Below are 115343 nucleotides of genomic sequence, written 5' to 3' on the forward strand. Positions count from 1 at the left end.
TCAAGTCTGATTGTTCTTGCTTTGTCGGTAATCCTGTACTTGGTCCCCACGTTGCGTGTCAAAGATCACAAGGGGTTGCTCTGTCATTCCTGATAAACCAATGGCCTCTGCCATTAAAGATAAACCAGGACCTGCAGAAGCAGTAAATGCACGAACCCCAGCATAGTTTGCACCAATTGCCATTGTACAAGCAGCGATTTCATCCTCTGTTTGAATAACGGTGCCTCCAAATTCAGGAACTCTCTTAATCATATATTCCATAATTTCAGAAGCTGGCGTAATTGGGTAAGCCGCCATGAAACGGCTTCCTGCTGCAATAGCTCCCATTCCAATTGCATCATTTCCAATCATAAACATTCTTTTCTTACCATCTGCTGGTGCTAGTCTTAGCTCTGGTAGATCACCAGCTTCATTACGGAAATACTCTGCTCCAGCACGAATAGCTTCCATATTTTTCTCCACTACAGTGGCGCCTTTTTTCAAAAATAAGTCTTCAACAACATCTTGATAAGTTGATGGGTTAAGACCTAAAATGGCACTCGAAGCACCTACAGCAACCATGTTTTTCATAAGAGATGTACCAAGTTCTGTTGCAATTTCAGTAAATGGTACAACGAACAAACGAGCTTCATAACCTTCTGTAACAACAGGGTTAAATTTAGCATCAGCAATAATCACACCATCTTGACGAAGCTCATGAATATTTACATCAATTGTTTCTTGGTCAAATGCAACAAGTATATTTAAATCGTCTGATATCGAGTTTAACGGTTTCGTGCTAACTCGGATTTTATTATTCGTATGTCCACCCTTAATTCTAGATGAGAAATGACGATATCCGAATAGAAAATAACCTTGGCGATTTAATGCCGAAGCAAAAATCTCACCTGTGCTCTCAATTCCTTCCCCTTGCTGACCCCGACTTTCCATGATAATTGCTCTCTCACTCTCTTCACTCCTCATTTGTCTTTTAGACTATATAGCACGTAATTAAAATTATAGTTATTTTAGCACATTTCCGAGTAGACTACTAGAATTTATTTTAACTTTAATCTAATGTAGGAACTTAAACGTCATTATAATAGTCCCTCTCCTCTAAAAATGCAAGTTATTTTTCCTGTCGCTTCTTCTCTTCAGCCGACTTCTCTCGTTTTCTTAATTAATATTTCACCATTTTATACATTGAATATTTCTCCTTACATGTGACAAACTATCCAAAATAAAACCAGATTTATTTTCTCTCTTCGGCCTAACTATGACATTGACCTTTTAAAAAGAGATCTAGTCATTTGAACGGTCATAATGGTAATAAAACCTCTTTAATCAGACTCTTAAAAGATCAATATCATAGATAACGTTAAAAGGAGAGGTTAACGTGATGAAACATCGAAAGCCTCGGCTTATTAAAAAGAAGAAGACAAAACAAAACAACGAAGACCAATTTCAAACACCGACAGATCAAACAATCGCAAAATTTAAAAATCAAAAAGTAAACCCCGATATACAACAGTCTATTGAATTTCTGCAAAATTTACTCGGTGATAATGATGACATGGTTATGAGACGGTTTCATGTATTTGGCAAACATGACGCCGTTCTCTTTTACTTTGAATATTTCAATAATAAAGAAGATGTACAGGATATACTGAAATCGTTTATGTATCCACCATTGCATCTAGAAAAGGAGAAAGTTTCAAAAATTTACCTAAAAGAAGTATTGCTAAATGAAACTCTATTTCATGCAGATGCTAAGCTCATTGGTGATATATCGACATTGCTCCAAGCACTGATGGAAGGCAATTCAATTGTATTGATCGACGGTTTAAATGAAGCCTTTGTTATCGGTGCCCGTAATGTTGATAAACGCTCGGTAGACAATCCGGACACTGAAAGAGCGATTCGGGGGCCGCGTGAGGGATTTATTGAACCGATATCCTCTAATATTGCTTTACTACGTTATCGTTTGCAAACAACAGATTTCTGTATAAATACAATGAAGGTGGGACGCGTAACGAATACTAAGGTGGCTTTATGCTACGTTAAAGGAATTGCGGACCCCGGGCTTGTACAGGAAGTAAAAGACCGTGTTACTTCCATTGACATTGATACAATTCAAGACTCAGGTTACATTGAACAATTTATTGAAGACAGTCACCTGTCTCCATTTCCACAAATTCAAAATACAGAACGTCCTGACAAAGCAGTTTCGGCAATGCTAGAAGGGAAAGTTGTCCTCCTAGTCGACGGATCACCATTTGCACTCATTGCCCCTGCTGTTTTTGCCCAATTCTTTCAAACGATCGAGGATTATACCGAACGATTTATGATGGGTAGTCTACTGAGATTGCTCCGTGTATTAGCTCTTTCTTTTGCACTCTTTTTTCCATCTTTTTATGTGGCAATCATTGCTTTTAATCCGGAGCTTATACCAACAGATTTTGCGATCGCCGTCGCTAGTGGACGAGCCGGTGTTCCTTTTCCGACTGTGATAGAAGTTTTATTTATGGAAATTGCGATGGAAGTGCTTAGAGAAGCAACAGTACGTCTTCCACAGCAGGTTGGCGGTGCACTGTCGATTGTTGGTGTTTTAGTAATCGGGCAAGCTGCCGTTGAAGCTGGGTTTGTAAATCCAATTACAGTCGTTGTCATTGCTTTAACGACGATTGGTTCGTTTGCTACTCCAGCTTATAATGCCGCAATTGCATTGCGAATGCTACGCTTTCCACTCGTAATACTTTCTGGAATTTTTGGCTTAATTGGGTTAATGTTTGGCTTCATTTTGGTCATGAATCACATTCTTTCTTTAAAATCTTTTGGAGTTCCATATTTAACACCGATTGTTCCAGGAGATTTTCAAGGAATGAAAGATACCATTATTCGAATGCCACTTTGGAAAATGCCTAAACGTCCTGGACAGTTTCATCCGAAAAACCAAGATCGGTTAGGAAAAAATGAAGACATGGAATTCAATCAAGAGCAAAGTAACCCATTAGATTTACAAGCCGGTTATAAAAGGTGGGATAAGACAAATGGAGTATCCAAAAAAGATAACGGCCATTCAAACAGCGATTATCATCGCAAGTAGCATTACAGGTACTGGTTTAATGACCATTGCTAGAGAAGTGACTGAGGAAGTCGATACACTCGCTCCCCTTCTTACAAGCACTGGGATCCTAATTGCGTTTCTACCAATTTGGGTCCTCTCTCATCTAGGAAATAAATACAAAGGCAAAACACTTTTTCAATATAGTGAAGACATTATCGGCAAATGGCCGGCTCGTTTGATTAATACTTTGCTTATTGCTTTTTTTGCTGTAGCTGCAGGTTTTACTGCTCGGGAGTTTGGAGCTGTCGTTAGGACCTCTGTCTTACGGGAAACTCCATTAGAGATAATTGTTGTAGCCATTTTAGTTTTAGTTGCGATTTCTTGCCGCAATAACATTACGACATTTGCTTATATCCATCATTTTTATTTCCCAATTGTCTTTATGCCCGTTCTTATTATTACGATTGCTTCCTTGCAACACTCAAATGTGCTTTACCTTCAACCAGTACTCGGAAACAATCCAACCAACCATATTAAAGCAATATTATTGGTGACAGCGATGTTTCAATTTTCTTTTGTACTTACGGTCATCATGCCAGCAATGAGAGAATCTCGCCAAGCACTCAAGGCAGCTACATGGGGCCTTGCCCTCTCAGCTGGACTTTATCTTATCATTGTCATTGCCACTCTTTCTGTATTTGGATCAGAAGAAATAAAGAACCTTATTTGGCCGACATTGGAACTTACAAGAATAACGACTTTACCAGGAGAGATTCTACAGCGGTTGGACGCTGCTTATTTAGCTGTTTGGGTTACTGCCGTCTATACTTCTTTATTTTCTAGTTATTTCATTATTGTTTATGGTCTAAAGCAAGTTTGTCGTCTGAAAGACCATAAACTATTTTCTTTTTTTATCTTACCAATGGTCTTTTTAATATCTGCTATTCCGCGTAACGTAACAGAAGTGTATAGTTTTGCCGAGTATCTCGCGATCACTGGCCTTTTTTTTACCATTATCTATCCAAGTTTATTACTTGCTATTTTTTTGATAAAAAAAACAATAGGAAAGCAAGATCACGGAAGGAGTACAAGCTCTCATGGCTAAAGCATGTTTTAGTTTCTTACTTCTGCTACTGATCGTTTGCCTAAGTGGTTGCTGGGATTATTCTGATATAGAACGAAGGGCCAATGTGTTAGGTATTTCTTTTGATATAGCTTCAGTAGAGGAAGTAGAAAAAGAGAGTGAAATTACACATGAAAACAAGCAGGATATAACTTTTCCTCACGAAAGTGCTGTTCGTCTTACCGTACAAATCGCAAAACCCGGTAGCCTTCCTTTAGGTAGTGCTGGCGAAGGTGGGGTAACTGGCAAAGATACCGTAAAGGTTATTAAAGTAACAGGCCGAACGATCAGTGATGCTTGGGAAAACCTTGAACAACAAGTATCGCTTCCTCTTTTCATGGGTCATTTGCGTGTTTTAGTCGTAAGTGATGCTTTAGCCAAAGCTGGCTTAGAACGGTTTGGGGATTTTTGGAGACGAAATCCAGAAATAAGAAGGACCGCTTGGATGATTGTAGCAGAAGGAACAGCAGACAAGTATATGGAATTAGAACCCGAATTAGGAAGAATCCCAGCTCTTTATTTAGTTGCCGTTATTGATGAAGCAATTAAAATTGGGAAATTCCCTGAAGAATATATGGGGATTGCATGGACGAAATATGTTAGTTTAGGTCAAGAACCAATATTACCTTTTGTGACAATTAAAGAAAATGGCAATATAGAAATCTCAGGACTTGCTTATTTTAGAGATGGAAAACTTATTGGAACAACTAAAGCACTTGAAATCGGTCGTTATATGGCAATTATGGGAATCAATCCGGGTGGTTATTCTGTCTTACTTCCTTTCAAAGAAGAAGATGCAACAATTATGTTCAAATCGATCAAGCGAAAATCAAGGTTTCGAACGGAGATTGTCAATGGTAAACCAAAAATTCTGATTAATACTCATGTTGATGGAGAAATAGAGGAAGTATTAACAATGGATTTTACATTAACATCTGAATCTATACGTGAAATTGAAGATGCACTCAGCCAAAACGCAAAAGAAAGTTTTATGAATTTAATAGCACAGACACAAAAGAATCAATCAGATATTTTTGGTTTTGGTGAACACTTTCGAGCAAAACATCGGCAATACTGGAATCAACATGTGAAGACAAAAGAAAAATGGGGCGAGATCTATCAAGATTTAGGTGTTGAGTTAAAAGTGACCGCTAGCATTAAACGAATTGGAATGAAAAATAAGTAAAGGAGACTAAAGGAGATGCATCAAGATGGAGTCATTTATCTTTCAATTTTCTTGTTTATCTTTTCTGGTATATTTGCACTTTTTTTTGACAGTGGCATCTACAAACGCGATCAACTTAAAACAGAACAAAAGCTTGTTCGAGTCCTCGGTTGGATTCATATTGCCATCGGAGGAACGATTTTAGTAGGAAATTGGTGCTACAATGCATGGTTCTACTATTTTCTTATCTAACAAACCGCTAAAAGGAGGGATCATATAGATCCCCCTCTTTTAATGGTTCTTGTTGCATGAAACTGAACCTTGACCGTTATCTTGGTTCAACGATTATTTTCATCGCTGTTCGTTCTTCACCCTCAATTTGAATATCTGTAAAGGCTGGGATACAAACGAGGTCAATTCCACTTGGGGCGACAAACCCCTTGCAATCGCAATCGCTTTAATTGATTGATTAAGTGCTCCTGCTCCAATTGCTTGAATTTCTGCTGCTCCTCTTTCACGGATTACTCCGGCTAGTGCACCAGCAACAGAGTTGGGAGTAGACTTTGCTGAAACTTTTAAGACTTCCATTTCTTGTACCTCCTCTGTAAACAATAGTGGGCTGTCTATGATTACGATTGTTCTCATGCGTCAATATATAAGCAAGGAACTCACTAATCGTACAAGATGTTCATCTAATTCATCCTATTTCACAAAGTCTATCCTTATTCCTAAAAACAGAAATTTAATCTAATATTATGCATAAAAAGGATGATCTTCGTTAATTAGAATTCTTTTAATCGAAGTTGCTTGTCCTGTTTTAGGATTTAAATCAATTACAACAGCACTTAATTGCTCTCGCCCCTCAGCTACATTAAATCGGACAGGTAAACTTGTAAGAAAACGATGCAGGACCGCTTCCTTCTCCACTCCAAGAATCCCATCATAAGGTCCCGTCATTCCAACATCTGTTAAGTAAGCCGTACCTTGTGGAAGAATACGCTCATCAGCTGTTTGTACATGTGTATGAGTTCCTACAACAGCTGACACTCTTCCATCCAAATACCAGCCCATAGCTTGTTTTTCACTAGTAGCCTCAGCATGAAAGTCAACAAAAATAAACGGTGTCCGTCCATTCAATTCCTCTAATATCTCATCCACTTTTTGAAAGGGACAATCAATTGCTGGTAGAAAAGTTCTTCCCATTAAATTAATTACAGCTATTTCAATTTGATTATATTTGAATAATGTATAGCCTTTTCCTGGCACTCCGGCAGGATAATTAGCTGGTCGGATCAATGCCTTTGCTTGATCAATAAATTCAAAGATTTCTCTATTATCCCAGCTATGATTACCTAATGTGACAATTTGAGCACCTGCATCTAAAAACCCCTTATAAATCTTCTCAGTAATTCCTTTTCCCGATGCTGCATTCTCTCCATTAATGACTGTAATAGTCGGTTTATATTGCTGTTTAAGCTTCATTGTATATTCTTTCACCATTTTGCGTCCAGGAGATCCAACAACATCCCCAATAAATAAAATTCTCATATAAACTCCTTTACTCTCTAACATCTATATCCTAATATACTTTTTCAAAGTATCATTTGGCTACTAGAAAACGGCTCTACTTACTCCTTCTTAGGATGCCAAAATCCTTAAAAAAAATAAAGTGACGAATATCGCCACTTTATTTTGCATACTCAACTGCTCTTGTTTCTCGAATAACGGTAACACGAATGTGACCAGGATAATCGAGTTCTTCTTCAATTCGTTTCGTAATATCTCGAGCTAGCTTGTGAGCTAGTGCATCATCGACGACATCAGGTCGAACCATAATTCTCACTTCACGACCAGCTTGTATAGCATAAGTCTTTTCAACGCCATCGAAGGACTCTGAAATTTCTTCCAGTTTTTCTAAACGACGAATATATGTCTCAAGCGTTTCTCTTCTTGCTCCTGGTCTTGCTGCTGAAAGCGCATCGGCTGCAGCCACGAGCGTTGCTATTATAGAAGTTGACTCTGTATCACCGTGGTGAGAAGCAATTGCATTAATCACAACTGGATGTTCTTTATACTTCGTTGCTAACTCTACTCCGATCTCAACATGACTTCCTTCCACTTCGTGGTCAATGGCTTTACCAATATCATGAAGAAGTCCGGCTCTTTTAGCAAGCTTAACATCTTCTCCTAATTCAGAAGCCATTAGCCCAGCTAAGTGAGCAACTTCCATCGAATGCTTTAACACATTTTGACCATAACTTGTTCTAAATTTAAGACGACCAAGAATTTTAATTAAATCAGGATGCAATCCATGAATTCCCATTTCAAAAGTCGTTTGTTCGCCGTATTCTCTAATCGCTTCATCGACTTCTCGACGCGATTTATCAACCATTTCTTCAATACGAGCAGGATGTATTCTTCCATCTTGAACAAGTTTTTCTAATGCTGTACGAGCAATTTCACGACGAATTGGATCAAAGCCAGATAAAATAACTGCTTCAGGCGTATCGTCAATAATTAGATCAATCCCTGTTAATGTCTCTAAAGCACGAATGTTTCGACCTTCACGACCGATGATTCTACCTTTCATTTCATCATTAGGCAATGTAACAACCGACACGGTTGTTTCTGCAACATGATCGGCAGAACAACGTTGGATGGCAAGAGACAATACTTCTTTCGCCTTCTTATCAGCTTCTTCTTTCGCTTGTGCCATTCGTTCCTTGACGACAAGAGCCGTTTCATGAGCAAGCTCTTGTTCTACTTCACTTCGAATGGTTTCACGAGCTTCTTCGCGAGAAAATCCAGAAATTCGTTCAAGCTCAGCTTGCTGCTTGTTCAAGATTTCCTCCACTTTGCTATCCATCTCTTCAATTTGTCGTTGTTTTTTGGTGAGAGATTCCTCCCTTTTATCCAAAGATTCTTCTTTCTTATCTAAGGTTTCACTCTTCCGGTCAAGAATCTCTTCTTTTTGAACCAAACGATTCTCTTGTTTTTGAATCTCATTTCTACGTTCACGAACTTCACGCTCCGCTTCCGTACGAATCTTATGTGCTTCATCCTTCATTTCGAGGACAGCTTCCTTTTTACTCGCTTCCGCTTCACGCTTAGCATCATCCACAATTTGTTTTGCTGCATGTTCCGCACTAGAAATTTTCGCTTCTGCAATGGATCTTCTAACAAGATATCCAACAACTGCACCAATACCTGCAGAGACAACAAGCAAAATGGAGATGATTATAATATCCATACTCTTTCACCTCCCCTTGCTATCTAATTGTTGGTTTTCATTCTGTCATACTTCATCAGTTATAAAAAAACAAACGCATATTACATTTGATCGCGGAAAAAATAAATATGACATAAAACTTCACCGCATTCCACTTAATTTTAAAGCTCGTTTTTATGAATGTCAAGTGTTGTCAATTTTAGCAACTTCGCTTATCCCATCTCTTATCGAAACTTCATAAGCAAGGTCCCCTGATTGAGCTAAATGATAATTATGCGTAATCATAATAATTTGCCGGTTAAACATTGTGCTTAGAGATTTTAGAAATTCATATAAATATAGAACATAATCCCCAGAAACATGCTTCCCTGGCTCATCCAATAACAACGGACCTTCTCGTCTTGGCTGAACCGTTTCTATTAATGCAACGCGAAGAGCAAGCGTTACTATATCAACGACTCCGCCCCCTCTAGAATCTTGTGGTCTAGTTTTTATTTTTACCCCTTCATACTCTGATATTACATAAAATTCAGCCACAGCCTTATTCCCATGTTCCTCTAATTCGATTTGAAAAGCAAACAAAGGACCAAAGACATACTGCAGCGCATTTGTTACTAATGTTTCTATTTGTTGCTTAGCCTGTTCTCTAGCGTACTCTGCAGATTGTTGCAACAGCACTCTTGCTTTTTCATATGTATCTATCGTTTCAAAATATGAATCAAGCTCTTTCAGTTTCTCTGCAATCTGTTCTTCTAATAAAACTCTTTTTGCATCAAGTCTCATCCACTGATTTTGTGCTTTTTTATATCGTTTTTCAAGTTCCTTCAGTTGATTTGCAACATTAGTCATTGCTTATCAATTCCTTAGGAATCAACTCCCATGTTTCCTTCAAAGAACGTTCAATTTCAATTTCTAACTTTTGAATTTCTTGATTTAGATCTTCAGGTTTTACTCCAAGTTCTTCTAATTCAATTAGTAGACGTGCTTTTTGATTTTCTAATTCTTCTAATTTGGCTTCAGCCCGGTAACGCATATCTCGTGCTTTATCAATTGCTTTTTTTATTTGGGCTAATTGCTGTTCCACTGTCATTATGTTCACCTCTATTTTAGATTTTCGTGACGGCAAATGGATTGACCGCACGTTGGACACGTTCCTGCTTTTAACAACTGTTGTTGTAACTCTTGTTCTCTCCATTCCAATTCTTGTGCTTGTTGCGCCATATATCGGTTTCCTTCTTGAATTCTCTTTTGATAATCCCTAAAACTATTTTCAAGTTGCTTTATACGTTCCAGCCGCTCTGCTTGCTTAACGATCTTTTTATGTTTGCTCTCGAGCTGTTCTTCATTTGGTAGTTTATTAAAAATGTGATTAATTTGGTTATCTTGCTTCTCGATTTGTAAAAGCGAACGTTGAACATTCACTAATTGCTTCTGCCTTGATCGTTTCTCTGGTACTGCATGAAGCTGATCAAGATTAATAGATGTTAAAAAATCAGATTGCTTTAAATGTTTACTTTCTTGGTTCATCAAATTAGTCATTTGATTTAATTGCTTGTCAATGGCTTCCAATAGCTTTAATCGCTGTAGCGCTTCCCCTATTAAACGATATTTTGTATTTGCAGTGTCATTTTGCTCTGTTTTTGCTATCCACTTCTGGCAAACTTCACTATCCTTTTCGAGCTCATTTTTTCTAGTAAGCTTGTCCTTAAACGTAGTATAACGTTGAATCATTCTTTCAAGCTCATAAACTCGCTCCTGCCACAATGACATATTTTGTACAAGTTGTATTCGATCCATAGCCAACTCTTCTTCTTTTCTTACCTCTTGCCATTGTTGTTGTATTCGTTCAAGCCTCTCCTTTTTACTAATCACCGCTCCAAGCTTTTCAATGTTTTGTTCTGAAGTGACAAGACTGCTTTTTAATTGATCTAAATGTTCATATTCTTTTAGTTCTTCCTTTAACTTGTCGATGACAACTTGCTCTTGTTTCATTCTTAAATTGAGCTGTGAAAGGTCTTTCGTTGTATCACGAATGGCCATATCAAGGAAATGAGCTCCACTAATCCGCCCCAATGTCTTGGCTCTAATCGAACTCGTTTGCTCTAATAAAAAGGGACCGTCTAATTGTTGCGAGAGATGGATCATAATCTCATTATCCTGATCAATTTTTAAATGACCCATCCCATGAGCTTGCAACACTTCATCTGGAACATGGATCCCAAAGCCTTCAAGAACAAGCTCCTCTTGATCGGGTTTACGAATCGTATAACGATTTTTAGAACTCGTTCTTTCTCTTATAATGACGGTATCGTTCTCAAATAGAACCGTAACTCTTACAAAATCTCCGGAGACACGAATGAAATCCGTACCACGAGGCTGATTAAATAAGGCCCAGCGAATTCCTCGAAGAATTGCGGTTTTTCCACTATCAGACTGTCCTACAATCACGTTTAACCCTTGATTAAACTCAATATACGTATCAAGATGTGATTGGAAATTTTCTAATCTTACTGCTTTTATATTATGCATAATCCTCTTCTTTCCACACCTCCTCAATAACCGTCATTCTGCGAAGTGCCTCTTGCTTTACTTTCTCTTCAACATTTTTTAATGAGGCAATTTCTAATATAATATCACTCATATTAAGTGATTGAAATTTGGATGCCTCTTTTACTTGCTGAACAAAACTATGAAGTTTTTCTTCTTGATGTACAGCCTTTTCCAAAAATGTTCGGTCAAGAACTTCTTCACCAGTTCGTGCACTTTTGATCGTTACTTCCTTTAGAGAGATATTGCGATCCACAATTTCACCAATAATTACCTTAGGCATTCTACTGATCTCAGACCAGTGATTATTCACACGCGCTAGAGCACCTGGATTGCAAATGAATTTTCCATTTCGCTCCTTAATTCCAAAGCCACCATGGAAATGACCTGTAAATAAAATATCTGCCGGCGTGCCCCATATATGATCAATTATCGTATGAGGTACTCCTTCAGGCAATGCTTTCTCAACAAGCATACTATGAACCATATGTATCATAAAATCCGCTTCAGTTACATTTGCTGGGTAATAGTCTAATTTCGGATCTCGTTGGTCTAGATCGTAGTGATATGGTTGTCCAGATATTTGCACTTTAATGTTATCTTTCTCAAATAAGATCGGATTGTTTTGATCGATAACTTGCATAACCCCAAACGAATCCATTAACCCAAGCATCGTTCTAGAAATGGTGTCCGGATTATGTCCAAACGTGTCATGATTACCTGCTACAACATAAATTGGCATTTCAGCTTTCATAAATATTTTAGCAAATTGTCCTACTACGTTCGGTGATAAATCTGGTCGATCAAATACATCGCCACCATGAAGAATCATATCCACATTTTCATAATTAGCTAATGTAATTACTTCTTCCAACTTTTCCTTCAATGTATCTGTATAAACATCTAGGCGATTTTTCGGTGTCGTTCCGCGAATATGAGTATCCGTCACATATAAGAATTTCATCTCAACTCGCTCCTTTATTTATGTCATTTTCTTTTAAAACTTTAACCTTACTTCTACTATAAACTTTCCCACACCTTTAGAAAAGGAAATAAGCACCTCTAAAAAGGTGCTTATTCTATGCATGTATATTCTTAACCAAATACGTACTAGAGATTTATTTTAAATCGAAAGGAACTTCTTCAAATTCCTCATCAGTAGCTGCTGGCACTTCAATTTCACCATTAAGACCGTAATGATCACGAACTAATGTTTCAACCTCATTCAAAATTTCCGCATTTTCTCTCAAGAATTGTTTTGAATTTTCACGTCCTTGTCCTAGACGCTCTTCATTAAATGAGTACCAAGCACCACTCTTTTGCACGATATCAAGCTCAGAAGCTATATCTAATACGGAACCTTCACGTGAAATACCTTCTCCGTACATAATATCAACTTCCGCTACTTTAAATGGTGGAGCTACCTTATTTTTCACAACTTTAATTTTCGTTTTGTTACCAACCATATCGTTTCCTTGCTTTAATGTTTCAGCACGACGAACTTCAAGACGCACTGAAGAATAAAACTTTAGTGCACGTCCGCCTGGAGTTGTTTCAGGATTTCCAAACATAACTCCAACTTTTTCACGAATTTGGTTAATAAAGATTGCAATTGTTTTAGATTTGTTAATCGCACCAGATAATTTACGAAGTGCCTGAGACATTAAACGAGCTTGTAAGCCGACATGACTATCTCCCATGTCCCCTTCAATTTCCGCCTTTGGAACAAGTGCTGCAACACTATCAATAACTAGAATATCAATCGCACCACTTCTAACAAGAGCTTCAGCAATTTCTAATGCTTGTTCACCAGTGTCTGGTTGAGAAAGTAAAAGCTCATCAATATTTACACCTAACTTTTGTGCATAGACTGGATCAAGAGCATGTTCTGCATCAATAAATGCAGCTTGCCCTCCCTGGCGTTGAACTTCAGCAATTGCATGAAGAGTTACAGTTGTTTTACCTGAGGATTCCGGTCCATATACCTCAATAATTCTGCCTTTTGGATATCCGCCAACCCCAAGCGCGATATCTAATGCTAGAGCACCACTAGAAACTGTTGATACTCTTTGCTCCGCTTGTTCTCCAAGCTTCATAATCGATCCTTTACCAAATTGTTTTTCAATTTGACGCAAGGCCATATCAAGGGCCGCTTTACGATCACTCATTTAAATCTCTCCTCTATAATAAATAATATATATATAAAATTGGAAAAGCGAATCTATGTTTCGTTCTACTCTATCATACCTGTTTTCTTCGCTTTTGCCAATAGTTTTTACGAACATTTATTCGGTAAAATAGTTAGAGAATAGTTGGAAAAGAAGAATGAAAGTAAGGAGAGGATTTGTCTCAAAAGATCGTAATATCTTTTGAGACAACCTCGAGAGGAAAGAATCCAGGGGGTGGATCCTTGATACGCTAATTTTATTAGCTACGGCTTGGAGTTGTCCGGCGTTCGCGCATTGGTGGTCGCTCACGCTTCGGACGAGGTTTTGCAGGTTCTAAATTCACTCTAGCTCCGTTAATTCGAGAATAACGAAGTGCTTCATATACAAACGGCGCTGCTTCTTCTGGAACTTCGACAAAGGTAAAATTTTCAAAAATATCTATCTTGCCAATCGTCTTACCAGGAATGCCAACAAGTTCAGAGATCGATTCAATTAAGATTTTCGGTGTCATATTAACATTTCTTCCAACGTTTATAAAGAATCGAACCTTTCCTTTCGCAGCACCTGTGTCACCAAAATTATACCCAGATTCTTCAGTTGTAGTCGATGGTGAAAAGTTCATTTTCAAAAGGGCTGAAACGACAGCTCGAGCATCATATTCTTCTAATACTTCTTCGACAAGCGGGGCAAACAATTCTATTTCTTTTCCACCGCCCGTGATCGCATCTGAGATTAACTTTTTCCAGGAGCCTTGTTGCTTTACAACCACTTCTTCAATAGTAGGAACATCTTGTGATGGAATACTCATTTTAATTTCTTGTTCGATAGAACGCAAGTGTTTCATCTCACGTGGTGTCACTAAAGTTAAAGCCAAACCTTTTCTACCTGCTCGTCCCGTTCGACCAATTCGATGTACATAACTCTCAGGGTCTTGAGGGATATCGTAGTTTATCACATGTGTCACATTATCAACATCAATGCCTCGCGCTGCTACATCTGTAGCAATGAGAAATTCTATTGAAGAATCACGGAATTTCTTCATGACAGCATCTCGTTGTGATTGAGTTAAATCACCGTGCAAACCATCGGCGAGATATCCTCTTGCTTGAAGAGCTTCTGCAAGCTCAGCTACTCCTTTTTTCGTTCGACAGAACAAAATTCCAAGTTCAATGTCTTCACTATCGATGATACGGCATAATGACTCAATTTTATTCCGTTCTAGAACTTTATAATACATTTGATCGATTAATGGTGCTGTTACTTCACCTTTATTAATTGTTACTGTTTTAGGAGTCGACATATATTTATGCGACAGTTTCTTTATTGCAGGGGGCATTGTTGCTGAGAATAAAAGCGTTTGTCTCTCTGTATTCACTTGGCGAAGGATCGCTTCGATATCATCAACAAACCCCATATCAAGCATTTCATCAGCTTCATCTAGAACAATTGTATGCACACGATCTAACTTTAACGTTTGACGGCGTAAGTGATCAAGGATTCTTCCAGGTGTTCCAATTACAACTTGTACCCCTTGCTTTAAAGCACGAATTTGATGACTAATTGATTGTCCACCATATATAGGTAGTGTTCGAATTGGTTTATGAATAGATAATTTTTGTAATTCACCAGATACTTGAATAGCAAGTTCTCTCGTTGGCGTTAAAATGAGGGCTTGAACATAGCGATCAGAAGTAACTTTGTCAACAACGGGTATACCAAATGCCGCCGTTTTCCCTGTTCCTGTCTGTGCTTGGCCGATTACATCTCCCCCTTCCAAGATGACTGGAATTGCTTTTTCTTGAATGGGGGATGGTTCCTCAAAACCCATATCCTTAATTGCCTTCTTAATTGAATCTGAGATATTAAAATCATTAAAATACGTTGTCATTCTGCTTTATTCCACCTTTTCAATTCGTTCAATAAATAAAAACATCCATATTTAATGGCACGATCTCGAATAGCTTCTCGTCCACCAGCTAAATTTAATTCATAAGATAGCGGTTCTTTTGTTAATCCAGCAATTCCAATAAAGACAGTACCAGGTTCTTTTTCTTCTTGACGAGCCGGGCCCGCTACACCCGTGAAGCTAATGGCAATCTCTGCACGATATTGATCTTTCGCACAACGTGCCATCTCTTTAGCACACTGTGAACTAATAACTCCAAACTTGTTAATAATATCTCCTTGCACTCCCAATACTTTCTCTTTCACATCTGTTGCATAGGAGACAACTCCCCCTCTAAAGACAGAGGATGAACCTGCAAAAGAAGTCAACATTCCAGAAAATTTCCCGCCTGTTAAGCTCTCTGCAGAAGCAATCGTAACCTGTTTCTGTTGCAATTGGATAAAGAGCTGTTCTATTAATGATGTATCACCATATCCATATAGGTAATCTCCAACACGGTTTGTAATAAGTGCTTCAGTTTCATCCAACAGTCTTTGTTGCTCTTTTTCATCAGCATGTTTAACGGTTAGTCTTAAAGTAACCTCACCCTCACTAGCCAAAGGCGCGATTGTCGGGTTTGTTTGCCCCTCAATTATATCTAATAAATCCGTCTCAAGTTGCGATTCACCGATATCAAAGAAACGAAGTACTCTTGATGTAATCGATTCGCGACTACCTACTTGTGCAGTAATATAAGGAAGCAATTCATTGGTAAACATCGGCTTCATCTCTTTCGGTGGGCCCGGTAATAAAACAAATAGGACTCCTTCAAAAGTGACTACCATCCCCGGAGCCATCCCAAAATGGTTCATTAGTACATGGCTACCTTCTATTACGAGTGCTTGCTTTCGGTTATTATCAGACATCGGTCGATTACGCTTCTTAAAAAATTCTTCAATATTATGTAAAGATTGTTCATGATGTACTAAAGGTTTTCCTACGAAACGAGCTACCGACTCCTTTGTGAGATCATCTTTAGTTGGTCCTAAACCACCGGTTAAAATAATAAGGTCAGATCTTTTTTTCGCTTGTATTAATGCTTCTGTTAACCTTGTGTCATTATCTCCTACAGTAGTTTGATGAAAAACATTCACTCCTAAAATGGCTAATTCTTGTGAGAGGTATGCTGCATTCGTGTTGACAATTTGTCCTAGTAACAATTCAGAACCTACAGATATAATTTCAGCATTCATTGCATCTACCGCCTGTTATTTTGATTTAAGAAGAATATGTTGATTTTTTTGAAAGTAGTCAACTCCTGACACAATTGTTAAAAAGGTAGCAACCCAAATTGCAATCATGTCAAACGGTAATGAAATCGCTTGAAACGGCCAGTTATGTAACATCAATGCAGATATTGCCACGATTTGAGAAACCGTTTTGAGCTTCCCTAAATTACTTGCAGCAATTACGTCACCATCTGCCGCTGCAACTAATCGAATACCTGTAACAGCAAACTCTCGACTTATAATAATAATTGCTATCCATGCGGGAAGAAGTTGGAGCTCAACTAGTGCAATTAATGCAGCTGTAATCAATAGCTTATCAGCAAGCGGGTCTAAGAACTTACCTAAGTTTGTCACAAGCTGATATTTTCTCGCATAGTAGCCATCTAAAAAGTCTGTTACAGCAGCTATGATAAAGATAATAGCTCCAATCAGATGAGCAATTGGAATCATTGTCCCTATAAAGTTAACTTCACCAAAAGAAAATGGTACTAATAAAAAAATCATAAAAATTGGAATAAGAAAAATACGAGAGATCGTTATTTTATTCGGTAAATTCAACAAAATTCCCTTCCTTCATAAACAATGATTGCTTCAACTTTCATTGTATCATAATTAACACGATTGATAAATTCAACCATTTTTCTCTTTCATCAAAAAAAGACTCTACTCCTCACAAAAGATTGATTTCCTGCCCTATTGACGGCAAGTCATTTTTTCTTTTGCGAGGAAATTTGAGTCCTTATTCTGAATCTCCATCTAAAATTTCAATATCGATTTTTTGATGCGTTCGGTCTAACGGGAAGTCAACTTGCTCCCCATTTATATAAAAATCTACATTTTGTGACGCACCGAAGTTGAATAAAACTCGTTCCTCTGCCTCAAAGTCGAACGTTAATTCATCCCCTTTTGTTGGCGTGCCGCTATAAAAAGTTTTTCCAAGCTCATTTTTTATATCAACATAGGAACTTCCATTAAATTCAATTAAAACATCTGATAAGCGTCCATTTTCAAGGTCAAAGAATGATGTATTGCCTTCACTCTTTATGAAATTCAGAGTGAATTCAGGTTCTGGTTCTACCTCTTCTTCGATTTCTTCCTCTTCAACTGTTTCAACTTCTTCAACAGGTTCCGATTCTTCAGTTGCTCCTGATGCTTCTTCGTCATTACCAACATCATCTGAAAACTCAGCATCTAAATTTTCACTGTCGTCGGGTGCGATCGCATCACCTTCACTTGCCCCATTTCCTTGAGCAAAGATCCAAATGCCAACAACTAGAACCACAATAAAAGCAATGGCAGCAAGGGCTGGGAAAATCGACCCTTTCTTTGTTCGTTTTCTTGGACTAACTGATTTGGAACGTTCAGCCCTCGATGGAAGTGTAACAGCCTCTCGTTGTGGGTTTGGGAGCTCATTTTTATATTGATCAAATAGAGGCTCCGGATCAAGACCAACTGCTTCTGCATACGATTTAACAAATGCCCTCGCATAAAAGAGACCCGGTAACGTATCAAACCGTCCCTCTTCAATCGCAACCAAATATCTTTTTTGTATTTTCGTCGTTTGTTGAAGGTCATCTAATGAAATATTTTTCTGTTCTCTAGCCTCTTTTAAAAACTGACCTAATTCTGACAATCCTAACACCTACCTACACGTTAACTTATGTCGAAAGAAGAAAAACCTGATTCCACAACTTCGTATGTAATCTCTTCCCCATCATCATTTCGCAATTCAATTATGCAATCAAAATCATCCAATTCATATTCTGTTTCACGGACAAAAATATCAGGATGTTCGACGACTTTAACGGCTGGGAGTCTCATAACGTCACTAACAAGCATACGGTGCTTCTCCGTTGATCTCATCGTCGTCACAATTCCATCGATAATAAAGATGTGGTCCTCACTCATTTCATCCTCTGCTAAGGTGCTTCTTACAGTTTGTCTTAGTAAAGTTGATGAAATAAATGACCATCTTTTATTTGCACAAACGCTGGCTGCAACAATCGACTCTGTTTTACCTACACGTGGCATTCCACGTATCCCAACTAAAAAATGACCATCACGCTTAAACTGTTCAGCCATAAAGTCTACTAACAAGCCTAATTCCGCGCGAACAAAACGGAAGGTCTTCTTATCATCAGCATCTCTTTCAATATATCTTCCATGTCTAATAGCTAAGCGATCACGCAATCTCGGTTCTCTCACTTTAATAACACTTATATCCTCAATTGTCTCTAAGATGGCTCGAAATCGTGCCACTTGATCATCACTTGAACTTCTAATTAACATACCACGTCTCATATTCTCAACACCGTTAATCGTAACAATGTTTATCGATAACATACCAAGGAGAGATGAAATATCTCCAAGTAAACCCGGCCTATTTTTATGAATTTGATACTCTAAATACCATTCTTTCAAGCTCATTTCCCTCACCCTTTGTATGTATTCAACTTACATGATAATTGATTTTGATTATAAATGAAAGAACTTTGTCGGAAATTATTACATGTTGACAAAAATATATACCTCATTGTAGGAAAAATGGCATTAGTATCAGTTTGCTTTATTTAGTTTATATTATGTATAAAAGAACGCCGCGGTTGCGGCGTTCTTTTATGATACTGCTTTTAACCTTCGCTTTGTACAAGCTTTACCATCATATTAGCAATTGCATGCTGCTCTTGCTCATCTGCTACTCTCCATAACTCAGCTAAAACACGCTCTTGTTCATTTTTAGGCTCAACTTGCTGCGCCAAGTACTCACCAACTTGATAAGCTACATCCGACACAACGTTTTGGCTCATACCTTCTTGTTGAGCTTGATTTAAACGATCACCTAAGAAATCTTTCCATTGTTCCCAATTGTCAAGTACAGACATATTAGAACCTCCCTTGATAATGTACTACAACCTTATTTTTTCTATTAGGAGGAATCTTATTCATGGAATAAAAAGATCTTTTTAACAATACCAAGCTCCATTAACCGACAACACTTGTCCATTTATGTAATTTGATCGATCTGATACAAGAAATGAAACAGCATGAGCTATATCAATTGGAGTTCCTATTTGATTAGCTGGTATTTCTTCTTTTAACTCATCAACGTCATCATGGACTAACATATTCGTATCAATTGCACCAGGTGCTATTCCGTTTACTTGAATCTGACTTGGTGCTACCTCTTTTGCCAACCCTTTTATAAAAGAATTCACTCCTCCTTTTGCAGCCGAATACATAACTTCACATGATGCACCCGTTAAACCCCAAATGGACGAGATAAGCACAATTTTCCCTTTTTTCTTCTTGAGCATCGCCGGTAAAAGCGAGCGCGTAATCTTCATAGGGTTAATTAAATGAATATTCATCATTTCGTTAATCTGTTCATTTGTTACATCCGTAAATAAGCCAAAATGTGATATACCTGCATTATGTATAATACTTTGAAAGGCAACCCCAGTGGGCAATTGTTTTAGCAATTGACTTTCTCCATTATCTTTTGTTAGATCTGCTTCTATTAAGGTCACTGTTGCTCCCATTTCCCTACATTCATTAGCTACTGATTGCGCAGCTTGTTTATTTTGACTGTAATGCAAAAAAAGAGAGCAAGTGGGAGATGCCAGCTCTCTTGCAATAGCTGACCCTATTCCCCCTGATGCTCCTGTAATCAAAATTGATTCCATTTATTCTTCAAACCCTTCTGCCTTTACTTGGCAAACGGTGAAGCGATTAAACTGAAAATGATCTTCTAGCGTTTCTTGTAACTGTTCTGCCGTTAAACTCTCTAGCATAGAAACAACATCAAATAAGTTCATATCATTAAATTGATATCGAGTAAATTGATTAGCAATATACTCTGGTGAATTTAAGGACCGCAAAAATGACCCAATCTTTTTCTTGATTGCTCGATTAACTTGATCATCTGTTAATTTTGATTGCTTAAATGTCTCAACCATTTCTTTTATGCGGCTTGACAACTTATCAGGATACATTGTATCTCCACCAATAATAGTGAATCCAAACCCAGCTTCAGCAGAATAATCAAATGAAAACGAATCATCTATTAATCCTTCTTCAAATAACGCTTGATAATTGTCCGAACTTTGTCCGAACATTAGGTCCAATAGAATATTTAATGAAAGCTCTCTCTTTAATAGATCATCACCTTGCCTAATTGCTCCTTTTTCTTTAAAACCCATTAGACATTTGGGCGTTTGAACAGGCATTGTAATGATATGCTTTTCTTTCGCAACTGTGTCAGGCTCCTCATCAAAGAAACGTTTGATCTCTTCGGGCTTTGCAAAAGTCTTATTAGATTGATTTTCTTTAACTTGGTTCATTATTGTCTCAGGATCAACAGGACCAATGACAAATAAAAGCATATTCGCTGGATGGTAAAATGTTTCATAACAAGTATATAATAAATCTTTTGTAATATTGGCTATAGAATCAATTGTTCCAGCAATATCAATTTTTACTGGATGATGATGAAACATATTTTCAATTACACCAAAATATGCTCTCCAATCCGGATTATCATCATACATTGTAATTTCTTGATTAATTATACCTTTTTCTTTTTCAACATTCTCATCAGTGAAGTACGCATGTTGAACAAAGTTCAATAAAGTGTCTAAATTCTTCTCGACATTCGTTGTACTAGAAAATAAATAAGCTGTTCTCGTAAAACTAGTAAAAGCGTTCGCAGAAGCCCCTTGTTTACTGAAGTCTTGAAAGACATCACCATCTTCTTCTTCAAACATTTTATGTTCTAGGAAGTGAGCAATTCCATCAGGTACTTCAATTGCTTCACCTTGGCCAAGCGGAGTGAACTTTTGATCAATTGAACCGTATTTTGTCGTAAAAGTAGCAAAGGTTTTATTAAAACCTTCTTTCGGAAGAATGTAAACGTCTAATCCATTGTCTAATTTTTCATGATAAAGTATTTCTTCTACTTGTTGGAACTGAACCGGTTTCATTTGTTCGCCTCCTTACCTGTTAAGAAATAAATTGTATCCAAACGAACTTTCTGGGCTACCTTAACGATATCATCTTTCGTCACCGTATCAATTTCCTCGAGCCATTGTTCGATTGAGCGCTTTTTACCGCTAACAACTTGATGATAAGAAAGTTCAACTAATCCTCTTGCGACATCAGCCGTTTCTAGAATTTGGTTTTTCAGCATCGCCTTTGTCTGTTCAACTTCCGCATCTGTAAAATCACCTTTTTTCATTGCATCGAATTGCTCTTTAATAATTTCCACTGCGCGTTCATACTTGCTAAATTCAATTCCTGACATAACCATCATAATACCTTTATGGCTTTCAAATCTTGAAGCGGCGTAGTATGCTAAGCTTTCTTTTTCGCGGACATTAAGAAACAATTTCGAATGAGAAAAAGCTCCATATAAACCGTTACAGACTTGCATGGCAACATAATCATCATCGCCGTATGTTGTATATGTTCTAAAGCCCATATGAAGCTTCCCTTGTTTGACATCTTGTTCCTCATTTACTACATTAACATTTGTTACTTCCGGACTGACAGTCGTCTCATGATGAGCTCCTCTGTCACTTGGTAACTCGCGAAACTTCTCAGATACGCTTTCAATCGCTTTATCCTCATCAATTGCTCCAACGATGTACAGATCAAATTGATTAGATTTCAATACTTCTTTGTAATAATCATAAATTGATTGAGGGGTGATAGCATCAACCTCTTCTTTTGTTCCAAAAGCTGTTAATGCAAAAGGTTCGTCTTTACACATTTCTTCAGTAACACGAACATTTGCATAGCGCATTTTATCATCAAAAACAGATTGAATCCTTTGTTTGAGTGAACGTTTTTCGCTTTCCACAACTGATTGAACAAAAGAATTTGCTTCAAGACGAGGATCTAGGATCACTTCGCTCATTAATTCAATTGCTTGCTCGAACAATGGAGTAGAGTCAGATAAAAAACGTTCATTTGCAACATCAATACGAATTGTTATGACATGCTCTTCGCCTTTTTTCTGAACATCGGTTGCAAGCATCGCACCATATAAATCATCTAATCGTTCTCTAAGCTCTTTTCTTGTTGGACTTTTCGCTGTCCCATTTTGTAAAATATGTGGCAATAATGCTCGCATGGCAACCGTCTCTTTAGTTAGCGGTGCTTTTATCATTAAAATTAAGGAATTGGTTTTATACTTATCTGTTTGCATCGTATGGATCGTCAAGCCATTCATTATATGAATACGCTCTTGTATTTGGTCCAAGTACATCATCTCCTTTTTACCATTCTTGCATAGGTTATGCTTACACTCTTTTTCTTACTACGTGAAACTTAAATTTATCTGCTCGAAAATAGTTTAGTGAATATAGCAAAGGTTGCTCGGCCTGATCATAATGCATTTGTTTTAACAATAAGAGTGACGTACCAGGTTCGCACTCTAAGATTTCAGAAACATGCTCATGATAGCCGATAGGTTCGATATAGGTTACTGCATAAGATATTGTACGACCAACCTCCTCCAAAAAGCGGAAGATTGATTTCGTTTCATGAATAGAATGATTTTCTACTAACTCATTAGAGACTTTATCTAAACAATATACAACCGGGGAACCATCAGCTGTTCGGACTCGTTCTATTCCCACGATCTCTTTCAGGTCTTCCTTCATAAATTTACGGCGATCCTCATCAGTTGCTTCTTGTACAGATGAAGACAAAAAAATCGTCCCAGGTTCCATATTTGCTTTAATAATCATATCCGTTACACTGTATAATTCTTCTATTCCAGCTGAAAAAAGTGGCTTCGAGTGGACAAAAGTGCCCACTCCATGCCTTCTAACTACAACCCCTTCTTCCTCAAGTAATCGTAGCGCCTCGCGAAGCGTTGCACGACTGACTCCAAGGATTTTAGAAAGTTCAAACTCTGAAGGCAATTTTTCTCCCTCTTCATAAACTTTTTGTTCAATATCATCTTTAATTCGATCAATTACTTGTAAGTATAACGGCCTGTGGTCCGCTTTAATCACACTCTCCACCCCTTTTTTCAAATTCCCCTTATCATTTATACAGAAGCCTCATCTTCTCTAGGTTTATCAACAAGTACTTCTCTTGGTTTACTCCCTTCATATGGTCCAACAATCCCGCGAACTTCCATTTCATCAATCAATCTTGCTGCTCTCGTATACCCAATTCTAAACCTTCTTTGTAACATTGAAACGGATGCTGTGTTCATTTCCGTTACTAATTCAACAGCAGCATCGTACAACTCGTCCTCTACCTTGTCTGTAACAACGTTTTCTTCTGAAGGTGCCATTTCCTCTTGGTATTGTGCTTTTTGTTGAGAAATAGCAAAGTTAACTACTTCTTCTACTTCACCATCTGATAAGAAAGCCCCCTGAATCCGCGTTGGCTTCGTTGCTCCAACAGGCATATAAAGCATATCTCCACGCCCGAGTAATTTCTCTGCTCCTCCAGAATCTAATATCGTTCTTGAGTCTATTTGCGAAGAAACACCAAAAGCAATCCTAGAAGGTATATTAGCTTTAATCACACCGGTAATAACATCAACAGAAGGTCGTTGGGTTGCAATAATCATATGGATACCAGCAGCCCTTGCCATTTGAGCAAGTCTAGCAATTGAATCCTCTACATCTCCAGAAGCAACCATCATTAAGTCAGCAAGCTCATCAACTATAACAACAATGTAAGGCAATAAAGGCTGTTTTGCTTCCTCTTCTTCATTTTGGCGTTTTACAAGCTCATTATACCCCTCAATATTACGTGTACCACTGTGTGAGAAGAGATCGTACCGTCTCTCCATCTCAGCAACAACCTTCTTTAAAGCTTGTGAAGCTTTTTTCGGTTCTGTGACAACAGGTGTTAATAAATGAGGAATCCCGTTATAGATTGTTAATTCAACCATTTTAGGATCGATCATCATTAATTTCACTTCATGTGGTTTTGCTTTTAACAAAATGCTAGTAATAATTCCATTTATACAAACGCTTTTTCCACTTCCAGTTGCTCCTGCGACTAGAAGATGAGGCATTTTATTTAGATGAGCTAAAACAGGCTCACCCGAAATATCTCGTCCTAGGCCAACAGATAAGACATTCTCATCCTTTTCAGCTTCCGGTGAATCAAGCACTTCACGCAACGTAACAATTGCCACTTCTTGATTTGGCACCTCAATTCCAATAGCTGATTTACCAGGGATCGGAGCTTCAATTCGAATATCTTTTGCAGCAAGGGCGAGTGCTAAGTCATCTGCTAAATTAACTATTTTACTAACTTTTACACCAACGCTTGGATTCACTTCATATTTTGTAACAGCTGGTCCTAAATGAACTTTAGATACTCTCGCTTTCACTCCAAAACTCTCAAGCGTCTCTTCTAACTTTTTAGCATTGGCTGTTAAATGTCTTTTTTCATTGATTTGACTCGGATTATTCGGCAATTTTAAGATTTCAACGTTCGGCAATCTATATGCTTCATTTGTTTCTTGCGCCGTAACAAGCGGAGCTTGTACTTCCTCATCTTCTCCTTTGTTCTCTACTTCTTTTGTTTCAGTTGACTTTCCCTTCACGTCACTTTCGATGTCTCCACGATAAACTTTCTGAGTAAAATCAACAATTTCTGGTTCAACCTCTTCGACAGACTCCTCTTCAATCCCTGCTTCAGAGCGCTTTTGTTGCCGTACACTCTTTTCTTGCTCTGCATCTTTCCTTGCTTTTTGAGCTTCTCGTTCTTCTTGTAGCCGTTCTTTTGCTTTATCTTTCATAAGTTTCATTTCTTGGAACAAACTATTGAATGTATCAACCACAAACAAATAAAACTTTCTAAAGCCTTTCCCTAAAATCTCAGAAAGCGATTTTCCTGTTAAAAGAATAAATCCTATGATAAATAAAATAAAGCATAGAAAATAAGTTCCCATTTCAGCAAACAAGAAATGGCTGACAGCAAAAGCCAATGCCCCTATCATTCCCCCACCTAAATCAGAAGGTGGTGTTTCTCCGCTCATCTCCATCCAAAATAATCGCCATGTATTGCGGATTACAGATTGGTCCTGAAATCCTTCCCTGCCATTTAGTTGATGGAAAAGACCAACATGACTAAATAACACAAAAGAGAGAATCATCACATATAGTCCTGATATCTTCCTTGACCATAGCTTTGGATTTTGACGCTTAATCATTATGTACAGTGCTACTACTAGAAGCCCTATTGCGAGCACGATAAACCATTCACCTAGGAAGAAACGAAATAACCTGACAAATGTCTCTCCAACTGAGCCTAATCGTGCAAAAGTAACAACAGCAATGACTAGTAGGCCGAGACCGATTAATTCATACGTAAGCTGAGATTTCCACTCGGTTTTCCTTTTTTTCTTTCTCCTAGCCATACATTTCACCCTTTACAACTATATCTTCTTAGCATATATAAGAAGCAGCCAAAATAGGCTGCTTCGACCATGCTTGGATGAAATTAATTATAGCATAAGACATTCCCTGTCTACATAGCTAAAGTTGAGGTTTTGCTTGAATGATAGAACCCGGTGAATATTTTTCATTTAAGTAACTCATTGGATTCCCGCTAATTAAACGAATAATTCGATATTGCGAAGAATTAACTTGTTCAACGACTAGATGTCCATCCTCACATGAGATGACTTGTTGCGCTTTCCAATTATAATCATCCTCTGGGAAAATATATTCCTGTGGCATCATTGTATAGAGAATCATTGGACAACATCCCCTTGTTGGTTTGGTTTATTTTGTTCTATTAGCTCGTTTAGTTTCTTTAAAGCTTGACCAATTCCACCAACTTCATTAATCAACCCGTACTCAACTGCATCTGTTCCAACGACATTCGTCCCTATATCCCTAGTTAAATTCCCTTTCGAGAACATTAATTCTTTAAATTTCTCTTCTGAAATCGAGGAATTTTTCGTAACAAAATTAATCACTCTTTCCTGCATTTTATCCAAATACTCGAACGTTTGAGGAACTCCAATAACAAGCCCTGTTAACCGAACAGGGTGAATCGTCATCGTTGCTGTTTCAGCAATATAAGAGTGATTGGATGCAACAGCAATTGGTACACCAATTGAATGCCCTCCTCCTAATACAAGGGTTACGGATGGTTTTGACATTGATGCAATCATTTCTGAAATGGCAAGGCCAGCCTCTACATCTCCACCAACTGTGTTCAGTACTAACAGTAACCCTTCAATTTTAGGATTTTGTTCTATTGCGACAAGCTGAGGGATAATATGTTCATATTTAGTTGTTTTATTTTGTGGAGGTAATTGCATATGCCCTTCAATTTGCCCAACGATAGTCATACAATGAATGTTCGATTGTCCCATATCAGGTACATTCGTTTGGCCTAGCTCTTGAATCTTTTCAATGATACCTGAGCTTTTTTGCTCCTTTTGTGGTCCTGCTGGTTGTTGTTCAGGGTTTGGATTTTCCATCGTCATTCCAACGTCCTCCTTTAACATATCTAAAAATAGTATGAACTCGTTTGAATTTAATATCCAAAGAAGCTACTATTTCTTATGATCCTCATAATAAGGAAATACAAAAAACTGCACCTTTGTAGTTAGCTCTAACTACAAAGGTACAGTTTTTCATTATACTTCCATAATGATTGGCAAAATCATCGGACGACGTTTTGTTTTTTCAAAGAGGAATCTGCTTAACCCTTCTCTAACATTGCTTTTTAAAGAAGACCATTCATTTACATTTTCATTGACACACTTCTTAAGAATTACTTCAACAAGCTCATTCGCATCTTCAAGTAACTTCTCTGACTCCCTTACATAAACAAAGCCACGAGAAATAATATTTGGACCGGAGACAAATTCGCCCGTCTTTTTATTAAGAGTTACTACAACAACAAGAATCCCGTCTTTAGAGAGTAGACGTCGATCTCTAAGAACAATATTACCAACATCTCCTACTCCTAATCCATCTATAAGTACGTTACCAGATGGTACCTTACCTGTTTTTCTTGCTTGTCCATTTGTAAACTCAACAACTTCGCCTTTTTCAGTTAAAAATACATTTTCTTGCGGAACGCCTGTTTGAATCGCTAAGTCTCGATGCGCATGCTGCATACGAAATTCTCCATGAACTGGCACAAAGTATTTCGGTTTCATTAAATTTAACATTAACTTTAATTCTTCTTGGCTTCCGTGTCCTGAAGCATGGACTTTCGCTGAACCATAAACGACTTCTGCTCCAATTCTATATAGCTTATCAATTACTGCAGAAACAGAGCGTTCATTACCAGGTATTGCAGATGCAGCAATAATAACTGTATCTTCAGATGTTATCGTAATTTGTCTATGAGCGCCTTTAGCCATTCTTGTTAGTGCAGACATAGGCTCTCCTTGAGAACCAGTCGTTAAGATAGCTAAACGCTCATGACGATACTTACCGATCTCATCAATTTCAATGAATAAATCTTTTGGTGCTTGGATATATCCAAGTTTTGAAGCTATGGTAATGACACGAATCATACTCTTTCCAACTACGACCATTTTACGATTTGCTTTCACTGATGCATTAATTACTTGCTGAATACGATGCACATTGGAAGCAAAAGTCGTAACAATAATCCGACCTTGTGTGTTTTCGAATACTTCAGCAATCCCTTGCCCCACCTCCGTCTCAGACTTGGTTAAGCCAGGGCGCTCCGCATTTGTACTATCTGACATTAAACATAATACGCCTTTCTTACCAATATGTGCCATCTTTCCAATATCCGCTTGTTTACCATCGACCGGAGTTTGATCAAACTTGAAATCTCCTGTATGAACGACGGCTCCTTGCGAAGTTTCAAAACAAACACCAACTGAATCAGGAATGCTATGATTTGTACGGAAAAAGGAAACAGACGTAGATCCAATTTTCAATCTGGAATTCGCATCAATTAACCTTAATGTGCTTTGACGGATAATCCCTGCTTCTTTTAACTTTTCTTCTACTAGGCCAAGGGTTAGTTTTGTCCCATAAACTGGAACGTTAATCTTTTTCAAAACATAAGATAAGCCACCAATATGATCCTCATGACCATGCGTTAGGATAATCCCTGCACACGCTCAGCATTTTCAACTAGGTAAGACACATCTGGAATGACAATATCAACACCTAACATGTCATCATCTGGAAACATTAATCCTGCATCAACAACTAGAATATCTTCATTAACTTCAACAACATACATGTTTTTTCCTATTTCACCGACTCCACCTAAGGCAAAAACACGTACTTTCTCTATATTTTCTTTGGACAATGGACGTTCCTCCTACTATTAACATAACTAAAATTCCGAAATTTTTTTTATTTTTACTACCGTTCACTCATCCTTGGCGTAGATGATTACTATATTGCTAAAATAACAGTCAACTTTGAAAAATCAATGTTGATTATAACCCGGACAAATCAAGTAACTTAAGTATACCTTAACTATCAAATGAAAAACAAGACTGAACTTCCTCTGTTGTCACCTTAAAACATTTTCACTAATTTATTCCTTATATGTAAAATGTTTACTAAAGATATAAAAAAAGCTGATCCAACTTGGACCAGCTTTGAGGTATAAATCAACCATCCTTTAGATGACACTTCTAACTACATTCTCTAGTTCTTTCGTTAAAGGAACAAGGGGCAGGCGAACGCCTCCAACTTCAACTCCCTTACTATTTAAAGCAAATTTAACACAAGTTGGATTCGGAGCAAGAAACATTGCTTGCATAATTGGTAACAAGGATCTGTGAAGTCTAGCCGCCTCAGCATTGTTACCTTTTTTATATGAAGCAACCATTGCTTGCATTTCCTCTCCGATAATATGAGAAGCAACCGATACGACTCCATGGGCACCAATTGCCAACGAAGGCAATGTATTAGCATCATCTCCTGTATACAGATAGAAATCAAAATCAGTAGCTGAAATAATTTCAGCCATTTGCTCCAAATCTCCACTTGCTTCCTTAATGGCAACAATATTTGCTATTTTCGACAATGCTATCGTTGTACTAGCCTTCAGTGCAGAACTAGTTCTGCCAGGAACATTGTAAAGCATTATAGGAAGTTCAGTAGATTCCGCCACACATTTAAAATGCTGATACATGCCTTCTTGTGATGGTTTATTATAATATGGCACCACTAGCATAATCCCATCGACACCAATATTTGTTGCTTCAATCGTCAAATCAATTGTAGCTTGAGTATTATTACTCCCTGTACCTGCAATAACAGGAACCCTTTTATTTACATATTCCACACAAAGTTGGAAAAGATCAATCTTTTCTTTATGAGTCAATGTAGGTGACTCACCTGTTGTTCCAGCTACGACAATTGCGTCACTACCATTTTCTATAAGGTAATCAAGTAGTTGCTTCGTTTTCTCTACATCGATCAAACCTTTATCGTTAAAGGGAGTCACCATCGCCGTTAAAATATGGCCAAAGTCCATAACCCTTCAGCTCCTTATTAGGGTATTCTTAGATGTTTACATCTAGGTGCTGCCCTTGTTGTTCCAAATGAAACATATGATGAAGTGCATTTACTGCTTTAACCATATCTTCTTCCCTAACTAATACCCAAATTGTAGTATGAGAATCAGCTGATTGCAAAATTTGAATATTATTTTGCGAAAGTGCACTGACAATCTTGGCTGTTACCCCAGGCACTCCAGTCATTCCTGCTCCAACAGCTGAAACTTTCGCGCAACCTCTTGTTACAATTGGCTCATACCCCAATTTTAGTAGCACATCAATTGCTTTATCTGTTACGTTTTCCATTACTGTATAAACTACTCCACGTGGATTAATGTTAATAAAATCAACACTTATTTCCTCGGCAGCCATTGCTTTAAACACTTTCTCTTGCAAGTCATATTCGCCTTCTTTGGCAAATATTTTAATTTGTGAAACATTGGCTAAATGAGCAATTCCTGTAATTAATCGATCCTTTACCTCCGCTGTTTTCTCAGAAGGTTTAACAGTAACAAGAGTTCCTTTGCTATCAGAATAAGTTGATCTGACATGGATTGGAATCTTAGCTTGCATTGCAACCTCAACAGCTCTAGGATGAATGACCTTCGCTCCTTGATAAGCCATATTACAAATTTCTTCATAGGACATCGTCTCAAGCGGCCGTGCATCTTTCACAATCCTTGGGTCAGCTGTCATAACGCCTTCAACATCTGTAAAGATATCGACCCATTCTGCTTGAAGGGCGGCTCCTAATGCCGTTGCAGATGTATCGCTACCGCCTCTTCCAAGTGTCGTAACTTCACCAGTAGTCGTCTGCCCTTGAAAACCAGCTACCACAACAACATCATGCATGTGAAGTTGTGCTTTAACAAAATCACAATTCATATCAATAATTTTTGCATTTGCAAAATCATTATTTGTTCTGAACCCAGCTTGAGCACCCGTGCATGCAATGGATGACAATCCCATTCCTTTTAATAGGTCTGTAAAGACAACAGACGAAATGATCTCACCACAAGAAACAATTAAATCTTGCTCACGTTTGGTAATTTGGTTCTCATTAACTAGACCTAATAAAGTATCTGTTGCATAAGGCTCACCTTTACGTCCCATTGCTGAAACGACAACGACAACTTTATAACCGTCTTCAACAGCCTTTTTTACATGATTGGCTGCACATGACCTACTTTTCTCATCACGGACAGACGTACCGCCAAATTTCTGAACAATTATCTTCATATGACACCTACTCTTTGATTACGATAGAAGCTTTAATTTTACAAGACTTTCAGCAATTTGTACTGAATTCCATGCTGCACCCTTTAGCAGGTTATCTGAAACAATCCACATATGAAACCCATTGTCACGGTCTAAATCATGACGAATACGACCAACAAATACATCATTCTTTCCAACACATTCTGAAGCAAGTGGATAGATTTGATTTGCAGGATCATCTTGCAACGTAATTCCAGGGGCTGAAGCAAGTAACTCTTTGATTTCAGCAACCGTTGCTCCGCCTTGTTCTGTTTCAATGTAAACTGATTCTGAATGTCCTGTCTCAACAGGTAGACGAACACAAGTAGCAGCTACTTCTAGTTCTGCCATGTTCATAATTTTCTTTGTTTCGTTGATCATTTTCATTTCCTCAAATGTATAACCATTTTCTTGAAAAAGGTCAATTTGAGGAATAGCATTGAAAGCAATTTGATAATGTTTCTTATCTCCACCAACTGGTAAAATTTCTGGAGTAAACTCTTCACCGTCTAGGATTGCCTTTGTTTGTTGTTTCATCTCATCGATTGCTTCAAGGCCAGCACCTGAAACTGCTTGATAAGTTGATACTACAACCTTCTTCAAACCGTATTTTTCACGAAGCGGCTCTAATGCAACCACCATTTGAATCGTAGAGCAATTTGGATTTGCAATAATTCCATTATGAGCACGTAAATCTTCTTCATTCACTTCAGGCACAACAAGTGGAACATTTGGATCCATTCGATAGGCACTCGTATTATCAACAACAATTGCCCCTCTCTTTACAGCTTCAGGAGCTAATGTTTTAGAAACAGAACCACCTGCTGAAAATAATGCTATTTGAACACCCTCAAATGATTCGGGTGTTGCTTCTTCCACTGTATAATCTTTCCCTTTAAAAGAAACTACCTTCCCTGCTGAACGTTTTGAAGATAATAGTTTCAAGCTAGCAATCGGAAAATCTCGCTCCTCTAAAGTTCTCAACATTTGTTGACCGACTGCTCCAGTTGCGCCGACTACGGCTACATGATAATTTGACATTTGGTTAATCTCCCCTCATATACTTGCTGTTTAATAGAGTTAACTTAGATGGAATGATTATAGCATATCCACCCTCGTTTGTATCTCTAACCTCTCTATTAAACTTTAAGGGAAATATTTCATTTCTGCAACCGTGTGATTTGATTAATCTCTGAATTTTTCAACTAGTACAGGCTGATATTGCTTACCAGCTATGGCAGACTCAACCGTATCCACTAATGCTTCCATTCTAGCTACTAATGAGTTTGGTTTTTTATAAGGATCGTCTTGACCATAAGGAATAAAGTAAATATTCTTAGTCGCCATGAGTCTCATAATATTTACACCATTTAATCCAAGAGCATCATTAGTTGATATCCCTAACACAACAGGATTACCGCTTCGAAGGGTTGCTTTTGCCCCCATTAAAACGGGAGAATCTGTTAGCGCATTTGCTAATTTACTAGTGGAATTACCAGTCAATGGTGCAATGACCATACAATCTAATGGGGTTTTTGGCCCGAATGGCTCTGCCTTTACAATTGAGTCTACAATAGGTTCTGATGTAATTTCTTGTATTCTTTTTAACCAGTCAGCGCTATCACCAAATTTCGTATCGGTATGTTGGACAGTATAGGATACAAAAGGTGTTACCTTTGCTCCAAGATTCACCAGCTTCTCCATTTCTGGTAATACCGCATCATACGTACAATGTGATCCAGTCAAACCAAAACCGATATGCTTTCCTTTTAATGACATGACTCATCCTCCTCTAATTATTCGGCTCATTTGTTAACAACACTGCTAAAACATCAGCTAAAATCTGACCCGCTGTTTTAGGTGCTACTATTCCAGGTAACCCAGGCGCAAGTAATGCTCTCATTCCACGCTTTTCTGCATAGTGGAAATCGGTCCCACCCGGTTTTGAGGCCAGATCGATAATAAGAGTGTGCAAAGGCATTTCAGCTAGAACTTTTGCTGTTAAAACAAGAGCTGGAATGGTATTAATACATAAATCAATATCTTTTAGTTCATCTTTTATATTCGCTGTGTGAAAAGGGGTCAACCCCATTTCAGTTATTCTCGCTAATTGGTACGATTCATTCGCTCCTACTTTCACATCTGCACCAAGAGCACCAAATGTTCTTGCAACTGACATACCAACTCTTCCTAAACCTAAAACAGCGACTTTTGCACGGTGGATTGTAATATCCGTATGCTGAATTGCCATCATAACGGTTCCTTCAGCTGTTGGAATGGAATTGTATATAGCGACATCGTCACGTTCCATTAACTTCACAAGCGAGCGATTTGCTTCTTCTATACAATCATTTAAATAATCGTTGGTAATGCCCGAGTAAACAACACAGTGACTCGGTGTCTTTTTTAATTGTTCAACCTTTAATGTGATTGTTTCATTTGAAAAAATGGTTTCTACTTTTCCATCTGCACTAACTCCACTTACTGGTAATAAAATAGCATCCACAGTTGACCATTCAATATCATCGATTGATTGCTTTGAAGCACCAATAAAACCATCGTTCAACTGATCAAACCCGACCATCGATATTTGTGCATCAAGAGTTGAAAGCTTTCGAATGATTTCAAGTTGGCGTGCGTCTCCACCAATAATGACAACGTGTTTATCTGTTAACATCTGCTCTTGTTCTCCTTTCTTTCATGCGAATCTGATCATCATCGCAGGTAAGCTAAATGGAAAGAGACACTTTCGCCTATCACATCTCTTCCTGACCAAAGGATGAACAGCAACGATTCACAATAGCATATGTCTATAAGATTCATTAGGTGAATACCATTTTTATCTATAAGTTTTAAATATATATCTACTTTTTAACGGGTAAAAGAAATGAACAAAACAAAAAAGAGACATACTCAATCGTCATCTTTTGGCTGATTGAGTATGTCTCTCCACTTTACCTATTCATATTGATCTAGGTTAATGATAATCATGTCTTCACCAATTTTTTTAACTTGTTCCCAATAAACGGTTACTTCACGATCCTTCTTTCCAAAACCAAACCATTTCATGGTCGGGATGATAAATGCTTCAATCTCTCCTGTTTCTTCATTAACTAACAAATCCGTCTGACCTAAGATCCCTAGCCGTTCTCCTTTTTGAAAATCAATAATTTCCTTTCCACTTATTTCACTAAGTCTCATGTTCAACCCTCCTGTGACCCTTTTTAGTAAAGTATGATTTAAGATCACAAAAAAGACCAGGCTATGGTTAAATAGTCTAGTCTTGATTGTTGCCCTTATTTCGCAAATACTTCTGGTAACACCCCTGTTGTATTGATCAATGATACTGAGGGCTTTTCTTTCAAAATTGAGGCAGCTAATTTATTAACGTCCGAAAGGGTAACCTTATCAATTTCATCGACAATATCATCAAGTGAACGATGCTTTTTCAGTAGTAATTCATTTTTACCATTTCTACTCATACGGCTATTCGTACTTTCTAAACTTAACATTAAGCTTCCTTTGAGCTGTTCTTTTCCATTGTTTAGCTCTTTTTCCGTCATACCATTGTCAGCTAAATAAGCAGTTGTTTCTAATAAAGCTTTCGTTAGATCATCCAACTGACTATGTGCCGTTGCCGCATAAATTGTGAGCATGCCGCTATCCTGATAAGAGGAATGATAGGAGAACACAGAATAGCATAAACCTCTTTTTTCACGAATCTCTTGAAATAAGCGACTACTCATGCTTCCACCTAGTAAATTATTTAGTAAGACTAACGCATATACATTCTTCTCTCCAATTGAGAGACCAGGATATCCTAGGCATAAATGAGCTTGTTCAGTGTCTTTTTTTCTAACGATTGTATTAGACAAGAAAGTAGGTTTATCCTCTGGGTGTTGATATGTCGTAGGTTCTACTTTTGAAAAACTTTCTTTCAACTGCTCTATTACCTCATCTGTAATATTGCCTGCAATCGAAATAACAACATGATCACCTGTATAAAACTTAGCCATGTAATTTCTTAACGTATCTTCATCAAACGTCTGAAGAGTATCAACAGTTCCTAGTATAGGATACCCAAGAGCATGTTTCCCATAGCTAGCTTCACTGAGTAAATCATGGACAATATCATCTGGTGTATCATCGACCATTTTGATTTCTTCATATACGACATTTTTTTCTTTTTTAAGCTCGCTCTTATCAAAAACAGAATTGAAAAACATATCCGATAAAACATCAACTGCTAAACCAGCATGATCATCAAGAACCTTAGCATAATAGCAAGTATACTCTTTTGATGTAAAGGCATTCACTTGACCGCCAATCCGATCAAAAGATTCAGCTATTTCAGCAGCCGATCTAGTCTTAGTTCCTTTGAAGAACATATGCTCTAAGAAATGAGAAACCCCATTCTCTTCCTGACTCTCAAAACGAGATCCAGTTCCAATCCATACGCCTATAGAAACTGAACGAACGGTAGGAATATTCTCCGCTAATATACGAACACCATTATCTAACTCTATTCTAGTTATCACTATTTGTCCCCCTATTGCCATTTAGGGTTACACCTAATGTGACACGCTCTTCTGATAGAACTTCAGAGACTGTTCCAATCCGGTAACCTTTTTCTTTTATCCCTGTAATCAGTGAATCTAATCCTTGTGCAGTTGGTTCAGTTGGATGCATGAGAATCATCGCCCCATTATGCACCTTCGATAAGACTCGATTGACCATTTCTTGCGAGTTTGGCTTCCGCCAATCAACCGTATCAACAGACCAAAGGATCGTATGCATCCCTTGATTTCGCGCATGATCAACTACGGCTTGGTTGAAGCTCCCACTAGGAGGAGCAAACCACTTAGGTGTAACATTAATTGTTGCCTCAATGACAGAATTTGTTTTTTGTATTTCTTCATTAATTCTTTCTGCTGTTAACTTACTCATGTCTGGATGGGAATAAGCATGATTACCAATCTCATGTCCTTCTTCTTTTAACATAATGGCAAGGTTTGGATTGTTTTTCACCCATGAACCGTCTAAGAAGAATGTAGTATGTAGTTCATGTTTCTTTAGAGTCTTCAACATTTCAGGTAAATACTCATTCCCCAAGCAACATTTACAAGAAAAGCAACAACTGGCTTATGCTCATTACCCTTGTAAATAGGTGAAGGAGGTAAATCATCTAAATGAACATTAGGACTTGTTTCTTTAAAAACGAGTCTTTTCTCATCAAATTGCTCAAGTTTCTTCATCTTATCATAAGAGGCTTCTATATCAACCTCTATCCCATTGTATCCTGGAACAGCTTTCCAGACTCTATCAATTCGTGCATCTCTAGCAGGTTCAGAATAAGAATCCGCCCGCGCTACAATCTCCTCGTAAAGAGAGTCCTCTTTCTTTAACACCATCTCACTTTCACCTTTTAACTGTCCTAAATAATTCAAGGTAAAAGGATTTTGGACTGCCCCGAACGAGAGGATGACAATAAAACCGAACACAAAAAAGTGAATAAACCTCTTCTTCATCACCCGTCCCTCCTCTAGTGCGATTGTATGCACATTGGGGACAGGTTAGAACGCAAAAGGAGACTAGGTTCAAATTCCCAGCCTCCACTCTTCTTACTTCTGTGCCTGTTGCTTGCGTTCTTTTTCTTCTTTAAGGATCACTTTTCGAGAAAGATTTACTCTTCCTTGATTATCGATCTCTGTAACACGAACAAGAATTTCATCGCCAAGCTTCACAACATCTTCTACTTTTTCAACACGCTCTTCAGCTAACTGAGATATATGAACTAACCCATCTTTTCCTTTGAAAAGCTCAACAAAACATCCGAACTTTTCAATTCGTTTCACTTTACCTAAATAAGTTTGTCCAACCTCTACTTCTCGAACAATGTCTTCGATGATTGAACGTGCTTTTTCATTCATTTGCATTTCTACAGAAGAAATGTAGACCGTTCCGTCTTGTTCAATATCAATTTTAACCCCAGTTTCTTCAATGATTTTATTAATCATCTTACCACTTGGCCCAATAACGTCACGAATTTTGTCAGGATTAATTTTCATTGTCATGATCTTAGGTGCATACGTAGACAGTTCTGTTCTAGACTCTGCGATTGCAGATAGCATATTATCTAAAATAATCATACGACCTCTTTTAGCTTGAGCTAATGCTTCTACTAAAATGTCTCGATTAATACCAGAAATCTTAATATCCATCTGTAACGCTGTGATCCCTTGACGAGAACCAGCTACTTTGAAGTCCATGTCTCCTAATGCATCTTCCATACCTTGAATATCCGTTAAGACTGATACGTGCTCATCTTGTTTTACAAGGCCCATGGCGATACCAGCAACTGGTGCTTTGATTGGCACACCAGCATCCATCATTGCTAACGTACTCGCGCAAATACTTGCTTGTGAAGTAGATCCATTAGACTCCAATACTTCTGAAACTAGTCGGATTGTATAAGGAAACGAACCTTCATCTGGGATAATTGGTTCAAGTGCTCGTTCTCCTAAAGCACCATGCCCAATTTCACGACGTCCAGGGCCACGAATAGGACCTGTTTCTCCAACGCTAAATTGCGGGAAGTTATAATGATGCATGAAGCGTTTCGATTCCTCAATACCAAGCCCATCAAGAATCTGCACATCACCAAGCGCTCCTAATGTACAAATGCTTAGTGCTTGAGTTTGTCCACGTGTAAACAAACCAGATCCATGTGTACGTGCAAGCAACCCTACTTGTGAAGCAAGCGGACGTATTTCATCGACTTTACGTCCGTCCGGACGAACTTTATCAACTGTAATTAATCGACGTACTTCTTCCTTCACAATCTTATGTAAGACTTCCTTGACATCACCTAGATCAGTATCTTCTCTTCCTTCAAAAGAACTAACTGTTTTGTCTTTGATTGCATCAATTGCTTCTGCACGAGCATGTTTTTCCTGAACTTGTACAGCTTCTTTCAAATCTGCTTCAGACAAAGAGCGAACTTCTTTTTCAAGCTCAGCATCAATTGCTTTTAATTGTACTTCTGATTTCTCTTTTCCAACAGCAGCTGCGATTTCTTCTTGAAAAGCGATAATTTTTTTAATTTCTTCGTGACCAAACATGATTGCTTCAAGCATCGCTTCTTCGGAAACTTGATCCGCTCCAGCTTCAACCATGTTGATTGCCTCTTTTGTTCCTGCTACAACTAAGTCAATATCACTTTGTTCAAGCTGTTCTGTTGTTGGATTAATAATAAACTCTCCATCTAAGCGACCAACAGTCACTCCTGCAATTGGTCCGTCAAATGGAATATCCGATACACATAGAGCTAATGACGATCCAATCATAGCAGCCATCTCAGAAGAGGCATTTGGATCTGAACTCATAACGATGCTAATTACTTGTACTTCATTACGAAATCCATCTGGAAATAAAGGACGAATTGGACGATCAATTAATCGACTTGTTAATATGGCTCTTTCACTTGGACGTCCTTCACGTTTAATGAAACCACCTGGAATTTTACCAGCTGCATACAGACGTTCCTCATAGTTAACTGTTAAAGGAAAGAAATTTAAATCTTTAGGTTCTTTTGAAGCAGTCGCTGTTGATAATACAGCTGTATCACCATAGCGAACAAGGACTGCACCGTTAGCTTGCTTAGCTAGTTGACCCGTTTCAACGGTTAGCTCACGGCCAGCCCAATCCATTTTAAATACGTGTTTCGTTTGTTCCATTACGCGTACTCCTCTCGTACACCATTTATTCATTCTTCATACTTACATTTATTATTACCAATTGTATAATTTTTAAAAGATTGAGATGTTATTGGTTAATTATTGTTTAATTACCAATGTTAAACAATCAAGAAAAAAGCGGGAAAATATCCCGCTTTTATCACGATTATCGGCGTAAGCCAAGCTTGTCAACTAGGTTACGGTAACGTGTTACATCCTTATTACGTAAGTACGTTAATAAGTTACGACGTTGACCAACCATTTTTAGAAGACCACGACGTGAGTGATGATCCTTCTTATGAGTACGTAAATGCTCATTCAATGTGTTGATTTGCTCTGTAAGGATAGCAACCTGAACTTCTGGAGAACCAGTATCAGTATCATGCGTCTTGAATTCTGCAATTAATTCATTTTTACGCTCTTGTGTTAAAGCCATCCTATTCACCTCCCTTTTTTAAATCTCCGATTCCCTAGCAAACGTCGGTGACTCGATCTGCCAAGAAACGGATCTGTACATTTAAGTACAAGGAATACTATACATTCTTTTATAGGAGAATGCAAGTTTATTCTATTAGGAAGGTAATAACTTCATTGCCTTTTCTTTATCAAGGCTAATTTGTTTTACAAGATCATCAAGGCTCGGGAATTTTTGTTCGTCTCTAATATGAAAAAACCATGTTAGTTCGACTTCTTCGCCATAAATATCTTCATTAAAAGAAAATAGATGCACTTCAATCACTGGCTCATCTGCTTCTTTATGAAATGTAGGTTTGTAACCGATGTTACAAACACCAGAAACCTCTCTGTCTCTCACTTTTAACATCACTGCATAAACGCCAGTTTTCGGAATGATATTATTTTCAATCGGTTTAATATTAGCTGTAGGAAAACCTATCGTTCTACCACGCTTTTCGCCGTCAATAACCGTTCCTCTTAATGAGTATGGCTCACCTAGTAACTTTGTAACATTTTCAACTTCTCCAGCTTCGAGCAATGCTCTAATTCTCGTAGAGCTAACTTTCTGATTATCCGCTTCTAATTTTTCAACAATTGAGGACTTTAATTTACCTCGGGAGTGAAAAGGCAATGTCTCCATTGTCCCTTTTCCAAGAGCGCCATACGTGAAATCAAACCCTGCAACTGCATGAATTACATTTAGTCCAATTAAATACTGATCAACAAATTCTTGAGGTGTCAATTCTGCAAAATCACGTGTGAACTTAACCACATAGAGCGTATCGACACCTAAATTTCTAATCTTTTCAATTTTATCTAGTAATGGCGTTATGTACTTCATTTCCCCTTCTTGCTTTCGAAGTACTTCTTTAGGGTGTGGATTAAAAGTCATAACTGACGTAGTTGTCCCCGTCTGTTTAGCTATTTCAATTGCCTTGTTAATAACAGCTTGATGACCTTTATGAACCCCGTCGAAAAAACCTAAAGCCATCACCGTTGAATTACGCTTTAACGTATTAATATCAATGGGATGCTGTAAAAAAATCGTCTCCATGAAACAATCCCCTTTTCATCAACTATTTCCTAAGTCGCCTCACCTGTCCAAAACATTTTCTCAGGTTTAACAAATCCCTCTTTCTCTGGGTGGCGTTTATAGACAGCTAAACATTCTCCTTCTTCATTATAAACGGTAAATCGAAATTCTTCTAACCCTTTCTTCACCTGCAAGACGGAACCATTTTTCACAAGCTTTTCTGTCCCTTTGTCAACAACTGTTTTAGGTAAGAAATTTACAGCCGTATCAAATGGTAATAAAGTCTCATGTAACGTGCTATTCTCTTTCCTCACTTCCAACTCTTCAAAAGTCAAACTTTCGTTTAATTGATAGGGACCCGAAGATGTTCGGACTAAATCTGACATATGAGCAGGATAACCAAGCTTCTTACCTATATCCACCGCTAAAGTCCTAACATATGTCCCTTTACTACAATTCACACGAAAGCGAAAGGATGCTCTTCCATTTAAATACGTAATTTCGTCTGACAGTAACTCTATTTCATGAATCGTAATATTACGTCTAGGGCGTTCCACTTCTTTACCAGCACGAGCATACTCATATAATTTTTTGCCATTAACTTTTACAGCTGAATACATCGGCGGAATTTGAATACTATCTCCGACAAATAAATGAAGCAATTCTTTGATAAAATCTGTACTCCATCTTTCTTCTACCTTTTTGCTCTCTACTATTTCTCCACTTGAATCCTCTGTTGACGTAGAAAGGCCAATTGTTACTTCTCCAACATATTCTTTCGAATATCCTGACATATACTCAACGACTTTTGTTGCCTTTCCTATACATAGTGGGAGGACCCCATTTACATCTGGATCTAACGTTCCTGTATGTCCGACCTTTTTAGTTTGAAATAGACGTCTTGCTTTCATCACACAATCATGCGAAGTCATACCTCTAGGTTTATGTAAAATTAAAATACCACTCGGATTCATTTTTTCCTCCGTATTAACATAATTTTTATAAAAGGATTAAGCCCTTTTTTATAAGTAAGCCATAATTAACTCTTTATCTCAAGTAAGAGTTAATTTTTTTGCATCTGCTTCTTTCTAAACCCCTTCAAACTTACCGCCATTTAGTAAATAGAGAAAAGGATAGGAGAACAAGCCTCCTATCCTAACCTTTATCTTTGGTTTCTATTTAAATCCTGTAACAAGGTTTCAATACGATTTCCATATTCAATCGACTCATCAAATTCAAAGAAAATATCTGGCGTCTTACGAAGGCGAATTCGTTTTCCAATCTCTGAGCGAATAAAACCTTTCGCTTTTGATAGAGCCTGTAGTGTTGCTTCTTTTTGCTCATCGCTACCAAGCACTGTAATAAAGACCTTTGCTTGTTGAAGATCTCCAGTAACATCTACTCCTGTCACTGTAACGAAGCTAACACGAGGATCTTTAATTTCTCGCATAATGATATCGCTTAGTTCTTTTTTCATTTGTTCACCTACACGGTGTGCACGAACATTACTCATTTCTTTCACCTCTGCTCTTTACATTACAGCCATTCAAAATCTGTAACCGTTCTTTCCGCCTCTGGCTGACTGTCAATTAACGCAAGTGCTTTTTGCAATTCTCGCTCACAAACAGTACGATCGTTTGATACAGTGACCATCGTTAACTCAGCGCGCTGCCATGTATTATGGTGATCAGTTTCTGCAACCGAAATGTTAAAGCGCTGTTTCAATCTAGTGTGTAAGCTCTTTAAGACGGAGCGCTTTTCTTTTAAGGACTGAGCATCATAAATGAGCAGTTCGAGGCGAACGAACCCTATAATCATTTACGCTCAATTTCCTCCATAACATACGCTTCAATGACATCGCCTTCTTTAATGTCATTGTAATTTTCAAGTGTAATACCACACTCATAGCCAGCCGCTACTTCTTTAGCATCGTCTTTAAAGCGTTTAAGGGCATTAATTGAACCTTCATAAACAACAATTCCATCACGAATTAAACGGACAGTAGAATCTCTAGTAATCTTACCTTCTGTCACATAAGCACCAGCGATTGTTCCTACTTTTGATACTTTAAATGTTGTTCTTACTTCAACTTGACCAATTACTTTTTCCTCGAATTCAGGGTCAAGCATCCCCTTCATAGCTGCTTCAATTTCATCGATTGCGTTATAAATAACACGATGCAGACGAACATCGACTTTCTCAGCTTCTGCCGTACGCTTAGCATTTACATCTGGTCGAACGTTAAAGCCAATGATGATCGCATTAGAAGCAGATGCAAGCATAACATCATATTCCGTTATTGCGCCAACACCGGTATGAATGATGTTAACTTTTACACCTTCAACATCAATTTTCTCTAATGATCCACGCATTGCTTCAACTGAACCTTGTACGTCTGCTTTAATAATGATATTAATATCTTTAACTTCACCTTGTTGAATTTGATTAAAGAGATCATCCAAGCTAACCTTAGAATTTTCAGCTAGGTTTTCTTCGCGCTGACGTGATGAGCGAGCCTCACCAATTTGACGTGCTTTTTTCTCATCAGCAAATGCTTGGAATTGATCCCCTGCTAGAGGAACTTCATTTAGTCCCGTAATCTCAACTGGTGTAGAAGGGCCAACTTCTTTTACGCGGCGACCAAGATCATTTACCATCGCACGAACACGGCCAAATGACGAACCAACAACAATTGGGTCACCAACTTTTAATGTTCCTGCTTGAACTAAAAGAGTTGCAACAGCTCCCCGACCCTTATCAAGTTCTGCTTCAATAACTGTACCACGAGCTAACTTATCTGGATTTGCTTTTAACTCTTCCACCTCTGATACAAGAAGAATCATTTCCAGTAGTTCATCAATACCCGTTCCTGCTAGAGCTGAAACATTAACAAAAATTGTGTCTCCTCCCCATGCTTCTGGGACAAGTTCAAATTCTGTTAATTCCTGCATGACACGGTCTGGATTAGCTGCCTCTTTATCAATTTTATTCACAGCAACAATAATTGGTACCCCAGCAGCTTTAGCATGGCTAATTGCTTCTTTTGTTTGAGGCATAACACCATCATCCGCAGCTACAACTAAAATTGTAATATCTGTTACTTGAGCTCCACGCGCACGCATTGTTGTAAATGCTGCGTGTCCAGGTGTATCAAGGAATGTGATTTTCTTGCCATTTGATTCAATTTGATACGCACCAATATGCTGCGTAATCCCTCCAGCTTCTCCTTCAGTCACTTTCGTGTGTCGGATTGAATCAAGTAACGTTGTTTTACCATGGTCAACGTGACCCATAATTGTTACAACAGGAGGTCTCTCTTGTAAGTCTTCCTCTTTATCTTCATCAACATAACTTTCGAAATCCATTTCATCGATAACAATTTCTTCCTCAACCTCGACGCCGTAATCACCAGCAATCAGTTCAATTGAGTCCTTATCTAATTCTTGGTTAATGGTAGCCATTACTCCAAGGAACATTAATTTCTTAATTAATTCAGATGGTTCCTTATGTAACTTCTTAGCTAATTCGCCAACTGTTAATGATCCCGAATATGTGACTTTTTCCGGAAGTGGTTTAGGCTTAGGTGTCTCTTGACGTTGTTGCCCCCCACGTTGTTGTTGTTGTTTATTTCCACGGTTTTGTTGACCTTTTTTATTATTGTTTGAAGGTTTATTACGTTTCACATCAACTTTATCTTTTTTAGGAGGACGATTTTGGTTTGCTTCTGTCTTTTTCGTTTCTGTAGCAACATTCGAAGCAGTTTTCGTACTTCCCTCAAGTGTCTGCATCATCTTTTCATCGATGACAGACATATGATTGGCAACGTTGAAACCTGAGTTATTTAATTGATCAATAATTTCTTTACTAGCTACATCCTTTTCTTTGGCATACTCATATATTCGCATTTTTTTCATATTCATACCTCCAGAATCATTGGTCAAGTAATGCGGTCATCTTCTTTGCAAATCCATCATCTGTTACACCAATGACGACTCTCTCCGCTTTTCCGATAGCTTGCCCAAGCGTTGCACGATCAGACGTAATTCGTACCGGTATATTGTAATGGCCGCATTTGTCCAATACTTTTTTCTTTGTTTGTTCAGCAGCATCAGAAGATAACAAAACCAACTTCACCGTTTTTCTTCTTACCTCTTTTAAAACGAGCTCTTCCCCAGTTACTAACTTTCTTGCTCGTGCTGCTAATCCCAGTAATGATATCCACTTTTCAATCATTTGCGACTCCGCTTACTTGCTTCTTGTAATTCATCATAGATTTCAGGATCTACTTTTACTTGTAAGTGTCTAGACAAGACATCTTTTTTCTTTGCTAATTCAAAGCTTTCATCATTATTGCTAATGTAAGCTCCCCTTCCGTTCTTTTTTCCAGTTAGGTCAACTGATACTTCCCCTTCTGGTGAACGGACAATGCGAATTAACTCTTGTTTAGGTTTCATTTCATTTGTGACAATACACTTGCGAAGAGGAACTTTTCGTTGTTTCACTTGCTCCATCCCCTTTTTATTCTTCTTCAGACGATACAAAAACATCTTCAGGAGAGAGACCTGTTAATAACTCATCATCATCGTTTAATAAACCAAGCTCTCTTGCATCTGATTCACTCTTAATATCAATTTTCCAGCCTGTTAATTTAGCAGCTAACCTAGCATTTTGGCCTCTTTTTCCAATCGCTAATGACAGTTGGTAGTCAGGCACAATTACTTGTGTCATTTTCTCTTCTTCATTAACATTAACCTTTAATACTTTAGAAGGGCTTAATGCATTTGCTACATATTCAACAGGGTCCTCTGACCATCGAACAATATCAATTTTTTCACCTTTAAGCTCATTTACGATTGTTTGGACTCTCTGACCCCTTGGACCAACACATGCCCCTACAGGATCTACTTCAGGGTTATCGACATGTACAGCAATTTTCGAACGATCTCCTGCTTCACGAGAAACCGATTTGATTTCAACCGTACCATCATAGATTTCTGGAACTTCTAGTTCGAATAGACGCTTTAGGAGCCCAGGATGCGTTCTTGAAATTAAGATCTGAGGTCCTTTAGTTGTTTTTTCAACCTTTGTAATATAGGCTTTAATTCGATCATTATGCTTATAAGTTTCGTTTGGCATTTGTTCGCTTAAAGGAAGTAACGCTTCTACTTTACCTAAGTCCACATAAATAAAGCGGTGGTCTTGACGCTGAACAATTCCTGTCATAATATCTTCTTCACGGTCGATGAAATCAGAGTAAATAATTCCTCTTTCTGCCTCACGAACACGTTGAGTAACAACTTGTTTAGCTGTTTGAGCAGCAATCCGTCCAAAATCTTTCGGTGTGACTTCAATTTCGACTACATCGTCAACCTCATAACTTGGATTGATTTTCTGTGCTTCATCTAAGGAAATCTCCAACCTAGCGTCAAAAACTTCCTCTACGACTGTCTTTCTTGCAAATACACGAATGCTTCCATTGTCTCTATTCACATCAACACGAACATTCTGTACTTGATTAAAGTTTCGTTTATATCCAGAAATTAAAGCAGCTTCAATTGCTTCAATAATAATTTCTTTCTTGATACCTTTTTCTCTTTCTAATGTTGCCAATGCATCCATAAATTCGCTATTCATGGATCTCATTTCCCCCTTTCATATACGAAGACTATAGTCTGTATTAAAAAATAATTGCTAACCTAGCGTTTGCTACTTTGTCATATGGAATAGAATACACTTTTTTCCGTGTTTTAATTTTCACTTCTACTTCTAATTGATTGCCGTCAAACGCTATTAACTTACCTTCAAAAACTTTTTCACCTTCAATTGGTTCATATGTTGAAACATGAACATTTTTCCCAACAGCTTTCACCAAATCTTTTTCTTTCTTCAGAGGCCTTTCAGCACCTGGTGAAGAAACCTCAAGAAAATATGCTTGCTGTATAGGATCTAATTCATCCAGTTTTTCGCTTAACTTTTCACTTACTTGACCACAGTCTTCAAGGTCAACGCCTGTTTCTGAGTCAATAAAAACACGTAAAAACCAATTAGGTCCTTCCTTTTTAAACTCAACATCCACTAATTCTAGATTCAATTCATCTAGAATAGGTGTTACTAGCTCACTAGTTGTTTCTGTTACTTTCTTGCTCATCTATACCCTCCTCGCTTGCATGAAATCATTATATGAATTTTAGCTTCTGTTAACTTTTAGCTTTGTCTTCAATAAATTATCGTTTAAAGTAGAGTGAACAAACGAAAGAGTGGGTTTCCCCCACTCTTTTTGTTTACCATATTCTAAGTATTACCATAAACACAATACCATACTCTTCTATTCATTGCAAGGAAGCAGGCAATCGTACCCATCTTTAAACGGTGCTATTTAGAACAGTTTCATCCTTTAAACTTACCTCAGTATTAAAATAATGAAAGCTGGTTTGAATCAGGCATCCCCTCTAAACAACCATGCTCATCTAAATGCTCTAAAACGGTTTTCGTCAGTTTCGCTCGTTGTTGTAAGTCCTCTTTTGATAAGAACTCGCCGTTTTCTCTTGATTTGGCAATATTTAAGGCTGCATTTGTTCCTACCCCTGTCATTGCATTAAATGGGGGCAACAATGACTGACCTTCTACAATAAATTCTGTAGCACTCGAACGGTATAGGTCTACTTTTTGGAAAGAGAAGCCCCTTTCACACATCTCTAATGCTAACTCAAGCACAGTTAGAACGGCTTTCTCTTTCGGTGCAGCATCTAACCCTTTCGCATTAATTTCTTGAATCTTTGCTTTAATAGAAGCTGAGCCTTTAATCATCGTATCAAGGTCAAAATCATCAGCTCGAACCGTGAAATATGATGCATAGTAAAGAATTGGATGATGAACTTTAAAATAAGCAATTCTTACTGCCATTAACACATAAGCAGCTGCGTGGGCTTTAGGGAACATGTACTTAATCTTCAAGCAAGATCCGATGTACCAATCAGGGACATCGTGTTGCTTCATTTCTTCTATCCATTCTGGAGGTAATCCTTTCCCTTTACGGACGGACTCCATTATTTTAAAAGCTAGTGATGGTTCTAATCCCTTGTAGATTAAGTAAACCATAATATCATCACGACAACCAATTACATCTTTTAATTCACATGTACCGTTGTATATTAATTCGTTAGCATTGTTAAGCCATACATCCGTTCCGTGTGATAATCCAGAAATCTGAACCAACTCTGAAAACGTACTTGGTTTGGTTTCTTCAAGCATTTGACGAACAAACCTAGTTCCAAATTCAGGAATCCCTAATGTCCCTGTCTTACACATAATTTGTTCCTCATCAACCCCTAATACATCGGGTCCACTAAAGATTTTCATGACCTCTGGATCATCTGTAGGGATTGTTTTAGGGTCAATACCACTTAAATCTTGGAGCATACGAATAACAGTCGGATCATCGTGTCCTAAAATATCAAGCTTCAATAGATTGTCATGAATGGAATGGAAGTCAAAGTGTGTCGTTTTCCATTCTGAATTTTTATCGTCAGCTGGAAATTGAATCGGACTGAAATCATGAATATCCATATAATCTGGAACAACAATGATCCCCCAGGATGCTGACCTGTTGTACGCTTAACACCTGTACACCCCGAAACTAAACGATCAATTTCCGCACCACGCATCTGAAGGTTATGATCGTTCTGATACCCTTTTACATAGCCATAAGCTGTCTTTTCAGCGACTGTACCAATTGTTCCTGCTCGATACACATATTCTTCACCAAATAGCTCTTTAGTGTAGTGATGAGCTCGCGGCTGATACTCACCAGAGAAGTTTAAATCGATATCCGGAACCTTGTCTCCTTTAAAGCCTAAAAACGTTTCAAACGGTATATCTTGACCGTCTTTCACATAAGCCGTTCCACATTCTGGACAATCTTTGTCTGGCAAGTCAAAACCTGAACCAACGGATCCGTCATTAAAGAAATAAGAATGATGACAATTCGGGCAAACATAATGCGGTGGTAATGGATTCACCTCTGTAATTTCAGTCAAGGTCGCCACAAGAGAAGATCCAACTGATCCACGTGAACCAACAAGATACCCATCAATTAATGATTTCTTAACGAGTTTGTGTGAGATCAAATAAATAACCGCAAATCCATGTCCAATAATACTTTTTAATTCCTTTTCAATTCTGGCTTCTACAATTTCCGGTAATTCCTCTCCATAAATGCTTCGAGCTCGGTTATAACTCATTTGTCTAACCTCATCGTCTGCGCCTTCAATTTTAGGCGTATATAGATCGTCCGGAATTGGATGAACCTCATCAATTAGATCAGCGACTTTTTGTGTATTAGTGACAACGAGTTCCTTCGCTTTTTCACTTCCTAGGAAACTGAAAGCTTCAAGCATTTCATCTGTTGTTCGGAAATGAACTTCTGGTAGAGTTTGTTTATTTAATGGATTTGCTCCCCCTTGAGAAGCAATTAGTATTTTTCGATAGACATAATCTTCTTTATGAAGATAATGAGCATTTCCCGTTGCAACAACCGGCTTACCAAGTTTTTCACCTAACTTCACAATATTTGAAACAATCTCTTGCAAGGCCTCATCATTTTTCACTAATTCTTTTTCGATTAAATGTTGATAGTTCGCTAACGGCTGAACTTCTATATAATCATAAAACTTAGCTATCTCCTCTACTTCTTCCGGAGATTTTTGCATCATTCCTTCAAAAACTTCCCCTTTATCACAAGCAGAACCGATTAGTAGCCCTTCTCGATACTTTTGTAATTGTGACCTTGGTATTCTAGGTGTTCGGAAGAAATAATCAACATGTGACATTGAAACGAGTTTATATAAATTTTTCAAACCTTTTTGTGTTTGCGTTAAAATTGTACAATGAGCCGGACGTTGTCGATGAAAATTCCCTTGACCCATATGCTCATTAAGTTGATCGTGATATTCAATTTCACGTTCGTTCGCATCTTTCACCATTTTCCACAATAAGTAACCAGTTGCTTCAGCATCATAGATTGCTCTATGATGACTTACAAGCTCAATATCAAACTTTTTACATAACGTATTTAAACGATGATTTTTCAATTCGGGGTAAAGAAACCGACCTAGCTCGAGTGTATCAATGACTGGATTACCCGCTTCCCCCAGACCAATTTTTTGGTATCCTACATTAATAAATCCCATATCAAAACTAGCATTATGAGCAACCAAAATTGCACCGCCTGTCCATTCTTTGAATTTCCGAAGAACATCGGCAACTTCTGGCTGTCCTTTCACCATATCATCAGTTATGCCTGTTAATTCGATAATTGTATTCGTTAACGGTTCATGGGGATCTGCAAAAGATTCAAATCGATCAATGATTTCTCCACCTTTAATCTTAACAGCCGCAAGCTCGATAATCGTATTATATACAGCAGATAACCCTGTCGTTTCTACATCAAATACAACATATTCGTCTTCCATTAGTAAACGGTGGGCTTCATTATATGCAATCGGAACACCATCATCGACAACATTGGCTTCAAGTCCATAAAGAACTTTTATTCCATGTTTTTTACCAGCAGAGTACGCTTCTGGAAAAGCTTGAACAACACCATGATCTGTAATTGCAACCGCAGGATGACCCCATTTAGCAGCTTGTTCAACATATCTGCCGGCAGAGACAATCCCATCCATTTGACTCATAGTTGTATGCATATGAAGCTCAACTCGTTTTTCCCCATCTTCTGCTCGGTCTGTCCTCTCCACCGGGCTAAGCTGATTCACATCATTTCCAATCATCACAAGGTCCCGAACAAATGTATCGTTTTGAATACCTCCACGTACTTTGACCCACATACCTTTTTTAATCGCTTGAAGCAAAGGAATGTCTTCTTTGTCTCTTGAAAACATCTTAATTAAAATAGAATCGGTGTAGTCCGTGATTTTAAAAGTTAGCAACGTTCTACCACTTCGAAGCTCCCTGGTTTCTGCGTCGAACACATAACCTTGTACCGTAACACGACGTTCCTCATCAACAATTGCTTCAAGAGGCATTGGTTCATCCTTTATTGGATACCCAATCACCAATGGCTTGCCACTTAATTCATTTTCAGTTTGCTTTTCTTGTTTCTTCTTCTCTAGAATTGCTTCCACTACTTTTGAATGGTCTTCTTCATTTCTTTTTTCAACAAATTTCTCAAATTCTTGCTTAGATTCTTTGATATCTGTATCAATTTTAATAAGGGGCAAACTTAAAGACGTTACAGCTTGTTGAAAAGGCTCAGAAAGTTTCCGTTTCAAAGCAACCGCTTCTGTTTCATTCCTGACCTCAATTACCAACCTTTTTCCGTCAAATGAAGGAGTTTGTTTAGTTAATAATTCTTTAATCCCATTAGAAATGGCATGCAATCTCGAAATAATCGATGGCCAATAATCAATCCAATGCGACTCTGATACTTCAATTGTTCCATAATGAAATGTAAATGAAACAGCAGCTATATGTTCAAAGGTAATTCTTAAGCGCTCCGAAAACAATTCATATATAGCGGCTGGCACGATAACAGGAACATCTATATGAAAATGCCAAGCTCTCTTTTCTTTTGAGATCACTAATTTCTTTATCTTAGCTTCTTGGAAGTGAGCTTGAACAGCTTGTTCAGGCATTTGTAACTGTTGGAGAAGCAATTGGAGTCGCTCTTTTCTGAGCTGCTCATCTTGTGACATATGTGTATTCCTCCCCAATATAATATTTCTCTATTGTAAAACGAATGGTCATGAAAGAAAAGAGAGAGGTTGTCACAGATCATACCTTTGACCTTTGACAACCTCGAAGAGCAAATACGTAAACGCAGCAAATCTTTTTAATAATAACCTTTTTATATGAAGCGGCGCTCGTAATTGCTCTAACAATATATAATTAGCTTAATTCAGTAAAAATCTGTGTTAATTTCTCAACCAATTCAGATACGTGAACTTCTAACATTTCGCCTGTTTTACGTAACTTTACTTCGACAATTCCTTCTGATGCTTTCTTTCCAACAGCAACCCGGACAGGAAGACCGATCAAATCTGAATCTTTGAATTTAACACCAGCACGTTCAGGACGATCATCATACAAAACTTCAAAACGTTCTTTTACAAGAGTTTCATATAAATCCTCACTTAATTTCTTTTGGTCTTCATCTTTTACATTTATTGCTATTAGGTGAAGATCAAATGGAGCAACAGATACTGGCCAGACGATTCCATTTTCGTCATGATTTTGTTCAATGATTGCAGCAATCGTTCTTGTTACACCAATTCCGTAACAACCCATTATCATCGTTTGTGATTTTCCATTCTCATCAAGATATTTCGCCCCAAGAGCTTCGCTATATTTCGTTCCAAGTTTAAATACATGTCCAACTTCGATGCCCATAGCAAACTTAATTGTTCCTTGGCCATCTGGAGAAGGATCACCTTCTTGGATTAATCGCAAATCTTCAAAACGGCTTACTTCAAAATCGCGGCCTGGATTTACATTTCTAAAATGCTTGTCCTTTTCATTTGCACCACAAATACCGTTTACAATTGCTTCAACTGCTTTATCTGCAATAATCGTTACTTTGTCAGATACTCCAACTGGTCCAATAAATCCAGTTTCACAATTTAATACTTTTGCTGTTTCCTCAGGACTAGCAAGTTCTACAGTAGCTTTATTAAAAGCATTACGAACTTTGATTTCATTCACTTCATGATCACCACGTACTAACACTAAGACCGGGTCTTCATTTACAATAAATAAAAGCGATTTGATAGTCGATTCAGCTTTAACTTGAAGAAATTCTGAAAGTTCAGCGATCGTTCTAGTGTTCGGTGTATCTACTAATTCTCGTTCTTTTATAGCTTCATCTGATTTGATGTAGTCACAAACAACTGGTGCAATCTCAACATTTGCTGCAAAACCAGATTGATCCGAATAAGCAATTGTATCTTCCCCTATATCACTAAGCACCATAAATTCATGTGTGTCTGTCCCACCAATTGCACCAGAATCTGCCTCTACCGCACGAAAATCAAGTTGGCAACGCGAGAAGATATTTTGATAAGCTTGATACATTGCTTGATAACTTTTATCTAACCCTTCTTGTGAAGTATCAAAAGAGTAAGCATCCTTCATGATAAACTCACGAGATCTTAAAACACCAAAACGAGGTCTGCGTTCATCTCGGTATTTAGTCTGAATTTGATAAAGATTTATTGGCAATTTTTTATATGTTTGCACTTCATCTCTTACAAGCGTCGTGATAACCTCTTCATGAGTAGCGCCGAGAACAAAATCACGACCATGACGATCCTTTAATCTCATTAACTCAGGTCCGTAATCTCCTAAACGTCCCGACTCTTCCCAGAGTTCCGCAGGCTGGATAGCAGGTAAGAAAACTTCTTGCCCACCTGCTGAATCCATTTCATCTCGGATAATTGCCTCTACTTTCCTAAGAACCTTTTTTCCTAATGGCAGGTAAGAGTAGATACCTGAAGCTGTTTGTCTGATGAATCCAGCTCGTAGCATCAGTTGATGACTTTTAATTTCAGCATCAGCTGGTATATCTCTTAATGTTGGTGTTAAATAAGTCCGTTGTCTCATATAAAATTCCTTTCCCAATCTACTTTTCATTTAAATATCAAGATACCACTTCTTTTAAAAAACGACTGTTGTATCTCTTGCATAAATAATGACCTTATGACTTACTTTTGAAGAAAGTCATTAACTACATAAAGAATTTATTAATATCATTCCAAGTTACAACAATCATTAATAACATCAGAAAAGCAAATCCAATAAAATGAACCAAACCTTCTTTTTGAGGGTCCATTGGCTTCCCTCTTACAGCCTCAATCCCAATAAAGATTAAACGCCCTCCATCCATAGCAGGAATTGGCAATAAATTAATAATACCTAAATTTACACTAAGCGCTGCTGCCCACTGCATTAATACAAAAATCCCCATAGCTGCGGCCTCACCAGTATAATTATAAATCCCGACAGGTCCAGCTACATAGTCAAGGGAAAATTGACCAGTTACGATCATCCCCAACACTTCGAAAATCATTGTCATAAATGCATATGTTTGAGTAAAGCCAAATACAATTGAGCCCATTAAAGAGAATTCTGTCGGTCTAGCAATTCCAACAAACCCTTCTGGATCGCCAAATTGTCCTACCCTCTCAGCTGGAGTAACGGATATCGCTTGTTGTTGACTGTTACGGAACACTTCAAAGACGATAGCTTGATTTGGGTGTTGTTGAATGACACTCGTCATTTCTTCCCATGTGTCAATCGGCTGGCCTTCAATAGATATTACCTGATCTCCTTCTTGTAAACCAGCAACAGCAGCAGGACTATCCGGTGTTACATCCCCGATCTTTGCTTCATCAACAGGCATTCCTTGAAATAAAGCAAAAGCGATTAATATTACGACTGCCAAAACAAAGTTCATTAAAGGTCCAGCGAAAATTGCCAACGCACGTTGACCGACTGTTTTTGACCCGAACTGACGGTTCCACGGAGCAATTTGTGTTTCTTGCTCATCTTGAACTAACTGAGCTTGTTCATCAACTTTGTACTGAATCCGTTCACCTTCATCGTTATATGCTTCGATGACTAATTGGTGCTCTAAATCTATTTTTTCAACTTGTACAACAAGTGCCTCAGGGTGTTTTGACTTGTTGTTCACAATGATTTTACTAACTTTACGTGCAGCGTTAAAAACAAGACCAATTTCATATCCCGGTTTTATATCAATCATTTCAGGATCTTCTCCAGCCATACGTACAAATCCGCCTAGTGGGAGGAGTCGAATAGTATAAACAGTTTCATTTCGCTTCCATGAAAAAATTTTTGGACCAAATCCAATAGCGAATTCCCGACATAATATCCCCGCTCTTTTAGCAAAGTATAAATGACCCCATTCATGGATAAATACTAATAGGCCAAATATGATAATGACTGAAAGTAAAGTTTCCATCGAATTACGATTCCACCTTTCTTATTTAATACTTGAGTGGATAAAAGCCCTCGTCTCTTGATCAACTGAAATAATTTCCTCGAGAGTAGGTTGACTAATAGCCTGATGCCTCTCTAACGCTTGTTCAATTTTGTTTTCTATTTCTAGAAACGTTAATTTATTATCTAGAAAAGCAGCGACTGCTACTTCATTTGCAGCATTCAATACAGTTGGCATTGTTCCACCAATCCTACCTGCTTCGTATGCAAATGCCATACAACGATATCTTTCCATATCTAACTTACTAAAATGCAGTGATCCCAGTTCCCATAAGTGCAATCTTTCATTTGAAATTGAATCTATACGATCAGGGTAAGTTAAAGCATATTGAATTGGAACTCGCATATCAGGGGTTCCTAATTGTGCAATAACACTTCCATCTATGTACTCTACCATTGAGTGAATAATACTTTCTTTATGTAATACTACATCAATTTTGTCATAAGGGATATCAAAAAGCCATCTAGCTTCAATCACTTCTAATCCTTTATTCATCATCGTAGCTGAATCAATCGTAATTTTAGCTCCCATAGACCAGTTTGGATGGTTTAGTGCTTCATGAACTGTTACATCTATTAATTGATCTCTTGTCCGATCTCTAAAGCTACCGCCTGATGCTGTTAAAATCAAACGCTCTACTTGATTGATCTTTTCCCCATTTAATGCTTGAAAGATGGCGGAATGTTCACTATCAACAGGCAGTAAAGGAACATTATAAGTATTCGCTGCTTTTGTTACAATATGACCAGCTGTTACTAGAGTTTCTTTGTTAGCAATTGCAATTGCTTTTCCCTCTTCAATCGCTGCCAATGTAGGTACAAGGCCTACACTACCTAAAACGGCATTGACTAATATATTTGAATGAGGATCCGTTGCTACTTCTACTAAGCCTTCCTGACCATAAACGACTTTTGTAGCATTTGGTATTTCCAACTTTAGTTTTTCATAATCGTCTCTTGTTTGAACTGAAACAAGCTGTGGAGAAAACTCATGAATTTGTTGTATCGCTAGCTCAATGTTGCGCCCTACCGACATTGAGCTAAGGTTAAAATGGTTTGGGTGCTTTCTTATAACATCGAGCGTCTGTGTTCCTATTGAACCAGTGGCACCTAACAAACTAATATGCTTCAACTTACTCACCTACTATCCAAAATATCACTATTTATTAAACATTAATAGGAACACAAAGAGAAAAAACAAGTTTTGCCTAGTTCCTCTTTACATTGTACAGCCATCTTTTTAAATTAGTTGAAGTAAATGCAAAATTGGCATCACGTAAATTAAGCTATCAAAGCGGTCAAGTATTCCCCCATGACCAGGAAGTACGTTTCCTGAATCCTTTACTGAATAATGTCTTTTTAAAGCTGATTCAACAAGATCCCCTAATTGTCCAAAGGTTGAAGCGACAATGATTACTAAAAATGCTGTCAAATAACTTGAAAAGATTGGGAAAATAAAATAAAAAATTGTTCCTACAATTACAGCAAACACAATTCCACCAATAGATCCCTCGATTGTCTTTTTCGGGCTTATATCGGGCCATAATTTATGTTTGCCCCACTTTCTTCCAACAAAATAAGCCCCTGAATCCGTTGTCCAAATAAGCAATAACACAAAAAAGACAAAATATAATCCGTATTCCGGTATTTCCCGAGTCATTATTAAGTAATGAAAACCAAATCCAACGTAAACAGAAGAAAGGATAACAAAACCTACTTGATCAAATGTAAACGCATTTTTAGTAATAACAGTAAACATTAATAAGACCAAAATTAAAAAGATAAATATTTCAACTTTAGTGAAGTTTGATGGGAACAACTGTTCATACCAATTCGTTGGAACGAGCAGCAGCCACATTGATACTAGACTTACAATTCCCATTAATGATAAAGGTGCTATTTTTTTCATCTTTAATAACTCAATCATAGCGACTGAAGCAAGAATTGAGATAAAGAGAGAAAAAAACCACCCTCCTAATATTACCATTAGGATAAATCCAGCTCCACCAATAACTCCTGTAATAATTCGTTGTTTCATTCAAAACCGCCCCTTCTAAACGCCACCATACCTGCGCGCTCGCTTTTGATAGACGGCAATAGCTTCTGATAAATGGCTTTCATTAAAATCAGGCCATAAAACATCTGTAAACCAAAATTCACTATAAGCAACTTGCCAAAGCATGAAATTACTGAGCCTTATTTCTCCACTAGTTCTGATTAATAAGTCTGGATCTCGCAACTCAGCAGTCATCATATATTGTTCAAGAAGTGTTTCACTTACCTCTTTAGAAGATAATGTCCCCATTTCAATCTCTTTTGCTATTTGTTTCATCGCATTCATTAATTCAGATCGACTACCATAGTTCAAAGCAAAATTTAATATTAAGCCAGTATTATTCTCTGTTTTCTTTACAGCTTCTGTTACAGCACTCTTAGTATGATCTGGTAATTCTTCAACACTTCCCATTAAACGCACTTTCACATTCTCTTCCATCAAATTAGGCAATTCTTTCTTCAAAAAACGTTCTGGTAGTTTCATTAAATATTCAACTTCCGCTTTTGGTCGCTTCCAGTTTTCTGTTGAAAATGCGTATAATGTTAAGACCTCAACTCCAAATTCATTTGCTTTTCGAACTACTTTATTAATGACTTTCATTCCTTCACGATGTCCAGCAATTCGAGGTAAACCTCTGTTCTTCGCCCAACGTCCGTTTCCATCCATAATAATTGCAATATGTTTGGGTATGTTGGCGAGATCGATATCTTCTCTCACTTCTTGAGACGATAAACTCGATTTCCATTTTGATAACTTTTCAAGCATCTTGACGCCCTCCATCTATGCATCAGCAGGTTCGCTTAATTGTAGCTTTGCCTTTTTTTCTGTACCCCATAACAGTACTATTATAAAAACTGGGATAATCCTATTGGGCACACCTTTTTCTATAAAAGATTAAGCATATACCAAATTGCAGCAATTTAAGAACTTACCTACAATCCCGCTCAGGATTTTGAAAGAGATTGCTTTGTTCAAAAGCCTTTTTAAGTATAAAAGTGTAAAAAACCCCCTAGAAAAAGAGGGTCTTTTCACACTATCTATTTTACATGGAACTCAGTTATACTTCCATGATTTCTTTTTCTTTCTTTTCTGCCACTTCATCGACTTTTACAATCGTCTTATCAGTTAACTTTTGAACGTCATCAGTGCTGCGGCGTAATTCATCTTCCGTCATTTCTCCATCCTTCTGAAGCTTTTTAAGATCGTCATTCGCATCACGACGCACATTGCGAACTGCGACCTTTGCATCTTCAGCAGCTTTTTTAGCAAGCTTTACAAGATCCTTACGACGCTCTTCCGTTAATGGTGGAATCGTGATTCGAATAACTTGACCATCATTCGACGGAGTTAATCCTAGATCAGACATTTGAATTGCACGCTCGATATTTGCGATTGAAGATTTATCAAATGGTTGAATTAACAATGAACGAGCTTCTGGCACTGAGATCGTTGCCAACTGATTAAGTGGTGTGTCCGCACCATAATATTCCACTGTAATTCGATCAAGTAACGATGGGGTTGCACGCCCAGCTCTTAATTTAGCCAGTTCACGCGTTAACGCTTCGATTGCTTTTTCCATACGTAATTCAGCATCTTTTATAACCTCTTGTGACATTATGAGTTCCCCCTTACTAAAGTTCCAATTTCTTCACCTAATACGGCTCGTTTAATATTTCCTTCTTCCATTATTGAGAAGACTATGAGCGGAATATCATTATCCATGCATAGTGATGATGCCGTTGAATCCATAACAGCTAATCCTTCTTTCAACACATCCATATAGGAGATCTTTGTATATTTTTTTGCATTTGCATCGATAGAAGGATCAGCACTATAAACACCGTCTACTTTGTTTTTAGCCATAAGAATAACTTCTGCTTCAATTTCGGCAGCTCTTAAAGCCGCTGTCGTATCAGTTGAGAAGTACGGATTACCTGTTCCAGCAGCGAATATAACAACTCGTTTCTTTTCAAGATGACGGATTGCTTTTCTACGAATATATGGTTCTGCTACTTGACGCATTTCAATGGATGTTTGGACCCTTGTTTCAACATCAATGTCTTCCAAGCTGTCTTGCAGTGCTAATGAATTCATAACAGTAGCCAACATTCCCATGTAATCGGCAGTTGCACGATCCATTCCCTTCGCACTTCCAGCCATTCCACGCCAAATGTTACCTCCACCAACTACTACAGCAACTTCAACGTCTAATTCGACAATTTCTTTTACTTGTTTTGCTATAGACTGGATCACTATTGGATCAATACCATAACCTTGTTCTCCTGCTAAAGCTTCACCACTAAGCTTTAATATCACTCGTTTATATGTTTGCATGAAAACCTCCGACATGAGATGAAGTTTATATATAAATCATGAGAGAAATCAACTTACTTCCATTATTGTAAATCCTTTATCGAGGAATTAATCCATTATATATGTAATTCAAAGGAAATATAAACCAGGAGTAAGCTCAAGCCTCTCTTTTCTGTATACAGCTTCACTTTTTACTCTTATGAATAAATGTACAAAAAAGCCTAAGTTTGCCTCTTCCGAAAAAAGGGACACATTGTGCCCCTTTACACTTATTACTTTTTCACTTGAGACATTACTTCTTCAGCAAAGTTATCTTCGCGTTTTTCCATACCTTCTCCAACTTCATAACGGATAAAACTCTTCACTTCAGCGCCTTTGTTTCGAACATATTTGCCTACTTTTTGATCACCATCTTTAACGAATGGCTGATCTAATAAACAAACTTGCTCAAAATATTTACTTAAACGACCTTCAACCATTTTTTCAACGATGTTAGCAGGTTTACCTTCGTTAAGAGCTTGTTGTGTTAATACTTCACGCTCACGGTCAACTTCCTCTTGTGACACTTCATTACGAGATACATAAGTTGGGTTAATTGCCGCCACGTGCATCGCTACATCTTTAGCTAACTCAGCATCTGATGAACCGCAAATTACAGTTAGGACACCAATACGTCCTCCCATATGTAAGTACTCACCAAATACATCGCCATCTTGTTTTTCAACAATTTCAAAACGACGTAAAGAGATCTTTTCTCCAATTTTTGCAATTGAAACATTAATGTATTCTTGAACTGTTTGTCCCTCAGCGAAAGATTGCTCTAGAGCTTCCTCCACAGATGCTGGTGAATTCGCAATAACATGTGAAGCTAGTTCATTAACAAGCTTTTGGAAGTTTTCGTTTTTTGCAACAAAGTCTGTTTCTGAGTTAACTTCAACGATAACCGCTTTGTTCCCTTCAGCTTTTACAAGAGCTAATCCTTCTGCAGCTACACGATCTGCTTTTTTAGCAGCACTTGCAATTCCTTTTTCACGTAGAAAGTCAACTGCTTTCTCCATATCACCATTTGTTTCTGTTAAAGCTTTTTTACAATCCATCATTCCTGCGCCAGTTTTTTCACGCAATTCTTTTACCATGCTTGCAGTTACAGCCATTAAAAACGCCTCCTTAAATTGTAAGTATGTACAGGTACATTATCATCTAAACCAATTCAGCCTACTATTAGTTCTAAAAAAAGTGGTAAAAGGGTAATCCCCTTTACCACCCTTTGTTTAAATGAAATTAAGCTGTTGTTGTTTCTTCAACTTCTGTTACTTCTTCTTCACCAGAAGTAGCTTCGATTACTGCATCTGCCATTTTACCAGTTAAAAGTTTAACTGCACGGATTGCATCATCGTTACCAGGAATTACATAATCAATTTCATCTGGATCACAGTTTGTATCTACAATCGCAACAATTGGAATGTTCAACTTGTGAGCTTCCGCAATTGCAATGCGCTCTTTACGAGGATCAATAACAAAAAGTGCGTCAGGAACACCTTGCATATCCTTGATACCACCTAAGAACTTTTCTAAACGTTCCATTTCCTTTTTAAGAAGGATAACTTCTTTCTTAGGAAGAACATCAAATGTTCCGTCTTCTTGCATCTTTTCAAGATTTTTAAGACGAGTGATACGCTTTTGAATTGTTTCAAAGTTTGTTAATGTACCACCTAACCAACGTTGGTTGATAAAGTACATTCCACAACGCTCAGCTTCTTCTTTTACAGAATCTTGAGCTTGCTTTTTAGTACCAACGAAAAGGATCTTTCCGCCGTCAGCAGCTAAGTCACGTACGAAATTATACGCTTCCTCAACTTTCTTAACTGTTTTTTGTAAATCAATAATGTAAATACCGTTACGCTCTGTGAAGATGTAGCGATCCATTTTAGGGTTCCAACGACGAGTCTGATGACCGAAATGTACCCCAGCTTCTAGTAATTGCTTCATGGAGATTACTGCCACATCAAACACCTCCTTCAGATTGGTTTTTTATTTTTCCTCCGCGTTCATCATCTTCATGTGACACTGGCGAACCAGCACCCTCACACAAATTAGAATGCGTGTGTGATTAACACCGTTGATTAATATATCATATTGAATTAATCGTTGCAAGCATAATTAGACATTAACGGTAAAATTTCAACATTAATTCAACTTCCCCTTTACCGAGTTTCAATTTTTCTGCTATTTCTTTCGCTGATAACCCTTGTGCAGCTAATCCAAGTACCTTTGCCGTATCCGACTGTTCATAAAATGATTGTTCTTCATCTTCAACTGAAGGCGGTGAGTAGGTCTCATAATGTGTATCTTCCTTTTTACTCTTTGAAACAGAAACTTCAAACTCTTTCATATTCTCACTTTTCAATTCGACCATTTTCTGATTCTCATTAGAATGGTTCCTCTTTTTAAGTTCCATTACTAGGCGCTCGTTTTCTTCTTTTAATTCGGTTATATAAGTAATAAGCAAGTCTTCCATTTCGTTTTTCATCGTTTCCATTTCATTTTGATAGTTAGTTTGTTGTTGCTGGCGTGTCAATAAAAACAAAAACGTTATGCCATGGAGTAACAAACTTATTGTGACAAGAATGGTTGTCATCGGTCAGTCCTTTCTATTAACTTAAAATGTCCCCTTTGCGTCATAGGAATCGAACCTTGCACTTCAAGAGGACGTAAACCCATCTCTTCCCCTTCATCAGCAAAAGACAATCACTACAAAACAAGTTTAGACGGTTGGACCGTTTATTAGATACAAATAAGCCAGTGTATTGCTCATATATATTTAAAAACGGCCCAATAGTATATAACTGCTCATAACAGCCTAAGATGACTAAGCTTCTTATTGGGGTTTCTTACGAGAAATGCAAGCTTTTTTTCAATGTTTGCTGCAATTTAAAAAGCGCTTTAGAATGTATTTGAGAAATACGTGATGTAGATAGCTCTAGGATTTGTCCAATCTCAGTTAAGGTTAACTCTTCATAATAAAACAAACTAATTACAAGCTGTTCTTTCTCTGATAATTGCTCAATCACTTTTACTAGTTCTTTTTTTGTTTCAATTTCATTCGAATATTGCTCTGGCGTTTTCGTTCTTCTATCAATAATTGTCGTTGCAAAAGCATCATTTCGTTCCGTCTCTTGAAATTGTTCATCTATGGATAACACGTTCGAGACGAAATATTCTGTCATCGCATGTTCAACTTCGTGTGTCGGCATGTTTAATTCTTTTGCTACTTCTTCACTTGATACATAGCGTCCATGCAATTGTTCTAACCTTTCAGTAGCCGACTCCACTTTCTTGATTTTTTCACGCATTGACCTTGGAAGCCAATCTTCTTTACGAAGCCCGTCAATAATTGCTCCTCTGACCCGAAAAGAAGCATATGTCTCAAATTTCAAATCTCGTTCTGGCTGGAACTTTTCTAAAGCATCATATAAACCTAGCAGACCATGACTGATTAAGTCATCTTTTTGTACACTTTTTGGAAGACCTATCGAAATACGTTGAACATGGTAATGAACGATCGGCATATAACGTCTTATCAGTTCATCACAAGCATCATGATTCCGCTCTGTAAACCATATATCCCAGAGTTTTTTGTCCTCAACAGCTGAAACATGTCCCATTATTGCCCCCCCCCCAATTTTTCAAATATCTTTTTTCGCTTATTAAATATGGATTGTTCCTTTATTTACAGTTCTAATTTGTAGCAATTGAGAATTTGGATCGAACTCAATAGTCCTCCCACTTTTGCCCCCTACATCTTCAGCCACTAATGGAATTCGCATTTCCTCTAGTTTCTCCTTCACTGCATCAACATTGCGCGGACCAATTCGCATTAAATCATTCCCTGTAGAAAAAGAAAACATTTGAGCACCGCCTGCTATCTTTGCTTTTAAAGTAAAACGTGAAGCTCCATTCTGTAATAACCTTTGTATTAAAGCTGGGATTGCCGTATCTGCATACTTCGCAACATTAATCTTTTCTTGCTTGTTTAAGCCTGAGGTTGGTAACATAATGTGGGCCATTCCTGCTATTAATTTTCTGTCATCATAAATGACAATCCCCACACATGAACCAAGACCAGATGTTCGAATAGTGTTTAGAGTAGTTGCTATTTTAAAATCTGCCATCCCTACCTTGATGACCGTAGCATTCATAGTATTTCCACCCCTAAAGCAGAAAAGATTTCAGCAAAAGAATTCGGGTCAGGTAAAAGAAGAAATTGGCCTTTTAAGCTTGTTTGTTCTGAGTCTCTCTCTTATCATCGTATCAATTACAATTGCGTAATCACCCACCTGAGAAAGAGGTAAAAGTCCATAGCTTAATATAGCACCGGCCATGTCTACACTAACTTCTGGCACAGAAGGATAAAAGCTCAATTTAGTAAAATCGGCTAGAGAACTTAAGTAGGACCCCGCTAAAATATTTCCAACCTCCAAAAAAGCTGAAATTCCCATTTCGTCATAAGGCGGCGTATCGAGTTGAAACTCCGCCCTTTTCGTCACATGTTTAACGAGCCTTTCCGAACCTTCTATTTGTGCAATAAAAAACATACTTCCTGGCGCATCGCCTTCCACCCTCAAAAATATGGCTGCCACTTTGGCATCCGCTTCTCCCAATTGCTCAGGTAAGTCATGAAAAGAAACTAGCCTTACTGACGGAACGTTCATATCAATTTTCTTATTTAGTAATTGCGAAAGAGCCGTTGCTGCATGAGCTGCACCAATATTCCCAATTTCCTTTAATACATCTAAATGATAGGGCTTCAATCCTTTTAATAAGTCCATTGTTCTTCCCCATATGGATATGATTACACTTTGCACTATTAGAAATGATTCATAATCCGTTCACTGATTTGCTGGATATGAACCATTTCATCGACTAGCTTTGTTCGCAATGCTGCTTTTGGCATTCCAAAAACAACACAAGATTCTTCTGATTCAGCAATTGCATAACAAGAACCGCTTTCTTTTAATTTAATAAGGCCTTCCGTACCATCAGCTCCCATTCCTGTCATAATTACTGCAATGCTTTCAACATCTTTTAGTGTTGCAATTGATTCAAATAGAATATCAACAGAAGGACGGTGCCCTCTTCGCGGTTCTTGTTTATCGACATTCGCCAAAAAAGCATTGCCTTTTTGCTGAACACTCAAATGATATCCTCCAGGGGCAATATAAGCAGTTCCATTTTGCAAAACTTCACCATGGTTAGCTTCTTTTACGATGACTTCTGAAAGAGAATTCAATCTTTCTGCTAACGAAAGAGTAAAGCCAGGAGGCATGTGCTGGACAATTAAGATAGGAGCTTTAATGGAGCTTGGTATTTTCGGAATCACATCTTTTAACGCACGGGGTCCACCTGTTGATGTCCCAATGGCGACAATTTTTTTCGCTCTAACCTTTTTTATTCGATTATCTTTCTTTGATTGAACCACATATGTAGCTTCGTGTTCTGAACGAACTAATTTTGCTTTAGCTGCCTGAATGACTTTATCAATAATTTGTTGTTCTATCTTTTCGATGTCTAAAGAAATAGCCCCAGATGGCTTTGCTACAAAATCAATTGCTCCAAACTCCATTGCAAAAAGTGTATTTCTCGCTCCTTCTTTTGTCGTACTACTAACCATGACAACTGGAATGGGGTTTTCTTTCATTAAGATCTTCAATGTTTCAAGCCCATCCATAATTGGCATTTCTACATCTAATGTAATGACATCGGGTGAATTCAATTTTCTTTTCGTAAGCGCATCTTCTCCATTTCGAGCTGTCGCTATAACATGAATTCGAGGATGCTTATTAAGCAAATCGGAAATAACCTTTCTCATAAAAGCAGAATCATCTACAACCAATACACGTATGTTGTTCTCCACTTATCTCCAGTCCTTCCCAAGTTATTTCTTAAAATTAACCATTTTCTTCATTTTCAGAAGAAAATGAAGAAAGGTAATTGGATCTTTCTTCTTAACACCAATAAAAGAAGTAACCATTTGCGTCAAAGCAACACTTGCTTTGGCATGTTTATCCAATAAGATAAATGGAACTTGTGCTTTAACCCCCTTGACACTACAGGGTCATTAGGAATAAACCCCAATTCAACCAGTTCTTTACTCAAAAAAGAAAGTGTAACCTGTTTAAAACTTTTTATGGTGCGCTTAGCTTCTTGTTCTGAATCAGCCCGGTTAACTATAAGGTAAATTAGTTTGTCTTCTTTAAGAAAAATGTATTTAATCATTGAGTATGCATCTGTCATTGCTGTAGGCTCAGGTGTCGTTACAACAAATACTTCATTTGCAGCCATAATGAATTCTAAACTTTCTTTAGTGACCCCTGCCCCCATATCTAAAAATACATAATCGAATTCTCGCCCAATCAGCTCGAGCTGTGAAAAAAATTTATGAAGACGCATTTCATTCATTTCAACAAAAGTATCAAACGCAGTACCACCAGATATATAGGAAATCCCAGCTGGTCCTTTTTCAATTAATTCCCATATATTTCTTTCATTTTCTAGTAGATCTATTAAATGATAGGTAGGATTTAATCCCATTAGAATATTTACATTAGCCATGCCAATGTCTAAATCAATAATAAGAACTTTCTTTCCCATTTCCGCTAAACCAATAGCAAAGTTTAAACAAACATTCGACTTTCCCACTCCACCCTTGCCGCTTACTACCGCTATAACCTTTGCTTCTGGACGATCTTTTTGCTGAAGCAAGCGTCTTAAATTTTCTGCTTGATCATGCATTTATTCATTCACCTCAAACAAGCAGTCTAATAGAAACGGTGTCGAAGCTTCTATTAAATCATCCGGTACATTTTGACCATTCGTTACGTAAGCAATTCCTTTTCCCATTTCCATAGGAATATTTAGCATTGCTCCGTATGTACTCGTTTCATCTTTTTTTGTTAGAATAACTTTGTGAATAGGAATGAGATGAAATTGATTAAGTATATCTTTCATATCTCCGTATTTAGAAGTAAGTGATAAAACTAAGTAAGTTTCGGTATTCTTATTAAAATCAATTAGCTTATTTAATTCTTCAACATAAAGTGGATTTCTAAAATTTCTGCCAGCAGAATCAACAAGTACTAAATCATAGTGCCTAAACTGTTCAAGAGCATTTTTAAAATCATCAATAGAATAGGCAACTTCTAATGGAATATTTAATATTTTTGCATAGGTTTTCAATTGATCGACCGCCGCAATTCGATACGTATCTGTCGTAATTAAAGCAACTTTCTTTTGCTTCTTCATGACAAAATGCGCAGCTAGTTTTGCGATAGTTGTTGTTTTGCCTACACCTGTTGGCCCGACTAAATTAATTACTCTTTTATTATGTTCAAACCCACCAATAGAAAGTGGCGCAAGTTTTGATGCAATATACGATGTTAAGTCCTTATTAATATTTGATAGCTCAGTTTTTTTATCTTCTTGTTCATACCAATTCTTCAAAAGATGTTTCATTAATATAAGTCGAACCTTTTCTGTAACACCTTGATCATATAAATGCTCTTCAACTTTTTGGAAAGGGTCAGGGTACTTTGTTGTACCAGAACCCTTTTTATCTGTAAACTCTTGAATGAGTTTTTTAAGTTGTTCGATTTCATTGATTACATTTGTTTGGTGTTGTAATGATTCCTTTCTCACCTGACTTAAAGGGAGCTCTTTTTCTAAATTGAAATCTGGAATTTGTTTTTTAAATGGCCTCTTTTTGACCGAAGAATCAATAGCCGCAATAACTTCAATTTGTTTTTTAGTGAAAAAACCTAAGAAGCCTCCTGTCTCCACCTCTTTGGAATTTAGAATAACGGCATCATCACCTAATTCAGAGCGAACTATTTTCATTGCTTCATTCATAGTCTGAGCTGTATACTTTTTCACTTTCATTCTACATTCACCACTCCTACACTTTGCACTTCTATATCTGCTTCAAGTTCGTTGTACGACAATATAGGGACATGTGGCAAATAACGTTCAAGTAACTGTCTAACGTACATGCGGACAGCTGGAGAACAAAGAATAACAGGAACTTGTCCCATCTGCGATAACCGGTCGGTTTCACCTGCTGCCGACTCGAGGATTCTTTGAGAATCATTTGGATCCATTGAAACGAAATTACCATGTTCAGTTTGCTGCACAGAGTCAGCTACTTTTTTTTCTACAGAACCACTTAATGTTATGACATACATTGGCTCTCCAGGCGTTGTCATTTGCTTAGAGATCTGACGAGATAATGCTTGACGAACATATTCCGTCACTAGATCCATATCTTTTGTCATATGTCCGTAATCTGCAAGTGTCTCAAAAATGATAGGCAAGTTTCGGATTGAAATATTTTCTTTAAGTAAATTGGTTAGGACTCGTTGAATCTCTCCTGTTGAAAGCGTGTTAGGTGTTACCTCTTCGACAAGAGCCGGATACGTTTCTTTCAGATGATCAACAAGTTGTTTCGTTTCTTGTCTTCCTAACAATTCATGAGCATGTCTTTTTATCACTTCGGTTAAGTGAGTTGAAACAACAGAAGGAGGATCAACAACTGTATATCCTGATAATTCAGCTTGCTCTTTCATATCTTCACCAATCCATAAAGCAGGTAATCCAAAGGCAGGTTCAATAGTATCCACACCAACAATGCTTTCATCATCTACACCTGGACTCATTGCCATATAGTGATCTAATAATAACTCCCCTCGAGCTATTTCATTTCCCTTAATTTTTATTGTGTATTCATTCGGCTGTAATTGAATATTATCTCGAATCCGAATAACCGGAACAATCATGCCTAACTCCAGAGCCATTTGGCGTCGGATCATTACTACTCGATCTAATAAATCTCCACCTTGATTGGCATCTGCTAAAGGAATTAATCCGTAGCCAAATTCAAATTCAATAGGATCAATTTGCAAAAGGCTAACTACACTTTCCGGTGACTTCATATCATCAGGTTGTTCTTCTTCCTCTGGTTGTTCCTCATTCAAATGATCATCTTTTTCATTTTTAGAGAGGAAATACCCGCCAAACAACAACGCTAGCGAAATGGGAATAGTAAAGAGCGGACTAATCGGTGTAATGACACCTAACAAAAAGATCGTTCCACCAGCAATGTAGAGCATCTTAGGATAAGCTAATAATTGTTTTGTAATATCATGTCCTAGATTCCCTTCTGATGCGGCACGTGTTACAACGATACCAGTTGCCGTTGAAATAAGTAGTGCAGGAATTTGGCTAACTAAGCCATCTCCAACAGTTAACAATGTATAGGTTCCTGCAGCAGTTGATAAATCCATCCCCATTTGTGACATTCCAATAATTAAGCCAAATAGAAGATTAATGATAACAATGACAATTCCAGCTATAGCATCTCCTTTCACGAATTTACTCGCACCGTCCATCGATCCATAAAAGTCTGCTTCCTTTTCAATTTTCTCTCGTCGTGCCTTCGCCTCAGCATCAGAAATCATGCCCGCATTTAAATCAGCATCAATACTCATCTGCTTCCCCGGCATGGCATCCAATGTAAATCGTGCCCCTACTTCAGATACTCGCTCTGCGCCTTTAGTTATGACGAGAAATTGAATGACAATTAAAATTAAGAACACAACAAAACCAACTAGAGCATTTCCTCCCACTACGAAATTCCCAAAAGTATCAATTACATTTCCAGCATTTGCTTCGCCTAAAATTGAACGAGTAGTTGATACATTTAACCCTAGCCTAAATAATGTCACTAATAATAATAACGTTGGAAAGATCGAGAATTGTAAGGGCTCTTTTGTATTCATTGCAACGAGAATAATAACAAGCGCAAGAGAGATATTAATGATAATCAAAAAGTCTAACATTGCCGTTGGCAACGGGATAATAAGCATAATGACGATTAAAATAACGCCTAGTAAAACAGATAGGTCTCTTACTGCCACATTTTTTCTCTCCTTACATTACAAGTACTTTGTTATTAATTAACCTGTTGGTTTTTCAAACGATATACATAAGCAAGAACTTCTGCAACAGCCTTAAATAGCTCTTCTGGAACTTGATCTCCAATATCAGCCTGCGCATAAAGAGTTCGTGCTAAAGGTTTATTTTCTACTGTTACAACTTGGTTGTCTGCCGCTATTCCTTTTATCTTTTGAGCAACAAAATCAACACCCTTTGCAACTACAAACGGGGCATCAGCCTTTTCTTCGTCATAACGCAGGGCAACTGCAAAATGAGTTGGGTTTGTAATAACGACATCTGCTTTTGGTACTTCCTGCATCATTCGTTGCATCGCCATCTCCATTTGTTTCTGCTTACGTTTTGATTTAATTCTCGGATCCCCTTCCATGTTCTTATGCTCATCTTTAATATCTTTTTTAGACATCTTAATTTGCTTTTCATGGTCATATTTTTGATATAAGTAATCAGGTATCGAAAGAATAAGCAACAATATTGCAATAGATACACCTAAAGTGACAACTAGTTGAGCTATAACATAAAAGCCATCGGCCACACTTTTTTGCGAGAGTAACATAACGTCTTCTAAGCTAGTCCAAATAATGATAAAGACAACTAATCCTGCTAAACCAATTTTCAATAAAGATTTAACTAACTCTACTAAAGCTCTAATCGAAAAAATACGCTTTGCACCTTTAATAGGATCAAGCTTAGAAAGTTTTAATTTTATCGCTTCTGGAGCAAATAGAACACCTACTTGCATATAACTTGCAGCTAAACCAGCAATTAAAGCTATCGTCATAACCGGGATTAACACAATTGCAGCTTCAAAAATAAGTTCTAAAAAAATGGAAGAGAAGTTAGCTTCAGTGATCTCTAGTAACAAGTATGTTTGAAACGTATGCGTTAGTAGATTAATTAGCGTCTCGCCAAGCAGTCCGCCAAACAACCATAGAAATAAGAACACAAACAATAAAATGATTGCTGTGTTTACATCTGTGCTTTTAGCTACTTGCCCTTTCTTTCTAGTATCTTGACGCTTTTTCGGAGTTGCTTTTTCCGTTTTTTCTTCAGCAAAAAACTGCAGGTTTATCTTCAATATAGGACTCAGCTTCGTAGAATCGTCGTTATTCATCGAGACATGATCATCATCTATTAATAACCGATGGAAAGAATTCAACTTAGGCTCCTCCTAGTAATTGTAATAACGTCCGCATTGAAACAATAATTTGGTCAAATAATTTTTGCACAGCTATAAAGAAAACGCCCATAAATACCGTTAATAATAGTAGACCAACGATTATTTTCAAAGGCATCCCAACAACAAACACGTTCATTTGTGGAACCGCTCTTGACACCATCCCTAACCCCACATCTACTAAGAATAATGAACCTACTATCGGAAAAGCCATTTGGAATGCAATGATAAACATCGCATTAAAAGTTGTCGCAATATACCTGATAACATTTTCTTGGTCAAAAGGTAGTGTAACTTGTTCCAATGGTACAAATTGATAACTATAATAAATGCCATCTAATAATAAATGATGTCCATTAACAAGTAATAGAAACAGTAACGCAAACGTATATAAATAACTCCCAGTTAAAGGCGTCTGGGCTCCTGTTTGAGGATCAACAACATTGGCAATCATAAATCCCATACTGTAATCAATAAATCCACCGGCAACTTGAATGGCATACATAAGAATGGCAGCGAGTAGACCTACAACAATTCCTACCATTACTTCTTTAATAATTAAAAAGTAATATAATCCATCAATCACAATAATAGGTGACTCAAGGGAAAAGACTATAATATACGCTAAAAATAAAGCGATCCCTATTTTCATAGTGTTTGGAATCGATCGATGTGCATAGATCGGCAACACAGCCAAAAAAGCTAAAACTCGAACAACAACGAGTAGAAAAGCTGGAAACAGATTTACAAAATCAACCATTAGCCAATAAACCTATGAAGATTACTAAAAATTTGATGGGTAAAGTTTGTAACATTGGATAGCATCCACGGTCCAAAAATAATTAAAGCAGCAAAAACTCCAACTATTTTCGGGATAAATGCTAACGTTTGTTCTTGAATTTGCGTTGTTGCTTGAAAAATACTTACTAACAATCCGAGACCTAAAGCAACAATTAGGAGCGGCCCTGCTACTAACAGGACAGTCCACACTCCATTTTCAGCCATATTTATAACAAATTCAGGACTCACCTATTTCACCATCCTCTAATTGAAACTGAGTAATAACGATTGAACAATTAAATACCAGCCATCTACTAGTACAAATAATAAGATCTTAAAAGGCAAAGCAATCATAACAGGTGGTAACATCATCATACCCATAGACATTAAAACACTAGCTACGATCATATCAATGACTAGAAAGGGAATAAAAATCAAAAAACCAATTTGAAAAGCAGTCTTCAATTCACTAATAGCGAAAGCTGGTATTAATGCTGTTAAAGGAATATCATCTAAAGTTTCAGGCCTTTCTAATCCAGCATACCCCATAAATAGGGCTAAATCTTTCTCACGAGTATGCTTTGCCATAAACTCTTTCATTGGAACACTAGCTAAATAAAAAGCTTCTTCTTGATCGATTTCTTCATTTATAAAAGGTGTAATTGCAACTTCATTCACTTCCGCAAATACTGGTGCCATAATAAAAAAGGTTAAAAATAGGGCCAAACCAATTAACACTTGATTCGGAGGCATTGACTGAGTTGCAAGTCCTTGCCTTACAAATGACAGAACAATAACAATCCTCGTAAAGCTTGTCATTAAAATGAGAATAGATGGTGCTAACGATAAAACCGTAAGCAAAATCAACAATTGAATGGTTGTTGCTACATTTGCAGGCTCATCATTTATAAAATCAAGATCCAGACCAGGGAGGGTAATAAAAGGAATGATAATAGTGTCTAGCATTATTGATCACGCTCCCTTGCTGCATCATGTAAATTCTTCTGTGATTTAGAAAGGTCTTTTAATTGTTTTTCAAGTAAATCTTTGAACTCATTTTGATTCGCTTTATTCGGTACATTCTTAAGCTTTTCTTGTTTTTTATTACTAGTAAATTTCCCTGAAACAAATGAAATAAATTTATTTAACGGTTGATCCAATTGTTCAAACTGTTCTTGCTGCTTTTTAACAAGAAGTTCCATCTCTTTTTTATCATCAATCTCTCTTAGTAACTGAATGGTTTCACCAACGCCTACAACTAATATACGTTCCCCTACTTTAACCAATTGTACTGATCGACTTTGTCCGAGTGAAACTCCTCCGATATTTTGAAGCATCTGGGTAGAACGAAATGATTGAGAGCGTTTGTTAACAAAACGTAAAAGAAGATAAATGAGAACAATTACAAGTGCTAAGGCGCTAATCATTTGCGCAAAAATTAAAAATGTATTTTGTTCTGGAATAATTTCGTCTGTTGCTGAATCGGTTTCAATTATACCGCTCTCATCTACTATTTCTTCTGATTCATTGGACATTTCGTCTTCAACAGACTCATTTCCATGTAATGTTTCAGATACTCTTCTATTCTCATCAGTTGTTTCAGCTCCAGCATGATTCTGCCACCCAAACAAACTTATAAGAACTAAGGCAAAAATAAATAATCTTAAATGCATCGATAAATAGCTCCCTACTTCTTTATGTTAATTACATACCAACCTTCTAACACAACAATATAGCATTAGGTGTCAATGGTTCTAGTTGCCTTTATAAGTATGTTGTTGGATGATCTTATTAACATTTTAATGATTGAACGACCAGCATTTATCATTTTAAGTTTTTTATTCGATCTTCTTGACTAACAATATCCGTTACACGCACTCCGAAATTTTCATCAATAACGACAACTTCTCCTTTAGCAATTAACTTTTGATTCACGAGAATATCAACAGGCTCTCCAGCTAATTTATCTAGTTCTATAATCGAACCTTGTGTGAATTCAAGAATTTCTTTAATCGATCGTTTCGTTCTTCCTAACTCAACAGTCACTTGAAGCGGAATATCAAGTAGCATATTCAAGTTATTCGACTCTTGATTAGTCAGTCTAGGATTTTCAAACGTTGAAAATGCGGCGGGCTGAACATCAATCTCTCTTTGCATTGCAGAAGCATTGCCGATATGCTGATTACCACGTTGGTCATAAATCTGTTCAGTCTTCGGAGACGCAAGACTAGGTCGCGCGACATCAATTCTGTCTGAATGTTCTTGATGGATTATTTCGCTTATTGACTCTTCTTCATATTTAATAGATAAATCATCCGTTTGTTCACTTGGAGGACTCATTAATTCATGTACTAAACCTTTTGCAAAAGACACTGTAATTAATTGCATTATATTAGAATCAATCAAGTTCCCAACTTTTAATCGGAATGATACCTTAATAAGGATGTCTTCCTGTGGCAGCTGAATAGTCCCTTCATCCTTTTTCAAATCCATTAAGTTGATTCCTGGAGGAGAAATATCAACTTTTTTATTAAATATCGTAGACATCGAAGTTGAAGCAGAACCCATCATCTGATTCATCGCCTCTTGAACAGCACTTATATGCATATCAGTTAAGTCCATTAAAGGGTCAGTGCCATCTCCCCCTAGCATTAAATCGGCAATTATTGCCGCATCTTTCGTCTTAATAACTAGGAGGTTTGTTCCTTCGAACCCTTCCGTATATTGAACATGAACAGCAACATGTGGATGTGGGAATTCCGATTCAAGTTTATCTCTCTTTATAATAGAAAGCATAGGTGTTGTGATTTCTACTTTTTGGTTTAATAATGTTGATAGTGCAGTTGCCGCGCTCCCAAAAGAGATATTTCCAATTTCCCCTAAAGTATCTTGTTCAATTTCTGAAATATAATCGGAAAGCTTTAAGTCAAGGCTTCCTTTACTGATGGTTTCCTCTTCATCATCACCAGTCACTCCTGCTAAAAGCGCATTAATTTCTTCTTGGGAAAGCATATCATCATTCATGCTCATTTGCCTCCTCAACTATTTCTGTCACTTGGACAGCAATCTGATTCTTCATTTTTCCTGGCTGTGCATTAAACTTATGTTCGCCTCCAACAAGTACGGACAAAGGCTTATCAATCGCTTGGTTTAATTCAATTACATCTCCCACTCCGAGCTGTAAAAATTCTTGTATCGAAATTTCAGAACGCCCCAATTCAGCTTGAACTATTAATGGTGCCCTTCTAATTTTGTTTTCAATATTCTCTATTTCTTCAGATAGCCTTTGCTTTTTCTTTTCCTGCATCCAATAGTGGACCGAAAGTTTTGGCAATATCTCTTCTAGAACAACATGCGGTAAGCAAATATTAATCATTCCAGACGTTTCTGCAATTGTAGTTGAAAGAGATATGACAACTACCGTTTCATTCGGCGATACCATTTGTAAAAATTGTGGATTCACTTCTAAATCCTCCATTACAGGATCTAGTTCAATTACAGAACTCCAAGCCACCTGGAAACTATCGATCGTCCGTTGAAATAACTGTGTCATAATCCGAGTTTCAATTTCGGTTAAATTTTCAACCTTATTTATGCTAACCCCTCTACCCCCTAACAACCGATCGAGCATTGCATAAGCAATATTAGGGTTAACTTCCATTAACAACCTTCCTTCTAAAGGATAAGGTTCAAAGACATTAAGTATTGTCATTTTAGGAATTGATCGGATGAATTCCTCATATGGAAGTTGATCTACTGACGTTACTGAAATTTGGACATATGTTCGAAGTTGAGCAGAAAAGTAAGTCGTTAATAACCTCGCGAAGTTTTCATGTATTCTTGATAAACTTCTTATCTGGTCTTTTGAAAACCGTAACGCTCTTTTAAAGTCGTATACCTTTACTTTTTTCTCATTTTCTTCTTTTTTGAGTTCGTCAGCATTCATTTCACCAGTAGAAAGTGCCGATAAAAGGGCATCTATTTCTCCCTGTGACAAAACATCAGCCAAGATCCTCACCTCTCTATCTCATTACTCTTACTGTATCACCCATGTTGTCGTATAAACTTGTATCACTTGCCCTTCTTGCATTAATTGATTAATCTCCTTTCTAATATCATCCTCGAATTCAGCTATCCCTTCTGGACCAGCTAATCCACTCGCTTTCCTTCCGGAGAGCGCACGTAAGATGATATTATTCACTTGGAAATCCCGTTTTTGAATTTCTTTTAGAGCTTTTTTATTATCTACATGAATCCGAAATGATGCTCGAATGAAATCATCTGATAATAAATTAGTCGTAATCTCTTTTGTATCAAATGAATGGGCAATAATTTCTTCAATCGTTGGCGGAGCGTCTGGAACAGGTTGATTCGTATAATTAGTTATTAGGACAAAAGCTACCACTCCAACAAGTGTTAAGGAGCCGAGAATAAGTAACATAATGTTGACAAGTTTATTTTTAAACAATCAAGACTCCTCCACTTCTTTGTACATACTAATAAGACCGATCTGTAAAAATTGCTGATTAATTCTTTTTTTAACTTCCTCAATCTCAGTACGGACAACAATCTTTTTTCCACTTACTAACGTAATTGTTGTATCCGGCAAAGATTCAATTTGTTCGATTAACATGACATTAAGTAAAAAAGGCTGGCCGTTTAAACGAATGAGTTCAATCATACATTGAATGGACTAGAGCGAACTCTAGCCCACCCCCTCTCTTAAAAAATTGATCTAGTATTATCGTTTCAAATTAACTAGCTCTTGAAGAATTTCATCCGATGTTGTAATAATTCGTGTATTCGCTTGGAATCCTCTCTGAGCTACAATCATCTCAGTAAACTCTTCTGACAAATCAACATTAGCCATTTCTAATGTACCTGCTACAAGTGCTCCTGTACCAGCTGCCCCTAACTGAGGAATGGAAATATAAGCGCCAAGATTGGCAAACCCGTTCAATGTCATATTTGTTCCTTGTATATTCCCTGAGTTTGCAGAAGCCGCGTATAAATTATTCCCTGTCTTTTGTAGACCTTCTGGATTTGAGAATTTAGCTAATCCAATCTGACCAGCAACTTGAAGACCACCATTATTTATGAACATAACCTTGCCATCAGCACCAACACTAAAACTTTGTGCATCAGCCGGAATTCTAATTCGCCCTAAAGCACCCTCAGTGGCATCAAAATCATCGACTGATTGAAAAGAAGCATCACCATTAGGTCTTACTCCCATTAAATAAAGACCATCAGAATTAACAATGTAACCCTCTTGATCTAAATAAAAGTTTCCTGCACGTGTATAAGAGAATTCTCCAACACCTGTAACAGGGCTTGGTCCAACAACAAAATAACCATCACCTGAAATTCCTAAATCTAGTTCTCTTCCAGTATTTTGTAGACTTCCTTGAGTATGAATAGTATCAATTGAAGCGATTTGCATCCCCAGACCAACCTGTCTCGCGTTAACTCCCCCTAGGTTTTGTCCTGGCCCTGTTGCACCAGCCATTTGTTGACTCACCATATCTTTAAAGGTTGTACGACCTTTTTTAAAGCCAAATGTATTTACGTTTGCAATATTATTACCAATTGTATCTAATTTCGTTTGCATATTTTGCATACCGGAAATCCCTGAATACATTGAACGTAGCATATGTTTTCCTCCTCATTCTGCCGCTTCCATCAATCCGCAGCTAAAAGACCTCCCAGAAGGGTCCAGTCCTAATCAATTAAAATGGTTCCATTAATATTTGTAAATATTTGTGACTTTGCTTCATCACGATTTAGAACAGTAATCACCGTATTATTTTGAGCACTAACTACAAGAGCAGCATCTTGAGTTATGACAAGAGAATCTTTAACACCTTTTATTCTAGCCTCTTTCACCTTCTCTTGAATTGCCAACCATTTTTCTGCTGAAAAATCAATTCCCCTTGTATCCATTCTGTACTGTGCATGCTTACTAATCTTTAAAACACTTGAATTCCTTATTTCATTGTTTAAAAAGTTATGAAAGGAAACTGTTTGTTGCTGATTGACATTTCGTCGAGTAGGCTTTGGCAGCGAATAGATAGATTGAGTCGAAATTCTCGAATCCATTTGACCACTTCCTTCCACCAAGCCGAACTTATTCTTATTTAGTCTCTGCTTTGCTAACTTGTACTACTTGTTCATTACTGATCCAACGCCCATCATCTAGTTGAATTCTTAACTGACCATCCTTTTCAAGCCGAACAGACGTTACAACACTTTCAACATCTTCCGTTTTCGTACGATATTCATCAATTGGCACTTGACGTTGCCATTGAATTTTCTTTCCGATTAACTCACTATGTTGCACTAAATTTTGACTCGACTGGATTGACACAAACCTTTGCATCGCTTGATTCATATTGGTCATTTGTTCTAATGTTGAAAATTGAGCCATTTGAGCAATGAATTCACGATCATCCATTGGGTTTGATGGATCTTGATTTTGGAGTTGTGTAATTAAAATTTTAAGAAAATCATCTTTCCCTAAAATTCCTTGATTATTGCTTTGCGTTTTCGTCTGGGTTTCTAAACGATACCCTTCATGAATAGTTGTCATAGTATCACCTATATTTCTTCATTAAATCTAGCTTCTTCTAATAGTTGATGGAATACCGGTAACTGATCTTGATCTTGAGCGTCTTCTTCTCTTTCATTTCCACCACTAGATGATTCTTTTTCTCTTTCCTTTTGTTCATCCAGGTTTTGTTGAGTAACCTCAATACGATCAACTTGAAGCTGTAGTTGGATAAATGCCTGGCGCAATTGAGTAATCTGAGATTCAATCAAGTCCCTAACAGCATGGTTTCCAGTTGTAATTTGAGCTGTAATGGATCCATCTAATTGAGTTAAGTGAATATGAAGCCGACCTAAATGAGCTGGAAATAATTTAATTGTAAAAGTATTCATATTACCTTGGTTTTGCGTAAACACACCACGTTTCAAAAACGAATGAAATTGCCGCAAAAACTGTTGTGCCTGAACCTCTTTAGGTAAACGATCACCTATATACATGACAGCCTGTTCTGTTTTCAACTGAAGGTGACCGACCTCATGTCCATTTGAATGATTCTTAACTATATTTGAAGGTAAAGGATCTGAGACAGATAATTTTAAATCTAATAGTGACTTATTATTTTCCTGGGAATCTAACAATTGTTCCTTCGGTTGGTTTCGCTCCATAAATAATCTAAATTGCTGAATGATTTCTTTTGTAGAGTTCGTATCTGATAAATCAATTCCGAGAACCTTATTCGATAGTCCACTTAACGCTATTGATAAATCCATTTTCTCTGTATGTGAATGAGAATGGGTATTTTGACTAACTTTTGAAGAAACAATCATTGATAAAATGAATTGACCGACATCTGAAAGAGTGTGAACACCTTCATTATCACTAACAGGGGATTGCAGTACATTGTGAATTATGTCATCCAATTCAGGTGCTAGAATTTGTAACAGTGACGTAATCTCTTCATCGGCTTCAAATGAGATATCATCCATCTCTTGATTCAATTGAATCAGTTCGTTTAAGAACTCCGATAATGACGTTGTTTTCTCTTCGAATTCAGAAGGTCCATCCCTCTTACTAACAGCCGTTTCCTGCCCTAGTATTTGTGCAAAAGAGCGATCGCTTTCTACTTTTGTTGGATTGTTCACTCTAATGAGTGAACTCGAACCACTTGTCCCAATATAAATGGCAGTATCTGTCAACCAATTTCACCTCCTTCTAGAATTATTGATTTGCTAATTGCGTTATAAGATTTGCTGCTAATTCGCTATCCATCTTTGCCAAGATTCCGGCGCGTACTTCAATTGAGATCTGAGATAAGTGTAAAAGAGCATCTTCATCCGATAATTGTTCTATAATAGCAGCTGCATTTTTAGTAGACATTGCTTCATAAGTCCTTGCTAAGTCTTTCAATTCTTGAACTTCAGATTCAAGTCGTGCTTCTTCAATAGCTGCTTTATGCTCAATTTGAGCTTGTTCATCACTTAACTTTTTTATCTCTTCTTCTCGCTCATTTAATGTCACTTGCAGACGGTCTACTTCAGCCTCTAGCTTTTGTATCGTCTCATTTAGATACTCAACATTTACCTCTTCTACCACCTCTACTGCTTCATTCTCAAGTAATGAAGCAACTACCGGAATCTCACTACCATATGCCTTCGCTTTATCCAAAACATTAACTCCGAGAAGAGATAAAATGACACTAAATAAAATAACCGCAAAAATAACGGGAATACACACTACGAGAAAAAACCACTGAAATTTACTATGTCCTTTTGAAGTTTCACTCATAAAATCACCATACCTATCGATTTGCAAACAATCGAAGTGATAACTCGTCCATGTTTATCAGTTCAACCCGCTTTTCTTCTTCATTAAATTGTTCTTCCTTAATTTGTTTCATTTTTTCATATTTTTTAAGTTCAGTAGATTTCGTAATATAAACCTGTTGCTTTTGATTCATTTTTTCTCTTGCTACTTGCGTTGCACGTTGCTTATGCTCGATCTCCTGTTGTAACTGTAGAATTTTCATTTGATTTTGTTGTAGATGATAAATGGATGTTCCACTTGAGACTTGCTTTCGTGCATAATCTTCAAGCTGTTCTTTCCACTTAAGTAGTTCGTATAGTTCAGTAGCAATATGTTCAAATTGATTAACTGCTTCTTGATATTCAACTTGTACCGTATTTTTCTCCTGTTCTCTTACTTGCATTATTTTTTGCAACGTGAACTGAAATGCCATACTACTGTCCACCTCTTCCGAACTCATTAATTAATTTTTCCACAGCTTGATTCAATGTTATGACTTCATCCGTCGCTTGTTTAATAAACGCAATAATCTTTGGGTACATCTGAATCGCTTCGTCTACCTCTCTTGAAGTCCCTCTTTTATAGGCACCTATATTAATTAAATCCTCGTTTTCATTGTAGATCGACAAATAGCTTCTAAGTTGTTCTGCTGCAAACTTGTGCTGATCATCAACAATATCTGCCATGACCCTGCTAACACTTTTCAAAACATTAATCGCCGGAAATTGACCTTTATTGGCTAATTTACGATCCAAAACCAAATGCCCGTCCAATATTCCCCTTACCGCATCAGCTATTGGCTCATTCATATCATCGCCATCGACAAGTACTGTATAAAAAGCAGTAATCGAACCACGCTTATTTGTACCTGATCGTTCTAATAACTTTGGCAACATAGCAAATACAGATGGTGTATACCCTTTTGATGTTGGCGGTTCCCCAATTGCAAGACCTATTTCACGTTGTGCCATTGCAAACCTCGTTACCGAATCCATCATTAGATTGACATGAAGCCCTTGATTTCTAAAATATTCAGCTACTGCGGTTGCGGTCATTGCACCTTTTATCCGCATAAGAGCGGGTTGATCTGAAGTAGCGACAACTAATACCGTTTTACTCATACCTGCCTTACCTAAATCTCTTTCAATAAAGTCTTGGACTTCTCTGCCTCTTTCACCAATAAGGGCAATCACATTGATATCGGCGGCTGAATTTCTTACTAGCATTGAGAGCAATGTACTTTTCCCTACACCGCTACCGGCAAAAATTCCAATGCGTTGTCCTTTCCCTACTGTAAATAACGAATCAATCACTCTAACTCCAAGAGACATCTTTTCAGTAATTCGCGGTCTCGATAAAGGATCTGGTGGGGCATTGTCTGTAGGAAAAGACATCAGCCCCTTTGGTAGAGAGGTTTCTGTCATTATGTCGCCACAACCATTTATAACTTTCCCGATCAATCCGACCCCAACTTTTATTTGGAGTGGCTTGCCTGTCGCCTCTACTAAACTCCCTGGAGAAATATCTGTCGTGCCATCTAGTGGCATTAATAACACATTCTCATCTTTAAATCCGACAACTTCTGCTTTTACTTTTGTTTTTTTGGTTTTACCAACAATGATATAACATAAGTCCCCTATCGAAGCTTGAGGCCCTTTCGATTCAATTGTTAAGCCTACTACACGTGTTACTTTCCCGTACCACTTATAAGGAGATAAAGAAGGAATTGAATCAATTAACGCACTAACTTTCATAAATGCCCTCCTGAACCATCTCCAATAATTGCGCTTTGAGAACTTCTAGCTGCTTGTCTACTGTCGCTTCAATACGACCATATTTGGTTTCAATCACGCACCCATGCTTCATCAAACCTGCATCGGGATAAATAAAAAGATTCTCGGTATGACTTAATAGCTGTTCGAGTTCCTCTTTTTGATTTGTTGTATATTCAAACCAATCTGGATGAACAAAAATTCTAACCTTTTCATGCTCTCGCACTTCCGTTATAACTTGCCGTAAGAGCGCTCCCCACACATGAGAGTTTCCCTCTAATTGCAGATCGATCATTCGTTTCGTGAGCGCACAAGCCACCTCAATAATCACAGGATCAGCTGACTCAATCGTTCGCTCATAATCTTTTTCTGATTGAACAATAACTGAATGGGCTTGTTCAATTAATTTATTGTAAGCTCGAAACCCTTCATTCTGACCCTCTACATAACCAGCCTCATAACCTTGCTTTTTCGCTTCCGCCTTTAAAACCTCAATTTCTTCAACTGCACTTTGACGAGCAACCTCAACTTGTTTCAATAAATTTCGGGCTTCTTGTTCTGCTTCAGCAATCAATTGGTTTGCTTTTGCTTGAGCTGCAGCAAGTTCAGCTTCCGTTTTCTTATTTACCTCTTCATTGTTTGTAAAGTGGTTAGGTTGTTCATTTGGCGCAAGACGATCATCAATTCTATTGAAGATTCCTTCTTCGAACAGATTACGTATCATAATTTGTTTTTTATCATTTGAATTAGAACTTGTATAAAGTGATTTAATAACCCTAGACAATGATATCGTCTCCTCCACCACGAGCGATAATAATTTCACCAGCTTCTTCAAGTCTGCGAATTACTGCAACAATACGAGATTGTGCTTCCTCCACATCACGTAACCGAACAGGTCCCATAAACTCCATTTCATCTTTAAATGTTTCCGCCATCCGTTGAGACATATTAGTAAAGACAATCTCTTTCACTTCTTCACTTGCAACCTTCAGTGAAAGCTGTAAATCTTCATTCTCAACATCTCTAATAACCCTTTGAATCGAGCGATTATCTAGAGTGACGATATCTTCAAATACAAACATACGTTTCTTAATCTCTTCAGCAAGCTCAGGATCTTGGATCTCTAGAGCATCCAAAATTGTCCGCTCAGTAGCCCTGTCAACACTATTTAAAACTTCCACAACCGCTTCAATTCCACCAGCATCCGTATAATCTTGTGTAACAGTTGCAGATAGTTTTTGTTCCAAGATAGACTCAACTTCATTAACAATTTCTGGTGATGTGCTATCCATCAATGCAATTCGCTTCGCTACATCTGCTTGCACCTCTTGTGGTAGTTCAGATAAAATTTGTCCAGCTTGAACAGATTCAAGATAAGACAAAATTAAGGCAATTGTTTGCGGATGTTCATTTTGAATAAAGTTTAAAATTTGAGATGGGTCGGCTTTTCTTGCAAAATCAAAAGGGCGTACTTGTAATGTAGATGTTAAGCGATTAATAATCGCCATAGCATCTTCTTCGCCTAATGCTTTTTCTAATATGCTTTTTGCGTAACCAATTCCACCTTGAGCAATATAATCCTGTGCTAATACTAACGAATGAAATTGTTCAAGAATCTCATCTTTCATTCCACTATCTACTTTGCGTACATTAGCAATTTCAAGGGTTAACTGCTCAATTTCTTCTTCAGATAAATGCTTATAGACTTGAGCTGAGACATCAGGTCCTAGAGAAATAAGTAGGATTGCCGCCTTCTGTTTCCCTGTTAACCCTTTGTTTGTTGTAGCCACTTTTATCCCTCCTAATCTTCAGATAACCACGTACGTAATAACTTTGAAAATTCTTCTGGTTTTTCCTTAGCCATTTTCTCTAATTGCTTACGTTTTGTTGCTGATAATCCAGTATTTTCATCAGGTAAGTCCGGTACTTCATAACGAACTTCTTCTACGAATTCATCTTCTTCTATTTCCTCTTTTCTTTTTCTTATTAACAGAAACACTAAAAGAAGAATAACAGCGATCAAGATCCCTCCAACTATAAACATCCACATTGGAATCTCCCCAATCGGTTGTTCAGCCATTTCTACTTTTCCTTCAAAAGGCTGTGATGTCACAACGATTTTTTCATTTATGGCTTCTGGCGTAAGTTCATCGGCATACGTTCCAGAAATACTAGTACGAACAATAGTTCCAAGTAGTTGTCGTATATCCTCTAAACGTTCCTGTGGAAGAAAATCCATACCATCAGGTGGCTCTAACATAACTTGAATTCCTAAATCCCGAATCTTATAAGGACTTTCAACAATCTCTCTATTGATTCGATTCACTTCATGATTGATACGATCCTCAGTTCTTTCCCATTCAGTTGGTCCTTCTCCAATGACCCCAGGGTAGTTCGGGATATCTTCACCAGTACCAACAACTCCACCGTCAACCATCCCTTCGCCACTATACGTTTCGGCAATTCTCTCTATACTAACAACAATACCTTCCAAATTGTCTGGATTAACTGGCTCAACCAATTGTTCCGTCCTATTTTCTTGCGTAAAGTCAATATCGGTGGAGACTGAGACTATCACTTTATCTCTTCCAACAACTGTCCCTAACATTTGCTGAACATCTCTAGTTAAATCTCTTTCTATATCTCGCTGTATCGCTCTTTGTTGTTCATATATAGAAAGGGCGGAATCAGCATAAGTAGCATCTTCGTAAACATAATTGTTAAACATTTGATCTGAGATGACGATATTATCGATAGGTAAATTGGGAACACTTTTAGAAACTAAATGAAAGAGTGCTTTTACTTGCGCTTGATCTAATTCATAACCAGGTGCCAAATCTACAACTACCGCAGCAGTGGATGCCTCACTCACTGCGCTTAACCAAACACTTTCTTCTGGAAGTGTAATCATTACATTTGCATGATTTACGCCGTTCATATTTCGAATTAAACTAGCTAACTCTGTTTGCATAGCTGCTCGTTCAATAACAGAGAATTCATTATCTGTCATACCAAATCCCATTTGTTCTTGGAAAAAGCTATAATCTATGCTTCCGCTTTTAGGATATCCTTCTGCTGCTAATTCAACTTTTAAAGAGTCCACTAAAGTTTCCGGTACAAGGATCGACGTACCATTATCAGAAATGGTTGATGAGATGCCTCTTGCATCTAATACTTCCTTGATTTGCCCCGTTTCTTGAAGGGTTAGGTTACTATATAAAGTGGAGTAGTTTTGTTTATTTACCATAAAAATCAATAAAAGAACCATTAAAATAACGGCAAAAGCCGATCCAGCAAATACCATCTTTTGCTTACGTGAACGACTTGTCCAAAATTCCGTTATTCTAGTTTTATAATTTACTAGTTTCTCGTTCATGTGTCCTCCTCTTGAGCAACAATTCAGCAGATAGAATAAAATAGGGCTGTCTCAAAAGTTTCAAGGCAAGGTTTTCCGTACACAATGGCAAGGATGACTCAAAATCAATGTCAGAGTCATCCTTTCTTATACTTGCATCCTCATAATCTCTTGGTATGCCTCAATAACTTTATTTCTCACCTCAACTGTTGCCTGGAGTGTGATGCTTGCTTTTTGCCCAGTAACCATTACATCATGTAAATTTTCTATTTCACCTTTAGCCAATAATTCGGTTTTTTTACTTGAAACATTTTGTAGTTCATTCACATCTTTAATCGCTTTACTCAAGGCCGTCTTAAACGTTTCCTGGGCATCAGCTGGTGTGATTTTACGATTTATTCGATTGAACGATTCATTGATCAGAAACGGTGATTTAATTTGATTCACATCCATTCGAGCTTGCCTCCTATCTTCCAATTTCCAAAGCTTTTAAAAGCATATTTTTCGATGCATTTAACGTCGTTACATTCGCTTCGTAAGATCTAGTTGCACTCATTAAATCAACCATTTCCTTAAGTGGATCGACGTTCGGCATTTGTACATACCCTTGTTCATTCGCATCCGGATGTTCTGGATTATAAACTAGCATAAAAGGTGTCTGGTCATCAGCAATTTGCTTTACTTTAACCCCAGCACCAATATTTGGATTCATTGACGCTTTACTTAAATACGAAGCAAATGATTGTTTTCCATTCTCCTGCATGACCACCATCTTACGCCGATACGGTTGCCATTCCCCATCTACTAAGTTCGCTCTTGTCGTTTCTGCATTTGCCATATTCGCTGAAACCACGTCCATACGTAATCTTTGCGCCGTTAGAGCGGACGTACTTGTGTTTATACTATGGAAAATTGTCATTTTTTAATTCCCACCCTTGATTACAGTTTGTAAACTGTTGAAGCGCCCATTAATCCGATCAATTAAGGCATTATAATAAATTTGATTTTTAGCAAGCTCCGCCATTTCAACATCAATATCAACATTGTTCCCATTATGGTTATAAACACTTGAACGATTTACTTGTACTGATGGAGTTGATAGAGTTGAACTAAATTCAACGTGTTTTTCATTCGTTCGATTTGCACGAAAATTTGAATCTTTTAATGCCTCATCCAATGTATGCTTAAAGTTAATTTGCTTAGCTTTATAATTCGGTGTATCGACATTCGCAATGTTTTGTGTTATCGTCTTTTGCCTTACTTGCGCACCTTCCAATCCCCTTTGTAGGGCTATAAAACTACTTCCTCCAAATAAATCCAATTTTCTTCACCTTCCGACAAATTACTACAAATCGACAATAGTCTCATATTCAACCTTTATTTTTGACATTCTTTCATAGTCCTCATCGAAAATTGTAATAAAAGTAATAGTGAAAGTCTAACATCGTTTAATAGAAATATAGATTCAATATAAAAGGACTAGAAAAAAATGTAGACTTTTGTCTTATTTCACTACCTATATGTTGTTTAATTTTGGCAAAAATTGATAAAAATCGACAAATGCTATTTTGTATTGTGTCTTCGTAATCTTGTTTGTAATCATCATATCACTACTTATTTCTCTATACTGTGACATATGTTACAGACAAAAAGATTCTCTTAACCCATTAACAAGCCTTCTTCATTCATTATTCGATAAATCCATTTTCATAACCATTGTAAACTATTCCTATATTTCTAAATCTCCTTTCCTAGGAATAAAGCTTCCTCTTCCTAGGTCTAGGCGTAAATCTACAAAAGGACATACTTTAATCCCTTCTAGTCCACAAAAAAACGACGTATGTGAATATACGTCGTTTTTCATTTCTTTATTTAGCTTTTAATTTATCCAACTCAAGTAAGAACTTATCATTTAATACCTTAATATAAGTTCCTTTCATCCCTAATGAACGAGATTCAATAACACCTGCACTTTCAAGTTTACGCAATGCATTTACAATTACAGAACGCGTAATCCCTACACGATCGGCAATTTTACTTGCTACTAATAAACCTTCTTTTCCATCTAGTTCATGGAAAATATGCTCTACTGCTTCTAATTCACTGTAAGACAACGAGCTAATCGCCATTTGAACAACAGCTTTACTTCTCGCCTCTTCTTCAATTTCTTGTGTTTTCTCATGTAGAATTTCCATTCCAACTACAGTCGCACCATACTCTGCTAATATTAAATCATCATCGCTAAACGATTCATTTAAACGAGCAAGGATCAGTGTTCCTAGTCTTTGTCCCCCACCTTGAATTGGGACAATCGTAGTTAACCCACTTTTAAACAAGTCCTTGTTTTCGACTGGGAATGCAGTGTATTCACTTTCAATATCAAGGTTCGCTGATGTTTCCTCAATTTTAAAGAGACCATCTGTGTATTCCTCTGGAAAACGACGATCTTCTAACATCTTTTTCATTCGCTCATTTTCAATTTCTTGCTTAATAGCGAAACCTAAAAGTTTTCCGCGACGACTAACAACAAAAATATTAGCGCTGATCGTGTCTCTTAGTGTTTCAGCCATGTCTTTAAAATTCACATGCTGAACACCCGTTTTTTGTAACATTTCATTAATCTTTCTTGTTCTTGATAATAAATCCATTTCCTTTTCCTCCTACAACTCACAGAATATATTGGCTAAGATCTCGATTCTTTGCAATAGAAGCTAATTTTTCTTCTACATATTCTGGGGTTATGACAATTTCTTCTAAGTTAATATCCGGCGCCTCAAATGAAAGATCCTCAAGCAAACGCTCTAGTATTGTATGTAAGCGTCTAGCACCAATATTTTCAGTTTCTTGGTTGACCTCCGTTGCAATTGTCGCAATCTTATGAACAGCTTTGTCCGAAAACGTAACTTTTATACCTTCTGTTTCAAGAAGTGCGATATATTGTTTGATTAAAGCATTGTTAGGTTCAACGAGGATGCGTTTAAAATCATCAACAGATAAGTTAGCTAATTCAACTCTAATCGGGAACCGTCCCTGTAATTCAGGAATTAGATCAGACGGCTTCGCCATGTGAAAGGCACCTGCTCCAATAAATAAAACATGGTCCGTTTTTACCGGTCCATACTTAGTTACAATTGTAGAACCTTCGACAATCGGTAAAATATCTCTTTGAACTCCCTCACGAGAAACATCTGCCGTTTGTTGGCCTTTACTTGCAACTTTATCAATTTCATCAATAAAGATAATACCTAATTGTTCTGCTCTTGTAATTGCTTCTTGGGTTACTTCATCCATGTCAATTAACTTCTGAGCTTCTTCATCAATTAACACTTTTCTAGCATCCGATATAGGGAGGCGTCTTTTCTTCCTTTTCTTAGGCATGAGGCCGCCAAGCATTTCTTGCATATTCATCCCCATTTGCTCCATCCCCGCACCTTGGAACATATCCATAAAGTTCTGTGACTGTTCGTCAACTTCAATCGTAATAAGGTGGTCTTCAAGCTCTCCTAATGCAAGCTTATGTGCTGTTTGTCTTCGCCTTTGTGTTAAGTTTGCTTCATCAGTTGAATCATGCTCAACTTCCTGTGCCCCTTGTTGCCCAAAGATCATTTCAAAAGGATTTTTATAAGTACTTTGCTTTTTATTAGAAGGAACTAGCAATTCAACGATACGTTGGTTCGCATTCTCTTCCGCTTGTGAGCGAACAGAGTGAACCTTTTCTTCTTTAATCATCCTAACGCTCGTTTCAACTAAATCACGCACCATTGACTCTACATCTCTTCCAACATAGCCCACTTCGGTAAATTTAGTTGCTTCCACTTTCACAAATGGCGCGCCAACTAATTTTGCAAGTCTACGAGCAATTTCTGTTTTTCCTACACCAGTTGGCCCAATCATGAGAATATTTTTAGGGGTAATCTCATCTCTCATTTTTTCTTCTAGTTTGCTCCGTCTAAATCGATTACGCAGAGCAATAGCAACAGATTTCTTTGCTTCTTCTTGCCCTACTATAAATTGATTAAGACGCTCAACAATTTCACGAGGAGTTAAGTCTGTTTTCACTGTACCACTCTCCATTCCTTAATTAATGTCTAATTAAGCTCTTCTACAACAATATTCAAGTTCGTATATACACATATCTCTCCAGCGGTTTCTAATGAAGCATATGCAATTTCTTTCGCAGGTAATTGAGGCGCATGCTTCTTTAAAGCCCTCCCTGCTGACAAAGCATAATTCCCCCCGGATCCTATCGCTAAAATACCATCATCTGGTTCAATTACTTCACCAGTTCCAGATACCAACAAAATATGCTCCTTATTCATTACAATTAACATTGCTTCAAGTCTTTTTAAAACTTTATCGCTTCGCCATTCTTTTGCTAATTCTACAGCTGCTCTTTGTAGGTTTCCATTATACTCCTCGAGCTTCGCCTCAAATTTTTCAAATAGAGTAAAGGCATCGGCTACAGAACCAGCGAATCCAGCAATGACTTTTCCATTGTATATTTTTCGAACTTTCCTAGCTGTGTGTTTCATCACAACCGCATTTCCAAATGTAACTTGACCATCACCAGCCATCGCACATTCTCCATTATGATGAATCGCAAAAATTGTTGTAGCATGAAATGTTTGACTCATTTAGATCCTCCTTACAAACCCTCTAAGCACGAGGATGAGTATGTTTATAAACGTCTCGTAAACGATCTTTTGTCACATGAGTATAAATTTGAGTGCTTGATAAATGTTCATGGCCTAATAGTTCTTGAACAATCCTTAAATCTGCTCCATTGTTTAACATATGAGTAGCAAACGAGTGCCTAATATCATGAGGACGTAATTTTTTTTGATTTGACACCTTCTCCATTCTCTTAAGCACAATCGTTCGAATGCTTCTATCAGTCAAACGCCCACCTCGATAATTTAAAAATAGGGCATCATTTACTTGATTGGCTTTTGTATGGATTTTCACTCTACCATCTTCAATATACTTCTCTAACGCATCACATGCAAATGCCCCGAGCGGCGTATAACGCTCTTTCCGCCCTTTTCCAATTACTAAAACCGTTCCAATCATTAAATCAATGTCATGAACGTTTAATTGACTACACTCGCTAACACGCATACCAGTTGCATAAAGTAACTCAAGAATAGCTCGGTCCCTTTGATCTAGAGGTTTATTATCAACAAAAGCGTCAAAGAGCTCTTGCATCTCCTCTTCATATAAAAAATTAGGTAGCCGCTCTCCCTTTTTAGGCATTACAACTGATTGAAACACATTTTCACTTACCCGTTCTTCTCGCAAATGAAACCTATAAAAACTTCTTAAAGCAGAGATTTTTCGTGATACAGTCTTTCTTGCATACTCTTTCTCGAATAGCTTTGTTAAATAGTTACGAACATCTTGCGTTGTAACAGCAGCAAAACCTCGTATTTTATGTCCTTTCATGAATTGTTGAAAATCAAGAATATCACGCAAATAATTATTCGTTGTATGAGTAGAACTATTTTTTTCTAAGCGTAAGTATGTAAAGAATAGATCAATCCAGGACTGTTCTGACAACGTAAACACCCCACACAGTCACATAGAGCTACTAAATTCTATCATGACCTAGTAGCTCTTGACAATAAAATTTACACTTTTTTCACAAAATTCTGAATTGCGCTTAATGCTCGGTTAGCCAGCTGTTCATAGCGCTCTTTCTTATCCCTAATTCTCTCTTCTAAAGGTGGTAATAATCCGAAATTCGCATTCATTGGTTGGAAGTTTTTCTTATTCGCTGTTGTTATATAAGAAGCCATACTTCCCATTACTGTCGTTTCAGGAAGCGTTACCAGTTCTTTTCCTTGAACATAGTTCGCAGCATTAATCCCAGCAACAAGACCGGCTGCTGCTGACTCAACATAACCTTCCACTCCAGTAATCTGTCCGGCAAAAAATAAGTCTTCACGATTTCGGTATTGATATGTTGGCTTTAATAGGTTAGGTGAGTTAATGAATGTATTACGATGCATCACTCCGTAACGAACAATCTCAGCGTTCTCTAAACCAGGAATCAATTGAAGCACTTCTTTTTGTGGTCCCCATTTCAAATGAGTTTGGAAGCCTACGATATTATATAGTGTTCCTGATGTATTGTCTTGTCTTAATTGTACAACAGCATATGGACGCTTGCCGGTTTCTGGATGTTCTAAACCAACTGGCTTCATCGGTCCAAATAGCATTGTTTTTCTTCCGCGCTTTGCCATTACTTCAATCGGCATACATCCTTCAAAAAAGATCTCTTTTTCAAATTCTTTTAAAGGGACCGTTTCAGCAGAAACTAAGGCGTCATAGAATTTGTTAAACTCTTCTTCTGTCATAGGACAATTTAAATAGGCTGCTTCACCTTTATCATATCTAGACTTCAGATATACCTTTTCCATGTTAATTGATTCTGTTTCAATAATTGGTGCTGCTGCATCATAGAAGTAGAGGTATTCTTCACCCGTTAACTCTCGAAGTTGCTTTGATAAATGCTCAGAAGTTAATGGGCCAGTAGCGATAATCGTTGGTCCGTCTGGGATTTTTGTGATCTCTTCATTAAATACAATTACGTTAGGATGATTACGAACACGTGTCGTAACTTTTTCAGCAAAATCATGACGGTCAACTGCTAGCGCCCCTCCAGCTGGTACTGCCGCATCGTCTGCTGAGCCAATAATAACCGAATCCAGTTGGCGCATTTCTTCTTTTAATACTCCGACTGCATTTGTTAATGCATTACCCCTGAGTGAGTTACTACAAACTAGTTCTGCAAACTTATCTGTATGATGCGCCGGTGTTTGTTTAACAGGTCGCATTTCATATAAATGTACTGTAACGCCTCGTTTAGCAAGTTGCCATGCTGCTTCACTACCAGCAAGTCCTGCTCCGATCACGTTAACATGTTGTTGTGTCAAATTAATCCCTCCAAGACCTTTCATGCTAATAAACAGTAGAAATGCCTTCACCAAATACAGGTGAAGGCTTACTTATCTTATCATACAAGTTGTACGGACTTCAAATAATAGCATACTTTCAATGCTTCTACCATGATCCTTATGACAAAACTGTGACATTGATTATTCAACTAATTATTAAAAAGACAAACCACCCTTTTTTAATTAGTCTCTTCTTTATAGTCACAAGATGTACATTCTACATGTACGCCTTTTTTTGATTTTTTTTCAACAAGCATACTTGAACATTTAGGGCATGGTCTTGCAATCGGTTTATCCCAAGATAAGAATTCACACTCAGGGTAACGGTCACAACCAAAAAAGATTCTTCGTTTTTTACTTTTTCTCTCAACGATGTTTCCTTCTTTACATGTTGGACACTTCACACCTATATCTTTCACGATTGCTTTTGTGTTACGACATTCTGGGAAGTTTGAGCATGCCATGAATTTTCCATAACGACCCATTTTATAAACCATTTCGTGACCGCATTTTTCGCAATCTTCACCAGCTGGTTCATCTTTAATTTCAACTTCCTTCATTTCCTCTTCTGCAACAGATAATCTTTTTTCAAATCCATTATAGAATTCATCAATGATACGAATCCACTCTTGTTGACCTTCTTCGATTGAGTCAAGATCATTTTCCATCTTTGCAGTAAACTCAACATCAAGGATTTCTGGGAAGAATTCAACAATTAACTCTAAGACGATTTCGCCTAATTCGGTCGGGACAAAACGTTTATCTTCAAGCGCAACATATCCACGACGTTGAATCGTATCAAGAGTTGGAGCATAAGTTGAAGGTCTGCCGATTCCTAGCTCTTCCATCGTTTTAACAAGTCGTGCTTCTGTATACCTTGGAGGTGGTTGTGTAAAGTGTTGATTGGGTACAATATCCACCTTCTCTACTTGTTGACCTTCTTCAAGGTTCGGTAACAATCGATCCTCTTCTTTTTTTCCATCATCATTACCTTCAATGTACACTTTCATGAAACCAGCAAACTTTACTTTTGAGCCAGTTGCTCTAAAAACCACACCATTTTGTTCAATGTCGACAGTCATTGTGTCCATTACTGCTGGTGCCATTTCACTTGCCACCATACGCTCCCAAATTAATTTATATAACCTTAATTGGTCTCGTGATAAATAACCCTTTACCATCTTAGGATCTTTAAATACAGAAGTAGGTCGGATTGCTTCATGGGCATCCTGCGCCTTTTTATCTTTCTTCACAGCACGTTTTTCTTTTCGCGTATACTCTTCTCCATACGTTTGTTCAATGTACTGTTTCGCTTCCTCTTGAGCTGTTTCAGAAATCCTTGTCGAGTCTGTACGCATATAGGTGATCAACCCTACAGCTCCCTCTTTTTTATCAAGCTCGATTCCTTCATACAGCTGCTGGGCAATCATCATCGTTTTCTTCGCTCGAAAATTTAATTTACGAGCTGCTTCTTGTTGTAGTGAAGATGTTGTAAAAGGTAAAACAGGATTTCTTTTACGCTCTTTTTTCTTAACCGAAGTAATATCAAAAGCATCCATATTTAACTTTGATAACACTTGCTTTACTTCATCTTCAGACGATAGGTCTTGTTTTTTTCCATCAATCCCATAGAATTTCGCATCAAACGTTTCGCCTTCATATGAAAACTGAGCCGGAATACTCCAGTATTCTTCAGGTACGAACTCTTTTATTTCTCTTTCTCTCTCAATTATCATTTTCACAGCTACTGATTGCACACGACCAGCACTGAGACCCTTTTTGACTTTCTTCCATAATAGTGGACTTATGTTATAACCAACTAAACGATCAAGAATTCTTCTCGCTTGTTGAGCATCTACTAAATCCATATTAATTGGTCGAGGAGTTTTAAACGCATCCTTAATAGCTTGTTTTGTAATTTCATTAAACACCACTCTACAATCTGAATTCTCATCAATATCAAGACTGTGAGCTAAGTGCCATGCTATCGCTTCCCCTTCTCGATCGGGGTCAGCTGCGAGATAAATTTTTTTCACTTTTTTTGCAGCTGTCTTCAATTCTTTTAAGACGGGACCTTTTCCACGAATTGTAATGTACTTGGGCTCATACTTTTTTTCAACATCTACTCCCATTTGACTTTTTGGCAAGTCTCTAACATGTCCCATTGAAGCTTTAACAATATATTTCTTCCCTAAATATTTTCCAATGGTCTTTGCTTTGGCGGGAGATTCAACGATTACTAAATAATCGGCCATTTAAGCAACTCCCTCTCTCGAAGATATAATTAAAATCTTCCCTATTATTAAACACACTTTTGCTATTTGTCAAACAAGACTTGGGAAAAAAGAGAAAAAAACTACAAAGGTTTTTGTCGTATTTTGCCGATCAGTTGTCAATTTCACATAATATATCTTCATGGCTAGCGACTAACTTTGCTCCTTGTTGAATCAGGTAATTAGTTCCTTTAGATTCGTTAGAAAAAATAGATCCTGGAACAGCAAAGACATCTCTACCTTGCTCTAACGCTTGGTCCGCAGTAATTAGAGAACCGCTTCTCTCTTTCGCTTCCACGACAAGAACAGCCTTAGAAAGGCCACTAATAATTCGGTTTCGTGCAGGGAAGTGCCATTTTTTAGGAGGGGTATTGGGAGGATATTCCGACAAAATAATATTTTTTTGTGTCAATTTTGAAAATAATTCTTGATTGCTTTTTGGATAAATGTAATTAAAGCCAGAACCAAGGATTGCGATGGTCTGCCCTTGTGCTTTTAGAGCTTGCCAATGAGCATGTGAGTCAATTCCTTTTGCCATTCCACTCACAATCGTCCAGCCTTGCCTCGTGATAGGGGGTATTAAAGTAGAAAGTGTTTGTAAACCAGTGTCGGTTGGGGTTCGCGTACCTATGACAGCGATTCGTTTTTCGTTATTTAGTACTGCTTTCTGGCCAATTGCATAAAGCACAAATGGGGGATCAAAAATATTTTTTAATAGTGGTGGGTAATCTGTATCTTCTATTGTAATGACGTGAATTAATTTCTGCTTTAAATATTCGAGGATCTGTATGGAAGAATAGGAATGAAGGTGTTGATGGAGAGACTGTGCTGTATCTTTGGAGAGTCCAAAAAGGTTCTGCCAGGTTTTCGTTGTATGATCATAAATTGTCTCTAACTCATGGTCTTGATATAGAATTCTACACATCATATTTCTCGTTAAGGACTGACAACTGTGTAAATGGATCAATCTCTGCCTAAAATCATTCATAAAGCACTCCTTTCTTTCCATGGGAAAGAAAGCCCTCAAATTGAGGACTTTCAAGAATTATTTGTTAGTTCGTTACTTTGTGAGTTGTACACTTCTCTAACAAATCTTTTTCTTTTAATACTGAGATAAGAGTCTCTCCCATAACAGAAGGTGTCTCTGCCACTTTAATCCCACAACTCTCAAGAGTTTTGATCTTTTCAGCGGCTGTACCCTTACCACCAGAAATAATCGCACCAGCATGGCCCATACGCTTTCCTGGAGGTGCTGTTTGACCACCGATGAAGCCTACGACAGGTTTAGTCATGTTTGCTTTTACCCATTCTGCAGCTTCTTCTTCTGCTGTACCACCAATTTCTCCAATCATGATTACTGCATAAGTATCTGGATCTTCATTAAATAGGTTTAATACATCAATGAAATCCGTTCCATTAACTGGGTCTCCTCCGATACCAACAGCAGAAGATTGACCAATACCATTAGTAGATAATTGATGTACTGCTTCATACGTAAGAGTACCAGAACGCGATACTACTCCTACATGACCTTTTTTATGAATGTATCCTGGCATAATACCAATCTTACATTCTTCAGGTGTAATTACACCTGGGCAGTTTGGCCCGATTAGGCGAGTTTTCTTTCCTTCCATATAACGCTTAACATTTACCATATCCATTACAGGAATTCCTTCTGTAATACAAATAGCAAGGTCAAGCTCTGCATCTGTTGCTTCCATAATTGCGTCTGCAGCAAATGCTGGTGGTACATAAATGACCGAAGCATTAGCACCTGTAGCTTTTACAGCCTGTTCAACTGTATCAAATACAGGGATTCCTTCTACCTCTGTACCGCCTTTTCCTGGTGTTACACCACCTACGATATTCGTACCATATTCAACAGCTTGTTTCGTATGAAATAAGCCTGTAGCTCCTGTAATACCTTGAACAATTACTTTTGTGTCTTTGTTAATAAGGATACTCATTCTTTTCGTCCCGCCTTTCTATTTCACTAATGAAACGATTTTTTGTGCGCCATCAGCCATTGAATCAGCAGCTGTAATGTTTAAGCCTGAATCTTTAAGAATTTGTTTACCAAGGTCAACATTCGTACCTTCTAAACGAACGACAAGCGGAATCTCAAGGCCCACTTGCTTAGTAGCCTCAACAACACCTTGTGCGATAATGTCACACTTCATAATTCCACCAAAGATATTAACGAAAATTCCTTTAACGTTTTCATCAGAAAGAATGATCTTAAACGCTTCAGTAACTTTCTCTGCAGTCGCACCGCCACCTACATCTAAGAAGTTAGCAGGATCACCATTGTAATGTTTAATGATATCCATCGTTGCCATTGCAAGCCCTGCACCATTAACCATACAACCAATATTTCCATCTAAAGAAATATAACTTAGATCATATTTTGATGCTTCGATTTCTTTTTGATCTTCTTCTTCAAGATCACGATATTCTAAAATATCTTTTTGACGATACAATGCATTAGAGTCAAAGTTTAACTTTGCATCTAGCGCCATTACTTTGCCATCTCCTGTTGTAACAAGTGGGTTAATCTCAGCAATTGAGCAGTCTTTCTCTACAAAAACTTTGTATAGTCCCATCATGAATTTAACAGCTTGGCCAACTAGTTCTTTAGGAATGTTAATATTAAAAGCTAAACGACGTGCTTGGAAGCCTTGAAGACCAACAGCCGGATCGATTACTTCTTTAAAGATCTTCTCAGGAGTCGCTTCTGCAACTTCTTCAATCTCAGTACCACCTTCTTCTGAAGCCATCAAAACGACTCTTGAAGTTGCTCGATCTAATACTAAACCGATGTAATACTCATTTTTAATATCGCAACCTTCTTCGATAAGTAAGCGCTTAACTTCTTTACCTTCTGGTCCTGTTTGATGAGTTACAAGCGTCTTCCCTAGAATCTCATTTGCATATGTACGAACTTCATCTAAGCCTTTCGCGACTTTAACGCCACCAGCTTTTCCTCGACCACCTGCGTGGATCTGGGCTTTAACCACACTTACACTTGAACCTAATTCTTTTGCTGCTTCAACTGCTTCATCTACTGAGAACGCAACTTTACCATTTGGAACAGCAACCCCATATTTACGAAGTAACTCTTTTCCTTGATACTCATGGATATTCATTCTCTCTCCAGCCTCCTATCATATCAAATGCATGTAATTTCATGCCATTCAGACCAATTGGTTTGTGAATGACTGAATCCTTCTCTATTCTACCATTGTTTTCTGAAATTGGGGAGGGGTAAATCCCTCCCTCTTTCAAATTAGTAGAAAAAATTTGAATTTTAAACGGTTACATAGGTTAAAAATACCACTATTTCTCTTCTACTCTTTTATTTTGTCTATTTTTTTCGCTTTTCTCTTCTTTTTCCTTTTTTCTTAATAAAGATTTTGTTAAATCGATTTTCGCATCAGATTCTTGAACCGAATGATATATCCCAAATTCGTGAGCATATTCTTCATTTGGCTTAATGTTCTTCTTATCCAATTGCTTTACCCCCACTTTTAAATTACTAACAAAAAAAGCTAGCTGTATTAGTATGTCCTCAAATGAACACACTACCACACTAGCTCTTAATGGTTTTGATCAATGCGATAAATAAAAGCAAATATTTCAGCAACTACTTCATATAATTCCTCAGGAATAGCTTGATTAACTTCAAGTTTGCTTAGTAACTCAACTAAAGAAACATCTTCTTGGATTGGAATGTTGTTCTCTATTGCCAGTGCGATGATCTCTTCTGCCTTTAATCCAGCTCCTTTTCCAATCACTTTCGGTGAATGGTCGATATCTGAGCGATAACGAAGTGCTACCGCTTGTTTTCTTTCAGATTTCATATTCGGATATCAACTCCTTGAGATTTGTTCCTATCCTCTCTTCTAATCAACTGCCCGTCTTTTTGTTCATGTAGATGCTTCCACCTCACATAGGAGAGTTGGTAATCCTTTATTGCTAAAGCTTGTCTAAGAGGGGGAGTAATAAGCTTAATAAAGCATCTGGTCTTTCCTTATCATTGTAGATATCTATTTGTACGATTCGATTTTGAATATGCACATCAATAATAATTTCCCTCAAATGTGCAAGAGTTAAGTAAAATAACACACGACAATACTTAGGATCAAGCTTCCCCTCATCATCTTTTTTCCCTTCCCATTTCAACGTTAAATCAGTTGAATATGTACCTAAAACGATTGGCAATTGATACAGATACTGATGAAACGCCCCTGATTGTTCGTGCATCAGTAATTGCTGTCCGGTTAATCTAACTAATGATTGTTTTACTTGTACGCTAACATTTTCAGGTAAGTCATGTTGTGTTAACATCATAAGCAATGCTTTTAACCTATTAGAGTGAATCGATTCTTGCCCTAAATCACCTTGAAAAAATGATGCAAGATCGTTTTCATATTGAAGGCCTAACATCAGAAAAAGATTCTTCAGATGTAATCCAGGTGCTTCTTGAATGTTAAATGGCGTTGCTGTCATCAGAATGGTTTGTAGTACATTCTTTTCTTCTTGACTTAACGATGCTTGGGGGAGTTGCAGCCATTTGGCATATACCTCTTCAGCACGAATTGGTGAGTGGAACAATTGTAATAATTGTTGTAATTGGCCCATCCCCTGTTTTCCCGCGGCAATATTTACCTTGCGAATTAATTGATTCATGTTAAGTAAATCACGATTAGTTGACGTTTCTGGCCAAAGCTTTTCAACAATCTCTCGATAGGTTGGATTTTTGAAATTTCTCTCAAATGTTTGAAAAATTTCTTGAATAGGTGTTTCTCGTTTTAAAATTCCTAGTCGTGAAAGGAGTTGTCTAGCTCCTTCATTTTCTCCTAGCTTGGCAAGTAATTGCGTAATTGGTGATTGAATTATTTGAGTATAGTTAGGTTTAATTATGTTTTCAATAAGAAGCCTTACTTCCTTAGAAGCCGGTGTATTAATAGGTTCTAAGGAGTGATATAATTTTGTGATCTGAGCTAATAATGAGGGTTGTTTTTCCATTGATTGAAAAGACAGAAAGGCTTCTCTTGAAATATGGATACTACTTTTGATCATATTCATGATCGTCCGATATCCTCTCTCATTAAGTTGATTCAGTTCACGTAGGATTGTATAACCTTTTAAGACATCTTCTTTTAAAAATGGGAGTTGGTTACGACTTAATAGACGTAATAACGTTGACATTGACTTTGTCGATGGAAGATCTAACTGCTGCCTCAATCTCTCAGTAGACGTAGTTGCTGAACTTTCTCTTTGTTTTATATTATCATCTATTATTTTTAATCGAGGGATCCCAGAAGCCTCCTTCACTTCAAACCAATAACGTTGCCCTACAGTCAGAGCCACTTCCATCCGTGCAGTTAACTGAATACCATTCATCGTTAAAGTAGCAACATCATTCGGATAAAGATTTGTAATTCTCCCTTGAAATATTTGACCATTTGTAAACGCTATAGACCTTGGTTGTTTAATTTTTTGAGAAGTACTTGGATTTTGAATTCCAAACAATGAAAGCCCTCCTGTTACTCTATCAAATCTTTTATTGGGCGGAAGCTTCTTCGGTGTTCCTTCATTACACCTAGTTTTTTTAGAGCATCTAAATGCTCTTTTGTACCATAACCAACATGTTTGCTAAATCCATATCCTGGATACTCCTTATCGACTTCATCCATATATTGATCTCTTGCAACTTTTGCTAATACAGAGCTTGCCGCTATCGTTAAACTTTTTTGGTCCCCTTTAATTAGTGAAGTTTGCTGAACTGGTAATTTTAGTGTCATTGCATCTAATAACAGATGATCTGTGTTTATAGTTAAGTTCTGTACAGCTCTTGTCATTGCTAGCTTAGTAGATTCATAGATGTTTAATTTATCTATCTCTGTTGCATGAACCATTTCAATCGTGAATGCAACAGCTTGTTCTTTGATGACTTGAGCATATTCTTCTCTTCTATCCTTACTTAATTTCTTAGAGTCTGTCAAACCCAATAATTTAAAGTCTTCAGGCAATACAACTGCAGCTGCAACAACAGGCCCTGCAAGAGGTCCACGCCCTACTTCATCTAGTCCCGCAATGGATAAAAAACCTTGATTGCGTAGACTCACTTCGTACTGTGTCATCTCTTCATGCATTTTTTCTAGACGTTCAACTCTAGTAATCATTGCTTCATAGCGCTTTAATAAGCTTTGAACACCTTTTCTCTTATCTGTTTTCAAAGAATCTACAAATGCGTCATTTCTCTGATCCGTTGTAAATAATTTCTGTTCTACTTCTTTAATGGATAGACTCACTCTATACACTCCTTACTTTTTTATCGACATCTTGAGCTTTCTTTTTAAGAGGATTATATCAAATAAAAAAACCGCTGAAAAAGCCTACTTGGCTTCTTCACCGGCTAACGCTTCTGGTCTCTCTAACGAAATACGACCTAATGTGCCAGATCTCATTTCACGCAATATAATTTCAGCAGCCTTATCATAATCAACATAGCCACCAGCAAGGAGACACCCTCGTTTTTTTCCAATTTCATCAAATAAAGCAAGCCCCTCTTCTGGGACCTCTTCCAACTTATAACGCTCTTGAATAAGGTTTGGATAATAGTCTTTCAAATAATTCAATAAGAATAAAGCTATATCTTGAAAGTCAAGGAGCTCGTCTTTGATTGCTCCAGTAGCCGCCAATCGATAGCCTATGACTTGATCTTCAAATTTTGGCCATAATATACCAGGTGTATCAAGTAATTCTAAATCAGTTCCTACTTTAATCCATTGCTGTCTTTTTGTTACACCAGGACGATCTCCTACTTGCGCTGTACGTTTTGAAGCCAGCCGATTAATTAAGGTTGATTTCCCAACGTTAGGAATTCCAAGTATCATAGCACGGATCGCTCGAGGCTTCATTCCCTTTGATACCATCTTTTCAATAATTGGCTTCGCCAATACTTTACACGCATTAGGAATTTTCTCTGTTCCTTTTCCATTTTGTGCATTAATAGAAAGTACCGTTGCACCTTTTTCTTCAAAATAAGCTTTCCAGCTTGACGTAACAGCTGGATCGGCTAGGTCTGCTTTATTCAATAATATTAATCTTGGCTTATGTGAAACCAAGTCGTCAATCATTGGATTACGAGAGGCTAACGGAATTCTCGCATCAAGAAGCTCAATTACTACATCAATAAACTTTAATTTTTCAGTTACTTCCCGACGGGCCTTTGCCATATGTCCAGGAAACCATTGAATCGTCAAAACATCCACCTCCCTAATTAGCCATTCGAATATTTGGAATTGGCCAAAACACAATATTAGCTTTACCAATCACTTCATCAATATGAATGGTTCCAATATCTCTACTATCCTTACTTCTACCTCTATTATCACCTAATACAAACAATTCATTTTCTGGAACTGTCACAGCTTGGAAATCTCTTGTCAATCGATCTCCACTGTATGCTAATTTTAACTCATCTAAAAAAGGCTCTTCAATCGCCTCACCATTGACGTATAGAACATCATCACGATATTCAATTACATCTCCTGGCAAACCAATCACTCGTTTTATATAGTCTTTCCCTGCAGGCGCATGAAAAACAATAATATCAAACCTCTCAGGATTACCAAAGACATAACTAATTTTATTAACAATCATTCTATCGTTATGTTCAAGCGTTGGCATCATTGATTCTCCATCAACAATAACTGGTGCAAATAAAAACTGACGGATTACAAATGCAAGGACAAGTGCTATAACGACCGCTTTCAGCCACTCCCAAGATTCCTTCTTCCCCTCACTCATGCTAACGCCCTCCATTTATGTAACAATCACAAAGATTAGTTTACCATATTCTTATCAAATGTTTCAGCTATTTTGATTGTAACAATTAAGCACAATGAAGAAAAAAAGAGCTTAGTTGCCTAAGCTCTTTTTCTTGCTCTTTATCGAATTTCTTTAATACGAGCTTTTTTACCACGTAGACTACGAAGATAGTAAAGTTTAGCACGACGTACTTTACCGCGACGCTTCACTTCGATCTTAGCAATCTTAGGTGAATGTAATGGGAATGTACGTTCAACTCCTACACCGTACGAAATCTTACGAGCTGTGAAAGTTTCGCTGATACCAGTACCACGACGTTTGATAACAACGCCTTCGAATAACTGAATACGCTCACGAGTTCCCTCAACAACTTTAACGTGGATAACTAAAGTATCACCAGGACGAAACGCTGGAAGATCACTACGTAGTTGCTCACTTGTAATTTCACGGATAATGTTGTTCATATAATTCCACTCCTTCCATACAGATGCTCTTGAAAGCTTATTAACTACAGCGGAACATCGTAATAACAGGCCATAAGCCACAAAAACTATAATAGCATAATCTATACCTAATCACAAGTAAGATTCAAAAAATATATGCCATTTCTTTTTCAATAATATAGAGATACAATGCATTCAAGAGGCACAAGCTTAATTTAATAGCAATTGCTTTCATCTACAAATTCCTTTATCCATTGCTTCTCTTTCTCGTTCAGCGTTTTAGCTTTTATTAGATCGGGCCTTCTTTTCCAAGTGCGCTTTAATGACTCACGAGACCGCCACTCTTCAATATTAGCATGGTGACCAGACAAAAGAACATCAGGCACCTTCATTCCCCTATACTCAGCCGGGCGCGTATAATGAGGATGTTCCAATAAACCTGTTGAATAGGAATCGGTAATTGCTGATTCTTCGTTGCCTAGAACACCTGGTAACAGTCGTGTCACACTATCAGCAATAATCATCGCCCCAAGTTCTCCACCCGTTAATACGAAATCTCCTATTGAAATTTCATCGGTCACTAAAAATTCTCGTACCCGCTCATCATAACCCTCATAGTGGCCACAAAGTAAAATAAGGTGCTTTTCCTTGGAAAGCTCTTCTGCTTTTTTTTGAGTAAATCTCTCTCCTTGTGGGCAAAGAAGAATAATACGTGGTTTACTTTCTGGATCATTTTGTCTCACATGCTCCACTGCATCAAAAATAGGTTGTGCTCGCAACACCATCCCCGCACCCCCGCCGTAGGGATAGTCATCAACCTTTTTATGCTTATTATCAGCGAAATCGCGAAAGTCTGTCACTTGGTATGTCACATGACCTCCGTCCTGTGCGTTTTTTAAAATGGACGATCCAAACACCCCTTTAAACATCTCCGGAAAAAGTGAGAGAATATCTATTCTCATTCAACCAATCCTTCCATGACATGAATGCGAATCACCTTATTCCAGACATCAATCTCCTTAACAACATCTTCAATATAAGGGATCAGTATATCTTTTCCTGGACCTTTTCGTTGAATTACCCACACGTCATTCGCTCCAGTTTCAATAATTTCCTTGATTTTTCCTAATTCCTCATCACTTTCAGTAAAGACTTTACAGCCTATAATTTCATGATAATAAAATTCACCTTCATCTAGCTCGTCAAGTTGCTCACCTGACACATATAAAGTGGCTCCTTTAAGTGGCTCAACTTCATTAATAGAATGGTAATCTTCAAATTGAAGCAAATCAAAATTTTTATGCAAACGATGATGACGAACGACAACATGTATATTCTCACCTTTGTCATCATGTTTAATCATTAATTCTGAACCTATCGCATAACGATCCTCTGCAAAATCTGTTGAAGAAATGACACGAACTTCGCCTTTTACTCCGTGCGTATTCACAATTTTTCCGACTTTATACCATTCCGTCATCCATTATACCTTCCTTCTCGAATTTCTTGAACAATACCATCTTTAATAACAATTTCAGCTGGCTGCTCAGACCATCTGTCGCCGACGTGTATATCAATGATGCTTTTAACTTGTTCTTCTTGTATTTCAGTTCCTATTTCAAGTTTCTCGACTTGTTCTAACTTAAAATGTAGAAGCTTCACTCTTTCTTTTCGTTGGGTTAATTCTTGTTCGTATTTTTCTTTTATCTTTAAATGAGATGATTCATTTGCATCCCGAAGAGCTTTATGTAATTGAAAAGTTAGTTGATCAACCTCACGTTTACTTTGAACTAACTCTCCTTGAAATTGTTGAATGATTTGAGCTTTCTTTTTCTTCGTAACAACATGCTTGACGTTAACATTCCGTATGACTCTCATCATTCACCTCACCAATCCTATTATTAGACTGTTCAATGCTTGTGCTTCTTAGACATGTAATTCGAATAAAACGAAACATCCAAGTGAAATACCAAAAAAAGGGAGAGGTTATCCCTCACCCTTTTTTGCGTTACTAATCCACGATGTCTAATCGAACTCGCTGGTTTGGCGATGAAGCGTATAATACAGTCCTTATCGCTCTAGCTGTTCGACCTTGTTTTCCTATCACTTTCCCCATATCATCAGGATGAACGGTTAACCGTATGTTAAGGGTTTGACCCTCATTTACTTCATCAACTTGAACGTAGTCAGCGTGGTCTACAAGTGATTTAACAATGTGTTCAACTAACGCTTTCATTTTGTATTCTCCTTTTTATTTTATTTAATAAAAAGAGAAGGCGGTGGCTTCATTCGCTGCAAGTCTAATCTCAGAAAACAATCTAGATTAACTTAACTCTTGCAAGACTCCGCACACCGCTTATAGACTTTTATTTTTATAAAAATCTATCTTACTTTTGGTTTTTTGCGTTGTGAAGCTTTTCCATTAATCCTTCTTTAGAGAAAAGGTTACGAACTGTATCAGAAGGTTTAGCACCTTTTAACATCCAGTCAAGAGCTTTTTCTTCAGAAATTTCAACCTTAGCTGGTTGAGTTAATGGGTTGTACGTTCCAATCTCTTCGATGAAACGTCCATCACGCGGTGCGCGTGAATCTGCTACTACTACACGATAAAATGGGGCTTTCTTTGAACCCATACGCTTTAAACGAATTTTTACTGCCATTCGTGGACACCTCCAAAAATATTCACACAATAGTTTATAATATCATCAATTTTTCTAATTGGCAACTAGAAAAAGCGACTTCCTTTTAAAATGGAAGCTTGAAGCCTCCAAGACCTTTCCCTCTTTTCTTACCTTTTCCAGAGGTCATACCAGTCATTTGTTTCATCATTTTTTTCATGTCTTCAAATTGTTTGAGAAGGCGGTTTACATCTTGAATTGTTGTCCCGCTCCCTTTTGCAATTCGACGACGTCTGCTCGCATTCATTAAACTTGGATCTTTCTTCTCTTGTTTTGTCATGGAGCGAACAATTGCTTCAACTTTATTAATTTGCTTGTCATCGACTTGCAAATCTTTCATGCCTTTTGCTTTATTAAAACCAGGCATCATACCAAGTATTTCATCTAATGGACCCATATTTCGAACTTGATCAAGCTGCTCTAAGAAATCATCAAATGTAAAATCCATCGTTCGCATTTTTTTCTCAAGCTCTCGAGCCTTCTCTTCATCGACATTAGATTGTGCTTTTTCAATTAACGAAAGCACATCTCCCATACCTAGTATTCTCGAAGCCATGCGATCAGGGTGAAACGGTTCGAGTTGATCGATTTTTTCCCCCATACCAGCGAATTTAATTGGTGTATTCGTAACCGCTTTGACCGATAACGCAGCACCACCACGTGTATCGCCATCTAGTTTCGTTAATACAACTCCTGTAACATCAAGTTGTTCATTGAAACTCTCAGCTACATTTACAGCATCTTGTCCAGTCATTGCATCAACTACAAGTAGAATTTCATCAGGTTTAGCGATGTCTTTAACTCCTTGTAATTCAGCCATCAATGTTTCATCGATATGCAAGCGACCTGCTGTATCTATTAAAACATAATCATGATGATCTTCTTTCGCTTTTGCAATTGCTTGCTTTGCAATTTCAATGGGACTAACTTGATCACCCAGTGAAAAAACAGGCATATTCAATTGCTTACCTAACGTTTCTAACTGCTTAATCGCAGCTGGACGATAGATATCAGCTGCTACTAAAAGTGGATTGCGATTATGTTTCTTTCTAAGATGATTCGCAAGTTTTGCTGTTGTTGTTGTTTTACCGGCACCTTGCAACCCTACCATCATGACTACAGTAGGCGCTTTAGGTGCAACAGCAATCTTACTTTGCTCCCCACCCATTAAAGAAGTTAACTCTTCATTTACTACTTTAATAACTTGTTGCCCGGGTGTTAAGCTTTTCATTACTTCTTGGCCAAGCGCTTTCTCTTTCACATCTGCAATAAATTTCTTAACAACTTTAAAGTTCACATCCGCCTCAAGCAGAGCAAGTCGAACTTCACGCATCATATCCTTTACGTCTTGTTCACTTACCTTCCCTTTACCACGGATTTTCGTTAACGTTTCTTGCAGTCGCTCCGCTAAACCTTCAAAAGCCATGTTGTCGCCTCCTAGTCCAATTTCTCAAGAGAGTCAAGCAGTGACATGATCTCTTCAGGAGTCGCGTTATTTTCCATTGCTACTTTCATCTGAGCAACAAGTTCTGCCCGCTTTTCAAATTTTAAGAGGAGCTTTAACTTGTCTTCGTAGTCTTCAAGCATCGCTTCAGTCCGCTTTATATTGTCATATACAGCTTGACGACTAACTTCAAATTCTTCAGCAATTTCACCTAACGAGAAATCATCCAAGTAATATAAAGACATATACTTACGCTGTTTCTGTGTTAGCAATGACTGGTAGAAATCGAATAAGTAATTCATCCTAAGCGTCTTATCTAACACACAACCAACTCCTTGTTAAGTGATTTCCCTTTACGAGATATCATGTTACAACATCAACGATTAAGTGTCAAGTTTTTTTCTTAACATCTCAAGATTCTTCTTCTACTTCTGCCTCAACTAGCTCACGAAACAGCCCATAAACAAACTGTTCTGCCTCAAATTCCTGTAAATCGTCAATTTTTTCTCCTAGTCCAACGAATTTCACTGGAATATCTAGTTCATGCCGGATCGCAAGGACAATTCCTCCTTTTGCCGTCCCATCTAACTTTGTTAAAACGATTCCAGAAACGTCCGTTGACTGACCAAATGTTTTTGCTTGAGACATTGCATTTTGTCCTGTAGTTGCATCAAGTACCAATAATACTTCATGCGGTGCTCCTGGAACTTCTCTCTCAATGACTCGTTTTACTTTCTCAAGCTCTTTCATTAAATTAACTTTGTTTTGTAAGCGTCCTGCCGTATCGCATAACAATACATCAATATTACGCGACTTAGCCGCCTGTAACGCATCATACATTACTGCCGCTGGATCCGAGCCTTCTTGTTGCTTAATTACATCAACTCCAACTCTCTCTCCCCAAACTTCAAGCTGTTCAATTGCACCTGCTCTAAATGTATCACCAGCTGCCAACATGACTGATTTCCCTTGCCCTTTTAGATAATGAGCAAGTTTTCCAATAGATGTCGTTTTACCAACTCCATTTACACCTACAACTAAAACGACAGTCATTCCATTTTCTTGTATATTTAGACGTTTATCGTCGCCTTCTTTTTCAAGTAGTTCAGCCAATTTCTCAGAAATAACTGGCTGAATCTCTTTCGTGTCTTTAATATTACGAAGGCGCACTTCATCTTTAAGGTCATCAATTAATTCCATTACTGTTGTTACACCCACATCAGAACTTATTAATAGTTCTTCTAGCTCTTCAAAAAAGTCTTCGTCAACTTTTCGGTATTTATAAACGAGTTCATTCATTTTCCCGACGAAAGAATCTCTCGTTTTTTCTAGACCCGTTTTAAATTTATCCGTTACGTCTGTCGTTTGATTTGTTATTTTTTCTTTTAACTTCTTAAAAAAGCTCATAAAATCACCTAACTTTCTATAAATTTAACGATTGTTAATTATGTTGTCTGTATTGGTACATTGTAAGGGCACTAACGCCTTTGAACAGGCTCTAAAATATCATTGGTTTCTTCCAACCTAACAGAGACGAGTCTAGAGACACCAGATTCTTGCATCGTTACCCCGTAAAGGACATCAGCCTCTTCCATCGTTCCTTTCCGGTGAGTAATCACTATAAACTGAGTTGCTTCACTGAACTCTTTTAAGAAGTGTGCAAATCGACTGACGTTCGCTTCATCAAGAGCAGCCTCTACTTCATCAAGTACACAAAACGGCACTGGACGTACTTTTAATATAGCAAAGAGTAAAGCAATTGCCGTAAGCGAACGTTCGCCCCCTGATAAAAGACCTAGATTTTGCATTTTCTTCCCCGGCGGTCTGGCAATAATTTCAACCCCCGTTAATAGTAAATTATCAGGATCGGTTAAAATAAGATCTGCTTGTCCTCCCCCAAATAATTGACTGAAAACCTTTTGAAAATGAGTTCGAATTTGAACATATGTTTCATAGAAACGCTTAGTCATTTCTTGATCCATCTCAGAGATTAAATCATGCAACGTCGTTTTAGCTGCTTGTAAATCACTCTGTTGTTCTGACAGAAAATCGAACCTCTCTTTCACACGCTCATATTCTTCAATTGCCCCTAAATTCACTGTGCCCAGCTCTTCAATTGCTAACCGGACCAATTTGACCTTAGTTCTAGCCTCTTCAGGGTCCATTGTAAGCTTGTGATGTTCCTTTGCTGCTTGGAAAGATAGTTCATATTCTTCTTGTAGATGAGTAAGGCGATTATCTAGATCTACATCCATTCGATTCACATTCACTTCAATTTTACGGCACTCTTCAGCTAAATACTGCAATTCCCCTTGCTGCTTCTTCAGTTTATGCTCAAGCTCAGCATAAGCTAGCTCAACCTGCTCTCTCTCTTCTTTCATCTTTGTAATTTCTGTAGCAAGTGCAGCTTTTTGGGAACGGGTATGAATAATCCTTTCGTCTAAACTTGATTCACCATTCGAACGGTCAGACATTTCCCCCATCAATAACTCAAAATGATCATTTAATTCAATTAGTTCTTCTTCTAACTGTTGCTTAGTGGACGTTAACCGTTTCACTTGTCCTTCGAGTGCGAGGAAGCGTTCTTTAGCTGCTGCTAGATCGATTTTCTCACTTATTAGCTCTTCTTGCACCTTCTCTCTTGAAGTGCGTTGTTCTTTTCGTTGCTGTTCCAACTGTTGTACGAGCTGCTCTAAGTGAGTAGAGCTTTCTACGACAATTTTATATTTTTCATCTAATTGATTCAAACGCTCTTGGATCCGCTTAATTTCATCAGCATATCCTAATTTATCTCGGTCAAACCTTACAAAAGAGTCATCGGACCTTTCAAGCTCGCGTTCAAGGTCACGGACACTCGCCTTAGCTTCTTGAACAGAAGAACGCATTTCTTCCCCTTTTCTTCTAAGTTCTTCTATCTGATCTTCTACTAAAGAACGTTTCTCCTTTAATTCCTTCACATCTTCTTCAAGCTGCTTTGTTACTGTTGACAACTTACTCAATTTCTCTTTAAGTTCATCTAACTCACGCTTACGGCCTAGAAGTGGTGTCTGCTTCTGTTTAACGGAACCTCCTGTCATTGATCCACCTGGATTAACAACATCTCCATCAAGAGTCACAATTCGAAAACGATGTCCTACCAACCTTGCTAATTCATTTGCCCCTTGAAGTGAAGAGGCAATCACAACATTTCCAAGAAGGTTCGAGATTACATTTTCATACTTGTTGTCAAAAGTTAAAAGCGTAGAGGCAATTCCAACATAATCATTATGCTGCTTCATCTGTTCCATTTGAAAATGCGGTATTGATTTAGGCTTCATTACAGGGAGTGGAAGAAATGTAGCACGCCCAATTTTATTTTGCTTCAAATATTGGATCGCTTTTCGAGCGTCGCCTTCTGATTGCGTTACAATGTGCTGAGACGCTCCACCTAGCGCTATCTCAAAAGCAACTTCATACTCTTTTGGTACTTGAATCAATTCTGCTACTGCTCCAATTACACCTGTTAACTTTCCTTCTCTTGCTTTAAGAATTTCTTTAACTCCATGGAAAAAGCCTGAGAAGTCCGCCTGCATTTCATCAAGTACATCGACTCTTGATTGTATACGTTGTGTCATCTGATAGGATTCATACAGCTGTGATTCTTTTTTATGATAGCGTTCTTTCAATTGATCAAATTTCTTCGAACAATCTCGATACTCGTCACTAACCTGATATAATTGCCCTTCCTTTTCTGCTAAATTCTTTCGCGCTCGCTCTAATTGATTTACTAACTCTTGTCTATCCTCTAGCAAATCCTTATTTTCTGTAAGAAGTCTATTTTGTTTCACTTCTTGTTGACGCAGTTGTTCTTCTAAATAGCGACGCTCATTACGAATACTTGCTTGCTCATTTAAACCTTCAATATAGTCAGATTTAAGCTGATCAATCTCCTCTTCGATATCTGTGTCTGACCGATCAATTATTTGCTGTTTTTTAGATACCGTATTTTCAAGCTCTTTTAGCTTTTCTTTCGCTTTTCGCCATTTGTTTTGTTCTTCATTCCACTCTTTGTCAACAGTCTCTAATTGAAACGACTTATCTTTGATCGATCGTTCGAGCTGATCTTTGTTATGAGTAGCATTTTTTCTTCGTTCTTTTAGAACTTCACGTTTACCTTCATTCTTTTCTAACTCTTCACTAACTTGTAACAATTCTTCTTGCAGTTGGGTAAACTTAGCAGATAATTCACTCGTTCTAGTTCGCAATGACACTCTCAGTTGTTCCATTTCATCTAGTGCTTGCTGCCTTTTTTCATATGAACCCATTAAAGATTGAAGTTTTGCTTTTTGAGTTGTCCAAGTATGATGTAATTCGTCAATTTCGAATACGAGTAACGCAATCTCTACTTCTTTTAACTCTTCTCGTTTATGTAAATAATCTTTAGCAATAGATGCTTGGATTTCTAACGGTTCAACCTGACCCTCAAGCTCATGTAGGATATCTTCAACCCTTAAGAGGTTTTCCTGTGTTTCGACCAGTCGTTTCTCTGCTTGGATTTTCCGGTTTTTATATTTTAATACACCCGCCGCTTCTTCAAAAATCACACGTCGATCTTCTGCCTTGTTGCTTAAAATTTCTTCGACCTTACCTTGACCGATAATTGAATACGCTTCTCTACCTAAACCTGAATCTAAAAACAAATCGACGATGTCTTTCAACCGACAAGGCTGCTTATTGATCATATATTCGCTTTCGCCAGAGCGATATACCCTTCTTGTTACACTGACTTCACTATAGTCAATCGATAGATGCTGATCCTCATTATCCAAAATCAAACTAACTTCCGCAAAATTTAGCGGTTTTCGATTTTCACTACCCGCAAAAATAATATCCTCCATTTTTGCGCCTCGTAATGATTTCGCTGATTGTTCACCTAGAACCCAACGAATACTATCTGATATATTACTTTTTCCACTTCCGTTTGGTCCAACTACTGCTGTAACTCCTGGAACAAAATCAATATTGATTTGTTCAGCAAAAGACTTGAACCCCACGACTTCTAGTCGCTTGAGGAACATTTTCCTTCCCCCTAACATTATTAACAACTAATCTATTTTACCATATGACACTCTCTAATTACAGACAGTGAGGACAAATGAACAACACTGTGATACGATAATAATATTAATGAAATAGGAGTGAATTTGATGAATCTTGAAGCAAATACACGTGACAATATTGAGTACATGATAGAAGCCATTAAATCAAAACTGCAAATCGTTAATGCTTCCGCACTTAATTCGAAAAACTTCGATACCGATCAATATGAGGATTTACGTGATATTTATGAAATGATTGAGCGCAAATCATCGTTCTCAGTAAGTGAACTTGATGCGATCGTTACCGAATTAGGAAAACTCAGAAAGTAATCATTCAACACAAAAGAAATGTCCTCAAAAAACGGAGGACATTTCTTTTTTTACTCATATATTAGTTACACTACACGGTTAAAAATAGTCAATATTGTTATTTTAATTTTTCCTGTTCACTCAATTTCATTAACGCTTGCTGAGCTGCATGCTGCTCAGCTTCCTTCTTCGAACGTCCTGTTCCAATCCCAAGTGCAGATTCATTTAATTGAACTTCAGAGACGAATTCTCTATTATGAGCAGGGCCACGTTCTTGTACAATGATGTATTGAATCTGTCCAAGGTTATCTCGTTGTATATATTCTTGAAGCTGACTTTTAAAATCCATCATATGTGAAAAAGCACCTTCATTTATTTTCGGATAGATTGTATCGTTCAAAAACGAAAATACAGCTTCAAGGCCTTGGTCAAGATAGAGAGCTCCGATAAATGCTTCAAAAACATCGGCAAGCAAAGCTGGCCTAGCACGTCCCCCTGTCATTTCCTCCCCTTTACCAAGTAAAACGATATTACCAAAACTAAGTTCTTCTGCAAATTGCGCTAACGATGGCTCACATACGATCGAAGCCCGAAGTTTCGTCATATCACCTTCACTCATCGCTTTGAATTTTTTAAACAAGAATTGAGAGATAGCTAATTCCAGTACTGCATCTCCCAGAAACTCTAATCGTTCATTATCTTGAAACGAATAAATCCGATGTTCATTGACATACGATGAGTGAGTAAATGCTTGCACTAGAAGTTTTTTATTTTCAAAAGGTAAACCTATTTGTTCCATTAACTCATTAAATTTTTTCTTTTGTTCTTCAGTAAGGATCATCTTTCTGTTCCCACGACGGCGGTCATTTCCGAAATGGTTTCTAGATTTTCGTTGGTACTTCGAAGATTGTGGCATAATAACCTCCAACATATAAATTAGCAACCATTGTGTAAAAGTTTCTGTTCAAAAAGGTGGATGCATCTTTATCCTTTTATCATCTAGAGCATCCTCTTTTCTAAGCTGACCTTTTTGAACAACCTCTTAAAGCACAATGACGTTTTTAGTAAATTGTTTAAAGGAAGTCCCACATGGAAAAACCATATGGGACTAACTACCTTACTGACGGCTGTTTATGTAATCAACTACATCAGCTACAGTTGAAATTTTCTCTGCCTCTTCATCAGAGATTTCAAGATCGAACTCATCTTCAAGCTCCATCACAAGCTCAACCACATCTAATGAATCTGCGCCTAAATCATCTTTGAAAGAAGCTTCTGGCTTTACCTCAGCCTCTTCAACACCTAGACGATCTACAACGATTTTTGTAACACGTGATAATGTTTCTGCCATATTCATTCACCTCCTCTCAAGAATAAACCTAACTAGTAACACTAATTTATATTTAACGCTTTTACCTATTCATTATATTTCAAAAAGGACGAAGGCTAGGAGAATTTTACCGGTGAATCCTTCTTCTGTCAAGCTAAATTTCTAGTCTTTATGGCATCACCATTCCGCCGTCTACATGTAACGTTTGGCCAGTCATATATTCAGCATCAGAACTCGCTAGAAAACGTATAACTGTTGCGATATTTTCAGGTTTTCCTAAAGAAGCTAAAGGAATTTGTCCTAATAATTGAGCCTTCATATCATCTCCAAGCTCATCTGTCATATCGGTTGAAATAAAGCCTGGGGCAACAGCATTTACATGAATGTTGCGATTCGCTAGTTCACGAGCCATCGTTTTCGTTAATCCAATAACCCCAGCTTTTGCCGCCACGTAATTAGCTTGTCCCGCATTGCCTAATACCCCTACAACAGATGCTACATTAATAATACGACCATAACGCTGCTTCATCATTTGACGAGTAACAGCTTTTGCACAATTAAAAACACCTTTAAGGTTTGTGTTAATAACGGCATCCCATTCTTCTTCCTTCATTCTCATTAGAAGATTGTCCTTGGTAATCCCTGCATTGTTTACAAGAATATCTACTCTACCAAATGCCTCAATTGTTTCTTTAACCATTGACTGAACTTGGTCGCTACTTGCTACATCTGCTTGAATAGCAATACTGTCAACACCTAAAGCTTTTACTTCAGCCACAACCTGCTCCGCTCTCTCCTGGCTACCTGCATAGTTAATTACGACATTCGCACCGTTACGAGCAAGTTCGATCGCAGTTGCTTTACCAATTCCTCGAGACGCACCCGTAACAATCGCCGTTTGTCCTTGTAACATTATTCGGTCACTCCTTCTACTAATTCCTTTACTTTTAAGACTCCTTCACGGTCACTTACAGCAACTACTTTCGCTCTTCTTTCAACCTTACGAACTAGTCCCGTTAATACGTTACCAGAACCGACTTCAACAAATGTATCAACACCAGCGGCTAACAAAGTTCGAACTGTATCTTCCCATAATACTGGTGAGTACACCTGCTCAATTAAATTCGTACGAATTTGTCTTGCATCTTGAACCGCTTCTGCTGAGACATTAGCTATAACCGGAATGGAAGCATTTTCTATTGTTAATTGATCAAGTACCTGTCCTAATTTTTCGGCAGCTGGTTTCATTAAACTTGAGTGAAATGGCCCACTTACTTGGAGAGGAATCACTCTTTTTGCACCTGCTTCCTTCGCCTTTTCTCCTGCTATTGCAACTCCTTGCGCTGAACCTGAAATGACAATTTGACCTGGACAGTTTAAATTGGCCAACTCTACAACTTCGCTTGTTTCAGTCACGTTGGCACATATTTCTGCTAACGTTTCTCGATCTAGACCAAGAACTGCTGACATAGCACCTTCTCCATAAGGAACAGCCTCTTCCATAAATAGACCACGATTCCTCACTGCATATACAGCATCTTCAAAGGTCATTGCATTCGCGGCTACTAGGGCACTATATTCTCCTAAGCTATGTCCAGCAACATAATCTGGATGTATGCCTTCTTCTTTTAAGAGTTCTAATACAGCCGTACTCATCGTCACTAATGCTGGTTGTGTATGTTCAGTTCTTTTTAACGTTTCATCTGGACCATCAAGCATAATTTCAGATAATGAATATTGTAATTTAACATCTGCACGCGCAAATATTTCTTTACACACTTGTTCTTCAGCAATTAAATCCTTTCCCATTCCAACCGATTGTGAACCTTGACCTGGAAATAAAAATGCAATTTTCCCCATTATAGTCCTCCCTATTTTTGTTCTGTTGCCTTCGCTACTTCATTTTTTATAATCGTAACCACCTGTTGTTCGACCATATCACGTGTTTGACGAATCGCATGGAAAACAGCCTCAGAATCAGATGAACCATGAGCCTTAATGACAGGTGCCTTAAGTCCAAACAAACCGGCTCCTCCATATTGTGAATAACTCATTTGATCTTTAATTCCTTTAAAGCTAGATTTCAATACACCAGCAGCCAACTTATTTACAAAAGAACTTGTTAGTTCTTTCTTCAACAAAGAAAATAAAGTTCCTGCTGTTCCTTCAATTGTTTTTAAAACTAAGTTCCCAGAAAACCCATCACAAACAACAACATCAGCAGCACCTGATAATAAATCACGTGCTTCAACATTTCCAATAAAGTGAAAATCACTTGATTCAAACAAAGGAAAAGCATTTTTCGTTAGATCATTTCCTTTTCCACTTTCTGTTCCAACATTCAGCAGACCAATCCGTGGTTTTTTTACACTTTTGACCATTTCCATATAAGTGTTCCCAATAATTCCATATTGCAAAAGGTGCTCTGGTTTAGCATCCATATTAGCTCCAACGTCTAAAAGCAAGAATCCTTTACCATCAAGAGTTGGAAGCATTGGTGATAATGCAGGTCGATCAATTCCATTAATACGTCCAATATGTAAAAGACCAGCTGTCATTAGCGCACCTGTATTCCCAGCCGAAATACAAGCATCAGCTCTACCTTCTTTCACTTCTCGAACAGCGAGCACCATCGATGAATCTTTTTTACGCCGAACAGCAGTAGTTGGTTTATCCGTATCTTCAATTTTTTCGGTTGTATGTAAAATAGTAATCTGTT

At 37.6% G+C, this 115343-nt stretch carries 111 protein-coding genes and 6 pseudogenes (2 of these 117 cut by a window edge); 5 read left to right on the top strand and 112 right to left on the bottom strand.

The window, feature by feature from the left end; genetic code table 11:
* Positions 1 to 947 (bottom strand): annotated as a pseudogene (locus BkAM31D_RS13105) (2-oxoacid:acceptor oxidoreductase subunit alpha) (it extends 812 nt beyond the left edge of the window).
* A 431-nt stretch (positions 948 to 1378) separates the two neighbouring features.
* Between BkAM31D_RS13105 and BkAM31D_RS13110 the strand changes: the two are divergent.
* From BkAM31D_RS13110 to BkAM31D_RS13125, 4 genes are read left to right on the top strand one after another with little or no spacing between them, the layout of a single operon-like run.
* A complete protein-coding gene (locus BkAM31D_RS13110) occupies positions 1379 to 3085 on the top strand; it encodes a spore germination protein (protein ID WP_066151091.1) in 1707 nt (568 codons plus the stop codon).
* Positions 3030 to 4151 (top strand): GerAB/ArcD/ProY family transporter, encoded by a 1122-nt coding sequence (locus BkAM31D_RS13115; protein WP_066150019.1) that lies wholly within the window; start codon positions 3030 to 3032, stop codon positions 4149 to 4151. The genes BkAM31D_RS13110 and BkAM31D_RS13115 overlap by 56 nt, the downstream gene beginning before the upstream one ends.
* Entirely contained in the window at positions 4144 to 5355 is a 1212-nt protein-coding gene (locus tag BkAM31D_RS13120; protein WP_066150022.1) for a Ger(x)C family spore germination protein, read from the top strand. The genes BkAM31D_RS13115 and BkAM31D_RS13120 overlap by 8 nt, the downstream gene beginning before the upstream one ends.
* Positions 5356 to 5370: 15 nt before the next feature.
* Entirely contained in the window at positions 5371 to 5586 is a 216-nt protein-coding gene (locus tag BkAM31D_RS13125) for a CLC_0170 family protein (RefSeq protein ID WP_066150025.1), read from the top strand.
* Between the two features lie 76 nt (positions 5587 to 5662).
* Here the strand turns inward: BkAM31D_RS13125 and BkAM31D_RS13130 are convergent.
* The 106 genes and pseudogenes from BkAM31D_RS13130 to smc all read right to left on the bottom strand — a co-directional run bounded on the left by BkAM31D_RS13130 (position 5663) and on the right by smc (position 110964).
* Positions 5663 to 5922: pseudogene (locus BkAM31D_RS13130) on the bottom strand (stage V sporulation protein S).
* A gap of 165 nt (positions 5923 to 6087) precedes the next feature.
* Positions 6088 to 6882: a TIGR00282 family metallophosphoesterase gene (locus tag BkAM31D_RS13135; RefSeq protein WP_066150028.1), complete on the bottom strand. Its 795-nt coding sequence runs from the start codon at positions 6880 to 6882 to the stop codon at positions 6088 to 6090.
* 139 nt (positions 6883 to 7021) lie between these two features.
* Positions 7022 to 8584 carry a ribonuclease Y gene (gene rny / locus BkAM31D_RS13140; RefSeq protein ID WP_066150031.1) on the bottom strand — a complete coding sequence of 521 codons (1563 nt, stop codon included), beginning with the start codon at positions 8582 to 8584 and terminating at the stop codon, positions 7022 to 7024.
* Between the two features lie 162 nt (positions 8585 to 8746).
* The gene (locus BkAM31D_RS13145) at positions 8747 to 9412 is read right to left on the bottom strand and encodes an OLD family protein (RefSeq protein WP_066150034.1); all 666 of its coding nucleotides are present in this window, start codon (positions 9410 to 9412) and stop codon (positions 8747 to 8749) included.
* Positions 9405 to 9653 (bottom strand): hypothetical protein, encoded by a 249-nt coding sequence (locus BkAM31D_RS13150; protein ID WP_066150036.1) that lies wholly within the window; start codon positions 9651 to 9653, stop codon positions 9405 to 9407. The genes BkAM31D_RS13145 and BkAM31D_RS13150 overlap by 8 nt, the downstream gene beginning before the upstream one ends.
* A gap of 11 nt (positions 9654 to 9664) precedes the next feature.
* A complete protein-coding gene (locus tag BkAM31D_RS13155) occupies positions 9665 to 11092 on the bottom strand; it encodes an AAA family ATPase (protein ID WP_066150039.1) in 1428 nt (475 codons plus the stop codon).
* The gene (locus BkAM31D_RS13160; RefSeq protein WP_066150042.1) at positions 11085 to 12074 is read right to left on the bottom strand and encodes a metallophosphoesterase family protein; all 990 of its coding nucleotides are present in this window, start codon (positions 12072 to 12074) and stop codon (positions 11085 to 11087) included. Before BkAM31D_RS13160 ends, BkAM31D_RS13155 begins: the two co-directional genes overlap by 8 nt.
* A gap of 154 nt (positions 12075 to 12228) precedes the next feature.
* A complete protein-coding gene (recA, locus tag BkAM31D_RS13165; protein ID WP_066150046.1) occupies positions 12229 to 13278 on the bottom strand; it encodes a recombinase RecA in 1050 nt (349 codons plus the stop codon).
* A 259-nt stretch (positions 13279 to 13537) separates the two neighbouring features.
* On the bottom strand, positions 13538 to 15166 hold the full coding sequence (locus BkAM31D_RS13170) for a DEAD/DEAH box helicase (RefSeq protein ID WP_066150049.1): 1629 nt from the start codon (positions 15164 to 15166) through the stop codon (positions 13538 to 13540).
* A complete protein-coding gene (locus BkAM31D_RS13175) occupies positions 15163 to 16416 on the bottom strand; it encodes a competence/damage-inducible protein A (RefSeq protein ID WP_066150052.1) in 1254 nt (417 codons plus the stop codon). Before BkAM31D_RS13175 ends, BkAM31D_RS13170 begins: the two co-directional genes overlap by 4 nt.
* Before the next feature lie 15 nt (positions 16417 to 16431).
* A complete protein-coding gene (pgsA, locus tag BkAM31D_RS13180) occupies positions 16432 to 17010 on the bottom strand; it encodes a CDP-diacylglycerol--glycerol-3-phosphate 3-phosphatidyltransferase (protein ID WP_066150055.1) in 579 nt (192 codons plus the stop codon).
* A gap of 181 nt (positions 17011 to 17191) precedes the next feature.
* Positions 17192 to 18085 (bottom strand): helix-turn-helix domain-containing protein, encoded by an 894-nt coding sequence (locus tag BkAM31D_RS13185; RefSeq protein ID WP_066150058.1) that lies wholly within the window; start codon positions 18083 to 18085, stop codon positions 17192 to 17194.
* Positions 18086 to 18105: 20 nt separating this feature from the next.
* Positions 18106 to 18879 (bottom strand): DUF3388 domain-containing protein, encoded by a 774-nt coding sequence (locus BkAM31D_RS13190; protein ID WP_066150061.1) that lies wholly within the window; start codon positions 18877 to 18879, stop codon positions 18106 to 18108.
* 203 nt (positions 18880 to 19082) lie between these two features.
* Entirely contained in the window at positions 19083 to 19334 is a 252-nt protein-coding gene (locus BkAM31D_RS13195) for a DUF3243 domain-containing protein (RefSeq protein ID WP_066150064.1), read from the bottom strand.
* Between the two features lie 81 nt (positions 19335 to 19415).
* Positions 19416 to 20135: an elongation factor P 5-aminopentanone reductase gene (gene ymfI, locus BkAM31D_RS13200; protein ID WP_066150068.1), complete on the bottom strand. Its 720-nt coding sequence runs from the start codon at positions 20133 to 20135 to the stop codon at positions 19416 to 19418.
* Entirely contained in the window at positions 20136 to 21431 is a 1296-nt protein-coding gene (yfmH, locus tag BkAM31D_RS13205) for an EF-P 5-aminopentanol modification-associated protein YfmH (RefSeq protein WP_066150071.1), read from the bottom strand.
* Entirely contained in the window at positions 21428 to 22711 is a 1284-nt protein-coding gene (gene yfmF / locus BkAM31D_RS13210) for an EF-P 5-aminopentanol modification-associated protein YfmF (protein WP_235820253.1), read from the bottom strand. The genes yfmH and yfmF overlap by 4 nt, the downstream gene beginning before the upstream one ends.
* A gap of 40 nt (positions 22712 to 22751) precedes the next feature.
* Positions 22752 to 23471, bottom strand: a complete 720-nt coding sequence (locus BkAM31D_RS13215) for a GntR family transcriptional regulator (RefSeq protein WP_066150076.1) — start codon at positions 23469 to 23471, stop codon at positions 22752 to 22754.
* A 35-nt stretch (positions 23472 to 23506) separates the two neighbouring features.
* Positions 23507 to 25846: an FtsK/SpoIIIE family DNA translocase gene (locus BkAM31D_RS13220; protein WP_066150079.1), complete on the bottom strand. Its 2340-nt coding sequence runs from the start codon at positions 25844 to 25846 to the stop codon at positions 23507 to 23509.
* A gap of 118 nt (positions 25847 to 25964) precedes the next feature.
* Positions 25965 to 26186 (bottom strand): YlzJ-like family protein, encoded by a 222-nt coding sequence (locus BkAM31D_RS13225; RefSeq protein ID WP_066150082.1) that lies wholly within the window; start codon positions 26184 to 26186, stop codon positions 25965 to 25967.
* Complete coding sequence (locus BkAM31D_RS13230) at positions 26183 to 26926, bottom strand: ClpP family protease (protein WP_235820257.1); 744 nt, start codon at positions 26924 to 26926, stop codon at positions 26183 to 26185. The genes BkAM31D_RS13225 and BkAM31D_RS13230 overlap by 4 nt, the downstream gene beginning before the upstream one ends.
* Before the next feature lie 153 nt (positions 26927 to 27079).
* Positions 27080 to 28746: pseudogene (locus BkAM31D_RS13235) on the bottom strand (ribonuclease J).
* A 321-nt stretch (positions 28747 to 29067) separates the two neighbouring features.
* Positions 29068 to 29928, bottom strand: coding sequence for a 4-hydroxy-tetrahydrodipicolinate synthase (gene dapA / locus BkAM31D_RS13240; RefSeq protein ID WP_066150088.1), 861 nt, complete (start codon positions 29926 to 29928; stop codon positions 29068 to 29070).
* 28 nt (positions 29929 to 29956) lie between these two features.
* Positions 29957 to 31189 carry an aspartate kinase gene (gene dapG, locus BkAM31D_RS13245; RefSeq protein WP_066150091.1) on the bottom strand — a complete coding sequence of 411 codons (1233 nt, stop codon included), beginning with the start codon at positions 31187 to 31189 and terminating at the stop codon, positions 29957 to 29959.
* Positions 31190 to 31207: 18 nt separating this feature from the next.
* Positions 31208 to 32248 (bottom strand): aspartate-semialdehyde dehydrogenase, encoded by a 1041-nt coding sequence (gene asd / locus BkAM31D_RS13250; protein WP_066150094.1) that lies wholly within the window; start codon positions 32246 to 32248, stop codon positions 31208 to 31210.
* 144 nt (positions 32249 to 32392) lie between these two features.
* Positions 32393 to 32986, bottom strand: coding sequence for a dipicolinate synthase subunit B (dpaB, locus tag BkAM31D_RS13255; RefSeq protein ID WP_066150097.1), 594 nt, complete (start codon positions 32984 to 32986; stop codon positions 32393 to 32395).
* Between the two features lie 13 nt (positions 32987 to 32999).
* Positions 33000 to 33884 (bottom strand): dipicolinic acid synthetase subunit A, encoded by an 885-nt coding sequence (gene dpaA, locus BkAM31D_RS13260; protein ID WP_066150100.1) that lies wholly within the window; start codon positions 33882 to 33884, stop codon positions 33000 to 33002.
* A gap of 281 nt (positions 33885 to 34165) precedes the next feature.
* On the bottom strand, positions 34166 to 34408 hold the full coding sequence (locus BkAM31D_RS13265; protein ID WP_066150103.1) for a YlmC/YmxH family sporulation protein: 243 nt from the start codon (positions 34406 to 34408) through the stop codon (positions 34166 to 34168).
* Between the two features lie 95 nt (positions 34409 to 34503).
* Positions 34504 to 35745 carry a M16 family metallopeptidase gene (locus BkAM31D_RS13270; RefSeq protein ID WP_371807161.1) on the bottom strand — a complete coding sequence of 414 codons (1242 nt, stop codon included), beginning with the start codon at positions 35743 to 35745 and terminating at the stop codon, positions 34504 to 34506.
* Positions 35735 to 36735: pseudogene (locus tag BkAM31D_RS13275) on the bottom strand (polysaccharide deacetylase family protein). The gene BkAM31D_RS13270 and the pseudogene BkAM31D_RS13275 overlap by 11 nt, the downstream one beginning before the upstream one ends.
* Positions 36736 to 36828: 93 nt before the next feature.
* Positions 36829 to 38943 (bottom strand): polyribonucleotide nucleotidyltransferase, encoded by a 2115-nt coding sequence (pnp, locus tag BkAM31D_RS13280; RefSeq protein WP_066150111.1) that lies wholly within the window; start codon positions 38941 to 38943, stop codon positions 36829 to 36831.
* 166 nt (positions 38944 to 39109) lie between these two features.
* Positions 39110 to 39379 (bottom strand): 30S ribosomal protein S15, encoded by a 270-nt coding sequence (gene rpsO, locus BkAM31D_RS13285; protein WP_012959342.1) that lies wholly within the window; start codon positions 39377 to 39379, stop codon positions 39110 to 39112.
* A gap of 135 nt (positions 39380 to 39514) precedes the next feature.
* Positions 39515 to 40453 carry a bifunctional riboflavin kinase/FAD synthetase gene (gene ribF / locus BkAM31D_RS13290; RefSeq protein WP_066150114.1) on the bottom strand — a complete coding sequence of 313 codons (939 nt, stop codon included), beginning with the start codon at positions 40451 to 40453 and terminating at the stop codon, positions 39515 to 39517.
* 29 nt (positions 40454 to 40482) lie between these two features.
* Positions 40483 to 41406 (bottom strand): tRNA pseudouridine(55) synthase TruB, encoded by a 924-nt coding sequence (gene truB / locus BkAM31D_RS13295; RefSeq protein ID WP_066150117.1) that lies wholly within the window; start codon positions 41404 to 41406, stop codon positions 40483 to 40485.
* A gap of 188 nt (positions 41407 to 41594) precedes the next feature.
* Complete coding sequence (gene rbfA, locus BkAM31D_RS13300; protein WP_066150120.1) at positions 41595 to 41945, bottom strand: 30S ribosome-binding factor RbfA; 351 nt, start codon at positions 41943 to 41945, stop codon at positions 41595 to 41597.
* Positions 41946 to 41968: 23 nt separating this feature from the next.
* The gene (locus BkAM31D_RS13305; RefSeq protein ID WP_066151096.1) at positions 41969 to 42247 is read right to left on the bottom strand and encodes a DUF503 domain-containing protein; all 279 of its coding nucleotides are present in this window, start codon (positions 42245 to 42247) and stop codon (positions 41969 to 41971) included.
* Complete coding sequence (gene infB, locus BkAM31D_RS13310; protein WP_066150123.1) at positions 42247 to 44346, bottom strand: translation initiation factor IF-2; 2100 nt, start codon at positions 44344 to 44346, stop codon at positions 42247 to 42249. The genes BkAM31D_RS13305 and infB overlap by 1 nt, the downstream gene beginning before the upstream one ends.
* Before the next feature lie 16 nt (positions 44347 to 44362).
* Complete coding sequence (locus BkAM31D_RS13315) at positions 44363 to 44665, bottom strand: YlxQ family RNA-binding protein (protein WP_066150126.1); 303 nt, start codon at positions 44663 to 44665, stop codon at positions 44363 to 44365.
* Positions 44662 to 44934, bottom strand: a complete 273-nt coding sequence (gene rnpM / locus BkAM31D_RS13320) for an RNase P modulator RnpM (protein WP_066150130.1) — start codon at positions 44932 to 44934, stop codon at positions 44662 to 44664. The genes BkAM31D_RS13315 and rnpM overlap by 4 nt, the downstream gene beginning before the upstream one ends.
* A gap of 16 nt (positions 44935 to 44950) precedes the next feature.
* Positions 44951 to 46066, bottom strand: coding sequence for a transcription termination factor NusA (gene nusA / locus BkAM31D_RS13325; protein ID WP_066150133.1), 1116 nt, complete (start codon positions 46064 to 46066; stop codon positions 44951 to 44953).
* 43 nt (positions 46067 to 46109) lie between these two features.
* Positions 46110 to 46580 (bottom strand): ribosome maturation factor RimP, encoded by a 471-nt coding sequence (gene rimP, locus BkAM31D_RS13330; protein WP_066150135.1) that lies wholly within the window; start codon positions 46578 to 46580, stop codon positions 46110 to 46112.
* Between the two features lie 263 nt (positions 46581 to 46843).
* Positions 46844 to 51144, bottom strand: a pseudogene (locus tag BkAM31D_RS13335) (PolC-type DNA polymerase III).
* Between the two features lie 193 nt (positions 51145 to 51337).
* The gene (locus BkAM31D_RS13340) at positions 51338 to 53047 is read right to left on the bottom strand and encodes a proline--tRNA ligase (RefSeq protein ID WP_066150140.1); all 1710 of its coding nucleotides are present in this window, start codon (positions 53045 to 53047) and stop codon (positions 51338 to 51340) included.
* A 124-nt stretch (positions 53048 to 53171) separates the two neighbouring features.
* Entirely contained in the window at positions 53172 to 54428 is a 1257-nt protein-coding gene (gene rseP / locus BkAM31D_RS13345; protein ID WP_066150143.1) for an RIP metalloprotease RseP, read from the bottom strand.
* 21 nt (positions 54429 to 54449) lie between these two features.
* The gene (locus BkAM31D_RS13350; protein WP_066150146.1) at positions 54450 to 55598 is read right to left on the bottom strand and encodes a 1-deoxy-D-xylulose-5-phosphate reductoisomerase; all 1149 of its coding nucleotides are present in this window, start codon (positions 55596 to 55598) and stop codon (positions 54450 to 54452) included.
* Positions 55599 to 55706: 108 nt separating this feature from the next.
* Positions 55707 to 56504, bottom strand: a complete 798-nt coding sequence (locus BkAM31D_RS13355; protein ID WP_066150149.1) for a phosphatidate cytidylyltransferase — start codon at positions 56502 to 56504, stop codon at positions 55707 to 55709.
* Positions 56505 to 56519: 15 nt separating this feature from the next.
* On the bottom strand, positions 56520 to 57287 hold the full coding sequence (uppS, locus tag BkAM31D_RS13360) for an undecaprenyl pyrophosphate synthase (RefSeq protein WP_066150152.1): 768 nt from the start codon (positions 57285 to 57287) through the stop codon (positions 56520 to 56522).
* Positions 57288 to 57579: 292 nt separating this feature from the next.
* A complete protein-coding gene (frr, locus tag BkAM31D_RS13365; RefSeq protein ID WP_066150155.1) occupies positions 57580 to 58137 on the bottom strand; it encodes a ribosome recycling factor in 558 nt (185 codons plus the stop codon).
* Entirely contained in the window at positions 58137 to 58856 is a 720-nt protein-coding gene (pyrH, locus tag BkAM31D_RS13370; RefSeq protein ID WP_066150158.1) for a UMP kinase, read from the bottom strand. The genes frr and pyrH overlap by 1 nt, the downstream gene beginning before the upstream one ends.
* A gap of 251 nt (positions 58857 to 59107) precedes the next feature.
* A complete protein-coding gene (gene tsf, locus BkAM31D_RS13375) occupies positions 59108 to 59989 on the bottom strand; it encodes a translation elongation factor Ts (RefSeq protein WP_066150161.1) in 882 nt (293 codons plus the stop codon).
* Positions 59990 to 60116: 127 nt separating this feature from the next.
* Positions 60117 to 60839, bottom strand: coding sequence for a 30S ribosomal protein S2 (gene rpsB, locus BkAM31D_RS13380; RefSeq protein WP_066150164.1), 723 nt, complete (start codon positions 60837 to 60839; stop codon positions 60117 to 60119).
* 163 nt (positions 60840 to 61002) lie between these two features.
* Positions 61003 to 61473 (bottom strand): DUF6115 domain-containing protein, encoded by a 471-nt coding sequence (locus BkAM31D_RS13385; protein WP_066150166.1) that lies wholly within the window; start codon positions 61471 to 61473, stop codon positions 61003 to 61005.
* Positions 61474 to 61726: 253 nt separating this feature from the next.
* Entirely contained in the window at positions 61727 to 62500 is a 774-nt protein-coding gene (locus BkAM31D_RS13390) for a FliA/WhiG family RNA polymerase sigma factor (protein ID WP_066150170.1), read from the bottom strand.
* 42 nt (positions 62501 to 62542) lie between these two features.
* A complete protein-coding gene (locus tag BkAM31D_RS13395; protein ID WP_066150173.1) occupies positions 62543 to 63034 on the bottom strand; it encodes a chemotaxis protein CheD in 492 nt (163 codons plus the stop codon).
* Positions 63031 to 63664: pseudogene (locus BkAM31D_RS13400) on the bottom strand (chemotaxis protein CheC). Before BkAM31D_RS13400 ends, BkAM31D_RS13395 begins: the two are co-directional and overlap by 4 nt.
* A gap of 38 nt (positions 63665 to 63702) precedes the next feature.
* Positions 63703 to 64704 (bottom strand): protein-glutamate methylesterase/protein-glutamine glutaminase, encoded by a 1002-nt coding sequence (locus BkAM31D_RS13405; protein ID WP_066151099.1) that lies wholly within the window; start codon positions 64702 to 64704, stop codon positions 63703 to 63705.
* A 167-nt stretch (positions 64705 to 64871) separates the two neighbouring features.
* Positions 64872 to 65627 (bottom strand): MinD/ParA family protein, encoded by a 756-nt coding sequence (locus BkAM31D_RS13410; protein WP_157108288.1) that lies wholly within the window; start codon positions 65625 to 65627, stop codon positions 64872 to 64874.
* A complete protein-coding gene (flhF, locus tag BkAM31D_RS13415; RefSeq protein ID WP_066150179.1) occupies positions 65628 to 66770 on the bottom strand; it encodes a flagellar biosynthesis GTPase FlhF in 1143 nt (380 codons plus the stop codon). It lies immediately after the preceding gene.
* Positions 66767 to 68803 (bottom strand): flagellar biosynthesis protein FlhA, encoded by a 2037-nt coding sequence (flhA, locus tag BkAM31D_RS13420; protein WP_066150181.1) that lies wholly within the window; start codon positions 68801 to 68803, stop codon positions 66767 to 66769. Before flhA ends, flhF begins: the two co-directional genes overlap by 4 nt.
* Positions 68804 to 68838: 35 nt before the next feature.
* Positions 68839 to 69954 (bottom strand): flagellar biosynthesis protein FlhB, encoded by a 1116-nt coding sequence (gene flhB / locus BkAM31D_RS13425; protein ID WP_066151101.1) that lies wholly within the window; start codon positions 69952 to 69954, stop codon positions 68839 to 68841.
* 46 nt (positions 69955 to 70000) lie between these two features.
* Positions 70001 to 70777, bottom strand: coding sequence for a flagellar biosynthetic protein FliR (gene fliR / locus BkAM31D_RS13430; protein ID WP_066150185.1), 777 nt, complete (start codon positions 70775 to 70777; stop codon positions 70001 to 70003).
* A complete protein-coding gene (gene fliQ / locus BkAM31D_RS13435; RefSeq protein ID WP_066150188.1) occupies positions 70777 to 71046 on the bottom strand; it encodes a flagellar biosynthesis protein FliQ in 270 nt (89 codons plus the stop codon). Before fliQ ends, fliR begins: the two co-directional genes overlap by 1 nt.
* A 15-nt stretch (positions 71047 to 71061) precedes the next feature.
* Positions 71062 to 71763, bottom strand: a complete 702-nt coding sequence (gene fliP / locus BkAM31D_RS13440; protein WP_066150191.1) for a flagellar type III secretion system pore protein FliP — start codon at positions 71761 to 71763, stop codon at positions 71062 to 71064.
* Positions 71763 to 72470 carry a flagellar biosynthetic protein FliO gene (locus BkAM31D_RS13445; RefSeq protein WP_066150195.1) on the bottom strand — a complete coding sequence of 236 codons (708 nt, stop codon included), beginning with the start codon at positions 72468 to 72470 and terminating at the stop codon, positions 71763 to 71765. Before BkAM31D_RS13445 ends, fliP begins: the two co-directional genes overlap by 1 nt.
* A 151-nt stretch (positions 72471 to 72621) precedes the next feature.
* Entirely contained in the window at positions 72622 to 73821 is a 1200-nt protein-coding gene (gene fliY / locus BkAM31D_RS13450; protein WP_066150198.1) for a flagellar motor switch phosphatase FliY, read from the bottom strand.
* Positions 73814 to 74806 carry a flagellar motor switch protein FliM gene (gene fliM / locus BkAM31D_RS13455; RefSeq protein ID WP_066150200.1) on the bottom strand — a complete coding sequence of 331 codons (993 nt, stop codon included), beginning with the start codon at positions 74804 to 74806 and terminating at the stop codon, positions 73814 to 73816. The genes fliY and fliM overlap by 8 nt, the downstream gene beginning before the upstream one ends.
* Before the next feature lie 27 nt (positions 74807 to 74833).
* Entirely contained in the window at positions 74834 to 75265 is a 432-nt protein-coding gene (fliL, locus tag BkAM31D_RS13460; RefSeq protein WP_066150203.1) for a flagellar basal body-associated protein FliL, read from the bottom strand.
* Positions 75266 to 75478: a flagellar FlbD family protein gene (locus BkAM31D_RS13465; protein WP_066150206.1), complete on the bottom strand. Its 213-nt coding sequence runs from the start codon at positions 75476 to 75478 to the stop codon at positions 75266 to 75268.
* 60 nt (positions 75479 to 75538) lie between these two features.
* Positions 75539 to 76450, bottom strand: coding sequence for a flagellar basal body rod protein FlgG (gene flgG, locus BkAM31D_RS13470; RefSeq protein ID WP_066150208.1), 912 nt, complete (start codon positions 76448 to 76450; stop codon positions 75539 to 75541).
* 68 nt (positions 76451 to 76518) lie between these two features.
* Complete coding sequence (locus BkAM31D_RS13475; RefSeq protein WP_066150210.1) at positions 76519 to 76896, bottom strand: TIGR02530 family flagellar biosynthesis protein; 378 nt, start codon at positions 76894 to 76896, stop codon at positions 76519 to 76521.
* Positions 76897 to 76930: 34 nt separating this feature from the next.
* Positions 76931 to 77386: a flagellar hook assembly protein FlgD gene (gene flgD / locus BkAM31D_RS13480; RefSeq protein WP_066150213.1), complete on the bottom strand. Its 456-nt coding sequence runs from the start codon at positions 77384 to 77386 to the stop codon at positions 76931 to 76933.
* 8 nt (positions 77387 to 77394) lie between these two features.
* On the bottom strand, positions 77395 to 78540 hold the full coding sequence (locus BkAM31D_RS13485) for a flagellar hook-length control protein FliK (RefSeq protein ID WP_066150216.1): 1146 nt from the start codon (positions 78538 to 78540) through the stop codon (positions 77395 to 77397).
* Positions 78541 to 78562: 22 nt separating this feature from the next.
* Positions 78563 to 79129 (bottom strand): MotE family protein, encoded by a 567-nt coding sequence (locus BkAM31D_RS13490; RefSeq protein ID WP_066150219.1) that lies wholly within the window; start codon positions 79127 to 79129, stop codon positions 78563 to 78565.
* Between the two features lie 13 nt (positions 79130 to 79142).
* Positions 79143 to 79580, bottom strand: a complete 438-nt coding sequence (gene fliJ / locus BkAM31D_RS13495) for a flagellar export protein FliJ (protein WP_066150222.1) — start codon at positions 79578 to 79580, stop codon at positions 79143 to 79145.
* Position 79581: 1 nt separating this feature from the next.
* Positions 79582 to 80901, bottom strand: coding sequence for a flagellar protein export ATPase FliI (gene fliI, locus BkAM31D_RS13500; RefSeq protein WP_066150225.1), 1320 nt, complete (start codon positions 80899 to 80901; stop codon positions 79582 to 79584).
* Positions 80891 to 81703, bottom strand: coding sequence for a flagellar assembly protein FliH (gene fliH, locus BkAM31D_RS13505; protein ID WP_066150228.1), 813 nt, complete (start codon positions 81701 to 81703; stop codon positions 80891 to 80893). Before fliH ends, fliI begins: the two co-directional genes overlap by 11 nt.
* The gene (gene fliG / locus BkAM31D_RS13510) at positions 81696 to 82709 is read right to left on the bottom strand and encodes a flagellar motor switch protein FliG (protein WP_066150231.1); all 1014 of its coding nucleotides are present in this window, start codon (positions 82707 to 82709) and stop codon (positions 81696 to 81698) included. Before fliG ends, fliH begins: the two co-directional genes overlap by 8 nt.
* A gap of 11 nt (positions 82710 to 82720) precedes the next feature.
* Positions 82721 to 84295: a flagellar basal-body MS-ring/collar protein FliF gene (gene fliF / locus BkAM31D_RS13515; RefSeq protein WP_066150234.1), complete on the bottom strand. Its 1575-nt coding sequence runs from the start codon at positions 84293 to 84295 to the stop codon at positions 82721 to 82723.
* A 126-nt stretch (positions 84296 to 84421) separates the two neighbouring features.
* Positions 84422 to 84727 (bottom strand): flagellar hook-basal body complex protein FliE, encoded by a 306-nt coding sequence (gene fliE, locus BkAM31D_RS13520; protein ID WP_066150239.1) that lies wholly within the window; start codon positions 84725 to 84727, stop codon positions 84422 to 84424.
* A 13-nt stretch (positions 84728 to 84740) separates the two neighbouring features.
* On the bottom strand, positions 84741 to 85193 hold the full coding sequence (gene flgC, locus BkAM31D_RS13525; protein WP_174521894.1) for a flagellar basal body rod protein FlgC: 453 nt from the start codon (positions 85191 to 85193) through the stop codon (positions 84741 to 84743).
* 3 nt (positions 85194 to 85196) lie between these two features.
* The gene (gene flgB, locus BkAM31D_RS13530) at positions 85197 to 85595 is read right to left on the bottom strand and encodes a flagellar basal body rod protein FlgB (protein WP_066150241.1); all 399 of its coding nucleotides are present in this window, start codon (positions 85593 to 85595) and stop codon (positions 85197 to 85199) included.
* A gap of 547 nt (positions 85596 to 86142) precedes the next feature.
* Positions 86143 to 86922 (bottom strand): GTP-sensing pleiotropic transcriptional regulator CodY, encoded by a 780-nt coding sequence (gene codY, locus BkAM31D_RS13535; protein ID WP_066150244.1) that lies wholly within the window; start codon positions 86920 to 86922, stop codon positions 86143 to 86145.
* Between the two features lie 19 nt (positions 86923 to 86941).
* Positions 86942 to 88333, bottom strand: coding sequence for an ATP-dependent protease ATPase subunit HslU (gene hslU, locus BkAM31D_RS13540; protein ID WP_066150246.1), 1392 nt, complete (start codon positions 88331 to 88333; stop codon positions 86942 to 86944).
* 29 nt (positions 88334 to 88362) lie between these two features.
* Positions 88363 to 88908 carry an ATP-dependent protease subunit HslV gene (hslV, locus tag BkAM31D_RS13545; RefSeq protein WP_066150247.1) on the bottom strand — a complete coding sequence of 182 codons (546 nt, stop codon included), beginning with the start codon at positions 88906 to 88908 and terminating at the stop codon, positions 88363 to 88365.
* Between the two features lie 22 nt (positions 88909 to 88930).
* Positions 88931 to 89830, bottom strand: coding sequence for a tyrosine recombinase XerC (gene xerC / locus BkAM31D_RS13550; protein WP_066150251.1), 900 nt, complete (start codon positions 89828 to 89830; stop codon positions 88931 to 88933).
* A 71-nt stretch (positions 89831 to 89901) separates the two neighbouring features.
* On the bottom strand, positions 89902 to 91209 hold the full coding sequence (trmFO, locus tag BkAM31D_RS13555) for an FADH(2)-oxidizing methylenetetrahydrofolate--tRNA-(uracil(54)-C(5))-methyltransferase TrmFO (RefSeq protein ID WP_066150253.1): 1308 nt from the start codon (positions 91207 to 91209) through the stop codon (positions 89902 to 89904).
* Positions 91210 to 91409: 200 nt separating this feature from the next.
* On the bottom strand, positions 91410 to 93485 hold the full coding sequence (gene topA / locus BkAM31D_RS13560) for a type I DNA topoisomerase (RefSeq protein WP_066150255.1): 2076 nt from the start codon (positions 93483 to 93485) through the stop codon (positions 91410 to 91412).
* A 130-nt stretch (positions 93486 to 93615) separates the two neighbouring features.
* The gene (dprA, locus tag BkAM31D_RS13565; protein ID WP_066150257.1) at positions 93616 to 94491 is read right to left on the bottom strand and encodes a DNA-processing protein DprA; all 876 of its coding nucleotides are present in this window, start codon (positions 94489 to 94491) and stop codon (positions 93616 to 93618) included.
* A gap of 64 nt (positions 94492 to 94555) precedes the next feature.
* Positions 94556 to 95470: a succinate--CoA ligase subunit alpha gene (gene sucD / locus BkAM31D_RS13570; protein WP_066150260.1), complete on the bottom strand. Its 915-nt coding sequence runs from the start codon at positions 95468 to 95470 to the stop codon at positions 94556 to 94558.
* Positions 95471 to 95488: 18 nt separating this feature from the next.
* The gene (sucC, locus tag BkAM31D_RS13575) at positions 95489 to 96649 is read right to left on the bottom strand and encodes an ADP-forming succinate--CoA ligase subunit beta (RefSeq protein WP_066150263.1); all 1161 of its coding nucleotides are present in this window, start codon (positions 96647 to 96649) and stop codon (positions 95489 to 95491) included.
* A 190-nt stretch (positions 96650 to 96839) separates the two neighbouring features.
* Positions 96840 to 97013: a hypothetical protein gene (locus BkAM31D_RS23625; RefSeq protein WP_157076749.1), complete on the bottom strand. Its 174-nt coding sequence runs from the start codon at positions 97011 to 97013 to the stop codon at positions 96840 to 96842.
* 86 nt (positions 97014 to 97099) lie between these two features.
* Positions 97100 to 97363 carry an EscU/YscU/HrcU family type III secretion system export apparatus switch protein gene (locus tag BkAM31D_RS13580; protein ID WP_066150266.1) on the bottom strand — a complete coding sequence of 88 codons (264 nt, stop codon included), beginning with the start codon at positions 97361 to 97363 and terminating at the stop codon, positions 97100 to 97102.
* A gap of 115 nt (positions 97364 to 97478) precedes the next feature.
* Positions 97479 to 99038: a hypothetical protein gene (locus BkAM31D_RS13585; RefSeq protein ID WP_085449800.1), complete on the bottom strand. Its 1560-nt coding sequence runs from the start codon at positions 99036 to 99038 to the stop codon at positions 97479 to 97481.
* A gap of 14 nt (positions 99039 to 99052) precedes the next feature.
* Positions 99053 to 99820 carry a ribonuclease HII gene (gene rnhB, locus BkAM31D_RS13590; protein WP_066150272.1) on the bottom strand — a complete coding sequence of 256 codons (768 nt, stop codon included), beginning with the start codon at positions 99818 to 99820 and terminating at the stop codon, positions 99053 to 99055.
* A gap of 84 nt (positions 99821 to 99904) precedes the next feature.
* Entirely contained in the window at positions 99905 to 100774 is an 870-nt protein-coding gene (gene ylqF / locus BkAM31D_RS13595; RefSeq protein ID WP_066150275.1) for a ribosome biogenesis GTPase YlqF, read from the bottom strand.
* Positions 100775 to 100787: 13 nt separating this feature from the next.
* Positions 100788 to 101321 carry a signal peptidase I gene (lepB, locus tag BkAM31D_RS13600; protein ID WP_066150277.1) on the bottom strand — a complete coding sequence of 178 codons (534 nt, stop codon included), beginning with the start codon at positions 101319 to 101321 and terminating at the stop codon, positions 100788 to 100790.
* A 140-nt stretch (positions 101322 to 101461) separates the two neighbouring features.
* The gene (rplS, locus tag BkAM31D_RS13605; RefSeq protein WP_034629686.1) at positions 101462 to 101806 is read right to left on the bottom strand and encodes a 50S ribosomal protein L19; all 345 of its coding nucleotides are present in this window, start codon (positions 101804 to 101806) and stop codon (positions 101462 to 101464) included.
* A gap of 194 nt (positions 101807 to 102000) precedes the next feature.
* Positions 102001 to 102747 (bottom strand): tRNA (guanosine(37)-N1)-methyltransferase TrmD, encoded by a 747-nt coding sequence (trmD, locus tag BkAM31D_RS13610; RefSeq protein ID WP_066150280.1) that lies wholly within the window; start codon positions 102745 to 102747, stop codon positions 102001 to 102003.
* A complete protein-coding gene (rimM, locus tag BkAM31D_RS13615) occupies positions 102744 to 103265 on the bottom strand; it encodes a ribosome maturation factor RimM (RefSeq protein ID WP_066150282.1) in 522 nt (173 codons plus the stop codon). The genes trmD and rimM overlap by 4 nt, the downstream gene beginning before the upstream one ends.
* Entirely contained in the window at positions 103262 to 103666 is a 405-nt protein-coding gene (locus BkAM31D_RS13620) for a YlqD family protein (protein ID WP_084371984.1), read from the bottom strand. The genes rimM and BkAM31D_RS13620 overlap by 4 nt, the downstream gene beginning before the upstream one ends.
* A gap of 130 nt (positions 103667 to 103796) precedes the next feature.
* Positions 103797 to 104021 carry a KH domain-containing protein gene (locus BkAM31D_RS13625; RefSeq protein WP_066150288.1) on the bottom strand — a complete coding sequence of 75 codons (225 nt, stop codon included), beginning with the start codon at positions 104019 to 104021 and terminating at the stop codon, positions 103797 to 103799.
* Between the two features lie 151 nt (positions 104022 to 104172).
* On the bottom strand, positions 104173 to 104445 hold the full coding sequence (gene rpsP, locus BkAM31D_RS13630; protein WP_066150291.1) for a 30S ribosomal protein S16: 273 nt from the start codon (positions 104443 to 104445) through the stop codon (positions 104173 to 104175).
* A gap of 85 nt (positions 104446 to 104530) precedes the next feature.
* Positions 104531 to 105889 (bottom strand): signal recognition particle protein, encoded by a 1359-nt coding sequence (gene ffh, locus BkAM31D_RS13635; RefSeq protein WP_066150294.1) that lies wholly within the window; start codon positions 105887 to 105889, stop codon positions 104531 to 104533.
* Between the two features lie 11 nt (positions 105890 to 105900).
* Complete coding sequence (locus BkAM31D_RS13640) at positions 105901 to 106209, bottom strand: putative DNA-binding protein (protein WP_371807205.1); 309 nt, start codon at positions 106207 to 106209, stop codon at positions 105901 to 105903.
* Positions 106210 to 106318: 109 nt separating this feature from the next.
* On the bottom strand, positions 106319 to 107314 hold the full coding sequence (ftsY, locus tag BkAM31D_RS13645; protein WP_066150300.1) for a signal recognition particle-docking protein FtsY: 996 nt from the start codon (positions 107312 to 107314) through the stop codon (positions 106319 to 106321).
* Between the two features lie 71 nt (positions 107315 to 107385).
* Complete coding sequence (gene smc / locus BkAM31D_RS13650; RefSeq protein ID WP_066150302.1) at positions 107386 to 110964, bottom strand: chromosome segregation protein SMC; 3579 nt, start codon at positions 110962 to 110964, stop codon at positions 107386 to 107388.
* Positions 110965 to 111093: 129 nt separating this feature from the next.
* Between smc and BkAM31D_RS13655 the strand changes: the two genes are divergently transcribed.
* On the top strand, positions 111094 to 111315 hold the full coding sequence (locus BkAM31D_RS13655; RefSeq protein ID WP_066150304.1) for a DUF1128 domain-containing protein: 222 nt from the start codon (positions 111094 to 111096) through the stop codon (positions 111313 to 111315).
* Positions 111316 to 111412: 97 nt separating this feature from the next.
* Here BkAM31D_RS13655 and rnc read toward each other — a convergent pair whose 3' ends face one another.
* The 5 genes from rnc to plsX all read right to left on the bottom strand — a co-directional run.
* Positions 111413 to 112210, bottom strand: coding sequence for a ribonuclease III (rnc, locus tag BkAM31D_RS13660; RefSeq protein ID WP_084371986.1), 798 nt, complete (start codon positions 112208 to 112210; stop codon positions 111413 to 111415).
* A gap of 201 nt (positions 112211 to 112411) precedes the next feature.
* The gene (acpP, locus tag BkAM31D_RS13665; RefSeq protein ID WP_066150308.1) at positions 112412 to 112645 is read right to left on the bottom strand and encodes an acyl carrier protein; all 234 of its coding nucleotides are present in this window, start codon (positions 112643 to 112645) and stop codon (positions 112412 to 112414) included.
* 148 nt (positions 112646 to 112793) lie between these two features.
* The gene (gene fabG, locus BkAM31D_RS13670) at positions 112794 to 113537 is read right to left on the bottom strand and encodes a 3-oxoacyl-[acyl-carrier-protein] reductase (protein WP_066150311.1); all 744 of its coding nucleotides are present in this window, start codon (positions 113535 to 113537) and stop codon (positions 112794 to 112796) included.
* Entirely contained in the window at positions 113537 to 114484 is a 948-nt protein-coding gene (gene fabD / locus BkAM31D_RS13675; protein ID WP_066150314.1) for an ACP S-malonyltransferase, read from the bottom strand. Before fabD ends, fabG begins: the two co-directional genes overlap by 1 nt.
* A gap of 11 nt (positions 114485 to 114495) precedes the next feature.
* On the bottom strand, positions 114496 to 115343 hold the 3' portion of the coding sequence (plsX, locus tag BkAM31D_RS13680; RefSeq protein WP_066150317.1) for a phosphate acyltransferase PlsX. It continues 148 nt past the right edge of the window; only the last 848 of its 996 coding nucleotides appear in the window; the start codon falls outside the window, past its right edge; the stop codon is at positions 114496 to 114498.

This window comes from Halalkalibacter krulwichiae (assembly GCF_002109385.1).
In the GTDB taxonomy this organism is placed as follows: Bacteria; Bacillota; Bacilli; order Bacillales; family Bacillaceae_D; genus Halalkalibacter; species Halalkalibacter krulwichiae.

What these genes read in the sequence shown, in the direction of transcription:
- BkAM31D_RS13110 (WP_066151091.1), top strand. Translation starts at nt 1,379, where the DNA reads ATGAAACATCGAAAGCCTCGGCTTATTAAAAAGAAGAAGACAAAACAA.
- BkAM31D_RS13115 (WP_066150019.1), top strand. Translation starts at nt 3,030, where the DNA reads ATGGAGTATCCAAAAAAGATAACGGCCATTCAAACAGCGATTATCATC.
- BkAM31D_RS13120 (WP_066150022.1), top strand. Translation starts at nt 4,144, where the DNA reads ATGGCTAAAGCATGTTTTAGTTTCTTACTTCTGCTACTGATCGTTTGC.
- BkAM31D_RS13125 (WP_066150025.1), top strand. Translation starts at nt 5,371, where the DNA reads ATGCATCAAGATGGAGTCATTTATCTTTCAATTTTCTTGTTTATCTTT.
- BkAM31D_RS13135 (WP_066150028.1), bottom strand. Translation starts at nt 6,882, where the DNA reads ATGAGAATTTTATTTATTGGGGATGTTGTTGGATCTCCTGGACGCAAA.
- rny (WP_066150031.1), bottom strand. Translation starts at nt 8,584, where the DNA reads ATGGATATTATAATCATCTCCATTTTGCTTGTTGTCTCTGCAGGTATT.
- BkAM31D_RS13145 (WP_066150034.1), bottom strand. Translation starts at nt 9,412, where the DNA reads ATGACTAATGTTGCAAATCAACTGAAGGAACTTGAAAAACGATATAAA.
- BkAM31D_RS13150 (WP_066150036.1), bottom strand. Translation starts at nt 9,653, where the DNA reads ATGACAGTGGAACAGCAATTAGCCCAAATAAAAAAAGCAATTGATAAA.
- BkAM31D_RS13155 (WP_066150039.1), bottom strand. Translation starts at nt 11,092, where the DNA reads ATGCATAATATAAAAGCAGTAAGATTAGAAAATTTCCAATCACATCTT.
- BkAM31D_RS13160 (WP_066150042.1), bottom strand. Translation starts at nt 12,074, where the DNA reads ATGAAATTCTTATATGTGACGGATACTCATATTCGCGGAACGACACCG.
- recA (WP_066150046.1), bottom strand. Translation starts at nt 13,278, where the DNA reads ATGAGTGATCGTAAAGCGGCCCTTGATATGGCCTTGCGTCAAATTGAA.
- BkAM31D_RS13170 (WP_066150049.1), bottom strand. Translation starts at nt 15,166, where the DNA reads ATGACAACGTATTTTAATGATTTTAATATCTCAGATTCAATTAAGAAG.
- BkAM31D_RS13175 (WP_066150052.1), bottom strand. Translation starts at nt 16,416, where the DNA reads ATGAATGCTGAAATTATATCTGTAGGTTCTGAATTGTTACTAGGACAA.
- BkAM31D_RS13190 (WP_066150061.1), bottom strand. Translation starts at nt 18,879, where the DNA reads ATGAGCTTGAAAGAATGGTATTTAGAGTATCAAATTCATAAAAATAGG.
- BkAM31D_RS13195 (WP_066150064.1), bottom strand. Translation starts at nt 19,334, where the DNA reads ATGTCTGTACTTGACAATTGGGAACAATGGAAAGATTTCTTAGGTGAT.
- ymfI (WP_066150068.1), bottom strand. Translation starts at nt 20,135, where the DNA reads ATGGAATCAATTTTGATTACAGGAGCATCAGGGGGAATAGGGTCAGCT.
- yfmH (WP_066150071.1), bottom strand. Translation starts at nt 21,431, where the DNA reads ATGAAACCGGTTCAGTTCCAACAAGTAGAAGAAATACTTTATCATGAA.
- BkAM31D_RS13220 (WP_066150079.1), bottom strand. Translation starts at nt 25,846, where the DNA reads ATGGCTAGGAGAAAGAAAAAAAGGAAAACCGAGTGGAAATCTCAGCTT.
- BkAM31D_RS13225 (WP_066150082.1), bottom strand. Translation starts at nt 26,186, where the DNA reads ATGATTCTCTATACAATGATGCCACAGGAATATATTTTCCCAGAGGAT.
- BkAM31D_RS13230 (WP_235820257.1), bottom strand. Translation starts at nt 26,926, where the DNA reads ATGACGATGGAAAATCCAAACCCTGAACAACAACCAGCAGGACCACAA.
- dapA (WP_066150088.1), bottom strand. Translation starts at nt 29,928, where the DNA reads ATGGACTTTGGCCATATTTTAACGGCGATGGTGACTCCCTTTAACGAT.
- dapG (WP_066150091.1), bottom strand. Translation starts at nt 31,189, where the DNA reads ATGAAGATAATTGTTCAGAAATTTGGCGGTACGTCTGTCCGTGATGAG.
- asd (WP_066150094.1), bottom strand. Translation starts at nt 32,248, where the DNA reads ATGTCAAATTATCATGTAGCCGTAGTCGGCGCAACTGGAGCAGTCGGT.
- dpaB (WP_066150097.1), bottom strand. Translation starts at nt 32,986, where the DNA reads ATGTCATTAAAAGGAAAGCATATCGGTTTTGGTTTGACTGGATCACAT.
- dpaA (WP_066150100.1), bottom strand. Translation starts at nt 33,884, where the DNA reads ATGTTAACAGATAAACACGTTGTCATTATTGGTGGAGACGCACGCCAA.
- BkAM31D_RS13265 (WP_066150103.1), bottom strand. Translation starts at nt 34,408, where the DNA reads ATGAGACTTAGTGAAATAAGTGGAAAGGAAATTATTGATTTTCAAAAA.
- pnp (WP_066150111.1), bottom strand. Translation starts at nt 38,943, where the DNA reads ATGGAACAAACGAAACACGTATTTAAAATGGATTGGGCTGGCCGTGAG.
- rpsO (WP_012959342.1), bottom strand. Translation starts at nt 39,379, where the DNA reads ATGGCTTTAACACAAGAGCGTAAAAATGAATTAATTGCAGAATTCAAG.
- ribF (WP_066150114.1), bottom strand. Translation starts at nt 40,453, where the DNA reads ATGGAGACGATTTTTTTACAGCATCCCATTGATATTAATACGTTAAAG.
- truB (WP_066150117.1), bottom strand. Translation starts at nt 41,406, where the DNA reads ATGAATCCGAGTGGTATTTTAATTTTACATAAACCTAGAGGTATGACT.
- rbfA (WP_066150120.1), bottom strand. Translation starts at nt 41,945, where the DNA reads ATGAGTAATGTTCGTGCACACCGTGTAGGTGAACAAATGAAAAAAGAA.
- infB (WP_066150123.1), bottom strand. Translation starts at nt 44,346, where the DNA reads ATGAAAAAAATGCGAATATATGAGTATGCCAAAGAAAAGGATGTAGCT.
- BkAM31D_RS13315 (WP_066150126.1), bottom strand. Translation starts at nt 44,665, where the DNA reads ATGATTGAAAAGTGGATATCATTACTGGGATTAGCAGCACGAGCAAGA.
- nusA (WP_066150133.1), bottom strand. Translation starts at nt 46,066, where the DNA reads ATGAATAGCGAATTTATGGATGCATTGGCAACATTAGAAAGAGAAAAA.
- rimP (WP_066150135.1), bottom strand. Translation starts at nt 46,580, where the DNA reads ATGAGCAAGAAAGTAACAGAAACAACTAGTGAGCTAGTAACACCTATT.
- BkAM31D_RS13340 (WP_066150140.1), bottom strand. Translation starts at nt 53,047, where the DNA reads ATGAGACAACGGACTTATTTAACACCAACATTAAGAGATATACCAGCT.
- rseP (WP_066150143.1), bottom strand. Translation starts at nt 54,428, where the DNA reads ATGGAAACTTTACTTTCAGTCATTATCATATTTGGCCTATTAGTATTT.
- BkAM31D_RS13355 (WP_066150149.1), bottom strand. Translation starts at nt 56,504, where the DNA reads ATGAAACAACGAATTATTACAGGAGTTATTGGTGGAGCTGGATTTATC.
- uppS (WP_066150152.1), bottom strand. Translation starts at nt 57,287, where the DNA reads ATGCTTGAAAAGTTATCAAAATGGAAATCGAGTTTATCGTCTCAAGAA.
- frr (WP_066150155.1), bottom strand. Translation starts at nt 58,137, where the DNA reads ATGTCACAAGAGGTTATAAAAGATGCTGAATTACGTATGGAAAAAGCA.
- pyrH (WP_066150158.1), bottom strand. Translation starts at nt 58,856, where the DNA reads ATGCAAACATATAAACGAGTGATATTAAAGCTTAGTGGTGAAGCTTTA.
- tsf (WP_066150161.1), bottom strand. Translation starts at nt 59,989, where the DNA reads ATGGCTGTAACTGCAAGCATGGTAAAAGAATTGCGTGAAAAAACTGGC.
- BkAM31D_RS13385 (WP_066150166.1), bottom strand. Translation starts at nt 61,473, where the DNA reads ATGACAACCATTCTTGTCACAATAAGTTTGTTACTCCATGGCATAACG.
- BkAM31D_RS13390 (WP_066150170.1), bottom strand. Translation starts at nt 62,500, where the DNA reads ATGGGACATGTTTCAGCTGTTGAGGACAAAAAACTCTGGGATATATGG.
- BkAM31D_RS13395 (WP_066150173.1), bottom strand. Translation starts at nt 63,034, where the DNA reads ATGAATGCTACGGTCATCAAGGTAGGGATGGCAGATTTTAAAATAGCA.
- BkAM31D_RS13405 (WP_066151099.1), bottom strand. Translation starts at nt 64,704, where the DNA reads ATGAGAAAGGTTATTTCCGATTTGCTTAATAAGCATCCTCGAATTCAT.
- BkAM31D_RS13410 (WP_157108288.1), bottom strand. Translation starts at nt 65,627, where the DNA reads ATGCATGATCAAGCAGAAAATTTAAGACGCTTGCTTCAGCAAAAAGAT.
- flhF (WP_066150179.1), bottom strand. Translation starts at nt 66,770, where the DNA reads ATGAAAGTGAAAAAGTATACAGCTCAGACTATGAATGAAGCAATGAAA.
- flhB (WP_066151101.1), bottom strand. Translation starts at nt 69,954, where the DNA reads ATGAATAACGACGATTCTACGAAGCTGAGTCCTATATTGAAGATAAAC.
- fliR (WP_066150185.1), bottom strand. Translation starts at nt 70,777, where the DNA reads ATGGTTGATTTTGTAAATCTGTTTCCAGCTTTTCTACTCGTTGTTGTT.
- fliP (WP_066150191.1), bottom strand. Translation starts at nt 71,763, where the DNA reads ATGCTAGACACTATTATCATTCCTTTTATTACCCTCCCTGGTCTGGAT.
- BkAM31D_RS13445 (WP_066150195.1), bottom strand. Translation starts at nt 72,470, where the DNA reads ATGCATTTAAGATTATTTATTTTTGCCTTAGTTCTTATAAGTTTGTTT.
- fliY (WP_066150198.1), bottom strand. Translation starts at nt 73,821, where the DNA reads ATGAATGATGATATGCTTTCCCAAGAAGAAATTAATGCGCTTTTAGCA.
- BkAM31D_RS13465 (WP_066150206.1), bottom strand. Translation starts at nt 75,478, where the DNA reads ATGATTGAACTCATTCGTTTAAACGGCCAGCCTTTTTTACTTAATGTC.
- flgG (WP_066150208.1), bottom strand. Translation starts at nt 76,450, where the DNA reads ATGCTACGTTCAATGTATTCAGGGATTTCCGGTATGCAAAATATGCAA.
- BkAM31D_RS13475 (WP_066150210.1), bottom strand. Translation starts at nt 76,896, where the DNA reads ATGGATTCGAGAATTTCGACTCAATCTATCTATTCGCTGCCAAAGCCT.
- flgD (WP_066150213.1), bottom strand. Translation starts at nt 77,386, where the DNA reads ATGACAACTATTCATGAAGGGTATCGTTTAGAAACCCAGACGAAAACG.
- BkAM31D_RS13490 (WP_066150219.1), bottom strand. Translation starts at nt 79,129, where the DNA reads ATGAGTGAAACTTCAAAAGGACATAGTAAATTTCAGTGGTTTTTTCTC.
- fliJ (WP_066150222.1), bottom strand. Translation starts at nt 79,580, where the DNA reads ATGGCATTTCAGTTCACGTTGCAAAAAATAATGCAAGTAAGAGAACAG.
- fliI (WP_066150225.1), bottom strand. Translation starts at nt 80,901, where the DNA reads ATGAAAGTTAGTGCGTTAATTGATTCAATTCCTTCTTTATCTCCTTAT.
- fliF (WP_066150234.1), bottom strand. Translation starts at nt 84,295, where the DNA reads ATGAACGAGAAACTAGTAAATTATAAAACTAGAATAACGGAATTTTGG.
- fliE (WP_066150239.1), bottom strand. Translation starts at nt 84,727, where the DNA reads ATGGATGTGAATCAAATTAAATCACCGTTTCTGATCAATGAATCGTTC.
- flgC (WP_174521894.1), bottom strand. Translation starts at nt 85,193, where the DNA reads ATGACAATTTTCCATAGTATAAACACAAGTACGTCCGCTCTAACGGCG.
- codY (WP_066150244.1), bottom strand. Translation starts at nt 86,922, where the DNA reads ATGGATTTATTATCAAGAACAAGAAAGATTAATGAAATGTTACAAAAA.
- hslV (WP_066150247.1), bottom strand. Translation starts at nt 88,908, where the DNA reads ATGAGTCAAACATTTCATGCTACAACAATTTTTGCGATTCATCATAAT.
- topA (WP_066150255.1), bottom strand. Translation starts at nt 93,485, where the DNA reads ATGGCCGATTATTTAGTAATCGTTGAATCTCCCGCCAAAGCAAAGACC.
- dprA (WP_066150257.1), bottom strand. Translation starts at nt 94,491, where the DNA reads ATGAATGATTTTAGGCAGAGATTGATCCATTTACACAGTTGTCAGTCC.
- sucD (WP_066150260.1), bottom strand. Translation starts at nt 95,470, where the DNA reads ATGAGTATCCTTATTAACAAAGACACAAAAGTAATTGTTCAAGGTATT.
- sucC (WP_066150263.1), bottom strand. Translation starts at nt 96,649, where the DNA reads ATGAATATCCATGAGTATCAAGGAAAAGAGTTACTTCGTAAATATGGG.
- BkAM31D_RS13580 (WP_066150266.1), bottom strand. Translation starts at nt 97,363, where the DNA reads ATGAAATCTGAAAGAAAACAAGCGGTAGCACTTCGTTATCGCTCAGAT.
- lepB (WP_066150277.1), bottom strand. Translation starts at nt 101,321, where the DNA reads ATGAGTGAGGGGAAGAAGGAATCTTGGGAGTGGCTGAAAGCGGTCGTT.
- rplS (WP_034629686.1), bottom strand. Translation starts at nt 101,806, where the DNA reads ATGAACAACATTATCCGTGAAATTACAAGTGAGCAACTACGTAGTGAT.
- trmD (WP_066150280.1), bottom strand. Translation starts at nt 102,747, where the DNA reads ATGAGAATAGATATTCTCTCACTTTTTCCGGAGATGTTTAAAGGGGTG.
- rimM (WP_066150282.1), bottom strand. Translation starts at nt 103,265, where the DNA reads ATGACGGAATGGTATAAAGTCGGAAAAATTGTGAATACGCACGGAGTA.
- BkAM31D_RS13620 (WP_084371984.1), bottom strand. Translation starts at nt 103,666, where the DNA reads ATGATGAGAGTCATACGGAATGTTAACGTCAAGCATGTTGTTACGAAG.
- BkAM31D_RS13625 (WP_066150288.1), bottom strand. Translation starts at nt 104,021, where the DNA reads ATGAAAGCGTTAGTTGAACACATTGTTAAATCACTTGTAGACCACGCT.
- rpsP (WP_066150291.1), bottom strand. Translation starts at nt 104,445, where the DNA reads ATGGCAGTAAAAATTCGTTTAAAGCGTATGGGTTCAAAGAAAGCCCCA.
- ffh (WP_066150294.1), bottom strand. Translation starts at nt 105,889, where the DNA reads ATGGCTTTTGAAGGTTTAGCGGAGCGACTGCAAGAAACGTTAACGAAA.
- BkAM31D_RS13640 (WP_371807205.1), bottom strand. Translation starts at nt 106,209, where the DNA reads ATGAATTACTTATTCGATTTCTACCAGTCATTGCTAACACAGAAACAG.
- ftsY (WP_066150300.1), bottom strand. Translation starts at nt 107,314, where the DNA reads ATGAGCTTTTTTAAGAAGTTAAAAGAAAAAATAACAAATCAAACGACA.
- smc (WP_066150302.1), bottom strand. Translation starts at nt 110,964, where the DNA reads ATGTTCCTCAAGCGACTAGAAGTCGTGGGGTTCAAGTCTTTTGCTGAA.
- BkAM31D_RS13655 (WP_066150304.1), top strand. Translation starts at nt 111,094, where the DNA reads ATGAATCTTGAAGCAAATACACGTGACAATATTGAGTACATGATAGAA.
- rnc (WP_084371986.1), bottom strand. Translation starts at nt 112,210, where the DNA reads ATGCCACAATCTTCGAAGTACCAACGAAAATCTAGAAACCATTTCGGA.
- acpP (WP_066150308.1), bottom strand. Translation starts at nt 112,645, where the DNA reads ATGGCAGAAACATTATCACGTGTTACAAAAATCGTTGTAGATCGTCTA.
- fabG (WP_066150311.1), bottom strand. Translation starts at nt 113,537, where the DNA reads ATGTTACAAGGACAAACGGCGATTGTTACGGGTGCGTCTCGAGGAATT.
- fabD (WP_066150314.1), bottom strand. Translation starts at nt 114,484, where the DNA reads ATGGGGAAAATTGCATTTTTATTTCCAGGTCAAGGTTCACAATCGGTT.